The organism is Streptomyces albicerus (assembly GCF_008905045.1).
GTDB classification, from domain to species: Bacteria; Actinomycetota; Actinomycetes; order Streptomycetales; family Streptomycetaceae; genus Streptomyces; species Streptomyces albicerus.
In genome coordinates, this window is sequence record NZ_VWMY01000021.1 from 45,853 (window position 1) to 160,849 (window position 114,997).

101 protein-coding genes, 2 tRNA genes and 1 riboswitch (1 of these 104 cut by a window edge) are annotated in these 114,997 nt (G+C 70.0%); of the genes, 61 read left to right on the plus strand and 42 right to left on the minus strand.

The features are described 5' to 3' along the window. Window positions 1–7 precede the first annotated feature (7 nt). Window positions 8–868 (minus strand): dihydropteroate synthase, encoded by an 861-nt coding sequence (gene folP / locus GAS53_RS20180; RefSeq protein ID WP_151479035.1) that lies wholly within the window; start codon window positions 866–868, stop codon window positions 8–10. Window positions 869–1,006: 138 nt separating this feature from the next. On the opposite strand from folP, the gene GAS53_RS20185 reads away from it, so the two are divergent. Both GAS53_RS20185 and GAS53_RS20190 read left to right on the plus strand, forming a co-directional pair. Beyond that, window positions 1,007–1,360 carry a DivIVA domain-containing protein gene (locus GAS53_RS20185; RefSeq protein ID WP_192583187.1) on the plus strand — a complete coding sequence of 118 codons (354 nt, stop codon included), beginning with the start codon at window positions 1,007–1,009 and terminating at the stop codon, window positions 1,358–1,360. Continuing rightward, entirely contained in the window at window positions 1,357–1,938 is a 582-nt protein-coding gene (locus GAS53_RS20190; protein ID WP_151479036.1) for a DNA-3-methyladenine glycosylase I, read from the plus strand. The genes GAS53_RS20185 and GAS53_RS20190 overlap by 4 nt, the downstream gene beginning before the upstream one ends. A gap of 80 nt (window positions 1,939–2,018) precedes the next feature. Here the strand turns inward: GAS53_RS20190 and chcB are convergent, their stop codons facing one another. Continuing rightward, entirely contained in the window at window positions 2,019–2,825 is an 807-nt protein-coding gene (gene chcB, locus GAS53_RS20195) for a 2-cyclohexenylcarbonyl CoA isomerase (RefSeq protein WP_151479037.1), read from the minus strand. Between the two features lie 381 nt (window positions 2,826–3,206). Between chcB and GAS53_RS20200 the strand changes: the two genes are divergently transcribed. After that, complete coding sequence (locus GAS53_RS20200) at window positions 3,207–3,374, plus strand: DUF3117 domain-containing protein (protein WP_003966491.1); 168 nt, start codon at window positions 3,207–3,209, stop codon at window positions 3,372–3,374. A 122-nt stretch (window positions 3,375–3,496) separates the two neighbouring features. On the opposite strand, the gene GAS53_RS20205 is transcribed toward GAS53_RS20200, so the two are convergent. Further along, window positions 3,497–4,195 (minus strand): O-methyltransferase, encoded by a 699-nt coding sequence (locus GAS53_RS20205; RefSeq protein WP_318722797.1) that lies wholly within the window; start codon window positions 4,193–4,195, stop codon window positions 3,497–3,499. A 214-nt stretch (window positions 4,196–4,409) separates the two neighbouring features. Here GAS53_RS20205 and sigE point away from each other — a divergent pair, with 214 nt between their 5' ends. The 5 genes from sigE to GAS53_RS20230 all read left to right on the plus strand — a co-directional run bounded on the left by sigE (window position 4,410) and on the right by GAS53_RS20230 (window position 9,810). Beyond that, window positions 4,410–5,111, plus strand: a complete 702-nt coding sequence (gene sigE / locus GAS53_RS20210) for an RNA polymerase sigma factor SigE (protein WP_151479039.1) — start codon at window positions 4,410–4,412, stop codon at window positions 5,109–5,111. Beyond that, entirely contained in the window at window positions 5,108–6,064 is a 957-nt protein-coding gene (locus GAS53_RS20215; protein ID WP_151479040.1) for an anti-sigma factor family protein, read from the plus strand. Before sigE ends, GAS53_RS20215 begins: the two co-directional genes overlap by 4 nt. 139 nt (window positions 6,065–6,203) lie before the next feature. After that, on the plus strand, window positions 6,204–8,084 hold the full coding sequence (locus GAS53_RS20220; protein ID WP_151479041.1) for a trypsin-like peptidase domain-containing protein: 1,881 nt from the start codon (window positions 6,204–6,206) through the stop codon (window positions 8,082–8,084). Between the two features lie 230 nt (window positions 8,085–8,314). After that, window positions 8,315–8,767, plus strand: a complete 453-nt coding sequence (locus GAS53_RS20225; protein WP_151479042.1) for a sec-independent translocase — start codon at window positions 8,315–8,317, stop codon at window positions 8,765–8,767. Window positions 8,768–9,153: 386 nt separating this feature from the next. Then, the gene (locus tag GAS53_RS20230) at window positions 9,154–9,810 is read left to right on the plus strand and encodes a hypothetical protein (protein WP_192583188.1); all 657 of its coding nucleotides are present in this window, start codon (window positions 9,154–9,156) and stop codon (window positions 9,808–9,810) included. A 210-nt stretch (window positions 9,811–10,020) separates the two neighbouring features. On the opposite strand, the gene GAS53_RS20235 is transcribed toward GAS53_RS20230, so the two are convergent. The 3 genes from GAS53_RS20235 to GAS53_RS20245 are packed head-to-tail and all read right to left on the minus strand — an operon-like array spanning window position 10,021 to window position 13,100. Continuing rightward, window positions 10,021–11,154: an Mrp/NBP35 family ATP-binding protein gene (locus GAS53_RS20235; protein ID WP_151479044.1), complete on the minus strand. Its 1,134-nt coding sequence runs from the start codon at window positions 11,152–11,154 to the stop codon at window positions 10,021–10,023. Between the two features lie 43 nt (window positions 11,155–11,197). After that, window positions 11,198–11,794 carry a DUF1003 domain-containing protein gene (locus GAS53_RS20240; RefSeq protein ID WP_151479045.1) on the minus strand — a complete coding sequence of 199 codons (597 nt, stop codon included), beginning with the start codon at window positions 11,792–11,794 and terminating at the stop codon, window positions 11,198–11,200. Further along, window positions 11,784–13,100 carry a magnesium transporter MgtE N-terminal domain-containing protein gene (locus GAS53_RS20245; RefSeq protein ID WP_151479046.1) on the minus strand — a complete coding sequence of 439 codons (1,317 nt, stop codon included), beginning with the start codon at window positions 13,098–13,100 and terminating at the stop codon, window positions 11,784–11,786. The genes GAS53_RS20240 and GAS53_RS20245 overlap by 11 nt, the downstream gene beginning before the upstream one ends. A 200-nt stretch (window positions 13,101–13,300) precedes the next feature. Here GAS53_RS20245 and GAS53_RS20250 point away from each other — a divergent pair, with 200 nt between their 5' ends. Continuing rightward, on the plus strand, window positions 13,301–14,059 hold the full coding sequence (locus tag GAS53_RS20250) for a hypothetical protein (protein ID WP_192583189.1): 759 nt from the start codon (window positions 13,301–13,303) through the stop codon (window positions 14,057–14,059). Window positions 14,060–14,286: 227 nt separating this feature from the next. Here the strand turns inward: GAS53_RS20250 and GAS53_RS20255 are convergent, their stop codons facing one another. Both GAS53_RS20255 and GAS53_RS20260 read right to left on the minus strand, forming a co-directional pair. Then, entirely contained in the window at window positions 14,287–14,814 is a 528-nt protein-coding gene (locus GAS53_RS20255) for a hypothetical protein (RefSeq protein ID WP_151479047.1), read from the minus strand. Between the two features lie 64 nt (window positions 14,815–14,878). Beyond that, window positions 14,879–15,988, minus strand: coding sequence for a magnesium and cobalt transport protein CorA (locus GAS53_RS20260; protein ID WP_151479048.1), 1,110 nt, complete (start codon window positions 15,986–15,988; stop codon window positions 14,879–14,881). A 506-nt stretch (window positions 15,989–16,494) separates the two neighbouring features. Here GAS53_RS20260 and GAS53_RS20265 point away from each other — a divergent pair. Further along, on the plus strand, window positions 16,495–17,091 hold the full coding sequence (locus GAS53_RS20265; RefSeq protein WP_151479049.1) for a suppressor of fused domain protein: 597 nt from the start codon (window positions 16,495–16,497) through the stop codon (window positions 17,089–17,091). Window positions 17,092–17,142: 51 nt separating this feature from the next. On the opposite strand, the gene GAS53_RS20270 is transcribed toward GAS53_RS20265, so the two are convergent. Further along, entirely contained in the window at window positions 17,143–18,414 is a 1,272-nt protein-coding gene (locus tag GAS53_RS20270; RefSeq protein ID WP_151479050.1) for an MFS transporter, read from the minus strand. Between the two features lie 184 nt (window positions 18,415–18,598). Here GAS53_RS20270 and GAS53_RS20275 point away from each other — a divergent pair, with 184 nt between their 5' ends. The 3 genes from GAS53_RS20275 (at window position 18,599) to GAS53_RS20285 (ending at window position 21,066) form a co-directional block, all read left to right on the plus strand. Continuing rightward, complete coding sequence (locus tag GAS53_RS20275; RefSeq protein ID WP_151479051.1) at window positions 18,599–19,240, plus strand: DUF6758 family protein; 642 nt, start codon at window positions 18,599–18,601, stop codon at window positions 19,238–19,240. Window positions 19,241–19,462: 222 nt separating this feature from the next. Next, on the plus strand, window positions 19,463–20,329 hold the full coding sequence (locus GAS53_RS20280; RefSeq protein WP_151479052.1) for a PHP domain-containing protein: 867 nt from the start codon (window positions 19,463–19,465) through the stop codon (window positions 20,327–20,329). Between the two features lie 131 nt (window positions 20,330–20,460). Then, the gene (locus GAS53_RS20285; protein ID WP_151479053.1) at window positions 20,461–21,066 is read left to right on the plus strand and encodes a MarC family protein; all 606 of its coding nucleotides are present in this window, start codon (window positions 20,461–20,463) and stop codon (window positions 21,064–21,066) included. 158 nt (window positions 21,067–21,224) lie between these two features. Here GAS53_RS20285 and GAS53_RS20290 read toward each other — a convergent pair whose 3' ends face one another. After that, entirely contained in the window at window positions 21,225–21,377 is a 153-nt protein-coding gene (locus tag GAS53_RS20290) for a hypothetical protein (protein ID WP_007384531.1), read from the minus strand. Between the two features lie 211 nt (window positions 21,378–21,588). Here GAS53_RS20290 and GAS53_RS20295 point away from each other — a divergent pair, with 211 nt between their 5' ends. Then, window positions 21,589–22,503 carry an NYN domain-containing protein gene (locus GAS53_RS20295; RefSeq protein ID WP_151479054.1) on the plus strand — a complete coding sequence of 305 codons (915 nt, stop codon included), beginning with the start codon at window positions 21,589–21,591 and terminating at the stop codon, window positions 22,501–22,503. 162 nt (window positions 22,504–22,665) lie between these two features. On the opposite strand, the gene GAS53_RS20300 is transcribed toward GAS53_RS20295, so the two are convergent. Both GAS53_RS20300 and GAS53_RS20305 read right to left on the minus strand, forming a co-directional pair. Beyond that, window positions 22,666–23,535: an alpha/beta fold hydrolase gene (locus GAS53_RS20300; RefSeq protein WP_151479055.1), complete on the minus strand. Its 870-nt coding sequence runs from the start codon at window positions 23,533–23,535 to the stop codon at window positions 22,666–22,668. A gap of 142 nt (window positions 23,536–23,677) precedes the next feature. Continuing rightward, window positions 23,678–26,356 (minus strand): DEAD/DEAH box helicase, encoded by a 2,679-nt coding sequence (locus tag GAS53_RS20305; RefSeq protein ID WP_151479056.1) that lies wholly within the window; start codon window positions 26,354–26,356, stop codon window positions 23,678–23,680. 297 nt (window positions 26,357–26,653) lie between these two features. On the opposite strand from GAS53_RS20305, the gene GAS53_RS20310 reads away from it, so the two are divergent. Next, the gene (locus tag GAS53_RS20310; RefSeq protein ID WP_192583190.1) at window positions 26,654–27,391 is read left to right on the plus strand and encodes a ferritin-like fold-containing protein; all 738 of its coding nucleotides are present in this window, start codon (window positions 26,654–26,656) and stop codon (window positions 27,389–27,391) included. Between the two features lie 104 nt (window positions 27,392–27,495). Here GAS53_RS20310 and GAS53_RS20315 read toward each other — a convergent pair whose 3' ends face one another. The 4 genes from GAS53_RS20315 to GAS53_RS20330 form a co-directional block, all read right to left on the minus strand. After that, a complete protein-coding gene (locus GAS53_RS20315) occupies window positions 27,496–27,765 on the minus strand; it encodes a hypothetical protein (protein ID WP_151479058.1) in 270 nt (89 codons plus the stop codon). Window positions 27,766–27,967: 202 nt separating this feature from the next. Next, window positions 27,968–28,195 carry a DUF3107 domain-containing protein gene (locus GAS53_RS20320; RefSeq protein ID WP_151479059.1) on the minus strand — a complete coding sequence of 76 codons (228 nt, stop codon included), beginning with the start codon at window positions 28,193–28,195 and terminating at the stop codon, window positions 27,968–27,970. A gap of 155 nt (window positions 28,196–28,350) precedes the next feature. Continuing rightward, window positions 28,351–28,992, minus strand: a complete 642-nt coding sequence (locus tag GAS53_RS20325; protein WP_151479060.1) for a TetR/AcrR family transcriptional regulator — start codon at window positions 28,990–28,992, stop codon at window positions 28,351–28,353. Window positions 28,993–29,201: 209 nt separating this feature from the next. Further along, window positions 29,202–29,426 (minus strand): hypothetical protein, encoded by a 225-nt coding sequence (locus GAS53_RS20330; protein WP_151479061.1) that lies wholly within the window; start codon window positions 29,424–29,426, stop codon window positions 29,202–29,204. A gap of 198 nt (window positions 29,427–29,624) precedes the next feature. On the opposite strand from GAS53_RS20330, the gene GAS53_RS20335 reads away from it, so the two are divergent. The 7 genes from GAS53_RS20335 (at window position 29,625) to moeZ (ending at window position 39,507) form a co-directional block, all read left to right on the plus strand. After that, window positions 29,625–30,614, plus strand: a complete 990-nt coding sequence (locus GAS53_RS20335) for an alpha/beta fold hydrolase (RefSeq protein ID WP_151479062.1) — start codon at window positions 29,625–29,627, stop codon at window positions 30,612–30,614. Window positions 30,615–31,177: 563 nt separating this feature from the next. Next, window positions 31,178–32,497 (plus strand): DUF3152 domain-containing protein, encoded by a 1,320-nt coding sequence (locus GAS53_RS20340; protein ID WP_404829256.1) that lies wholly within the window; start codon window positions 31,178–31,180, stop codon window positions 32,495–32,497. Window positions 32,498–32,720: 223 nt separating this feature from the next. Then, window positions 32,721–34,589, plus strand: coding sequence for a DUF3492 domain-containing protein (locus GAS53_RS20345; protein WP_225859008.1), 1,869 nt, complete (start codon window positions 32,721–32,723; stop codon window positions 34,587–34,589). 389 nt (window positions 34,590–34,978) lie between these two features. After that, window positions 34,979–36,418 carry a hypothetical protein gene (locus GAS53_RS20350; protein WP_404829258.1) on the plus strand — a complete coding sequence of 480 codons (1,440 nt, stop codon included), beginning with the start codon at window positions 34,979–34,981 and terminating at the stop codon, window positions 36,416–36,418. A 150-nt stretch (window positions 36,419–36,568) separates the two neighbouring features. Continuing rightward, a complete protein-coding gene (locus GAS53_RS20355) occupies window positions 36,569–37,528 on the plus strand; it encodes an NAD-dependent epimerase/dehydratase family protein (protein WP_151479066.1) in 960 nt (319 codons plus the stop codon). Further along, a complete protein-coding gene (locus tag GAS53_RS20360) occupies window positions 37,516–38,265 on the plus strand; it encodes a spherulation-specific family 4 protein (protein WP_151479067.1) in 750 nt (249 codons plus the stop codon). The genes GAS53_RS20355 and GAS53_RS20360 overlap by 13 nt, the downstream gene beginning before the upstream one ends. Before the next feature lie 63 nt (window positions 38,266–38,328). Further along, complete coding sequence (gene moeZ, locus GAS53_RS20365; RefSeq protein ID WP_151479068.1) at window positions 38,329–39,507, plus strand: adenylyltransferase/sulfurtransferase MoeZ; 1,179 nt, start codon at window positions 38,329–38,331, stop codon at window positions 39,505–39,507. A 185-nt stretch (window positions 39,508–39,692) separates the two neighbouring features. Here the strand turns inward: moeZ and GAS53_RS20370 are convergent, their stop codons facing one another. The 3 genes from GAS53_RS20370 to GAS53_RS20380 form a co-directional block, all read right to left on the minus strand. Then, window positions 39,693–41,231 (minus strand): alpha/beta hydrolase, encoded by a 1,539-nt coding sequence (locus tag GAS53_RS20370; protein ID WP_151479069.1) that lies wholly within the window; start codon window positions 41,229–41,231, stop codon window positions 39,693–39,695. A gap of 183 nt (window positions 41,232–41,414) precedes the next feature. Beyond that, window positions 41,415–42,965, minus strand: coding sequence for an alpha/beta hydrolase (locus tag GAS53_RS20375; protein ID WP_151479070.1), 1,551 nt, complete (start codon window positions 42,963–42,965; stop codon window positions 41,415–41,417). A gap of 119 nt (window positions 42,966–43,084) precedes the next feature. Continuing rightward, complete coding sequence (locus tag GAS53_RS20380; RefSeq protein WP_192583191.1) at window positions 43,085–45,865, minus strand: lysylphosphatidylglycerol synthase transmembrane domain-containing protein; 2,781 nt, start codon at window positions 45,863–45,865, stop codon at window positions 43,085–43,087. A gap of 185 nt (window positions 45,866–46,050) precedes the next feature. Here GAS53_RS20380 and GAS53_RS20385 point away from each other — a divergent pair, with 185 nt between their 5' ends. From GAS53_RS20385 to nudC, 5 genes are all read left to right on the plus strand, one after another. Further along, a complete protein-coding gene (locus GAS53_RS20385) occupies window positions 46,051–46,416 on the plus strand; it encodes an MGMT family protein (RefSeq protein WP_318722796.1) in 366 nt (121 codons plus the stop codon). Between the two features lie 305 nt (window positions 46,417–46,721). After that, window positions 46,722–50,204: an ATP-dependent helicase gene (locus GAS53_RS20390; RefSeq protein WP_151479072.1), complete on the plus strand. Its 3,483-nt coding sequence runs from the start codon at window positions 46,722–46,724 to the stop codon at window positions 50,202–50,204. A gap of 136 nt (window positions 50,205–50,340) precedes the next feature. Further along, on the plus strand, window positions 50,341–53,871 hold the full coding sequence (locus tag GAS53_RS20395) for an ATP-dependent DNA helicase (RefSeq protein ID WP_151479073.1): 3,531 nt from the start codon (window positions 50,341–50,343) through the stop codon (window positions 53,869–53,871). Between the two features lie 10 nt (window positions 53,872–53,881). Then, entirely contained in the window at window positions 53,882–55,285 is a 1,404-nt protein-coding gene (locus GAS53_RS20400; RefSeq protein WP_151479074.1) for a dipeptidase, read from the plus strand. An 86-nt stretch (window positions 55,286–55,371) separates the two neighbouring features. After that, window positions 55,372–56,319 carry an NAD(+) diphosphatase gene (gene nudC, locus GAS53_RS20405; RefSeq protein ID WP_192583192.1) on the plus strand — a complete coding sequence of 316 codons (948 nt, stop codon included), beginning with the start codon at window positions 55,372–55,374 and terminating at the stop codon, window positions 56,317–56,319. A 12-nt stretch (window positions 56,320–56,331) separates the two neighbouring features. On the opposite strand, the gene GAS53_RS20410 is transcribed toward nudC, so the two are convergent. Then, window positions 56,332–56,574, minus strand: a complete 243-nt coding sequence (locus tag GAS53_RS20410; RefSeq protein WP_151479076.1) for a mycoredoxin — start codon at window positions 56,572–56,574, stop codon at window positions 56,332–56,334. A 238-nt stretch (window positions 56,575–56,812) separates the two neighbouring features. Here GAS53_RS20410 and GAS53_RS20415 point away from each other — a divergent pair, with 238 nt between their 5' ends. From GAS53_RS20415 to GAS53_RS20435, 5 genes are all read left to right on the plus strand, one after another. Then, a complete protein-coding gene (locus tag GAS53_RS20415; protein WP_192583193.1) occupies window positions 56,813–59,044 on the plus strand; it encodes an ATP-dependent DNA helicase UvrD2 in 2,232 nt (743 codons plus the stop codon). Between the two features lie 164 nt (window positions 59,045–59,208). Beyond that, on the plus strand, window positions 59,209–59,523 hold the full coding sequence (locus GAS53_RS20420) for a hypothetical protein (protein WP_151479077.1): 315 nt from the start codon (window positions 59,209–59,211) through the stop codon (window positions 59,521–59,523). 174 nt (window positions 59,524–59,697) lie between these two features. Then, window positions 59,698–60,066: a WhiB family transcriptional regulator gene (locus GAS53_RS20425; RefSeq protein WP_151479078.1), complete on the plus strand. Its 369-nt coding sequence runs from the start codon at window positions 59,698–59,700 to the stop codon at window positions 60,064–60,066. Beyond that, window positions 60,063–60,386, plus strand: a complete 324-nt coding sequence (locus GAS53_RS20430; protein ID WP_151479079.1) for a hypothetical protein — start codon at window positions 60,063–60,065, stop codon at window positions 60,384–60,386. The genes GAS53_RS20425 and GAS53_RS20430 overlap by 4 nt, the downstream gene beginning before the upstream one ends. A gap of 120 nt (window positions 60,387–60,506) precedes the next feature. Next, window positions 60,507–60,716 carry a hypothetical protein gene (locus tag GAS53_RS20435; RefSeq protein WP_151479080.1) on the plus strand — a complete coding sequence of 70 codons (210 nt, stop codon included), beginning with the start codon at window positions 60,507–60,509 and terminating at the stop codon, window positions 60,714–60,716. An 83-nt stretch (window positions 60,717–60,799) separates the two neighbouring features. On the opposite strand, the gene GAS53_RS20440 is transcribed toward GAS53_RS20435, so the two are convergent. Further along, window positions 60,800–62,194, minus strand: coding sequence for an ABC1 kinase family protein (locus GAS53_RS20440; protein ID WP_151479081.1), 1,395 nt, complete (start codon window positions 62,192–62,194; stop codon window positions 60,800–60,802). Then, window positions 62,187–63,380, minus strand: coding sequence for a TOMM precursor leader peptide-binding protein (locus GAS53_RS20445; protein ID WP_151479082.1), 1,194 nt, complete (start codon window positions 63,378–63,380; stop codon window positions 62,187–62,189). Before GAS53_RS20445 ends, GAS53_RS20440 begins: the two co-directional genes overlap by 8 nt. Window positions 63,381–63,589: 209 nt before the next feature. Here GAS53_RS20445 and GAS53_RS20450 point away from each other — a divergent pair, with 209 nt between their 5' ends. The 4 genes from GAS53_RS20450 to GAS53_RS20465 all read left to right on the plus strand — a co-directional run bounded on the left by GAS53_RS20450 (window position 63,590) and on the right by GAS53_RS20465 (window position 67,508). Further along, the gene (locus GAS53_RS20450) at window positions 63,590–64,186 is read left to right on the plus strand and encodes a M48 metallopeptidase family protein (RefSeq protein WP_151479083.1); all 597 of its coding nucleotides are present in this window, start codon (window positions 63,590–63,592) and stop codon (window positions 64,184–64,186) included. 142 nt (window positions 64,187–64,328) lie between these two features. Then, on the plus strand, window positions 64,329–66,041 hold the full coding sequence (locus GAS53_RS20455) for a TerD family protein (RefSeq protein ID WP_151479084.1): 1,713 nt from the start codon (window positions 64,329–64,331) through the stop codon (window positions 66,039–66,041). Between the two features lie 13 nt (window positions 66,042–66,054). Continuing rightward, window positions 66,055–66,735, plus strand: coding sequence for an AIM24 family protein (locus GAS53_RS20460; RefSeq protein ID WP_151479085.1), 681 nt, complete (start codon window positions 66,055–66,057; stop codon window positions 66,733–66,735). Between the two features lie 17 nt (window positions 66,736–66,752). After that, window positions 66,753–67,508, plus strand: a complete 756-nt coding sequence (locus GAS53_RS20465) for an AIM24 family protein (RefSeq protein ID WP_151479086.1) — start codon at window positions 66,753–66,755, stop codon at window positions 67,506–67,508. 136 nt (window positions 67,509–67,644) lie between these two features. Here GAS53_RS20465 and GAS53_RS20470 read toward each other — a convergent pair whose 3' ends face one another. Then, on the minus strand, window positions 67,645–68,166 hold the full coding sequence (locus tag GAS53_RS20470) for an NUDIX hydrolase (RefSeq protein WP_151479087.1): 522 nt from the start codon (window positions 68,164–68,166) through the stop codon (window positions 67,645–67,647). Then, entirely contained in the window at window positions 68,163–69,590 is a 1,428-nt protein-coding gene (locus GAS53_RS20475; protein ID WP_151479088.1) for a zinc-dependent metalloprotease, read from the minus strand. Before GAS53_RS20475 ends, GAS53_RS20470 begins: the two co-directional genes overlap by 4 nt. Before the next feature lie 190 nt (window positions 69,591–69,780). Here GAS53_RS20475 and GAS53_RS20480 point away from each other — a divergent pair, with 190 nt between their 5' ends. From GAS53_RS20480 to GAS53_RS20490, 4 genes are all read left to right on the plus strand, one after another. Then, complete coding sequence (locus GAS53_RS20480) at window positions 69,781–70,893, plus strand: SDR family oxidoreductase (protein ID WP_151479089.1); 1,113 nt, start codon at window positions 69,781–69,783, stop codon at window positions 70,891–70,893. A 282-nt stretch (window positions 70,894–71,175) separates the two neighbouring features. Further along, on the plus strand, window positions 71,176–71,634 hold the full coding sequence (locus GAS53_RS20485) for a molybdenum cofactor biosynthesis protein MoaE (protein WP_151479090.1): 459 nt from the start codon (window positions 71,176–71,178) through the stop codon (window positions 71,632–71,634). A 199-nt stretch (window positions 71,635–71,833) separates the two neighbouring features. After that, window positions 71,834–71,998 carry a hypothetical protein gene (locus GAS53_RS55250; RefSeq protein ID WP_192583194.1) on the plus strand — a complete coding sequence of 55 codons (165 nt, stop codon included), beginning with the start codon at window positions 71,834–71,836 and terminating at the stop codon, window positions 71,996–71,998. A gap of 69 nt (window positions 71,999–72,067) precedes the next feature. Further along, on the plus strand, window positions 72,068–73,162 hold the full coding sequence (locus GAS53_RS20490; protein WP_151479091.1) for a YlbL family protein: 1,095 nt from the start codon (window positions 72,068–72,070) through the stop codon (window positions 73,160–73,162). A gap of 16 nt (window positions 73,163–73,178) precedes the next feature. On the opposite strand, the gene GAS53_RS20495 is transcribed toward GAS53_RS20490, so the two are convergent. Next, on the minus strand, window positions 73,179–73,736 hold the full coding sequence (locus GAS53_RS20495; protein ID WP_263974153.1) for a PPA1309 family protein: 558 nt from the start codon (window positions 73,734–73,736) through the stop codon (window positions 73,179–73,181). Window positions 73,737–73,872: 136 nt separating this feature from the next. Between GAS53_RS20495 and GAS53_RS20500 the strand changes: the two genes are divergently transcribed. From GAS53_RS20500 to GAS53_RS20520, 4 genes are all read left to right on the plus strand, one after another. Continuing rightward, window positions 73,873–76,845 (plus strand): UPF0182 family membrane protein, encoded by a 2,973-nt coding sequence (locus GAS53_RS20500; RefSeq protein ID WP_151479141.1) that lies wholly within the window; start codon window positions 73,873–73,875, stop codon window positions 76,843–76,845. Window positions 76,846–76,889: 44 nt separating this feature from the next. Beyond that, window positions 76,890–76,963 (plus strand) — tRNA-Met (locus GAS53_RS20505). A gap of 239 nt (window positions 76,964–77,202) precedes the next feature. Then, a complete protein-coding gene (locus GAS53_RS20510) occupies window positions 77,203–79,008 on the plus strand; it encodes a tetratricopeptide repeat protein (protein WP_151479093.1) in 1,806 nt (601 codons plus the stop codon). A gap of 414 nt (window positions 79,009–79,422) precedes the next feature. Continuing rightward, window positions 79,423–79,496 (plus strand) — tRNA-Met (locus GAS53_RS20520). Window positions 79,497–79,744: 248 nt separating this feature from the next. Here GAS53_RS20520 and GAS53_RS20525 read toward each other — a convergent pair. Beyond that, window positions 79,745–80,161, minus strand: a complete 417-nt coding sequence (locus tag GAS53_RS20525; protein WP_151479095.1) for a Fur family transcriptional regulator — start codon at window positions 80,159–80,161, stop codon at window positions 79,745–79,747. Window positions 80,162–80,287: 126 nt separating this feature from the next. On the opposite strand from GAS53_RS20525, the gene GAS53_RS20530 reads away from it, so the two are divergent. Further along, window positions 80,288–81,760 carry a catalase gene (locus GAS53_RS20530; RefSeq protein ID WP_151479096.1) on the plus strand — a complete coding sequence of 491 codons (1,473 nt, stop codon included), beginning with the start codon at window positions 80,288–80,290 and terminating at the stop codon, window positions 81,758–81,760. A gap of 116 nt (window positions 81,761–81,876) precedes the next feature. Here GAS53_RS20530 and GAS53_RS20535 read toward each other — a convergent pair whose 3' ends face one another. Then, window positions 81,877–82,269: a CBS domain-containing protein gene (locus GAS53_RS20535; RefSeq protein WP_151479097.1), complete on the minus strand. Its 393-nt coding sequence runs from the start codon at window positions 82,267–82,269 to the stop codon at window positions 81,877–81,879. A gap of 190 nt (window positions 82,270–82,459) precedes the next feature. Further along, window positions 82,460–83,260 (minus strand): histidinol-phosphatase, encoded by an 801-nt coding sequence (gene hisN / locus GAS53_RS20540; RefSeq protein ID WP_151479098.1) that lies wholly within the window; start codon window positions 83,258–83,260, stop codon window positions 82,460–82,462. Window positions 83,261–83,501: 241 nt separating this feature from the next. Between hisN and GAS53_RS20545 the strand changes: the two genes are divergently transcribed. Further along, complete coding sequence (locus tag GAS53_RS20545) at window positions 83,502–84,116, plus strand: TetR/AcrR family transcriptional regulator (protein ID WP_151479099.1); 615 nt, start codon at window positions 83,502–83,504, stop codon at window positions 84,114–84,116. 87 nt (window positions 84,117–84,203) lie between these two features. Here GAS53_RS20545 and GAS53_RS20550 read toward each other — a convergent pair whose 3' ends face one another. From GAS53_RS20550 to GAS53_RS20565, 4 genes are all read right to left on the minus strand, one after another. Then, complete coding sequence (locus GAS53_RS20550) at window positions 84,204–84,527, minus strand: DMT family transporter (protein ID WP_151479100.1); 324 nt, start codon at window positions 84,525–84,527, stop codon at window positions 84,204–84,206. Window positions 84,528–84,633: 106 nt separating this feature from the next. After that, window positions 84,634–85,644 carry a ribosome small subunit-dependent GTPase A gene (gene rsgA / locus GAS53_RS20555; protein WP_151479101.1) on the minus strand — a complete coding sequence of 337 codons (1,011 nt, stop codon included), beginning with the start codon at window positions 85,642–85,644 and terminating at the stop codon, window positions 84,634–84,636. A 16-nt stretch (window positions 85,645–85,660) separates the two neighbouring features. Then, window positions 85,661–86,977 carry a 3-phosphoshikimate 1-carboxyvinyltransferase gene (gene aroA, locus GAS53_RS20560; protein ID WP_151479102.1) on the minus strand — a complete coding sequence of 439 codons (1,317 nt, stop codon included), beginning with the start codon at window positions 86,975–86,977 and terminating at the stop codon, window positions 85,661–85,663. Window positions 86,978–87,176: 199 nt separating this feature from the next. Further along, the gene (locus GAS53_RS20565) at window positions 87,177–87,899 is read right to left on the minus strand and encodes a M50 family metallopeptidase (RefSeq protein ID WP_151479103.1); all 723 of its coding nucleotides are present in this window, start codon (window positions 87,897–87,899) and stop codon (window positions 87,177–87,179) included. A gap of 50 nt (window positions 87,900–87,949) precedes the next feature. Between GAS53_RS20565 and GAS53_RS20570 the strand changes: the two genes are divergently transcribed. The 10 genes from GAS53_RS20570 (at window position 87,950) to GAS53_RS20615 (ending at window position 98,313) form a co-directional block, all read left to right on the plus strand. After that, complete coding sequence (locus tag GAS53_RS20570; protein ID WP_151479104.1) at window positions 87,950–88,765, plus strand: SOS response-associated peptidase; 816 nt, start codon at window positions 87,950–87,952, stop codon at window positions 88,763–88,765. Between the two features lie 19 nt (window positions 88,766–88,784). Next, window positions 88,785–89,426 carry an alpha/beta hydrolase family protein gene (locus GAS53_RS20575; RefSeq protein ID WP_151479105.1) on the plus strand — a complete coding sequence of 214 codons (642 nt, stop codon included), beginning with the start codon at window positions 88,785–88,787 and terminating at the stop codon, window positions 89,424–89,426. Between the two features lie 256 nt (window positions 89,427–89,682). After that, entirely contained in the window at window positions 89,683–90,363 is a 681-nt protein-coding gene (gene sigR / locus GAS53_RS20580; RefSeq protein ID WP_192583197.1) for an RNA polymerase sigma factor SigR, read from the plus strand. Further along, the gene (rsrA, locus tag GAS53_RS20585) at window positions 90,360–90,677 is read left to right on the plus strand and encodes a mycothiol system anti-sigma-R factor (protein WP_151479107.1); all 318 of its coding nucleotides are present in this window, start codon (window positions 90,360–90,362) and stop codon (window positions 90,675–90,677) included. The genes sigR and rsrA overlap by 4 nt, the downstream gene beginning before the upstream one ends. Window positions 90,678–90,861: 184 nt before the next feature. Further along, window positions 90,862–92,256, plus strand: coding sequence for an HD-GYP domain-containing protein (locus GAS53_RS20590; RefSeq protein ID WP_151479142.1), 1,395 nt, complete (start codon window positions 90,862–90,864; stop codon window positions 92,254–92,256). Beyond that, on the plus strand, window positions 92,253–93,509 hold the full coding sequence (locus GAS53_RS20595) for an HD-GYP domain-containing protein (RefSeq protein WP_151479108.1): 1,257 nt from the start codon (window positions 92,253–92,255) through the stop codon (window positions 93,507–93,509). Before GAS53_RS20590 ends, GAS53_RS20595 begins: the two co-directional genes overlap by 4 nt. Before the next feature lie 169 nt (window positions 93,510–93,678). Beyond that, window positions 93,679–94,683 (plus strand): tetratricopeptide repeat protein, encoded by a 1,005-nt coding sequence (locus tag GAS53_RS20600; RefSeq protein WP_151479109.1) that lies wholly within the window; start codon window positions 93,679–93,681, stop codon window positions 94,681–94,683. Window positions 94,684–94,818: 135 nt separating this feature from the next. Then, window positions 94,819–95,469 (plus strand): peptide deformylase, encoded by a 651-nt coding sequence (gene def, locus GAS53_RS20605; protein ID WP_151479110.1) that lies wholly within the window; start codon window positions 94,819–94,821, stop codon window positions 95,467–95,469. Window positions 95,470–95,860: 391 nt separating this feature from the next. Continuing rightward, window positions 95,861–96,946, plus strand: coding sequence for an epi-isozizaene synthase (cyc1, locus tag GAS53_RS20610; RefSeq protein ID WP_151479111.1), 1,086 nt, complete (start codon window positions 95,861–95,863; stop codon window positions 96,944–96,946). Further along, on the plus strand, window positions 96,943–98,313 hold the full coding sequence (locus tag GAS53_RS20615; RefSeq protein WP_151479112.1) for a bifunctional albaflavenone monooxygenase/terpene synthase: 1,371 nt from the start codon (window positions 96,943–96,945) through the stop codon (window positions 98,311–98,313). The genes cyc1 and GAS53_RS20615 overlap by 4 nt, the downstream gene beginning before the upstream one ends. Before the next feature lie 65 nt (window positions 98,314–98,378). Here the strand turns inward: GAS53_RS20615 and GAS53_RS20620 are convergent, their stop codons facing one another. Next, the gene (locus GAS53_RS20620) at window positions 98,379–99,350 is read right to left on the minus strand and encodes a helix-turn-helix domain-containing protein (protein WP_151479113.1); all 972 of its coding nucleotides are present in this window, start codon (window positions 99,348–99,350) and stop codon (window positions 98,379–98,381) included. Between the two features lie 93 nt (window positions 99,351–99,443). Here GAS53_RS20620 and GAS53_RS20625 point away from each other — a divergent pair, with 93 nt between their 5' ends. Next, window positions 99,444–99,680: a hypothetical protein gene (locus tag GAS53_RS20625; protein WP_192583199.1), complete on the plus strand. Its 237-nt coding sequence runs from the start codon at window positions 99,444–99,446 to the stop codon at window positions 99,678–99,680. Here GAS53_RS20625 and GAS53_RS20630 read toward each other — a convergent pair. The 9 genes from GAS53_RS20630 to GAS53_RS20670 all read right to left on the minus strand — a co-directional run bounded on the left by GAS53_RS20630 (window position 99,593) and on the right by GAS53_RS20670 (window position 110,630). Next, window positions 99,593–100,627 carry a ribonucleotide-diphosphate reductase subunit beta gene (locus GAS53_RS20630; RefSeq protein ID WP_151479114.1) on the minus strand — a complete coding sequence of 345 codons (1,035 nt, stop codon included), beginning with the start codon at window positions 100,625–100,627 and terminating at the stop codon, window positions 99,593–99,595. The two genes, GAS53_RS20625 and GAS53_RS20630, sit on opposite strands and share 88 nt — an antisense overlap. Beyond that, window positions 100,627–103,044 carry a ribonucleoside-diphosphate reductase subunit alpha gene (locus GAS53_RS20635; RefSeq protein WP_151479115.1) on the minus strand — a complete coding sequence of 806 codons (2,418 nt, stop codon included), beginning with the start codon at window positions 103,042–103,044 and terminating at the stop codon, window positions 100,627–100,629. The genes GAS53_RS20630 and GAS53_RS20635 overlap by 1 nt, the downstream gene beginning before the upstream one ends. A 138-nt stretch (window positions 103,045–103,182) precedes the next feature. Continuing rightward, window positions 103,183–103,319: riboswitch (cobalamin riboswitch) on the minus strand. 74 nt (window positions 103,320–103,393) lie between these two features. After that, on the minus strand, window positions 103,394–103,900 hold the full coding sequence (locus GAS53_RS20640; protein ID WP_151479116.1) for a GNAT family N-acetyltransferase: 507 nt from the start codon (window positions 103,898–103,900) through the stop codon (window positions 103,394–103,396). A 78-nt stretch (window positions 103,901–103,978) separates the two neighbouring features. Then, window positions 103,979–104,968, minus strand: a complete 990-nt coding sequence (locus GAS53_RS20645) for a nucleoside hydrolase (protein WP_151479117.1) — start codon at window positions 104,966–104,968, stop codon at window positions 103,979–103,981. A gap of 148 nt (window positions 104,969–105,116) precedes the next feature. Next, window positions 105,117–106,745: a monocarboxylate uptake permease MctP gene (gene mctP / locus GAS53_RS20650; RefSeq protein ID WP_151479118.1), complete on the minus strand. Its 1,629-nt coding sequence runs from the start codon at window positions 106,743–106,745 to the stop codon at window positions 105,117–105,119. Next, complete coding sequence (locus GAS53_RS20655; protein WP_192583200.1) at window positions 106,742–107,023, minus strand: DUF3311 domain-containing protein; 282 nt, start codon at window positions 107,021–107,023, stop codon at window positions 106,742–106,744. Before GAS53_RS20655 ends, mctP begins: the two co-directional genes overlap by 4 nt. 169 nt (window positions 107,024–107,192) lie before the next feature. Continuing rightward, entirely contained in the window at window positions 107,193–107,393 is a 201-nt protein-coding gene (locus GAS53_RS20660; RefSeq protein ID WP_151479119.1) for a YbdD/YjiX family protein, read from the minus strand. Further along, window positions 107,365–109,542, minus strand: a complete 2,178-nt coding sequence (locus GAS53_RS20665) for a carbon starvation CstA family protein (RefSeq protein WP_192583201.1) — start codon at window positions 109,540–109,542, stop codon at window positions 107,365–107,367. Before GAS53_RS20665 ends, GAS53_RS20660 begins: the two co-directional genes overlap by 29 nt. A 323-nt stretch (window positions 109,543–109,865) precedes the next feature. Beyond that, window positions 109,866–110,630: a GntR family transcriptional regulator gene (locus GAS53_RS20670; RefSeq protein WP_151479120.1), complete on the minus strand. Its 765-nt coding sequence runs from the start codon at window positions 110,628–110,630 to the stop codon at window positions 109,866–109,868. A 343-nt stretch (window positions 110,631–110,973) separates the two neighbouring features. Between GAS53_RS20670 and GAS53_RS20675 the strand changes: the two genes are divergently transcribed. The 4 genes from GAS53_RS20675 to GAS53_RS20690 form a co-directional block, all read left to right on the plus strand. After that, on the plus strand, window positions 110,974–112,251 hold the full coding sequence (locus tag GAS53_RS20675) for an extracellular solute-binding protein (protein ID WP_151479121.1): 1,278 nt from the start codon (window positions 110,974–110,976) through the stop codon (window positions 112,249–112,251). Between the two features lie 91 nt (window positions 112,252–112,342). After that, entirely contained in the window at window positions 112,343–113,341 is a 999-nt protein-coding gene (locus GAS53_RS20680; protein WP_192583202.1) for a carbohydrate ABC transporter permease, read from the plus strand. Beyond that, a complete protein-coding gene (locus GAS53_RS20685; RefSeq protein ID WP_151479122.1) occupies window positions 113,338–114,168 on the plus strand; it encodes a carbohydrate ABC transporter permease in 831 nt (276 codons plus the stop codon). Before GAS53_RS20680 ends, GAS53_RS20685 begins: the two co-directional genes overlap by 4 nt. 9 nt (window positions 114,169–114,177) lie before the next feature. After that, on the plus strand, window positions 114,178–114,997 hold the 5' portion of the coding sequence (locus GAS53_RS20690) for a glycoside hydrolase family 3 protein (RefSeq protein ID WP_151479123.1). Its footprint extends 695 nt past the window's final position; 820 of the gene's 1,515 nt are visible here — the first part of the coding sequence; the start codon lies at window positions 114,178–114,180; its stop codon lies beyond the right edge, outside the window.

The following is a 114,997-nucleotide window of genomic DNA, read 5'->3' on the forward strand; positions in this document are numbered from 1 at the left end:
AACAGCCCTACGCCAGCCCCCGCCGGGCGACCGCCGGAGGACGGTGGCCCGCGATCGACGACACCATGTCCAGTACCTGACGGGTCTCGGCGACCTCGTGAACCCGGTACACCTGGGCGCCCAGCCACGCGGACACGGCGGTCGTGGCCAGAGTCCCCAGCACCCGCTCCTTGACCGGCTTGTCGAGGGTCTCGCCCACGAAGTCCTTGTTGGAGAGGGAAACGAGCACGGGCCACCCGGTATCGACCATCTCGCCGAGCCGCCGCGTGGCTTCGAGGCTGTGCCGGGTGTTCTTGCCGAAGTCGTGCCCGGGGTCGATGAGGACGGACTCGCGGGGCACACCGAGCGACACGGCCCGCTCGGCAAGCCCGAGCGTCACACGCAGGATGTCGGCCATGACGTCGTCGTAGGCGACGCGATGGGGACGAGTGCGGGGCTGCGTGCCGCCCGCATGGGTGCAGACCAGGCCCACCCCGTACCGTCCCGCGACCTCCGCGAGAAGCGGATCCACCCCACCCCACGCGTCGTTGAGCAGGTCCGCACCCACCTCGCACACGGCCTGACCGACCTCGTGCCGCCATGTGTCGACACTGATGATCACGTCGGGGAAACGGCGACGCACCTCGGCGACGAACCCGACCGTCCGCCGCGCCTCCTCCTCGGCCGAGACCTCCTCACCCGGCCCGGCCTTGACCCCACCGATGTCGATGATGGCGGCCCCTTCCGACACCGCCTGCTCCACGCGCGCGAGCGCGGGCTCGTCGCGAAAGGTGGCCCCCTGGTCGTAGAAGGAGTCCGGGGTCCGGTTCACGATCGCCATGATCACCGGCTCGTGCGCGGCGAACTCGCGCCTGCCCAGCCTGAGCATCCCCTGTGACCTCTCCCAGTAGTTGTCGCTGTTGGGCCGCCTGCGACCCTAACTGTCAGAGTCGCATGGCACGATCGGAGCCTGACACTTTCCGCGCCGACGCGACCGCGTCGGCATCAGAGCGTGGGGACCTCAGCGATGTACATGTTCTTGTTCCTGGTCGTCGCCCTCGTCGTCGTGGTCGGCGCGGTGACCCTCTCCGTGGTGGGCGGCGGCGAGAGCGGCGCCCTCCCCGAGGTCCCGCCGGAGCGCCTCCAGGACTCGCTGCCCCTGGACCGCCCGCTGCACCGCGGCGACGTGGAGGCACTGCGCTTCCCCCTCACCCTGCGCGGCTACCGCATGGCGGACGTGGACGACGCCCTGGGCCGCCTCGGCGCCGAACTGGCCGAGCGGGACGCCCGGATCGCCGACCTGGAGTCCGCGCTGGCCGGAGCGGCCCGCGCGGCCCGGGGCACGTCCCTGGAGAAGCCCTCGGAGGAGGACCACAGGTGAGCGACGCCCTGAAGGGCCCCGACGGCGCCCTGCGCTGCCCCTGGGCCCTGTCCACCGAGGACTACGTGACGTACCACGACGAGGAGTGGGGCCGTCCGGTCCACGGCGACGACGCGCTGTACGAGCGGCTGTGCCTGGAGGCCTTCCAGTCGGGTCTCTCTTGGATCACGATCCTCCGCCGCCGAGAGGGCTTCCGCACCGCCTTCGCCGGCTTCAAGATCGCCGAGGTCGCCACCTTCACGGACACCGACAAGGAGCGTCTCCTCGCCGACCCCGGGATCATCCGCAACAGAGCCAAGATCGAGGCGACGGTAGCCAACGCACGCGTACTGGCCGACTGGACCCCGGGCGAGCTGGACGAGCTGATCTGGTCGTACGCGCCCGACCCGGCCGCACGCCCGGCCCCGAAGACCCTCGCCGACGTCCCGGCGGTCACCGACGAGTCAACGGCCCTCTCCAAGGCCCTGAAGAAGCGGGGCATCCGCTTCGTGGGCCCGACAACGGCATACGCCTTGATGCAGGCGTGCGGCTTGGTGGACGACCACTTGCAGGACTGTGTGATGCGGGGCGCCACTTAGGGGCGCGGGGAACTGCGCGACCAGCCACAGCGGACCCGCACCTTCCGAGCCGACCTCCGACAGCCCCATCCAGCGAAGCGTCACCGCCCCAGGTACTTCGGCTTCTCCTTGTTCACGAACGCCTGCACCGCGATCATGTGGTCCTCAGACGCCCCAGCCCGACTCTGCAGCTCGTCCTCCTTCTCCAGCGACTCGTCCAACGAGTGGGAGAGAGCAAACGCAAGGGACTCCTTGAGCGCCGCGTACGCCAGGGTCGGCCCCTCGGCCAGCGCACGGGCCACCTTCACACCCTCGGAGGCCAGGTCCGCGGAGGGCACGACCCGGTTGGCGATCCCCAGCTCGTACGCCTCCTGGGCGCTGATGCTGCGCGGAAAGAGCAGCAGATCGGCGGCGCGCGAGGGCCCGACGACCCGAGGCAGCGTCCACGAGATCCCGGAGTCGGCGGTCAGCGCGACCCCGGCGAAGGACGTGTTGAAGGCGGCCGTGTCGGCGACGACCCGGTAATCCGCGGCGAGCGCGAAGCCGAAGCCCGCCCCGGCCGCGACGCCGTTGACCGCCGCCACCACCGGCTTCGCCGCCCCGGTCAGGGCCCGCACGATCGGGTTGTAGTGCTCCTGGACCGTGCTCATGACGCCCTCGCCGGAGCCCGACTCGCGCGCCGTCATCAGCCCGCCGATGTGTTCCTTGAGGTCCTGGCCCACACAGAACGCCCGGTCGCCGGCGGCGGTGAGCAGCACGGCCCGTACGGAATCGTCCGCCGCTGCCGCCTGTGCCGCGTCCCGGAAGGCGACCTTGGTCTCGGTGTTCATCGCGTTCATCGCCTCGGGGCGGTTCAGCGTGATCGTCGCGAGTCCGTCGCTCACCTCGTAGAGCACGGTGTCGGCCATGATGGTCCCCTCCGGTGTCGCGGCTCCGTCGTACCCGTCGGTACTCCGTCGTACCCGTCGGTACGTTCTGCGTCTGAGGACAGCATGGCGGAGATCATGAGGAGCGGCTGGGTTCGGACATGTGACCTGCGTCAAAGAATTCCGGTGCCCGAAAGTCGATGCAGCGGCGCAGTATCGCAGTCACTTCGGCGAATTGAGTGGTTTTGCTCAAGCGCGTTGCGCAAGCGATGCCGACTGATGTTGGTCATCGGGTCCTGAGATGCGGGATAATGGCTGGGAAGCAATGTGTTCGATGCCGGTGACGCGTGTCCGACGAGAGGACGCGTGCCCTTCAGTGGGGCCGTCGGCGACGATGAGCTGGTTTCAGGAAGGGGAACGAGCATGGCGGCCATGAAGCCGCGGACGGGCGATGGCCCGCTCGAGGTGACCAAGGAGGGGCGGGGCATCGTCATGCGCGTTCCGCTCGAAGGCGGCGGTCGGCTCGTCGTCGAGCTGACCCCTGACGAGGCCGACGCGCTCGGCGACGCCCTCAAAAAGGTCGTCGGCTGACGCGGAACGCGACCATACCTGTCCACTGCCCCGGCATCAAAGCGATGCCGGGGCAGTGGTTTTCCAGGGGTGCGTCATCGACGTACATGTGATGTGTTTGTGCAGGTCAGCTTGGTTTCGGCTCAGCGTTTGACCGCGCACAGCAGGCCGTCGCCGACCGGCAGCAGCGAGGGCACCAGGTCCTGGCTCTCGCGGATCGCGCGCAGCAGCTCGCGCAGCCGCAGGACCTCCGTGGGCTGCGGGCCCGACTCCACCGTCCGGCCGTTCGCGAAGACACCCTCGAAGACGACGAGGCCGCCCGGGCGCAGCAGGCGCAACGATTCAGCGAGGTAGTCGAGGCTCTCGAGACGGTCGCCGTCGCAGAAGACGAGGTCGTATCCGGCGTCCGCGAGCCGGGGCAGGACATCGAGTGCGCGGCCCGGGATGAAGCGGGCCCGATTGCTGGCGAAGCCGGAAGCGCGGAAGGCCTGCCGGGCGAACTGCTGGTGCTCCGGCTCCGGGTCCACGGTCGTCAGTACACCGTCCGGCCGCATGCCGTGCAGAAGATGAATTCCGGAGACTCCCGTTCCGGTACCGATCTCCGCGACCGCCTTGGCGTCCACGGTGGCGGCCAGCAAGCGCAGCGCGGCACCCGTGCCGGGCGAGACCGAGCGCAGCCCTGCCTCCCGGGCCCGGTCCCGGGCCCAGTGCAGTGCTTCGTCCTCGGCGACAAAGGCGTCGGCGAACGCCCAGCTCGTCAGCCGGTTGCCGGTAATGGCCCTCTCCTGTCCCCGTGGTTGCCTGGGCGTGACTGTATCCGTTGCCGCCGGGAACCCGCAGATGGGACCGGGCGTTTAGAGGGGGTGGGGAACTACGCGGGGGTAGCAGATGGATCAGGACGCCGAGCAAGTGCTGACGCAGCCATATGAGCGCGTATCAATTTCTCGTAAAACCGCTTATCCGGAGCTAACGGGCGAGGTGGCTATGGTAGGGGCTCCACTGGACACCACCAGAGCCGACAGGGGAGGTGCGGCTGCGCCTGTGGATCGGGGAGGGGTGCTTCGGCGCCTGCTCAGATCGGCGGGTGAGCCGAAATCCGTGAACAACACTGCTGACCGTTCCCACACTGCCGACTCCGCGCAGACAGCGACCTTCACGTCCGACGCGGACTCGCAGGCGTGGACTCCGCCCACCTGGGAGGAGATCGTCAGCACGCACAGCGGCCGCGTCTACCGGCTCGCCTACCGCCTGACGGGCAACCAGCACGACGCCGAGGACCTGACCCAGGAAGTCTTCGTCCGGGTCTTCCGCTCCCTGTCGACGTACACACCGGGCACGTTCGAGGGCTGGCTCCACCGCATCACCACGAACCTCTTCCTGGACATGGTCCGCCGCAAGCAGCGCATCCGCTTCGACGCCCTCGGCGACGATGCGGCCGAGCGCCTGCCCAGCCGCGAGCCCTCCCCGCAGCAGGTCTTCAACGACACGCACTTCGACGCGGACGTCCAGCAGGCCCTCGACACCCTCGCGCCCGAGTTCCGTGCCGCGGTCGTCCTCTGTGACATCGAGGGGCTTTCGTACGAGGAGATCGCCGCGACCCTGGGCGTCAAGCTCGGCACGGTCCGCAGCCGGATCCACCGCGGCCGTTCCCAGCTGCGCAAGGCCCTTGCCCACCGGTCGCCCGAGGCACGCGCCGAACGCCGCGGTTTCGCGGTCACCGGTGTGCCCGCTCTGGGAGGAGGGGGCGCGAGCGCGTGAGTGGATCACGGCTGAATCCTGCCGATCGGCCCCTTGCCGAGCAGCACCTCGGAGACCGGCTCTCCGCCCTGGTGGACGGCGAGCTCGGTCACGAGGCGCGCGAGCGCGTCCTGGCCCACCTCGCCACGTGCGCGAAATGCAAGGCCGAGGCCGACGAGCAGAGACGACTGAAGAACGTGTTCGCGGAGGTCGCCCCGCCGCCCCCCTCGGAGAGCTTCCTGGCCCGTCTCCAGGGGCTCCCCGGAGGAGGTGACTCGGACGGCGACGGCTCGTCGCTCGGCGGGGGAGGGTTCGGAGCGTCAGGAGTCTTCGGCATGAAGCCGGACTCCTTCGGTTACGTACCCTCCGGCCCCCATGCCGCCGTCCTGCCCTCGGAGCAGCGCGGGTTTCGCATCCATGACATAAGCCGGCGTGAGGCCGAGCGGTCGGCCTCACGGGGACTGCGCTTCGCGGCCGCCGCGGCCGGTGCCGTGTCGCTCGCCGCGATCGCGCTCGGCGGGGTGTCGACGGGTGTGCCGACCGACACCACGGACGCGCGCGGCGGATCCGGCACCGGAAGCAATGTGACACCGATACGGACGGCGGGCACGGGTGGTGCGACCACCCCCGACTCGCAGCGCCGCCGGTCCGTCACACCGCTCCTCGCGCAGGGACAGCGCTCCTTCGGCGGGGAGGGCGGCGCGCAGACCGAGATGTCCGCGCCGCTGCTGCCCGGGGTGCCCGCACCCGGGGCGGCGTCGCCCGTCGAGCAGAACGCTCGCTCGCTGCACACGCTGACCACCCCCGTGGTGGCCGGCGCGGCCGCCATGTCCCCGCTCATACGCCCCTTCAGCCCGGCACCACCGGTCACGCTGACCGCGTGGTCGACGGAGTCGGAGTTCGGGACACCGGGGCTGCTGGCCGTACCGCCGTCGGGCTCGTCCGCCGCACCCTCGCCTTCCTCCTCCGGCTGAACGGGCCCTCTGCGCGGCGGCCCGTGAACCTGGTTGAATCCAGGGATGGGCCGCGCCCGCCGCAGGGACCCGGGCGCGGAGTCGACAGAACCGCGGTGACCGGCGACGCGCCGTGCCGCGGGCCAGGTGTGGGGAGAGCATGGACGAGGGGAAGCCCACGAAGCCGAAGTGGTGGAGCCGGCCTCGGACCCACGTGCCGGATTCCGCTCCGGCGGACTCGGTTTCCGTGGAGGACGGCACGAGTGGGTTTCACGGGGGCGACATGGACGGCGACTTCGAGCTGGAGAAGCCCGCGGGTTCCGGCGCCGGTGCCATGAGCGGCGAGGGCGCTGTCGGCGGCGGGGCCGGTCCGAGTGCCGGTGCGAGTGCTGTTCCGGACGCCGAGGCGGATGCCGGTGCGCCCGCGAGGCCAATGCCGGGTGATGTGACCGGCGGCGTCAGCACGTCCGGTGAGCGGCCCAAGCCCCTGCACGATCCGGACCCCTACAGCACGCCGCCTTACGGCGGACCCGGTCCCTGGGCACCCGCACCGCCGGTGCAGCACCCTGGGACGACTCCCGCGCACGGTACGGCTGTCGAGGCCATGACTCCGCCACAGGACACTCCCGTGGGAGCCGGGCCCGAGGCCGCTGCCACGCAGGCGGCCCCCACGCGGGAGGCCCCCATGCAGGCGGCCCCCACACAGGGTGTCGCCGGATCGGCGTTGCCGTCCGGGTATCACCCGGCGGCGGCCCCCCTCCACGGCGGGCCCGATCACGGCACCTCCGCCTCGGCCTTCTCCGCGCCGGGGACCCAGGCCCCGGCTTCTCACCCCCAGGCGCCCGCCGCCCCCTGGCAGAATTACGACCCCTGGGCCGCGGGCCCCCTCCAGCAGAACGGGGCCGCCGCTGAGAGCGCGAGCGGCCGGCGCGGGCGGATCAAGCGGGCGCTGGTCCTCGGGGCCGTGCTCCTCGCACTCGTGTCCGGAGGCGTCGGCGGGGCCGTGGGGGCGTATCTGGAGCGCAACGGCGGGATCGACGACGTCGAGCTGCCCCAGGCCGGGACCGAGGCCAAGGAGCGGGCACCGGACAGCGTGGCCGGGATCGCAGCCAGCGCGCTGCCCAGCGTGGTGACCCTGCATGTGAGCGGCGCGGAGGCGCAGGGCACCGGCACCGGGTTCGTGCTCGACCAGCGCGGCCACATCCTCACCAACAACCACGTCGTCGACCCGGCGGGCGGCAGCGGCGAGATATCCGTGACCTTCAGTGGCGGCGAGACCGCCAAGGCCAAGCTCGTGGGGCACGACAGTGGTTACGACCTCGCCGTCGTGAAGGTGACCGGCGTCAGCGGCCTCAAGCCCCTGGCCCTCGGCAACTCCGACAACGTCCAGGTCGGCGACCCCGTCGTGGCCATCGGCGCCCCCTTCGACCTCGAGAACACCGTCACCGCCGGCATCATCAGCGCGAAAGAGCGCCCCATCACGGCGGGCGGCGAGGAAGGCGACGGCAGCGACATCTCGTATGTGGACGCGCTGCAGACGGACGCCCCGATAAACCCCGGCAACTCCGGCGGTCCGCTGGTCGACTCCAAGGCCCGCGTCATCGGCATCAACAGCGCCATCCGCTCCGCCGACAGCGGCTCCGACCTGGAGGGCGGCCAGTCCGGTTCGATAGGCCTCGGCTTCGCCATTCCGATCAACCAGGGCAAGCGCGTCGCCGAGGAGCTCATCAACACCGGCAAGGCCACCCACCCGGTGATCGGCGTGACGCTCGACATGGACTACACCGGCGACGGCGCCCGCGTCGGCACCAAGGGCAACGACGGCGGCGCCCCGGTCAACCAGGGCGGCCCCGGCGACCGGGCCGGCATCGAGCCCGGCGACGTCATCACCGAGGTCGACGGACAGCGCGTGCACTCCGGCGAGGAGCTCATCGTCAAGACCCGCGCCCACCGCCCCGGCGACCGGCTGGAGCTGACGCTGGAGCGCGACGGCAAGGAGCGGAAGGTCACCCTCGTCCTCGGCTCCGCCGACGGGGACTGACGCCGACCGAGGGCGACTGACGGAACGATTGCGCGGAGCGACTGACAGAAACTTCACAGGAAGCGGGCCGAACCCCGGCCCGATCAGGCAAACATCCCGGAAAACCTGCCGTGTACACGCGGTCGGAGACCTCCGGACAGTACCGGACAGACAGGATCGCCGGGTACCGTGGACCCGGCCCGGACCACGGAAAGACTGCCGAGGGCCGAGGACATCGCAAGGAGCTGAAGGTGTTCAATGACATAGGACCGCTCGAGCTGGTGACGCTCGTTGTCCTTGCCGTGCTCGTCTTCGGTCCGGAGAAGCTCCCGAAGATGATCCAGGACGTCACGCGCACCATTCGCAAGATCCGTGAGTTCTCGGACAGCGCCAAGCAGGACATCCGCGAGGAACTCGGCCCCGAGTTCAAGGACTTCGAGTTCGAGGACCTCAACCCCAAGACGTTCATCCGCAAGCAGATGGACAACGACGAGCTGGGGCTCAAGGAGATCCGTAACGGCTTCGACCTGAAGAAGGAGATGGCCGAGGTCACGGACGCGGTGCACAGCCGCGAGTCCGAGACGTCGTCGTCCTCCTCCTCTTCCTCCTCTGCCGGTTCCACCGGCGGCACCGTCGACATGACGAAGAAGCGCGAGAAGCTCGATCCGCCGGAGCGCCCGCCGTTCGACGCGGACGCGACCTGAGCCGAGGCCACGACGGGCCGTGACGGGCCGTGACGGGCCGAGCCACTCCGACCCGCTCTGACCCGCTCCGACCCGAGTCGGAGAGGCGTACGCCCGCGGTTCCTGCCGGGTACGCCCGCGGATTCTGCCGGGGCGGCGCGCCCGCCGTCCGGCACGCGCTTCACCCGAATCATTCGTCTCGTACGTTCGCCGTCTCCCCGTACGTCGCCTGCGTTCTGCCCGCTCACCATGGGCCGGATCCGACGCGTGCGTCACCCAGGTGCCGACCGGTTTCCGGGCTTGCCGGGGAGCTGTGGCTATCCTGCCTAGTTGTTGTGCGGACCGGAAGGACGCCCGAAGGGGGGCGGGCCGCCCGGTCCGACGAGAGCGAGGAGGCGTCCGGGCAGATGGAGACGACAAGTCGGGTAGGCGCGCAGGCGCCGGCCGCGGAGGGTGGACAACACGCCCCCTCCGGCCGGCGTACGGTCGACGGCTACCTGCTGGCGCCCTTCCCGTGGTACGGCCTCGACGAGGCCTTCACGGGGCCGCGCTGGCTGATGCAGGTCGGCGCCGCGGCCGACGGAGCCATTGAGCACGGCTCGACCGGGCACGGCGACGAACCTTCCGTACGCAGCGAGGGGACTGAGGACAAGGAGCGGTTCGCGGTGGTGGTCACCGTCGCGGCCAACCCCGTACGGCGCAGCGCCGACGGCACAGGCCTGTTGGAGGCCACCTCGGTGTCCTCCGCGGCCTGGCTCGCCGGGGTGGGGCTACTGTCCTTCACCTGGCCCGGCCAGATGGACCACACCCTGCGCGACGACTGGCTGGACCAGCAGACCGAGACGGCGTGGGTCCTCGCGGACGATCTGACCGGCGCGGACTGGTCCACCCTCTCGCTGCCCGTGGACGGCGTCCCCACGTCGTTCCACTACCGCGAGTCCGAGTTCGGGTGGGTGCTTGCGGGGTCCACGCAGGAGGGGGTCCACCTGGGCGCGTACGGGCGGGGGATGAGTGCGTACGGTCTTGGCTTCGCCGTGATCAAGGACATCAGTACGTACGCCTAGGCGGCGGGCTGAGCCGAAGGGAGGGCACCGTCGGTGACGGTGCCCTCCCTTCGTTGTATGAGGTTTGTTGGCTGCGGGTTCGTCGTGGCTGGTCGCGCCCATGCGGCGGAGCCGCAAATGTCACAGCCCCGCGCCCCTTACGGGGCGCTCAGCCTCCCCGGCGCCATAGGAGAAGGGGCGTGCTCAGCCCCTGGCACCGTGCGACAAGCCTTAGAACTTGTTCCTCGGGGTGATCCCGAGTGACATGCCCGACAAGCCCCTCTGGCGGCCGCCCAGCTTGCCCGCGATGGCGCGGAGGGCCGAGCCGGCGGGGGAGTCGGGGTCGGTCAGGACCACCGGCTTGCCCTCGTCGCCGCCCTCGCGGAGGCGGACGTCGATCGGGATCGAGCCGAGGACCGGGACCGTGGCACCCGTCGTGCGGGTCAGGCCGTCGGCAACGCTCTGGCCGCCGCCCGTGCCGAAGACGTCGACCATCTCGTCGCAGTGGGGGCAGGGGAGGCCCGACATGTTCTCGACGACGCCGACGATCTTCTGGTGGGTCTGGACGGCGATGGAGCCGGCCCGCTCGGCGACCTCGGCCGCGGCCTGCTGCGGGGTCGTGACGACCAGGATCTCCGCGTTCGGGACCAACTGGGCCACCGAGATCGCGATGTCGCCCGTGCCCGGGGGCAGGTCGAGCAGAAGGACGTCCAGGTCGCCCCAGTACACGTCCGCCAGGAACTGCTGGAGGGCGCGGTGGAGCATCGGGCCGCGCCACACGACCGGGGCGTTGCCCGGGGTGAACATGCCGATCGAGATGACCTTCACGCCGTGCGCGGACGGCGGCATGATCATGTTCTCGACCTGGGTCGGACGGCCGTCGGCGCCGAGCATGCGGGGCACGGAGTGGCCGTAGATGTCGGCGTCCACGACGCCGACCTTGAGGCCGTCGGCCGCCATCGCCGCCGCGAGGTTCACGGTCACCGAGGACTTGCCGACGCCGCCCTTGCCGGAGGCGACCGCGTAGACGCGCGTGAGCGAGCCCGGCTTGGCGAACGGCACTTCCCGCTCGCCCTGGCCGCCGCGCAGCGACGACGCGAGCTCGCGCCGCTGCTCGTCGCTCATCACGTCCAGCGTCACATCGACGTGGGTGACGCCCTCGACCGCCGAGACGGCGTCCGTCACGTTCTTCGTGATGGTCTCGCGCATCGGGCAGCCGGAGACCGTGAGGTAGACGGTGACCGCGACAGCACCGTCCGTACCGATCTCCACCGACTTGACCATTCCCAGCTCGGTGATGGGTCGATGGATCTCGGGGTCGTTCACTGTCGCCAGCGCTTCACGCACCGCGTCTTCCATAGCCATAGGGTCGATGGTACGGCGCTTCCCACCGGCCCTGGAAAGCCCGTCACCGGTCGTCTACGTCACGTCCCCGAGGACGTTCTGCCGGGAATACGACACGACCGTCCCCGTGGCCGTCGGGATACCGCTCCTCCATCTCCTTGACCAGGTCCTGGAGCTCGGAGCGGATCCAGTCACGGGTGGCGACCTCGCCGAGGCCGACGCGCAGCGCGGCGATCTCCCGGGTCAGATACTCGGTGTCCGCGATCGACCGCTCGTTCTGCTTTCGGTCCTGTTCGAGGTTGACCCGGTCGCGGTCGTCCTGCCGGTTCTGCGCGAGGAGGATCAGCGGGGCCGCGTACGAGGCCTGGAGCGAGAGCATCAGGGTCAGGAAGATGAACGGGTAGGTGTCGAAGCGCAGGTCGCGTGGTGCGGACACGTTCCACACCACCCACAGGACGACGACGACCGTCATCCCGACGATGAACCGACCCGTGCCCAGGAACCGCGCGATCCGCTCCGACAGCCGTCCGAAGGCCTCCGGGTCGTACTCGGGCAGCAGCCTGCGCCGCGGCGGCTGCGGCTGGTCGAGCCGGGTGCGCGGCCGTGTGGCGGCGGTCGCCCCGGTGGCGGCCCGTTCGCGGGCCTCGCGCTCAGGAGCCATGAGCAGCCCCCTCGTCAGAGGTGTTCTCGGCGCCCTCGGAAGCGTCCTCGTCCAGGTGGAACTCCGTCTCGCGCCAGTCCTCGGGCAGCATGTGGTCGAGCACGTCGTCCACGGTGACCGCCCCGAGCAGCGAGCCGCTCTCGTCGACGACGGGCGCCGCGACCATGTCGTACGTCGCGAAGAAGCCCGCCACGACGGGCAGTTCGGCCTTCGGGTCCAGCGGCTGCAGATCGTCGTCGAGCATCGACCCGACGAGCGTGTACGGCGGATCGCGAAGCAGCCGCTGGAAGTGGACCGCGCCGAGGTACTTGCCGGTCGGCGTCTCGTCCGGCGGACGGCACACGTACACCTGGGCGGCCAGCGCGGGGGACAGGTCGGGCTCGCGCACCCGGGCCAGCGCGTCCGCGACGGTCGCGTCGGGCCGCAGCACGATCGGCTCGGTCGTCATCAGACCGCCCGCCGTGCGCTCCTCGTACGCCATCAGCCGCCGTACGTCCGCCGCGTCGTCCGGACGCATCAGCGCCAGCAGCCGCTCCTTGTCCTCCTCCGGCAGCTCGCCGAGCAGGTCGGCCGCGTCGTCGGGGTCCATCGCCTCCAGGACGTCGGCGGCGCGCTCCTCCTTGAGTTTGCCGAGGATCTCGATCTGGTCGTCCTCGGGAAGCTCTTCCAGGACGTCGGCGAGCCGGTCGTCGTCGAGCGCCGCCGCCACCTCCGCGCGCCGTTTCGAGGACAGGTGGTGCAGGACGTTCGCGAGGTCGGCGGGACGCAGCTGCTCGAAGGTGGCGAGCAGGTTCTCGGCGCCCTGCCCGTGCTCCTCCACCGAGAACCCGGTGACGGCCGACCACTCGACGGTCAGCGTCTCGCCCTTGGCCCGCCGGAACGCGCTGCCCGCCCTGCCCTTCCGTACGAAGACCCGGTCGATCTCCCAGTCGCGGCGGGCCGGCAGCCGCTGGACGGAGACGTCGAGAACGGTGACCTCCTCGCCGGTCTCGACGAGCCGCAGGCGCCGGTCGAGCAGTTCGCCGAGCACGAGCCGCTCGGTGGGCCGCTGCTCGAAACGGCGGACGTTCAGGACGCCGGTGGTGATGACCTGTCCGGACTCGATGCCGGTCACCCGGGTCATCGGCAGAAAGATGCGGCGGCGGGTGGACAGTTCGACGACCAGGCCGAGCAGCCGAGGGGGCCGGCTCCCGACGCGCAGCATGGCGACCAGGTCGCGCACGCGGCCCACCTGGTCGCCGTTCGGGTCGAAGACGGCGATACCGGCGAGGTGCGAGACGAAGATCCTGGGGGCGCCTGCCGACATGCCCGCGCCTCCTTCGTCGTACGGGCTTCACTACGGGCGTTTTGGACTGCCATGTCCGCTCGGGTGGGCTTCAGGCTAGCCCGTCCCGGTCGGATACGCCCTGGTGAGCGGTGCGGACGGACTGACTCCGAGTGGCGTATGGGGCCCCGGTACGCTGCGGTACGCCGCTGAGGACACCCGCACGAGAGGCAGCGCCACCTGTGACTGCGATTCCCCAAGGACGTACCCGTAGGGCCGCGTTGGCCGGCGCCGTGTGCGCGCTGGTCGTGACGGGGACAGGGGTGACGGGGTGCGGCGGTGACGACCCGGACGCGGGCACGAACGGGGTGGGGAAACTGCCCCCGGCCAAGATTCAGACCCGTACCCAGTCGGCTGCCCAGGCCGCGGAGACGGTACGGCTGTCCGGAGCCGTGATCAGCAACAAGCGCACTTACAAGCTGGACATGCAGCTCAAGGACGACGGCGGCACCGGCTCGGTCACCTCGAAGGGGGTGACGTTCCAGCTGCTGCGGGTCGACGAGCACCTCTTCATCAAGGCCGACGCGGACTTCTGGACCCACCAGGACGGCCAGAGCGACGACGAGACGTCCGACACGGCGGCCGCGGGCAAGCTGGAGGACAAGTACGTGAAGGTCCCCAAGGGCGACCCCGCCTATCAGCAGCTCAGTGTCTTCACCGACAAGGACGTACTCCTCGACGGCCTCCTCTCCCTCCACGGCGAACTCGCCACCGACGGTCACCACGAACAGAACGGCATCCGCACGATTCGCCTCACCGGCGACAAGGGCTCCGGGGGCAAACTGGATGTCTCTCTCGAGGGCAAGCCGTACCCTCTGCTGCTGGTCCGCGCCGGCGGAGCGGGGACGCTCCGCTTGACCGACTGGGGTAAGGATTTTGCCCTGAAGGAGCCGGACAAGGGCGAGACGGTGGATTACGGGCAGCAGCTTCCGTCGTCCTGAGGGGGCTCATGTCCGTCTGACGCCCTGACGCCCTTACGCCTGACAGCTCGGCGGGGAGGGTTGTCGGGCGTCTGCGGGTGGGTTGTGGCTGGTCGCGCAGTTCCCCGCGCCCCTTAAGGCATGCCTGCGCCCCAGCCCCTTTAGGGGCGCGGGGAACTGCGCGCTCAGCCCCCACGCACCTGCAGTCGACAACCGACCTGTCGTACCCCGGCCTCCGCGCGGAGCGCTCAGCGGCGCTTGCGGCCCTTGAAGAGCAGCCGTGGGAGACCCGCCGGGATCGGGTGACGCGTCGTCGCCGACGTCGGCAGGGGCGGCGCCGCCAGCGACCCGTCCGGCAACGACGCAGTCGAACCCGTCGGCTCGAGGCGGAGCACCCGGCACTCACGAGCCCACCGCCCCGGCATGGCCTCGCTGTCAGGCGCGTTCAACCGCTTGCCCTTCAGCTCGGCGACAGCCGCATCCCACTCCTCGGAGCCGGGGGCAAGCTCCACAACCTTTGCCGACCAGGAGACGAGCCGCCCGCCCTTGTCCTTGCTGCGCACGGTGACGACGGCGTCGCCCCCGTCGACGAGCCCGGGCAGCGGTTGCTCACCGGGCCCGCCCCCGACCAGACACACAGCCCCGTCGTGCCACACGTGCCACAGCGCCCGAGAGGCCGTCCCGTCCCCTTGGACGTCGAGCCCTCGTACCCAGATGAGGCCGGACTTCTTGGTGGCTTCCTCGACGAGGGCCTGGTCGAGCAGCTGATCCGTCATGCGACCAGCCTAGCCGCGCGCCTCACAGCCGCTCTTGGGGCTCTCACAGCCGTCCTGCGGGCTCTCACAGCCACCCGTTGCGCTTCAGCGTGCGGTGGATCGCGAAGCAGATTCCGACGGTGACGCCCAGCACCAGCGGGTAGCCGAACTTCCAGCGCAGCTCCGGCATGTAGTCGAAGTTCATGCCGTACACGCCACACACCATCGTCGGCACGGCGATGATCGCCGCCCATGACGTGATCTTGCGCATGTCCTCGTTCTGCGCGACGGACGCCTGCGCGAGGTTGGCCTGGAGGATGGAGTTGAGCAGCTCGTCGAAGCCGACGACCTGCTCCTGCACCCGCGCCAGGTGGTCGGCGACGTCACGGAAGTACTTCTGGATGTCGGGGTCGACCAGCCGCATCGGCCGCTCGCTCAGCAGCTGCATGGGCCGCATCAGCGGCGATACGGCGCGCTTGAACTCCAGCACCTCGCGCTTGAGCTGGTAGATCCGCGCGGAGTCGACACCGCGCGACACCCCGCCGCGGCGGCCGGGCGAGAACACCTCGGTCTCGACCTCGTCGATGTCGTCCTGCATGGCGTCCGCGACCGCGATGTACCCGTCGACGACATGGTCGGCGATGGCGTGCAGCACGGCCGACGGGCCCTTGGCGAGCAGCTCGGGATCGTCCTGCAGCCGGTGCCGCAGCGCCCGCAGGGAGCCCTGCCCGCCGTGCCGCACGGTGATGAAGAAGTCCCGCCCGGTGAAGCACATCACCTCGCCGGTCTCCACGACCTCGCTGGTGGCGGTGAGCTCGTCGTGCTCGACGTAGTGGATGGTCTTGAAGACGGCGAACAGCGTGTCGTCGTACCGCTCCAGCTTGGGCCGCTGGTGGGCGTGGACGGCGTCCTCGACGGCCAGCGGGTGCAGCCCGAACTCGGCGGCGATACCGGCGAATTCGGCCTCGGTCGGCTCATGCAGACCGATCCAGGCGAACCCGCCCTCCCGCCGCACCTGACGGATCGCCGCACGCGGCGTGAGGCCGTCGTCGGACGGGAGACGCGCGCCGTCGCGGTAGATCGCACAGTCCACGACGGCCGAACTCGTCCCGGCCGCGCGGGTGGTGTCGTACACGCCGCCGTCCTTGCGCGGCGTGGGACGGACCGCGGCACGAAGATCACGGATCATCGACATGGCTGGCTCCTTCGCGAACGAGAGCCGCCGGCAACGGTTGAGACTGCCCGGAATGGGGACGTCCTGACTGCGGATGTTTGGCACGTCCACAAAGCGGGGAGCACCGCACCGTCGCGGTGGCAGCTTCGCTACTGATACAGATCAGAAAAAATCAGACAGATCAGGAAAAACGAAGTGCTCTTCCGTTGTGCACCGGACCGGCCATGACGCGAGTGCGAGAGGTGGCAGCCAGTAGAGCGTGAGCTCTGGAGCTGAGAGGAACTCAGCAGCCGGAAGAGCGGGTGGTACTGCACGGTCGACTTCGATCCATGGAGCCCCACCTCCTCCGGCCGGTCCCCCGTAGGGGAGGTCCATCCCCCGTAGGGGAATCTCATGCGTCGAGATCTCGGGTCGGGACTCGAGAGCGACGCTTCTGCGTGCTGCCCCGACCAGCGGCCAAGACTATCAGCCGACTGAAGTGTCAAGCCGTCGCTTTGCCCTCTGCTGACGAGATCTATGCTCGGCGCATGGCTGATGTTCTTCCTTTGGTGGAGGCCCGGTTGCGTACGGCGCTGGGCGAACCGGACGCGCGCGCCGCGATGACTTTCCTCGGCACGGACCGCATCGAGGTGCTCCGCTTCAGCGGCGGAGCCGCCGGGGAAGAGATCGTCCGCTACGCGACGCTCGGCATGTCGGCCCAGCCGATGGCGGACCCCACGGCGGTCGTCGCCGACCCGGTCGCAGGCCCGCGAGCCGAGCTGGTCCTCTCCGTACGCGCGGGTGTCGCCGACACCGACAAGGTGCTCCGCCCGCTCGCCGTACTGGCCGCGTCCCCGCAGGTCGAGGGCCTGGTCGTGGCCCCGGGCGCCTCACTCGACGTGGGCGAGCCGCTGTGGCCGGGCGCCCCCTTCACCTCCGTACTGGTCGCCGAGCCGGGCGGCCTGGTCGAGGATCTGGAGCTCGACGCGCCCCTGGATCCCGTACGTTTCCTGCCGCTCCTTCCGATGACGCCGAACGAGGCCGCGTGGAAGCGGGTGCACGGCGCGGGGGCCCTCCAGGAGCGCTGGCTCACGAGCGGGACGGACCTGCGGGATCCGTCCCGTAAATCCGTCCCACTGGAGTGAGTCAGGATGGCGCCGGGGTGAGTAAAGTCACCGACTCCTGGTCGGCACAGGTCAGTTGGCGAAAACCGTGACGCTGTCCTCGGTCGAGTGCCGCTCTGCCAGTTCCTCGGCCTCCTGTGTCAGAGCGTTCCGGCGTACGAGGACCACGAGTGCACCCAGCACCGCCGTGACCGCCGCGACCGCGAACGGGATGTGGACGTTGCTCCACTCCTCGATCTTGGGCGCGAAGTACGGGGCCGCGGCCGCCGCGAACCAGCGCACGAAGTTGTAGCCGGCGCTCGCCACGGGCCGCGGCGCATCCGAGACGCCGAGGGCGAGCTCCGTGTAGACGGTGTTGTTCACGCCGATGAAGGCGCCGGAGAGGATCGTGCAGACGACGGCGGTGGTGTGGCTGCCGTAGCCGAGCACGAGCACGTCGGCCGCGAGCAGCACCAGCGAGCCGCCGAGCACCTTCAGCGAGCCGAACCGCGCCTGCATGCGCGGCGCCACGACCACCGAGAACACCGCGAGCAGCACACCCCAGGCGAAGAAGACCGCGCCGGACTTGTACGGGGTCATGTCCAGCACGAACGGCGTGAAGGCCAGCACGGTGAAGAACGTGTAGTTGTAGAAGAACGATGAGACGGCCACCGAGGCGAGTCCGCCGTGGCCGAGCGCCTTGACCGGGTCGAGCAGGCCGGTCTTGCGCGCCGGCTTCGGCTGCTCCTTCAGGAACACCGTGATGCACAGGAACCCGACCGCCATCAGGAACGCGGTGCCGAAGAACGGATAGCGCCAGCTCGCGTCCCCGAGCAGCGCGCCCAGCAAGGGCCCGCAGGCCATGCCCAGGCCCAGGGCGGACTCGTACAGCAGGATGGCGGCCGCGCTCCCTCCGGCCGCCGCGCCGACGATGACGGCGAGGGCCGTGGACACGAAGAGGGCGTTGCCGAGCCCCCAGCCCGCCCGGAACCCGACGAGTTCACCGACCGAGCCGGACGTGCCGGACAGTCCCGCGAAGACCACGACGAGCGCGAGGCCGAGGAGCAGGGTTTTGCGGCCGCCTATCCGGCTGGACACGAAGCCCGTGACCAGCATCGCGATGGCGGTGATCAGGAAGTACGAGGTGAAGAGCAGCGAGACCTGGCCGGCACCGGCGTCCAGGCCTTCGGCGATGGACGGCAGGATCGGGTCGACGAGGCCGATGCCCATGAAGGCGACGACGGCCGCTCCGGCGGTCGCCCAGACCGCCTTCGGCTGACGCAGAACGCTGCCCGCGCCCGCGTCGAACGTGTCCCCATCGGCGGGACCTCCCGTACTGACAGGGCCTCCCGTGCTGCTGTTCATGCCCGCTCCTTCACTGCTTGCGGAGAGATGGTTGGCGTATACACATAATAAGTTAGATCGGCTAATGGATGCAAGCTGCATCTAATTCCGGAGGGTGGCCCGGAAGCGACCGGAGGTGACAGGCACACGCCGGACGGGTGATCGTCCTTGACGCGACGAAAGACGGGGAGGACCGTTGAGCCCTATGAGGGGCGAACCCAGTTGCCCGAAGTGTGGTGGCCGGGTCAGGGCTCCCGGTCTCTTTGCCGACTCCTGGCAGTGCGATGTGCACGGCACCGTGCATCCGCTGCAGCCCGTGATCCCGCCCAGCGTCGAGGCCCTCAGTGTCGTGGTGCACCGCGCGCACGTACCGGTGTGGATGCCGTGGCCGCTGCCTGTCGGGTGGCTCTTCACGGGTGCGACGTTCGCCGGGGACGACCACAGCGGCGGTCGTGCCACGGCTGTGGCGTGCTCCGGGCCGGGGCCGCTCGGTGGCATAGGAGAGCTGCTGCTCGTCGCCGAGGAGCTAGGTGTGGGCCTCGGCGCGCGGTACGCGGGTGTCGACGGGCCCGATCCCGGTCCGTACATGAACGTCGAGAAACCTGCCCAGGCGAAGGTGCTTGCCGCGGGTCGGCCTACGCCGTTGTGGCACGTCGCGGGGACGCCCGACGACCGGGCCGTTTTCGCGGGGGAGGCTCGGGGGTTGTGGCTGTGGGCGGTTGTCTGGCCTGAGCAGTCGGGGCTGTTGATGTATGACGAGCTGGTGCTTACGGATTTGCGGGATGCGGGCGCCGAGGTGGATCTGTTGCCTTGTGGGGCGCTGTCTCCGCGGATTCTTGAGCCGTAGCGCTCCGCTGGGTTCGGCCGTGTGGGGTTTGGGGTGCCTGGGGCGCTTGGTAGGTGCGGGTTCGTGGGGGCTTGTCGCGCAGTTCCCCGCGCCCCTTACGGCGCGCGCCCCCGAAGGCAGCTGTAGGGGGTGCTCTCCGGCTATGGGTGTGACAGGAGTGGGTTCCGCTCCCGTTATCCTTGAGCGGTCCCTCTTGTTCCGTCCGTGTCTGGAGTTCGTGTCGTGCGCATCGATCTGCACTGCCACTCCACGGCCTCCGACGGTACGGACACCCCCGCCGAGCTGGTGCGCAACGCTGCCGCCGCCGGCCTGGACGTCGTCGCGCTGACGGACCACGACACCACCCGCGGGTACGCAGAGGCCATCGCGGCCGTGCCCGCCGGGCTGACGCTGGTGACCGGGGCCGAGCTCTCCTGCCGTCTCGACGGTGTGGGGCTGCACATGCTGGCGTATCTCTTCGATCCCGAGGAGCCGGACCTGCTGCGTGAGCGTGAGCTCGTACGGGACGACCGGGTGCCGCGGGCTCATGCGATGATCGGCAAGCTTCAGGAGCTGGGCGTGCCGGTGACGTGGGAGCACGTGGCACGGATCGCGGCCGGTGGGTCAGTGGGGCGGCCGCACATCGCAACCGCGCTGGTCGAGCTGGGGGTTGTGCCCAGCGTCTCCGACGCCTTCACGCCCCAGTGGCTCGCCGACGGCGGGCGGGCGTACGTCGAGAAGCACGAGTCGGATCCCTTCGAGGCGATCCGGCTGGTCAAGGCCGCGGGCGGGGTGACCGTCTTCGCGCACCCCGCGGCCGCCAAGCGCGGGCAGGTCGTGCCGGAGTCCGCGATCGCCGAGCTCGCGGCGGCCGGGCTCGACGGGATCGAGGTCGACCACATGGACCACGATCCGGCCACCCGGGCCCGACTGCGGGGGCTCGCGGGCGAGTTGGGGCTGCTGGCCACCGGGTCCAGTGACTATCACGGCAGCCGCAAGACGTGTGTGCTCGGGGAGTTCACGACGGATCCCGAGATCTACGGGGAGATCACTCGGCGGGCGACGGGGGCGTTCCCCGTGCCGGGCGCGGGTGGGAACGCGGGCGCCTGACCGTCCTCGCCTCCTGAGGCGCGGGCGCCGATACGTCCACATCACCGGTAGCGGCCGACGTGCCGCCCCTTTCCGTGTTCCACGTGTGCACGGGTTCCACGTGTTCCACCCACACCAGCGCAAGGCTCACCGTGTTCGATCTCGCCGTCTTCGGCTCCCTCTTCCTGACCCTCTTCGTCATCATGGATCCCCCCGGGATCACCCCGATCTTCCTCGCGCTGACGGCCGGACGGCCGGCCAAGGTGCAGAAGCGGATGGCGTTCCAGGCCGTCTGCGTGGCCGGCGGCGTGATCGCCGTGTTCGGGCTGCTCGGGCATCAGATCCTGAACTACCTGCATGTGTCCGTCCCCGCGCTGATGATCGCGGGCGGACTGCTCCTCCTCCTCATCGCGCTCGATCTGCTCACGGGCAAGACGGACGAGCCCAAGCAGACGAAGGACGTCAACGCCGCCCTCGTACCGCTGGGCATACCGCTGCTCGCCGGACCCGGCGCGATCGTGTCCGTCATCCTGGCCGTACAGAAGGCCGACAGTGTGGCGACGCAGGTGTCTGTCTGGACGGCGATCATCGCCATCCATGTCGTGCTGTGGATTGTGATGCGGTACTCGCTGCTGATCATCCGTGTCATCAAGGACGGCGGTGTCGTGCTGGTGACCCGGCTCGCGGGCATGATGCTCTCCGCGATCGCCGTGCAGCAGATCATCAACGGGGTCACACAGGTCGTCCAGGGCAGCTGAATGTCCCGTACGGGACGCGCAATCCTCGTACGCGACGCTGAATCCTCGTACGCGACGCTGAATCCTCGTACGCAACGCGGAATCGTCGTGGGCGACGCAGAACCCCCGTACGGCGTCGGTGCCGTACGGGGGTTCTGAAGACTGTCAAACGTCCGCTGCTATGAGGCCGAGGTGTCGGCCGGGCGGATCCAGAGGCGCTGCCCGATGGCGGCGGCTTGCTGAACGATCCGGTTGACGGAGGCGGCGTCCACGACAGTGCTGTCCACGGGGGTGCCGTCGACATCGTCGAGTCGCATGATTTCGAAGCGCACAGGCTTCTCCCTTCGTCTGGTCATCCTCCTGAAGGAGAACTACTGGTTGTTGGGCGAGCGAGGCGTCAGCGCCCCGCGTTCCCGTAGGAGTCAACGGGATGTGTGTTACGAACATTCCCTACGCTAAGGAAATTTTTCGAACGTCTAATTACTTGCGAGTATCGGGACCGGTTGTGTTCATGCAGTGACGGCCTGCGACAATGAGGCGCATATGAATGACGACCTCGCGGCAACCGACGATCTGGCCTCCCTCGGCGCGCGCATCGCCCGCACGAACGAGCTGCTCCAGCGCATGCTCGCCGAGGTGGCGAAGACGCCGTCGACGCATGCGATCTTCGTCGACGCCGGGTACCTGTACGCGGCCGCGGGCCGGCTCGTCGCCGGGACGGAGGACCGCCGGGCCTTCGATCTGGACGCCGAGGGACTCATCGAGGCGCTCATCGACCGGGCGCGCACGATCTTCGCGGACAGCAGGCTGCTGCGCGTCTACTGGTACGACGGGGCGCGGCGCCGCATCCATACCGCGGAGCAGCAGTCCATCGCCGAGCTGCCCGACGTCAAGGTCCGGCTGGGCAATCTCAACGCCAACAACCAGCAGAAGGGCGTCGACTCGCTGATCCGCACCGACCTGGAGTCACTGGCCCGGCACCGCGCCATCAGCGACGCGGCGCTCATCGGCGGCGACGAGGACCTGGTCTCGGCGGTCGAGGCGGCGCAGGGGTACGGGGCCCGGGTGCACCTCTGGGGTATCGAGGCGCCGGAGGGCCGCAACCAGGCGGAGCCGCTGCTCTGGGAGGTCGACAGCCAGCGGACCTTCGACCTGGAGTTCTTCAAGCCGTACGTCGCCCGGCGGACCGCCGCCGCGTTCGACATGTCGGGTTCGGCCCGGCCCACGCGCGACGACGTGCGGTTCGTGGGCGCGCAGATCGCCGCGAAGTGGCTGGCCGCGCGCGGGCGGGAGTCGCTGGCGGAGCTGCTGCCCGGACATCCGTATCTGCCCGGCCCTGTCGACCAGGACCTGCTCGTCGAGGCGGAGGGGCTGCTTCAGTACTCGCTGCGGGGGCAGGCGGATCTGCGGCGGGCGCTGCGGGACGGGTTCTGGGAGCACTTGCAGGGGCAGTACTAGGCCGCCTGTCGTCTCCGGGCCCGCAGTGGGCTCGTACCAGGCGGTGCTAAGCGGGTCCGGCGAAGTCCGGTGCGGTTCGGCAGCGCCCCGAAGGGGCGCGGGGAACTGCGCGACCAGCCACGACGGACCCGCGGATGAAGCACCGCACTTCCAGCGGAGCGCTTAGCCCACCCGGTCCCAGAACGCGCCAAGGGCCTCGGCCGTCTCCAGTGGGCGGTCCGAGTTGGGGGAGTGTTCGGCTCCGTGGATGACCGTGCGGTGCGCGTCGAGGCGTGCGGCCATGTCGTCGAGGAGCGGCAGCGGCCAGGTGTCGTCGCGTTCGCCGGACAGGACGAGCACGGGCAGCCCTACGGCGGCCAGGTCGCCCACACGGTCGGGCTCCGCGCACAACTGGCGCCCCGCAGCGGTGAGTTGGGCGGGGCTGTTGCCGAGCCAGCGGCGCTTCAGGTCCTGCTGGTCGTCGAGACCTGCGTCCAGGTCGCCCTCGGCGTCCTCCGGGGGCTCAAGGGCCTGGATCGCGTCCCACACCTGCGCCATGTCCATCACGGCGAGCGCGTCCCGCAGCAGCTTCACGCGCTGCTGCTGGGAGGGGGAGATCTCGGCGGGCCCGGACGACATCAGGGTGAGCGACCGGAAACGGGTCGGGTCCAGCAGTACGGCGGCCCTGGCGACGAGTCCGCCGAAGGAGTGGCCCACGAGGTGGACGCGGTCCTCCGGGTCGTCGGTCAGAGCGTCGATCTGTGCGAGCACGTCACGCGCCAACTCGCCCTGCGCGTAAGGAGTTTCGTCGTCCAGTGGCCCCGGAGTCTCGTACTGCCCCCGACCGTCCACGGCGATGGTCCGGTACCCGGCCGCGGCCAGCGGTTCGTGCAGCGAGATGAAGTCCTCCTTGCTGCCGGTGAACCCGGGCAGCAGCAGCGCGGTTCCCTTCACGGGGCTGCCCGCCTCGATCACGGCGAACTCCCCGCGCGCGGTGCCGAGCCGATACGCGCGGGCGAAGGAGGGCGGGACGAAAGTGGCGGGCCTGCTCATGAGGAGGAGGCTATCCGGGGAACCTTGCGGGCGGCACGCCGGGCGGCGGCCATGAGATGACGGGCGGAGCCCCGCAGCCGCGCCGGGGAACGCCGACGGCCCGGTCCCAACCATGGTGGGACCGGGCCGTCAGGTGTGAGCGTCAGCTCTCCGTCGACTCGGCGGCAGCTGCCGCCTTACGAGTGCGGCGGCGCGGCGTGGCCTCCGGCGCGACCTCGACCGTGACCGCGTCCGTGGCGGTGGCCGTGGCCGCCGCCGTCTTGCGGGTACGGCGCGGCTTGGCCGGAGCCTCGGCCGGGGTGGCCTCGGTGGCCTGGGCCGGGATGTCGGCCTCGGCGACCGCGACCTTGCGGGTGCGGCGGCGGGGCTTCGTCTCGGTCGCCTCGGCGGTGTCCACGGCGGCCTCGGCGGCAGCTGCGGTCTTGCGCGTGCGGCGCGGCTTTGTCGCCGTGGCCTCCGGGACCTCGACCGTCGTGCCTTCCGCGGTGTCCACCGCGGTCTCGGCGGCCTTGCGTGTACGCCGACGAGGCTTGGCCTCCGCGGCGGGCGCCTCCTCCGCCGGGGCGGGGGCGGTCGCAGCGGTTTCGACGGCCTTGCGGGTGCGGCGACGGGGCTTGGCCTCGGGCTCTTCGGCCGCCTGGGCCGGGATACCGGCCTCGACAATCTCAGCGGCCTTGGCGACCTCAGCGGTCTCGGCGGTCTTGCGGGTCCGGCGGCGCGGCTTGGCCTCCGCGGCTTCGGCGGTGTCCAGGGCTGCCTCGGCGGCGGCCGTGGTCGTGGCCTTGCGCGTACGACGAGGCTTCGTCTCGACGGCCTCCGCCGGCTCGGCAGCGGCTTCCACCGTGGCTTCGGCGGCCTTCCGCGTACGGCGGCGCGGCTTCGTCTCCGCAACCTCCGCCACCTCGACGGCCGTGCCCTCGGCGGTGTCCACCGCGGTCTCGGCGGCCGTTGCGGCCTTGCGGGTGCGGCGACGCGGCTGCTTGGTCTCGGTCACCTCGGTCGCCTCGGCCACGGGGGCCTCCTCGACGACGGTGACGACCTCGGGCTGCGCGGCCTCCGAAGTCCGGCGCGTGCGACGGCGGCGCGGCTTGGCTTCTGCGTCCGCCACCGGCTCGGCCGGTTCGGCGACCTCGACGGCCGTGCTCTCGGCCGTGGCGACCGCGGTCTCGGCGGCCTCCGACACCCCTCCGGTACGCGTCCGACGGCGCCGACGCGGCGAGCGCGACTCCGTGGCGGGGGCCGACTCGGTGGTCACCGAGGTCTCCGATGTCTCCGAGGTGGTCGGCTCCGCGGCGTCGAGCGGCGTGCCGTTGCGCGTTCGACGGCGGCGACGCGGCGTGCGCGCCGAGCGATCGCGATCGCGGTCACGGTCGCGCTCGGCGGCCGGGGCCGGGCCGGCGGAACGGCCACCGCGGCCGCGCGGACCACCACGGCCACCGGTCTCGCCGAGGTCCTCGACCGCCTCGGCCGAGAGACCGGCGCGGGTGCGCTCGGAGCGCGGCAGGACGCCCTTGGTGCCCGCGGGAATGCTCAGCTCTTCGAAGAGGTGCGGGGACGTGGAGTACGTCTCCGGCGGGTCGCTCAGGCCGAGTTCCAGCGCCTTGTTGATGAGCTGCCAGCGCGGGATGTCGTCCCAGTCGACGAGCGTGATCGCGATGCCCTTGGCGCCCGCCCGGCCCGTACGGCCGATGCGGTGCAGGTACGTCTTCTCGTCCTCGGGGGACTGGTAGTTGATGACGTGCGTGACGCCCTCGACGTCGATGCCGCGGGCGGCGACGTCGGTGCAGACGAGCACGTCGACCTTGCCGTTGCGGAAGGCGCGCAGCGCCTGCTCGCGGGCGCCCTGGCCGAGGTCGCCGTGGACCGCGCCGGAGGCGAAGCCGCGCTGCTGCAGCTGGTCGGCGAGGTCCGCCGCCGTCCGCTTGGTGCGGCAGAAGACCATCACGAGGCCGCGGCCGTCGGCCTGCAGTATCCGCGAGACCAGTTCCGGCTTGTCCATGTTGTGCGCGCGGTAGGCGAACTGCGCGGTGTTCCGGACCGTCTGGCCCTCGTCGTCCGGCGCCGTGGCGCGGATGTGCGTGGGCTGCGACATGTAGCGGCGCGCGAGGCCGATGACCGCGCCCGGCATGGTCGCCGAGAACAGCATCGTCTGACGGCGGGCCGGCAGCATGTTGATGATCTTCTCGACGTCGGGCAGGAAGCCCAGGTCGAGCATCTCGTCGGCCTCGTCGAGGACGAGCGCCTTGACGTGCTTGAGGTTGAGCTTCTTCTGACCCGCGAGGTCGAGAAGACGGCCCGGGGTGCCGACGATGACGTCGACGCCCTTCTTGAGGGCCTCGACCTGCGGCTCGTACGCCCGGCCGCCGTAGATGGCGAGAACGCGTACGTTACGGACCTTGCCCGCGGTCAGCAGGTCGTTCGTCACCTGGGTGCACAGCTCGCGCGTCGGGACGACGACGAGGGCCTGCGGGGCGTCGGTGAGCTGCTCGGGCTGGGCCCGGCCCGCCTCGACGTCCGCGGGGACGGTGACGCGCTCGAGGAGCGGGAGGCCGAAGCCCAGCGTCTTGCCGGTGCCGGTCTTGGCCTGGCCGATGACGTCGGTGCCGGTCAGGGCAACGGGGAGCGTCATCTCCTGGATGGGGAAGGGACTGGTGATGCCGACGGCCTCAAGGGCTTCGGCGGTCTCGGGAAGGATCCCGAGGTCTCGGAAAGTAGTCAGGGTGCTGCCTCTTCTGTGTACGCGGTGCGAGGCGAGCGCGGGGGTCGTGTCGGGACCGTGCCGGGGACGTCGGCCGCTCTTGACCAGCGGGCCGGGTGGCATGGGACCACTGCCGACGCTCGAGCTCTCGTGCCGCTGAGGGTCCCTCCGCATAGTCCGTACGCACTGTTCCGTACGGATGAGGAGGGCTGTCGGGTCGGAGCCGATCGGGCCACCGACCGGGCATCCTCATTCGTGCGGCCCGTCGAGTTGGTCGAGTTACGTAGATCAACTCAGCGAGCGCATTACCACCATACCCCGGAATCGCGCATATGCGATGGCCGATTTGGTCACGTAGTCGTCGTCACACTGATTGACCAGGGCCTTCCGTCGCGCGGTGAGCGGGCTATTGTGCGCTTCATGACGACGCCTGACAACGCTCCCGACGCATCTGCCGAAAACACCGGAGTCGCCGCCCAGGACTGGGCGAAGGCTTCCGTCGACCCCCAGTACCGCGCCGCGGTCGTGGATCTGCTGGGAGCGCTCGCGTACGGGGAGCTGGCGGCGTTCGAGCGGCTCGCGGAGGACGCGAAGCTGGCGCCGACGCTCGCGGACAAGGCGGAGCTGGCCAAGATGGCCTCGGCTGAATTCCACCACTTCGAGCAGTTGCGGGACCGGCTCACCGAGATCGGGGCGGAGCCCACGCAGGCGATGGAGCCGTTCGTCGCCGCGCTCGACGGGTTCCACAAGCAGACGGCGCCCTCGGACTGGCTGGAGGGGCTCGTCAAGGCGTATGTCGGGGACTCGATCGCCAGTGACTTCTACCGGGAGGTCGCGGCTCGGCTCGACTCCGATACGCGGGGGCTTGTGCTGGCCGTGCTCGATGACACGGGGCACGCGTCGTTCGCCGTCGAGAAGGTGCGGGCCGCCATCGACGCGGATCCGCGTGTGGGTGGTCGACTCGCCTTGTGGGCACGGCGGTTGATGGGAGAGGCGTTGTCGCAGTCTCAGCGGGTGGTCGCCGACCGGGACGCCTTGTCGACGATGCTCGTCGGTGGGGTCGCCGACGGGTTCGATCTTGCTGAGGTGGGGCGGATGTTCTCGCGGATCACTGAGGCGCACACGAAGCGAATGGCTGCGCTGGGCCTCGCGGCCTGAGCGTGGCATGGGGTGCGTTGGTGGCTGCGGGTGCGTGGGGGCTGGTCGCGCAGTTCCCCGCGCTCCTAAAGGCGCGCCTCAGTGCTCGTCATCTGAATCGTTGCTCACACCGTTGCCGACGTGCGGCGGAGTCTTCCCGCCGGGCGGAGGAGCAAGGAGACGGAAGCCGCTGAGACGGCTGCCGCGCCGAGCAGGACCAGCAGGAGGTTGCCCGCGCCCAGCGCGGAGTGGGTGAGGAAGGCGCCGAAGAGGGCTCCCGCGATGCCTGTCGGGAGGACGAGGCTGCGGACGGGCAGGCGGTGCGGCAGGCGGTGGACCGCCGCCCAGGCCAGTGCCAGACCGAGGATCGCGGAGCCGAGCGCTTCCAAGAACATCAAGGGGTCCCTCCCGCACGGCCGTGTGCACTTCGGTCGTAGCCCGTCATACCCGTGACCTGCGGAATGCAATCCTCCCCTGTGGATGACTTGTGCTCCATCTGTGAAGCACGTGACGTGGAGGGTGACGGAGAGGGACAGGGTGCCGGGCATGAAAAGAGGGGCCCGACGGCTGCTGCCGCCGGGCCCCTCTTTCGTTGCCTTACAGCGCGCCGAAGCCCACCTTGCGCGGGGCCGGCTCGCCGAGCTCCACGTAGGCGATGCGGTCCGCCGGGACGAGGACCTTGCGGCCGTGGTCGTCCACGAGGCTGAGCAGCTGCGACTTGCCGGCCAGCGCCTCGGACACCGCGCGCTCGACCTCATCCGGGGTCTGACCGCTCTCCAGAACGATCTCGCGGGGCGCGTGCTGCACGCCGATCTTGACCTCCACGGCTATGTCCCTCCGACGGTCACTGATGTGCGCGTTCGTCCGCGCCGTACGCAGCACACATTAGCCCGGTGAGGGGGCGCGCACGCTCCGTCCAAGAACGCCAGGAGCGAACAGCGGACGGGAACAAAGGCACGGCCCCTGCCGTGTGCCCGCTGTCAGTGGTGCTCGCTGCCGTGCAGCGGGAACCCCGCGATGCCCCGCCACGCCAGCGAGGTCAGCAGCTGCACCGCCTGCTCGCGCGGCACGCTGCGGTCGCTGTGCAGCCAGGAGCGGGCCACTACCTGGGCGAGCCCGCCGAGGCCGGAGGCGAGCAGCATCGACTCGTCCTTGGACAGGCCGGTGTCCTCCGCGATGACCTCGCTGATCGCCTCGGCGCACTCGAACGTGACCTTGTCCACGCGCTCGCGCACCGCGGGCTCGTTCGTCAGGTCCGACTCGAAGACCAGGCGGAAGGCACCGCCGTCGTCCTCCACGTACGCGAAGTACGCGTCCATGGTCGCCCATACACGCAGCTTGTTGTCCGTGGTGGACGCGAGCGCGGTCCGTACGGCCTGCAGCAGCGACTCGCAGTGCTGGTCCAGCAGAGCGAGGTAGAGGTCGAGCTTGCCGGGGAAGTGCTGGTAGAGCACCGGCTTGCTGACGCCCGCGCGCTCGGCGATGTCGTCCATCGCAGCCGCGTGATATCCCTGCGCGACGAACACTTCCTGGGCCGCGCCGAGGAGCTGGTTGCGTCGGGCACGGCGCGGCAGGCGAGTGCCCCGCGGGCGTGCCGCCTCTGTCTGCTCGATGGCTGTCACGCCGCCTCCCAAAATCGTCCACATGCGGTGAGCGCCGCGCGGCCATCGTACTTTTCGGTAACCGTGGTGTGCGCGGTGCGAGCGCAGAATTTCACGGACCGGACGCCGGCGAAACCCACGCGGAGCGCTTCATATGGGGTCATATCAGGCGCGTCGGGCTCCCGGTTGCGTGCCCGTGAGTGGTCACCGGCGATCGCTCCGGGCCCCGATCACCGATAGTCGTCCTCGTCCAGTTCGACGACTCTTGCCTGTTCGACGCGGTCCGCCTCGTTCGCGCTGTCCGGGTCCCCGCCGGTCACCGCATCGTCCCGGTGGGGTGCGAGATCCGCGTGCTGTTCGGCGGCGTCGGCTTCGGGGGCCTCCACGTCGAACTCCGTCTCGTCGGTGTTGTCCCTGTCTTCAAGTGTCTCGGGGTCGGTGGGGTCGACAGTCATGTGTCCTCTTCCCGAGCGGTACGAGTGCGCTCTTGTGCGAGTGCGCTCTTGCACGAGTACGAGTGCCCTCGTTTACGAAGCGTATGAGACCCGAGATCGGTGCGCTACGCGATCCGGCCGCCATCCGACCGGGCTTCGGCCGCTGTCTGTGACCGCGAACACACGATCCAGCGCGTGATCGTCTCGTAACATTGCCGCATGCCTTCGACCGAACTGCCGTCCGCGCTTGCCACCTCCGTCGCGCCGAAAGTCGGTTCCGTCAGGGTGGCGGCGGGGGAGCGGCTGCGCAGGGTCGGGCTTCCCGGGATCACGCTGACGGTCCGGTCGAGACCGCCGGCCCGGGAAGGGCTGCCGCCCGCGCTGTACGTGCACGGGCTGGGCGGTTCCTCACTGAACTGGTCGGCGCTGATGCCCCTCCTGGACGGCCTCGTGGACAGCGAGGCCGTCGATCTGCCGGGCTTCGGCGACTCGCCGCCGCCGGACGACGGCGACTACTCGGTGACCGGGCACGCGCGCGCGGTCATCCGTTATCTCGACGCGGCCGACCGCGGACCGGTGCACCTCTTCGGGAACTCGATGGGCGGCGCCGTCACGACACGCGTCGCGGCCGTACGGCCCGATCTCGTCCGCACGCTCACGCTGGTGTCGCCCGCGCTCCCGGAGATCCGGGTGCAGCACACGGCGGTGCCGACGGCACTGCTGGCCCTGCCCGGTGTCGCGAGCCTCTTCACCCGGTTCACCAGGGACTGGTCCGCCGAACAGCGCGTACGGGGCGTGTTGACCCTCTGTTACGGGGACCCGTCCATGGTCACACCCGAGGGGTTCCGCAACGCGGTCGAGGAGATGGAGCGGCGGCTCGCGCTCCCCTACTTCTGGGACGCCATGGCACGCTCGACACGCGGCATCGTGAACGCGTACACGCTGGGTGGCCAGCACGGACTGTGGCGCCAGGCCGAGCGGGTCCTCGCGCCGACGCTCCTCGTCTACGGGGGCCGTGACCAGCTCGTCGCCTACCGCATGGCCCAGCGGGCGGCGCGTGCCTTCCGCGAGTCCCGGCTGCTGACATTGCCTGACGCGGGACATGTGGCGATGATGGAGTACCCGGAGACCGTGGCCACGGCCTTCCGCGAACTCCTCGCGGACACAGGTGAGTTGGTCGACACCGGCGCTACCAGCGCGAGGAGCTGAGGCGGGACGTGGGACGTCACAGCCGCCGCGGGCCCGCCCCCAAGGGCGACACCGCCGACATACCCGTGGTTCCTGCTGCCCGGACGGAACGGGAGACGGGGGCCGGGGCGCGGCGCCGTCGGGGCCCCGCGGGACAGCAACCTCCGCCGCCTCCGACGGGCGGGACGCCCGCTCAAGGGGTGCCCCGGCTGCCCGAGGGATGGGTGCCGCGCGGGCCGGAGGGCATGCCCGGGCAGGGAGTTCCTCGGCCTGGGGGCGGGATGCCTCCGGGTGGGGCTCCGGGATTTCCGGCCGGCGGGCCGGCGCGGGGAGCTCCGCGATTCTCTGACGGGACGCCCGCGGGGGGAGTGCCCCGACTTCCCGACGGCACTCCGGCACACGGATTTCCACGTATGCAGGGCGGGACGCCCGCTCATGGGTTTCCGCGCCCGCAGGACGGCACCCCGGCCCATGGGTTTCCCCGGCTGCCCGATGGGACGCCCGCACATGGCTTCCCGCGGTTGCCGGACGGGACGCCTGCGCACGGCTTTCCTCGGCTTCCCGACGGAACGCCTGCGCACGGCATGCCGCGCTATCCCGACGGCACCCCCGCACACGGCGTACCCCGGGTCCGTGGTGGGCACCCCGAGCAGCGGGAAACCGGCGGTGGCTGGGGCGAGTTGAGGGGTGGACCGCAGGCGGGCGTCGGGTACGGAGTACCCCAAGCGCCCCCGCAGGGACCTTTCTTCGGCGCTCCGCAAGGCGGCCAGGGCGGCGGCCAAGGCGGCCCCAACGGTTCTCCGCCAGGCGCTCCCTATGGCTCTCCGCAAGGTCAGGGCGGGCCTCAGGGCCGCCCCGGACCCACGATCCCCCGACAGCGGTACGCACCGCCGCCCCAGGCGGGAGCCGGTGGTCCCCGTCAGGCCTACGTCGACGCCTTCGACGAGAACGACGATCCCTTCGCGCCCCGATCGACCGCGGCGGCAGCGCTCCGTGCCGACCCCTTCGCCTCCGTCACCGACTGGGACGACGAGGTCGAGCACAAGGCACCCCCGAAGGACCCGGCAGACACAGAGATCCGGCCGGAGAAGGCCAGGAGCGGCAAGGGCCGGGCCTTCACCGGCATCGCGGCAGCCGCCGTCACCACCGTGCTGGCCGTCGTGGTGGCCGGGCAGGTCACCGGCCGGGGCGACGACAACTCCGTACGCCCGCAGGCCGCGAGTGACGCCGACCGGGAGACCAAGGACTCCGCGTCGCGCACCGACAACCGGCCGGCGCCGTCCGAGAAACCGGGCGCGGCCACGCTGTCGTACGACCAGCAGATGGGGAAGAAGTACTCCCTCGCAGCCGATCTCAAGGGTTCCGGGGACTTCGAGGCGATCGCCGGATTCGACAAGGCGCCGGGGACCGGGCGGAAGTACACCTATCGCGTCGACGTCGAGAAGGGCCTCGGCCTCGACGGGGAACTCTTCGCGCAGGCCGTGCAGAAAACCCTGAACGACGAACGGAGTTGGGCCCACGACGGCGGCCGTACCTTCGAGCGGGTCTCCTCCGGGAAGCCCGACTTCGTCATCACCCTGGCGAGTCCCGGGACGACCGCGTTCTGGTGCGCCAAATCGGGTCTCGACACCACCGAGGACAACGTCTCCTGCGACTCGGCGGCCACCGACCGCGTGATGATCAACGCGTACCGCTGGGCACAGGGTTCCAAGACGTACGGCGACAAGATGTACGCGTACCGCCAGATGCTGATCAACCACGAGATCGGCCACCGGCTCGGCTTCAACCATGTGACCTGCAGCGTGGACGGCGCGCTCGCGCCGGTCATGCAGCAGCAGACCAAGTTCCTCGATTACGACGGAATCAGCTGCCGGGCCAACCCCTGGCCGTTCCCCAACAGTTGACAGAGACAGGTCGCCTCGCTGGCCATGACGTGACGGAAAGTGTTCGGTTGATCTCTTAGCGCGACGGAACGCGACTCGCACGGGAAAGTTACGACCGTTCACCCCTTTTGGTGGCGCGATGGACAACCGTCCATCGCGCCACCGTCATGTCCGCATACGTTCGTCCCGCTGCGAGCCGCCGAGTCAACGGCGGCTCCCCAGACGGGAGATCGGGGGTGCGTTCGTGCGCATCGGACTGCTTACGGAGGGTGGCTATCCGTATGTGAGCGGTGACGCCAGGCTCTGGTGCGACCGGCTCGTGCGCGGGCTCGGGCAGCACGAATTCGACATCTACGCGCTCAGCCGCAGCGACCGACAGGAGGACGAGGGCTGGATCCAGCTCCCGCCCCAGGTCAGCCGCGTACACACCGCGCCGCTGTGGACCGCGGACGACGACGGCGTCGGATACGGGCGACGGGCGCGGCGCCGATTCGCCGAGTGCTATGGGGAGTTGGCGGCGGCCGTGTGTGCGGGGGACCTCTCTGCGGGGTCCATCGGGTCCGCCGGGCCCACGGGAACGACCGGAGCCGCCGGATCTGCCGGGTCTGCCGGATCTGCTGGATCCACTGGGGCTGGGGGGGCCGCGGGGGACGCCTCGGCCGGGGTGGCGGACCGTTTCGGCGACGCGCTGTACGGGCTCGCCGAACTCGTCAGGGACGAGGGCGGCGGCCTGGTCGGCGCTCTGCGCTCCGAGACCGCCGTGCGCGCCCTGGAGCGCGCCTGTCGCGCGCCCGGCGCCCTACGTGCCGCACGAGGGGCACGCGTACCGGATCTGCTCACCGTCGCCGCCCAGGTGGAGCGCGCGCTGCGACCGCTCTCGCTCGACTGGTACGAGGACGACGGGCTCGGCTCGGTCGACCTGTGCCACGCCACGTCCGGCGGCGCGGCGGCGCTGGCCGGGCTGCTCGCGCGGCACTTCTCGGGCGTACCGCTGCTGGTCACGGAGTACGGGGTGCAGCTGCGGGCGCACTATCTGAGCGCGCGTGAGGATCTGGAGGGCCGTGTGGCTTCGGCCCCGGCGCGGGCGCTGCTCGCCGCGTTCCACGGCCTGCTCGCCGCTGAGACCTACCGGCAGGCCACGGTCATCACACCCGGCAACACGCACGCCCGCCGCTGGCAGGAGCGCTGCGGCGCCGACCGCGCCAAGATTCGTACGGTCTATCCCGGTATGGAGGCGTCCCGCTTCTGGGAGGTGGGTGAGAGTGCAGAATCCGCCGAGCCGGACACCCTGGTGTGGGTCGGGCGCATCGAGCCCGCCAAGGATCTGATCTCGCTGCTGCACGCCTTCGCGGAGATCCGCAAGGAACAGCCGAAGACACGGTTGCGGATCGTCGGCGCGCCGGGCGACGGGCTGGAGGGCGCGACGTATCTGGCGCACTGCAAGGCGCTGGCCGCGCAGCTCTTCCCCGACGAGGCGGACGGCGCGCACGCCATCGGCGACAACCCGGTCTCCTTCGAGGAGATCGGCGGACCGGACGTGCCGACCCTTCCAGAGGCGTACGCGGCAGGCTCCGTCGTCGTCCTGTCGAGCGTCGTCGAGGGCTTCCCGATCAGCCTCGTCGAAGCGATGTTCTGCGGGCGCGCCACGGTCTCCACGGACGTCGGCGCGGTCGTGGAGGTCATCGGCGGTACGGGTCTGGTGGTGCCGCCGCGCAATCCGCGGGCCCTGGCCGAGGCGTGCGTCGCCCTGCTGCGCGACCCCGAGCGCCGCGCGCGTCTCGGGGCGGCGGCACGCGCGCGTGCGCTCGAACTGTTCACCGTCGAGCAGAACATCACGGCATTTCACGGCATTTACCTCGAGATCGTCTCGCGCTGTCCGGTCCGGCGGGTCGTCGTCGACAACTCGGGCGAACCCCTGCCGTTCGCCGTACCGGCCGAGGCCCATGTACCGGAGCGGTGGGCCGAGTCGGGGACGCGACTGGTGGCCGGCCGGCGGGGGCCCGGGTGGGCGGCCGGGCCGCCCGTGCGGGGCCTTCCACTTGGGTCTGCTTCGGGAGCCGCCTCGGGAGCCGCTACGGGCGATCCGGTGCCCGCGGGGGAGGGGACGCGGTGAACGGGCGGCGACGGGTCGGGAGCGTGGACCGGCCTCAGGCACCGGAGAGTCCCGGGGCGTGGGACGCGCGGTCCGAGGAGTGGCTGGCAGGCGTCGGGCAGTCGGTGGACACGGACGCCGAGGTGGGCGAGACACGGGTCGTGGACGTCCAGCCGGGGGAGACGCGGGTGGCAGACGTGCAGTTGGGCGAGTCGAGGGTGGCGGACGGCCGGCTGAGCGAGTCGGGAGTCAGGGACGCTCGGCCCGGGTCGTCGAGGGGCGCGGATGGTCGGCTGGGCGAGTCGCCGGTGGTCGATGCCCAGCGAGGATCGTCGAGGGCGGCGGATTCTCGGCACGTGTGGGGTGCCCCCACGCGGGCGGGCGAGGCTCCCGCCTCCAACGGCCGGCCCTTGACTTACGCCGACGGTCCCGGTGTCAGTGACCGCGGGACCTCCGCTGACGCGAGCGAACCCGGTGTCAGTGACCGCGGGACCTCCGCTTACGCGAGCGAACCCGGTGTCAGTGACCGCGGGACCTCCGCTTACGCGAGCGAACCCGGTGCCAGTGACCGCGGGACCTCCGCTTACGCGAGCGAACCCGGTGCCAGTGACCGCAGGGCCACCGGTTACGCGAGCGAGGCCGCTGCCGCCGGTCACAAGTCCTCCGCCCAAGCGACTGAGGCCGTTGCAGCCGACCGCAAGCCCTCCGCCGGCGCGGCAGTCCCCCCTGGCACCGACCGCAAGCCCTCCGCCCGCCGCGGTGGCGTCGACCCGGTGAAGGCTCTGATGCACCGTCACCGCGAGCTGTGCGAGCGCGCGGTGGACCCCCTGGAGATCGCCGCGGGCTTGGAGGCGCACGGGATGACCGACCGGACCGCCACCCGCTTCCGGCACCGTGACGTCTTCTCGCTCGCCGAGGAGATGTACGCGCGCGTGCCTCGCGTCGGTGACACGGCACCGCGGTCCGAGGCACCCGACACCCCCAAGGCGCGCGCCGACTGGGCCTGGGCCGTGCTCGCCCTGCTGCCGGGCGCCCTGTGCGCGGCAGCGGTGACCGGGCTGCGGCTCACCGAAGGACGGCCGCGCCTCGCGGTGACCGTCGCGGGCGTACTCGCCATCGGCCTGGGCCTGCGCGCTGCCCTCCGCCGAGGCCCCCTGCACGCCGCACGCGCGTGGCACCCGACAACATCCACGCGTGCGTGGACCTGCTGGCTCCTCGCCTACGCACTCCTCGGCGACGGCCTGCTCGCCGCGGGCATCGAGGGCGGCCCCGACGGACTGCCCACCGGCGGCTCCGACAGCCCCTGGCCGATCGCCCTCGCCTCCGTCCTGGCCCTCACCCTCGCCTGCGCCCCCGCGGCCTGGTGCGCCCACCTTTTCGCCGTACGCGCCCGGCGCAGACTCGCATCCAGCCGTGCCCTGGAGGAGTTCGCCTCCTCCGTAAGACCCCTGCTCATCGGCGTGTTCGGACTGTTCCTCTGCGCCCTGGGCGGGCTGCTCGCCCTGTGCGGGGCGGTGCTGGGCGAGCCCGCCGCGTACGCCGGAGCCGGTGCCCTCGGCGCGCTCCTGCTGCTCGCCCGGCTCCTCACCGTGCACGGCTTCACGCACGCGCCCGCAGTCGTCCTCGCCGCCGCCGGCGTGGTCGAGGCGGCGGCACTGGTGAGCGTCTTCGCGGGCCGCCTGCCCGGCTGCTCGCTCCTGGCCGAGCCCGTCGAGGCCGTGGCCGACACCTGGGGGCCGGGCGCCGTCCCAGCCCTCGTGTGCGGGGCTGCGGCGCTCGTCCTCCTGATCCACGCGACCAGGACCCTCACCCGGGCCTCGGCCCACGCGGCACGCGGCGACACGCCGTGAACCGCCCCCGGCACCCGGCCTCCGTGCCGAGCGCACCCCTTCCCGCGGGGCCGACACCGCGGGCCTTCCGCATGACCCACGGCAACACCCTGAAGGAGAACGCCAGATGATCACCCTCCGCATCGGAGAATCCGCCCCGGGAGCCGCCCGATGAGGGTGCTGCTGATCGGAGCCAACGGATACCTGGGCCGGTTCGTCGCCGACCGCCTCCTCGCCGACCCCGCCGTGCAGCTCACCGCGCTCGGCCGGGGCGACGACGCGGACGTACGCTTCGACCTCGCCAGCGGCAGCCCGGGCGCGCTCACCCGCTTCCTGGACGCGGTGCACCCCGGCGTCGTCGTCAACTGCGCCGGCGCCACCCGAGGCGGCGCCCGCGAACTGACCCGGCACAACACCGTGGCCGTCGCCACCGTCTGCGAGGCCCTGCGACGCAGCGGCTGCGGGGCGCGCCTCGTGCAGGTCGGCTGTGGCGCCGAGTACGGACCCAGCCAGCCCGGCTCCTCCACGGCCGAGGATGCCGTGCCCCGTCCTGGCGGCCCGTACGGCGTCAGCAAGCTCGCCGCGACCGAACTGGTCCTCGGGTCCGGTCTGGACGCCGTCGTCCTGCGGGTGTTCTCGCCCGCCGGACCCGGCACCCCGGCCGGCTCCCCGCTCGGCCGCCTCGCCGAGGCCATGCGCCGCGCCATGCAGTCCGGCGACGGCGAACTCAAACTCGGTGGCCTCGGCGTCCAACGCGACTTCATCGACGTACGCGACGTCGCCCGTGCCGTCCATGCCGCCTCCCTCTCCGCCGCTCAGGGCGTCATCAACATCGGATCCGGTCGTGCCGTACGCCTCCGCGACGCCGCCGCCGTCCTCGCACGCGTCGCCGGCTACGGCGGCGCCCTGCACGAACTCGACGGACCCCCCGGCCCGATCAGGCCATCCATCGGGCACCCCCGCTCCGAACCAGACCACACGGCCCCGACCGCATACCCCTATCCCGACGGCTGCGGCAGCTGGCAGCAGGCCGACGTGCGCACCGCACGCGACCGACTCGGCTGGCGGCCCCGGATCAACCTCGAGGAATCCCTCGCCGACATCTGGATGGAGGCGGCATGCCGTATCTGACCAGCACCGCAGCGGGCAGCGCGTGCACGGACTTAAGCATCGGCTTCGGCATTCCCGGCTATGCGCACCCCCTTCTCGCCCCGGTCGAATGGGGCGAACTCACCCGCCCCGGGACCCCCTTGCACTGGGTCGCCCTGAACGTCGCCGACGGCCCCGGCACCCGCCCCGACCCCCACTGTCTGGAAGCGACCGGACGCCTGCGCAACGCGGGCGTCCGCGTACTCGGCCACCTGGATGTGACATACGGCGCACGCGCCTTCGGTGAACTCGTCTCCGACGCGCACCGCTATCTCGACTGGTACCGGGTCGACGGCTTCCTTCTGGACCGCTGTCCCACAGAGCGGACAGCACTCCCCGAGGTCCGGCGCACGGCCACCACGCTGCGCGCGCTCCTCGGCGAGGGCCACATCGTCCTCGGCCACGGCACCCACCCGTATCCCGGATATGCCGAAACCGCCGACCAGTTGGTGACCTTCGCCGGCCCTTGGAGCGATTACCGCTGGTCGCAGGTGGCCGAGTGGACCGCCGAATACCCGCCCGAGCGGTTCTGTCACTTCGTGCACGGCGTGCCCCGGGGTCATCTCGACGAGGCGCTGCGCATCGCCCGCTGGCAGGGCGCCTCGACGATCTACTTCACCGACCGCACGGATCGCGGCGGTTCGATCGACCCCTGGGAGACCATGCCCGGTTACTGGGACGAAATCGTCTCGCGGATCGGAACAGGTGTCTCGGAATGAAGAAGGGCGTGGCAGTGTTACGCGGAGAACAACTGTAGTGATTGACCGACCAACGGAGTCCCCGTGTCGCTGCCACCCCTGGTCGAGCCAGCTGCTGAGCTCACCGTAGACGAGGTCCGCAGGTACTCCCGCCACCTGATCATCCCCGACGTGGGCATGGACGGGCAGAAGCGGCTGAAGAACGCCAAGGTGCTCGCTGTGGGCGCCGGCGGCCTCGGATCGCCGGCGCTGATGTACCTGGCCGCCGCGGGCGTGGGCACGCTCGGCATCGTGGAGTTCGACGAGGTCGACGAGTCCAATCTGCAGCGCCAGATCATCCACAGCCAGGCGGACATCGGCCGCTCCAAGGCCCAGTCGGCCCGCGACAGCGTGCTCGGCATCAACCCGTACGTGAACGTGATCCTTCACGAAGAGCGGCTCGAGGCCGAGAACGTGATGGACATCTTCAGCCAGTACGACCTGATCGTCGACGGCACGGACAACTTCGCGACCCGCTACCTGGTCAACGACGCGTGCGTGCTGCTCAACAAGCCGTACGTCTGGGGCTCGATCTACCGCTTCGACGGCCAGGCCTCCGTCTTCTGGTCCGAGCACGGCCCCTGCTACCGCTGCCTCTACCCGGAGCCCCCGCCCCCCGGCATGGTTCCCTCCTGCGCCGAGGGCGGCGTTCTGGGCGTGCTGTGCGCGTCCATCGGCTCCATCCAGGTCAACGAGGCCATCAAGCTGCTCGCCGGCATCGGTGAGCCGCTCGTCGGCCGCCTGATGATCTACGACGCCCTGGAGATGCAGTACCGCCAGGTCAAGGTCCGCAAGGACCCGGACTGCGCGGTCTGCGGCGAGAACCCCACCGTCACCGAGCTCATCGACTACGAGGCCTTCTGCGGCGTCGTCTCCGAGGAGGCCCAGGAGGCGGCCGCCGGCTCGACGATCACTCCCAAGCAGCTCAAGGAGTGGATCGACGACGGCGAGAACATCGAGATCATCGATGTCCGGGAGATCAACGAGTACGAGATCGTCTCGATCCCCGGCGCCAAGCTGATCCCGAAGAACGAGTTCCTCATGGGCACTGCCCTGGAGACCCTCCCGCAGGACAAGAAGATCGTCCTGCACTGCAAGACGGGTGTCCGCAGTGCGGAGGTCCTCGCGGTCCTCAAGTCGGCCGGTTTCGCGGACGCCGTGCACGTGGGCGGCGGCGTGATCGGCTGGGTCAACCAGATCGAGCCGGAGAAGCCGGTGTACTAGGCGTACGCCTTGTGGGGAGGGGCTCGGCACGGGGTGTGCCGGGCCCCTTTCTGCTGGGCGGGCGCGGGCGCGGTCGCGGGCATGTGCATGGGGTTGGGCGTGGACGCGGGCCGCGTGGGCGGGCAGGAGCGGACGGCCCCTCCCTCCGGCATTCCCCGTCCCGGCTTTCCGGTCGGCCCGCGTCGCTACGACGCGCAGACCTTGCCGTCCTTCGGCACCGTCCCGTCCAGCAGGTAGTCGTTCACCGTGCTGTCGATACAGTCGCTTCCCTTCCCGTACGCACCGTGTCCATCGCCCTTCCAGGTCAGGTGTACTCCGACACCCTTGCCCAGCTCGTCCGCCATCTTGCGGGCGCCCTCGTACGGCGTCGCCGGGTCGCCCGTGGTGCCCACCACCAGGACGGGCTCCGCGCCGGGCGCGCTCACCTCCGGCGTCTCGTACTGACCGGCCACCGGCCAGTCGTGACACCAGCCGGCCGTGTCCCAGCCCATCGAATCGCCGAAGACGGGCGAGATCTTCCGGAACTCGGGGAGCAGCTTCTTCGCCTCCTCGGGCGTCGGCCGCTCCTTGTCGTCCAAGCACGATATGACCCGTTGTGAATGCGTCGTCGTGCCGTAACGACCCGACGCGTCACGGTCGTTGTAGCCGTCGGCCTGCGCGAGCAGCTCCGTACCGTCGCCGTCCTCGGCCGCGTCGAGCGCGCTGGTGAGGGCGGGCCAGGTCTGCTCGTCGTACAGCGGATACACGATGCCGGTGAGTGCCAGCTGCTGAGTGAGCTCGCGGCCGCTCGAAGTCGGCAGCGGATCGGCGTCGATCCGCTCCAGCAGGTCCACGATCCTCTGGGAGCCCTCTTCGGGGTCCTGCCCCGTGGACTTGAGGTAGTTGTCCAGCGCGCGCTGGAAGCCGCGGGTCTGGTTCTTGGCGTGCCCCACCGTGCCGGCGGTCGGGTCGACGACCGCGTCGAGGACCAGACGCCCCACGTTCTTGGGGAACAAGTGGGCGTACACGCCGCCCAGTTCAGTGCCGTACGAGATGCCGAAGTAGTGCAGCTTGTCGTCACCGAGGACATGGCGCATCAGGTTCATGTCCCGGGCCGTGTCGGTCGTCGAGACATGCCCCATGAGCTTGCCCGCCGACTCCCCGCAGCCCTTGCCGAAGTCGGCGGCGTCCTTGAGGAACGTGGTCTCCTCGGTGGATGTGTCCGGCGTGGTGTCGACCGATTCGGCCGTCTGGATCTCCTTGTCGCCGCGGCAGCGAACGCCCTCGCTGGCGGCGACACCGCGCGGGTCCCAGCTCACCAGGTCGTACCGCTCGTGGAGCTCGGCGAACGTGGGGCCGTACGGCGGCAGGTAGTCGATGCCCGAGCCACCCGGGCCGCCGAAGTTGAACAGCAGTGAGCCGATGCGCTCGTCCGAGGAGCCGCTCGACTCGCTGCGGATCAGCGCGAGGCCGATGGTCTCGCCCGTCGGCTTCGCCCAGTCGAGCGGCACCTTGAGCGTCGCGCACCGCCAGTCGTCGCCCGGCGCGGGCCCGGTCGCCGTGGCCTTGCAGCGGCCCCAGTCGAGCTTCTGCGAGGTGAGTGAGGCGGGCAGCCCGGACGGCGCCGCTGCCGGCGGCTTGCCGTCGTCCTTGTTCTCGTCCTCACCGCTCCCGGACGAGCCGCTGCAGCCGGCCATCAGCAACGCGGCGGCGGCCAGAGCCGTCCACCGTGTGAAACGCGCCATGAGCACATCCCCCCTCGCAACGTCGTCCGCCGGATGCCGCGGATGACAGTCAGGCCATAGTAGGCAGATCTCCGCGAGTGCCGCCGAGGCCTGTGGATAACCTTCTGACCTGCGATTTTATGGGCTGAGTCCGGCGCTTTCGCGAGCCGGGTCCGGCTATTTCGTGAGCAGATTCCGGCGCTCTTACGAGCAGACCGTGCCGGTCGGCGGGACCTTGCCGTCCAGGAGGTAGCCGTTCACGGCGTCGCGCACGCACTTGTTCCCGCTGTCGTACGCGCCATGGCCCTGTCCCTTGTACGTCAGCTCGACGCCGACGCCCTTGCCCAGCGAGTCCACCATCCTGCGGGCACCCTCGTACGGCGTCGCCGGGTCGCCGGTGTTGCCCACCACGAGGATCGGCGCCGAACCTGGCGCACTCACGTCCGGGTGGTCGGCGGCGCCCGCCACGGGCCAGTCGGTGCAGCCGACCAGACCCCATGCCAGGTAGTCACCGAACAGGGGCGAGGCCTCGCGGAACTCCGGAAGCCTGGCTCGCACGTCCGCGGTGGTGTACCGCTGCTTGTCGTCGGCGCAGTTGATGGAGACGTTGGCGGCGGTGATGTTGCTGTACTCGCCGTCCTCATTGCGCCCGTTCATCGAGTCGGCCAGCTGCATCAGGATCGTGCCGTCACCGTCGTACGCCTGCTGGAGCCCTTCGGTGAGGAACTCCCAGAAGTCCTGGGAGTACAGGGCCTGCGCGATGCCGCTGGTGGCGACCGTCTGGGTCAGCTCACGCGGGAAGACGCCCGGGATCGGCCTGCTGTCGAGGTCCTTGAGCAGCTTGGCGATCCGGTCCTTGACGTCCTGCGCGCTGTCGCCGAGCGGGCAGTCCTCCTCCTTCGAGGTGCAGTCCTCGGCGAAGTTGTCGAGCGCGAGCTGGAAGCCCTCGGCCTGCCCGAGCGATCCCTGCTCCGGGTCCTGTGTCGGGTCCACGACCGCGTCGAAGACGGCCCGCCCCACGTTCTTGGGGAACAAGTGGGCGTACACGCCGCCCAGTTCGGTGCCGTACGAGATGCCGAAGTAGTGCAGCTTGTCGTCGCCGAGGACCTGGCGCATCAGGTCCATGTCGCGGGCCGCGTCGGTGGTGCGTACGTGCGGGAGGGTCTTCCCGGAGTTCTTCTCGCAGGCCGAGTTGAACTTCTTCGTGTTGTCCAGGAGCTTCGTCTGCTCGGCCGTGTCGTCGGGGGTGGCGTCCTGCTGGAAGTACTCGTCGAGCTGTTCGTTGTTCTCGCACTTCACGCCCGCGCTGCGGCCGACGCCGCGCGGGTCGAAGCTGACCAGGTCGTAGCGGGTGCGCAGTTGCTCGTAGTCCTGGCCGAACGCGGGGAGCGTGGCCACGCCCGACCCGCCCGGACCGCCGAAGTTGAACACCAGCGAGCCGACGCGCTTGTCCTTGGCGCCGCTCGCCTCCGCGCGGATCAGGGCCAGCCCGATCGTGTCCCCCTTGGGCTTGTCCCAGTCGAGGGGCGCCTTCAGGGTGGCGCACTTCCACGTGTCACCGTCCGGCAGGGGCGACGGGGCGTCTCCTCCGCCCTCGGACGCGGACGGCTCCGGGCAGTCCTTCCAGCTCAGCTTCTGCGCCGACAGGTCCTCGTCCTTGGAGTCGCTGTCGCCGTCGCATCCGGCGAGGGCCGCGGACAGCAGAACGGCGGTGGCGGTCAGGGCAGCGGTGTGCAGCGGGGAAGGTTTCGGCATGGTCCCATCCTGGGGGCGCTCAGGACGGGGCGCTCGGGGCGCGGGCCGTGCGGGTGAGAGCTCCGCGTCGGCGGCCGGCCACCCGTCAGCCGCGTGAGCAACGCTTCGGGTCAGTACCTCTAGAGCGCGCCCTTGCGCGTCAGATGGTTGAAGAACAGCCAGCCCGGCAGGACGGGCAGCCACAGTGTGAGGAGCCGGTAGAGGAGCACCGCGGGCGCCGCGACCTCGCTAGGGAGCCCGACGGCGATCAGACCGACCGTGAGGGTCGCCTCGACCGCGCCCACGCCGCCCGGGGTGGGCGCCGCGGAGCCGAGCGCGTTTCCGGCGAGGAAGACCACGGCGACGCTGGCGATGCTGATCGCGGGCGTGTCGTCGCTGCCGAACGCCCGGATCGACGCGTCCAGACACATCACGAAGCAGGCCGTCAGCAGGAGCATGCCGCCGATGCCGGTGATGAGCTTCTGCGGCCGCTGAAGTACGTCCAGCATGCGCGGTACGACACCCGCGAAAAGTGACCGCACGCGCGTGGCGACGAATTTCCGCAGGAACGGCACCGAGGTCACCACGAGGACGAGGACCGCGACGGTCAGCAGACCTGCGATGACCGTGCGGGACGGCGACAAGGAGGGTGTCTTCTCGGTTCCGGTCAGGTAGCCGAAGGACAGCAGCATCAGGATGTGGCAGCCGAGCCCGAACAGCTGCGACGCGCCGACGCTCGCCACCGCGAGCCCCGGCCGTACGCCCGTGCGCTGGAGGAATCGCGTGTTGAGGGCGACACCGCCCACCGCCGCAGGCGCCACGATCTTCACGAATGACCCGGCGACCTGCGCCGCCACGGCCCGCAGGAACGGCACCCGCTCGGGCACGAAGCCCAGCAGACTCATGGCCGCCGCGAAGTAGCTCAGTGCCGAGAAGAGCACGGCGGCGGCGACCCAGCCCCACTCGGCGTTGTCGAAGAGCGTGCCGAACTCGATGTGCGTGAGCTGCGTCAGCAGGAAGTACCCGCCGATCGCGCCGGCGATGAAACTGATCAGCGTGCGCGGCCGGATGCGCTCCAGGCGGGCCGGCTCGACCGGTGCCTGCGGCCTGATCAGCAGCACCTGGTGGCGGATCTGGGTGAGCAGATCCTCCTCGCGGGCCTCGTCCAGAGCCTCGTCGATCGCCCGCTTCTCGGCCCGCTGCTCGGCGCGTACGGCCTTCTTGCCGGGCTTGTCGAGGACGGGCTTGGTGTCCTCGGGTGTGGCCTCGTGCTCCTCGGCGCGGGCCAGCTTCTCCTGACGCGAGGCCTCCAGGACAGCCTCGCGCTCGCGCTGCGACCGCTCCCTGGCCAGTTTCCGCAGCGTCGCGCGGTGGGAGCGTGTGAGCGCGATGGGCTGCAGCATCGGCAGGCAGTCGGCGACCGCGTCCGGGCCGAGCACCCCGACGGCCGATGCCACCGCGCGCTCCGCGCCGACCCGCAGGCCGAGCGTGGTCACCAACTGGGCGATGTCCATGCGCAGCAGCAGCTCACCGGCCGCGATCTCGCCGTTGCGCAGATCCGTGAGGATGACCGTGCCGGAACGATCCACCAGAATCGCGTCGCCCGCGAGCCTGCGGTGCGCGATGCGCCGCGACTGCAGTGCCTGCACCTGGTGCCAGGTGTCGCGCAGCAACTCGTCGGTGATGGCCTCGTCCGGCAGCGAGTCGAGCGTGCGCCCGCCGGTGTGCTCGTAGACGAGCATCACGGCGTCGGGGCCGAGCTCGGAGGTCGCGATCAGCTTGGGAGCGTTGGCCCCGGCCGCGATGGCCGCGTACGCGAGGAGCGCTTCCTGCTCCAGGGCCTGGCGCAGCGACTGGAGGCTGCGGCGCGTGGTGATGCCGCGCAGTGTCAGACGGCGCCAGGCGCGGTAGAAGAAGCCCTGCGCCTGCTGCTCGCGGTCGACGACCGTGACGTCCAGCGGCGGGCCGTCCTGCAGCGTCACGAAGTACCGGCGGCCACGATCACCGTCCGGGGCCTCCGGCGTCTCGTCCCTGGCCGCGCTCACCGGGTGGAAGCCGACGTGCCGCAGGCCCGCCATCAGCGTCCGCCCTGTGGGCCGCACGTTCGGCGAGCCGACCGCGTACAGCGTCCCGTACGCCACGCTCCAGCCGATCAGCACCGTCAGGATGATCGAGAACGGGGTCGTGTAGCCGGTGACCAGCATGGAGAAGGCGTCGAGCAGCAGCACCACCCACAGCACCGCGCGCCAGCGCGGCCGGCGCGACATGCCGACTGCCGTCATGTACGCGATGACCGGCGCGAGATAGCCGTGCACCGGGTCGGTGAGAGCGTGGATGTCACCCGGCGAGGGCTGCGTGAGCGCCTTCTGGATCGAGTCCGGTGCAGCCTTGGCGACCCACAGATCGGTGGCGAGCGTCACTCCGTGCGCGAGGACCGCGGCCAGAACGCCGTCGGCGATGCGCAGCCCGTCCCGCTTGATCAGCCGCTCGATGGCAAAGGCGACCGGCACCAGGAGGATCGCGATGCTCGACGCGAGCCCCGCGATCTTGATCAACAGGTCGGGTGCCTCGTCGGTGCCCTTGTTGATGTCCTGCGCCAGCCCCGACGTCGTGCCGTGCGCGAACGCGGCGATCGCCAGCAGCACCGCGACCGCGAGGATGCCCACCAGGAGGCGCATCAGGTCGGACGGACGATGCACGCGCGCGGGGAGCAGCGGCTCGTCGCCCTCGACCTCTTCAGTGTGGGCGTCGTCGTCGGCGCAGTCGGCCTTCTCGGCGTCGCTCTCCTTGCGCATGTCCGTCTTCTTCTTGTACTTGTACGTGTCCGGAGTGCGCTCGTCCGTATCGTCGCCGGTGTCGGGGCGCGACGAAACCTCAGAGGTGCCCTCCGCGTCTTCGGGGTGCACACCCTGCTGTTTCATCGTCTCTTCTTGATCTCGTATCACCAGTAACCGCCCGCATGATGGTGGCATGCCCCGCTGACACAAGAGGGCATCAGGGTGCAATGCGGGGGCGCACAGTCTGCCCGAAGCGCTGCATCGGGGCGAGGGATACGCACAGTCGCCGCCACGTCACATTGTCGGTGGTGTGGGGCAGGATGGGCCGGATGAGCGAGCAGAGCCTTCCGGCGGACGCCCTGCCGGAGTACGCGGAGCGGGTCCTCGACGTCGCCGAGCTGATTCCGCCCGGGCGTGTCATGACGTATGGAGACGTCGCCGAATGGCTGGAGGAGGGCGGGCCGCGACAGGTCGGCCGCGTCATGGCCCTTTACGGAGGGGCCGTTCCATGGTGGCGGGTCATACGTGCGGACGGCGTGCTGCTCCCCGGCCACGAACTTGAGGCACTGGGCCACTACCGCGCGGAGGGCACGCCCCTGAAGGAGGCGAGCAAGGCCTCCGAAGGCCATCTGCCGCGCGTCGACATGAAACGGGCGCGCTGGGACGGCGGCGAACGCACGGAGGGTCACACCTGACAGCTTCCGGCATCGGACGGCCGGAAGGGGGACCGGTGGCCCGTACGGGGGAATCGGGGCACGTCCGTGACATGCCGTACGTTCGTGGTGCGGGAGACGCGTGTGTCGGGAGGGAACAAGAGGAAGCCCTGCTTCCACGGCATCCACCGGCGTAGCGTCGACGGCGCGCATCCCGTTCATCCCGTGGCCACCGCCCCCCACGCGCGGCAGCCCTCCCACCCGTCGCCCGCCCACCACCTCGCAACGACGGCGCTCCGCGCCCGCAGTGACAGACCCAAGCACACCCACCAGGACCGGCGAACCACGTGAGCTCCTCTTCCTCCACCAGGCGCCTGTCGCACCCCCAGGGGCGACAGGGGACCCGTGGCGCTTACCGACTGGTGCGTACCCCGCCGGTCCGGGTGGCTCCCCCTCTGCTGGACGCAGGGCAGCGAGCGGTGGTTGACCACACGGACGGCCCGCTGCTCGTTCTCGCAGGTCCGGGCACCGGCAAGACGACCACGCTCGTCGAGTCCGTGGCGGCCCGGATCGCGCGCGGCGCGGACCCCGAGCGGGTCCTGGTGCTGACGTTCAGCCGCAAGGCTGCCGTGGAGCTGCGCGACCGCATGGCCCTGCGCATAGGAGCGGCTCACGCGCCCCGGGCGACGACCTTCCACTCCTTCTGCTACGCCCTGGTCCGCGCCCACCAGGACAGCGACCTGTTCGTGGAGCCGCTGCGGCTGCTCTCCGGTCCCGAACAGGACGTGGCGGTACGGGAACTGCTCGCGGGCCAGCCGGCCCTGGAGCAGCTCGGTCTCGCCCATGTGCGCTGGCCGGACGAACTGCGCGCCTGTCTGACGACGCGCGGCTTCGCCGACGAGGTGCGCGCGGTCCTCGCCCGCAGCCGCGAGCTGGGCCTCGGGCCCGACGCGCTCCAGGCCTTCGCGAGGCGCATCGGCCGCCCCGACTGGCTCGCGGCCTCCTCCTTCCTCGCCGAGTACCTCGACGTCCTCGACATGCAAGGAGTGCTCGACTACGCGGAACTGGTGCACCGCGCGGTGCTGCTCGCCCGGCGCCCCGAGGTCGCCGAGCGCCTGGCGGCCCAGTACGACACCGTCTTCGTGGACGAGTACCAGGACACCGACCCGGCACAGGTACGACTGCTGCGCGCGCTCGCGGGCGGCGGCCGCACCCTCGTGGCCTTCGGCGACCCCGACCAGTCGATCTACGCGTTCCGGGGCGCCGACGTGAACGGCATCCTGGAGTTCCCGGAGGCCTTCCCGCGCGCGGACGGTGCTTCGGCGCCGGTGGAGGTCCTGAGGACGTCACGCCGGTCGGGCGCCGGCCTGCTGGCGGCCAGCAGGCTGCTGACCCAGCGCATGCCCCTGACCCGCCTCCCGGCGGAGAAAGTACGCGCCCACAGGGAGCTGGCCCCCGTACGGGACGGCGGCCGCGTCGAGGTCTACACGTACCCGACCCCCGGTACGGAGCTGGACAACATCGCGGACATCCTCCGCCGTGCCCATCTGGAGGACGGCGTCCCCTGGGGCGAGATGGCCGTCCTGGTGCGCGCCGGCTCCCGCACCATCCCGACGATCCGCCGCAACCTCACCGCGGCCGGTGTGCCCCTCGACATCGACGGCGACGACCTGGCGCTGCGCCACGAACCGGCGGTGGCGCCGCTGCTGACGGCACTCAAGGCGGTGGCCGCGGCGGAGCTGGGGGAGACGGCCGGAGGCGGAGCTGAGGAGCCACACGGGGCTGTCGTCGAGGACCCTGAGCTAGAGGGCGCCGAAACGGACGAGCCAAGGTCCCAGGAGCCTCGGCCCGAAGACTCCGAAGACTCCGAAGACTCCGGAGCCGCCGAGCCCGAAGCTTCGGGGAAAGCCGCAACCTCCGGGGAACCTGCGTCAGAAGACCTCACCCCGGAAAAGCCCTGGCTCGACACCGAGACCGCGCTCACCCTCCTCGCGTCCCCGCTGGCCGGCATGGACGCCGCCGATCTGCGCCGCCTGGGCCGAGCCCTGCGCGAGGAGGAGCGCGCCGCGGGCAACCATGTCCCGCCGCCCTCCGACGAGTTGCTGGCGCGGGCCCTGGCCGAGCCGGAGCGGCTCGTCGCCCACGACCCGTCGTACGCGCGCGGAGCTCAGCGTCTGGGCGCCCTGCTGCGGAAGGCACGCGAGCGCCTCGCGGGGGGTGGCACGGCCGAGGAGGCGCTCTGGGAGCTGTGGGACGGCACGCCGTGGCCGCAGCGCCTGGAGCGCGCCGCCCGGCGTGGCGGCGCGGCAGGGCGCAACGCGGACCGCGACCTCGACGCCGTGTGCGCGCTGTTCGCGACCGCGGCCCGCGCCGAGGAGCGCACCGGCGGCCGCGGAGCCCTCAACTTCCTGGAGGAGATCGACGCCGAGGACATCGCCGCCGACACGCTCACCCGCAGGGCCGTACGCCCCGACGCCGTACGCCTGATGACCGCGCACCGCTCCAAGGGCCTGGAGTGGCGCCTCGTCGTCGTCGCGGGCGTCCAGGAAGGCCTGTGGCCCGACCTGCGCCGCCGCGGCTCCCTCCTGGAGGCCGACCGCATCGGACGCGACGGACTTGCCGAACCACTCACGCCCGGAGCGCTCCTCTCCGAAGAGCGTCGTTTGTTCTACGTGGCCGCCACGCGCGCGCGTGAACGCCTCGTCGTCACCGCCGTGAAGGCCCCCGCCGACGACGGCGACCAGCCCTCACGCTTCCTCACCGAACTCGGCGTGGAGCCCAAGGACATAACAGGCCGTCCCCGCCGCCCCCTGTCCGTCGCCGCGCTCGTCGCCGAACTGCGCGCCACGACGGTCGACCCGCGCGTCTCGGACACCCTCAGGGAAGCCGCGGCCCGCCGCCTCGCCAGGCTCGCCGCGCTCGGCGACGAGGACGGTCGCCCCCTCGTGCCGTCCGCGCACCCCTACCGCTGGTGGGGCATGTACGACCAGACAGAGAGCAAGGTCCCGCTGCGCGACCGCGACCACCCCGTGGTGCTCTCCGGAAGCGCCCTCGACCAGCTCGCCAACACCTGTGCCCTGCAGTGGTTCCTGGGCCGCGAGGTGAAAGCCGACGCCCCCGCGACCGCCGCCCAGGGCTTCGGCAACGTGGTGCACGTCCTGGCCGACGAGGTCGCCTCCGGCCGTACACCCGCCGACCTCGCCGTCCTCATGGAGCGCCTCGACTCCGTGTGGGACGCGCTCGCCTTCGACGCGCCCTGGAAGTCGGCGCAGGAGAAGGAGCACGCGCGCGTGGCACTCGAACGCTTCCTGAAGTGGCACGTCATGGACCGCACGGGCCGGACCCCTGTGGCCAGCGAGCACGACTTCGACGTCACCCTCGAAGCGGGCTCCTACGAAGTACGCATCCGCGGCTCCATGGACCGCGTCGAGCGGGACACCGAAGGCCGCGCCTACGTAGTCGACTTCAAGACCGGCAAACAGGCACCGAGCGCCGCCGACGTGGCCCACCACCCGCAGCTCGCCGTCTACCAGCTCGCCGTCCACGAGGGCGCCGTGGACGAGGCCTTCGACGGCGAACGCCCCGAGGCGGGCGGCGCCGAACTCGTCCAGCTCCGCCAGGGCGCCCCCAAGAAGGACGGCGGCGAGACCCTCCCCAAGGTGCAGGCCCAGGAGCCCCTGGAGGGCGAGTGGGTCGGTGACCTCCTCGCCACCGCCGCGGGCAAGGTCCTCGACGAACGGTTCACGCCGACCTCGGGCCAGCACTGCACGCACTGCGCATTCCGGGCCTCGTGCAGCGCGCGGCCAGAGGGGCGGCACGTGGTCGAGTGACCCCCCCGCTCCCGGGGGCGTGTCGTCAAGGGATGCCGGGAGTGACGTACCGCACCACGCGTGCTGACCAGCACATCCTTCGGCCCGGCCACCGATACGGCACCGACTGTCAGTGCGCGCGGCTAGCCTCTCTGACGTGCCAGCCCGTATCACCGATCCCGAGCAGCTCAAGGAGCTCCTCGGCATCCCGTTCACCCCGGAGCAGACGGCCTGCATCACCGCACCGCCCGCCCCGCAGGTGATCGTGGCCGGAGCCGGATCGGGCAAGACCACCGTGATGGCCGCGCGCGTGGTGTGGCTGGTCGGCACCGGTCAGGTCGCCCCCGAGCAGGTCCTCGGCCTGACCTTCACCAACAAGGCGGCGGGCGAACTCGCCGAGCGCGTACGCAAAGCCCTCATCAAGGCGGGCGTCACCGACCCGGACGTCATCGACCCGGACAACCCGCCGGGCGAGCCGGTCATCTCCACGTACCACGCCTTCGCGGGCCGCCTGCTGACCGACCACGGACTGCGCATCGGGCTCGAACCCACCGCGCGCCTCCTGGCCGACGCGACCCGCTACCAGCTCGCCGCACGCGTCCTGCGCGAGGCACCGGGGCTCTACCCGGCGCTCACCCGCTCCTTCCCCGACCTGGTCAGCGACCTCCTGACGCTCGACTCCGAGCTCGCCGAACACCTCGTGCATCCCGAGGAGCTGCGCGCGTACGACGCCGCGCTGCTGCGTGACCTGGAGAGCGCCAAGCTCACCAACGCCGATCTGCGCAAGGTCCCGGAGACGGCCGCCGCCCGGCGTGAACTGGCCGAGCTGGTGAGCCGCTACAGGGCGGCCAAGCGTGAGCGCGACCTCCTCGACTTCGGCGACCAGATCGCCCTCTCCGCGACCCTCGCCAGCACACGCCCCGAGGTCGGCGGCATCCTGCGCGACGAGTTCCGGGTGGTCCTGCTCGACGAGTACCAGGACACGTCCGTGGCCCAGCGCATCCTTCTGGCGGGCCTGTTCGGCGGCGGCACCGGCCACCCGGTGACCGCCGTCGGCGACCCCTGTCAGGCGATCTACGGCTGGCGCGGCGCCTCCGTCGCCAACCTCGACGACTTCCCCGAGCACTTCGCGCACGCCGACGGCCGCCCCGCGACCCGCCAGGCGCTCAGTGAGAACCGCCGCAGCGGCGGCCGCCTCCTCGACCTCGCCAACGGCCTCGCCGAGCCCCTGCGCGCCATGCACGCGGGCGTGGAAGCCCTCCGCCCGGCCCCCGGCGCCGAACGGGACGGCATGGTGCGCTGCGCCCTGCTGCGCACCCACGCCGAGGAGATGGACTGGCTCGCCGACTCCATCGCCCACCTCGTACGCACCGGAAAGGCGCCCGGCGAGATCGCCGTCCTGTGCCGCACCGCGACGGACTTCGCCGAGATCCAGGGCGCGCTCGTCGCCCGTGACATCCCCGTCGAGGTCGTCGGCCTCTCCGGCCTGCTGCACCTGCCCGAGGTCGCCGACCTGGTCGCCGTCTGCGAGGTCCTCCAGGACCCCGGCGCCAACGCCTCACTGGTCCGCCTGCTCACCGGCCCGCGCTGGCGCATCGGCGCGCGCGACCTCGCTCTCCTGGGACGCCGGGCCCGGCTTCTCGTGTCCCACGCGCGCGTGGGGGCCGACGACGACCCGGACCGGCGCCTCGCCGCCGCCGTCGAGGGGGTCGACCCGGCCGAGGTGATCTCGCTCGCGGACGCCCTCGACACCTTCCTGGAGACACCCCTGAGAGGCGAAGGGGACGACGACGGGCTGCCCTTCTCGGCCGACGCGCGCGTACGGTTCGCGCGGCTCGCCGCCGAACTGCGCGACCTCCGCCGCTCACTCGCCGACCCGCTCATGGACGTCCTGCACCGGGTACTCGCCACCACCGGCCTGGAGGTGGAGCTCTCCGCGTCTCCGCACGCCCTGGCCGCCCGCCGCCGCGAGACTCTCTCCAACTTCCTGGACATCGCCGCGTCCTTCGCCGCCAACGACGGCGAGGCCAGCCTCCTCGCCTTCCTCGGCTTCCTGCGCACGGCCGCCCAGTACGAGAAGGGCCTCGACAACGCCCTGCCGGGCGGCGAGAACACCGTCAAGGTGCTCACCGCGCACAAGTCCAAGGGCCTGGAGTGGGACGTCGTCGCCATCCCCGGACTGGTCACCGGCACCTTCCCCAGCAGCCAGGGCCGCGAGAAATGGACCGCCCAGGGCAAGGTCCTCCCGCACGAACTGCGCGGCGACGCCGACACCCTGCCCGACATCGACGCATGGGACTCCGGGAGCATGAAGGCCTTCCAGGAGGCCATGAAGGAGCACCAGCACACCGAGGAACTCCGCCTCGGCTACGTCACCTTCACCCGCCCCCGCTCGCTGCTGCTCGGCTCCGGCCACTGGTGGGGCCCCTCCCAGAAGAGGCCCCGCGGCCCCTCCGACTTCCTGCACGCCCTGTACGAGCACTGCGCGGCCGGCCACGGCGAGATCGAGGCCTGGGCGGACGAACCCGAGGAGAACGAGGAGAACCCCGCGCTGCACGAGGCCGGCGGCGACCACGCCTGGCCGCTCCCACTGGACGACACGGCCATGGCCCGCCGACGCGCGGCCGCACAGACGGTGCTGGCCCACCTGGAGTCCGGCCACTCCCACGAGACGGCCCACCCTTCGGCCCACGACGCCCCTGACTCGTACGACGACCCGGACTGGCCGCCTCCGCCCGAGGACGACGAGCCCCCTTACGACGAGCCCCCTTACGGGGACGGGGACTTCGCGGACGCACCCTACGAAGAGACCGATTTCGCGGATGACGAACCCGGTTTCGCAGCGGACGAACCGGGCGACTGGAACTCGTGGACCCGGAACCACCCCAGGGTCCCGCACCCCACCCCGGCCCCGGACGCCCGCCCGCACCCGCCCGAGACCACGCGCGTCACCCCCGAGGAAGCCCGCACCATCGCCTCCTGGGATCGTGACCTGGACGCCCTCACCGGGGAGCTCCTGCGCGCCCGCGAGAGCGTCACGGACGTACCCCTGCCGACCTCCCTGACCGCATCCCAGCTGCTGCGCCTGGCCGCCGACCCGGACACCTTCGCGCAGGAACTCGCGCGCCCCATGCCACGCCCGCCCCAGCAGGCCGCACGCCGCGGCACCCGCTTCCACGCCTGGGTCGAAGCCCGCTTCGAAGAACTGCGCCTGCCGATGCTGGAACCGGAGGAACTACCGGGCAGCGAGGCCGAGATCGCCGACGAACGCGACCTCGAAGCCCTCAAGGACGCCTTCGAACGCAGCCCGTACGCCCACCGCACCCCCTACCGCGTCGAGGCCCCTTTCCAGCTCGAGATCGCCGGACGCGTCGTACGAGGCCGTATCGACGCCGTCTACAAAGAAGGCGACGGCGACGGGGCGACGTACGAGATCGTCGACTGGAAGACCAACCGCACCCGCACCGCCGACCCCCTCCAGCTCGCCCTCTACCGGCTCGCCTGGGCCGAGCAGCACGGCGTACCCCTGGAATCCGTACAGGCCGCCTTCCTGTACGTGCGTAGCGGCGAGGTCGTACGCCCCGAGGCCCTGCCCGACCGGGCCGCACTGGAACGGCTCCTCCTGGAAGAACCACCCGAAGGGGTCCCCGAGGAGCCGCCGGACCAGCACGCGCGCGTGGACGGATAGGCTCGTGACCATGAGCAGGACTCCGGACAGCGCCGTCCGCACGTACATCGAGCAGCACCGCACAGCCTTCCTCGACGACCTCGCCGAGTGGCTGCGCATCCCGTCCGTGTCGGCCCAGCCCGAACACGCCGCGGACGTTCGGCGCAGCGCCGACTGGCTCGCCGCCAAACTCCAGGAGACCGGCTTTCCGACCTGCGAGGTCTGGGCGACCCCCGGCGCACCCGCCGTCTTCGCGGAATGGCCCTCCGACGACCCCCAGGCACCCACAGTCCTCGTCTACGGACACCACGACGTACAGCCCGCCGCCCGCGAGGACGGCTGGGACACCGACCCCTTCGAGCCCGTCATCCGCGGAAACCGCCTCCACGCGCGCGGGGCCGCCGACGACAAGGGCCAGGTGTTCTTCCACACACTCGGTGTCCGGGCCCACCTCGCCGCCACCGGCCGCACCACGCCCGCCGTCCACCTGAAGCTGCTCATCGAGGGCGAGGAGGAGTCGGGATCCCCGCACTTCCGCGCTCTCGTCGAATCGCGGAAGGACCGCCTGACCGCCGACACGGTGATCGTCTCCGACACCGGCATGTGGTCCGAGGACACCCCCACGGTGTGCACGGGTATGCGCGGCCTCGCCGAGTGCGAGATCGAGCTGTACGGGCCGGACCAGGACATCCACTCCGGATCCTTCGGCGGCGCCGTACCCAATCCCGCCACCGCGGCCGCCCGTCTCGTCGCCGCCCTGCACGACGAGCACGCACGCGTGGCGATACCCGGCTTCTACGAAGGCGTGACCGAACTCACCGACCGCGAGCGCGAACTCTTCGCCGAGCTGCCCTTCGACGAGGAGCAGTGGCTGCGTACGGCCAAGTCGTCGGCCCTCCACGGGGAGGCTGGACACACCACCCTGGAGCGCCTCTGGGCCCGCCCCACGGCCGAGGTCAACGGCATCGGCGGCGGCTACCAGGGCCCGGGCAGCAAAACGATCATCCCGTCCTCGGCCATGGTGAAGCTCTCCTTCCGGCTCGTCGCCGGCCAGGACCCCGACCACATCGAGAAGGCCGTCCGCGCCTGGGCCGCCGAGCGGCTGCCCGCCGGAATCGGCCACGAGATCACCTTCGGCGCCGCCACCCGCCCGTGCCTCACGCCCCTCGACCACCCGGCCCTGCAGTCCGTCGTCCGCGCCATGGGCCGCGCCTTCGGGCAGGAGATCCGCTTCACACGCGAGGGAGGATCAGGGCCCGCCGCGGACCTCCAGGACGTCCTCACCGCACCGGTGCTCTTCCTCGGCATCTCGGTCCCGTCCGATGGCTGGCACGCCCCCAACGAGAAAGTCGAACTCGACCTGCTCCTCAAGGGCGTCGAAACCACCGCCTACCTGTGGGGCGATCTGGCCCAGAACTGGCGCGATGCACACTGAACAAGCCCCGCCGCACACATCCAGCCGCACATCCGGCTGAATCGCCCGCTGAAATAACCGTTCCACCGGGGGAGTTGGAAGCACCCGTGACCACCTGGACCGACCACACCGCCGACCGTCCCATCTCGCTCACCGCCCCCAGCGGCATCGACCGGGCCGCCCACCACCGGCTCGACGAGGCCTGGCTCGCCGCGGCGTGGAGCCACCCCACCACCCGTGCCTTCGTGGTCTCCGGCGGCCAGGTCCTCATCGACGAGACGACGGACGGCACCACCGAACTCGTCATGACCCCGTCCTTCGAAGCGCCCCTCACCGAAGCGCACCGCTACTTCCTGGGCACCGACGACGACGGCGTCAGCTACTTCGCACTCCAGAAGGACGCCCTTCCCGGCCGCATGGACCAGTCCGCGCGGGCGGCGGGCCTGCGCGAAGCCGGCCTGCTCCTGTCACCCCGCGACGCGGGCCTCATGGTGCACGCGGTCGCCCTGGAGAACTGGCAGCGCCTGCACCGCTTCTGCTCCCGCTGCGGCGAACGCACCGTGATCGCCGCGGCCGGCCACATCCGTCGCTGCCCCGCCTGCGGCGCCGAGCACTACCCGCGCACCGACCCCGCCGTGATCATGGCCGTGACGGACGAGGACGACCGCATCCTGCTCGGCCGCCAGGTGCACTGGCCCGAAGGGCGCTTCTCCACCCTCGCGGGCTTCGTCGAGCCCGGCGAGTCCATCGAGCAGTCGGTCCGCCGCGAGGTCTTCGAAGAGGCCGGCGTCACCGTCGGCGCGGTCGAATACATCGCCAGCCAGCCCTGGCCCTTCCCCTCCAGTCTCATGCTGGGCTTCATGGCGCGCGCCACCTCGGCGGAGATCAGCGTCGACGGCGAGGAGATCCACGAAGCCCGCTGGTTCTCCCGTGAAGACCTGCGGGCCGCCTTCGAGTCCGGGGAGGTCCTGCCTCCGTACGGCATCTCGATTGCGGCCCGCCTGATCGAGCTCTGGTACGGCAAACCCCTGCCGACGCGAGGGACCGCCGCCTGAGGCACGTACCGGCTACGCGCCGATTTTCTGCTTCACCTGCGCCAGCGAAGGGTTCGTGAGCGTCGAACCGTCCGGGAAGAGGACGGTGGGAACCGTCTGGTTTCCGCCGTTCGCCTTCTCCACGAAAGCCGCGGACGCCGGGTCCTGCTCGATGTTGATCTCGTCGTACGTGATGCCCTCGCGGTCCATCTGGCTCTTCAGCCGACGGCAGTAGCCACACCACGTGGTGCTGTACATCGTCACAGTGCCCGGCATGTCTCTCATGCTCCTTCGCTGCTGGGGGTGCGTGTTCGCAGTGGATGGAACGTACGCGACCGGGCCGCCATTCCCGTACGCGGGAGGGGCGAGCCGTCGCGAAGGAGAGGCGACCGAGGCTGAGCCGGCCCGGGAGCCTGGCACTGTGCACCGAGCGCCTGCCGCATTAGTACGACTGCAAGCACCTCCCTGTGGACAACCGGCGCACCCGTCTCCGTCGACCTGGCAGCATGGCGGGGTGACAGCAGCAACGCATTCCACCCTCTTCCCGCAGGGCCCCCACAGTTCTCAATACTCGGTTCCGCCGAGTGGGGCCGACGCGGTACTGGAAGGGCTCGACCCCGAGCAGCGCGAGGTCGCCACCGCCCTGCACGGCCCGGTGTGCGTGCTGGCGGGAGCCGGCACGGGCAAGACCCGCGCCATCACCCACCGCATCGCCTACGGAGTGCGCGCCGGGATCCTCCAGCCCTCCAGCGTGCTGGCCGTCACCTTCACCAACCGCGCCGCGGGCGAGATGCGCGGCCGCCTCCGCCAGCTCGGCGCCACCGGAGTCCAGGCCCGCACCTTCCACTCCGCGGCCCTGCGCCAGCTCCAGTACTTCTGGCCGAAAGCAGTCGGTGGCAGCCTCCCCCGGATCGTCGACCGGAAGATCCAGCTCGTCGCCGACGCCGCGGCCGCCTGCCGCATCCGCCTCGACCGAGGCGAGCTGCGGGACGTCACCGCCGAGATCGAGTGGTCCAAGGTCACCCAGACCGTCCCCGCCGACTACGCCGTAGCCGCGGCCAAGTCCGGCCGCGAAGCCCCCCGCGACCGCGCCGAGATCGCCCAGCTCTACGCCGCGTACGAGGACCTCAAGCGCGACCGCAGCGTCATCGACTTCGAGGACGTCCTGCTGCTGACCGTCGCCATCCTCCAGGACCAGCACAACATCGCCGAAGAAGTCCGCGCCCAGTACCAGCACTTCGTGGTCGACGAGTACCAGGACGTCAGCCCCCTCCAGCAGCGCCTCCTCGAACTGTGGCTCGGCGAGCGCGACAGCCTCTGCGTCGTCGGCGACGCGAGCCAGACCATCTACTCGTTCACCGGCGCGACCCCCGACCACCTCCTCGACTTCCGCGCCCGCCACCCCGGCGCGACGGTCGTCAAACTCGTCCGCGACTACCGCTCCACCCCCCAGGTCGTCCACCTCGCCAACGGCCTGCTCGCCCAGGCCCGCGGCCGCGCCGCCGACCACCGCCTGGAGCTGATCTCCCAGCGCACCGCAGGCCCCGAGCCCGTCTACACCGAGTACACCGACGAGCCCGCCGAGGCCGAAGGCGCCGCCCGCCGCATCCGCGACCTCATCGCCTCCGGCATCCCCGCAAGCGAGATCGCGATCCTCTTCCGTACGAACTCGCAGTCCGAGATCTACGAACAGGCCCTCGCCGACACCGGAGTGCCCTACCAACTGCGCGGAGCCGAGCGCTTCTTCGACCGGCCCGAAGTGAAACGAGCCATCCACGCACTGCGCGGGGCAGCCCGCTTCGGGGGCAACGACTCGCTCCTCGACGACGCCCCCGACCTGCCTTCGCAGGTGCGAGCCGTGCTGTCGGGAGACGGCTGGACCAACGAGCCCCCGGCGGGCTCGGGCGCGGTCAGAGAGCGCTGGGAGTCCCTCGCCGCGCTCGCGCACCTGGCCCAGGACTTCGCCGCCGCCAAAACCGACGCCACGCTCGGCGACCTCGTGGCGGAGCTCGACGAACGCGCCGGCGCCCAGCACGCACCGACCGTCCAGGGCGTCACCCTCGCCTCACTCCACTCCGCCAAGGGCCTGGAATGGGACGTCGTCTTCCTGGTCGGCGTCGCCGAAGGCATGATGCCGATCACCTACGCGAAGACCGAAGAACAGATCGAGGAGGAACGCCGCCTCCTCTACGTCGGCGTCACCCGGGCCAGAGAGCACCTCTCTGTCTCCTGGTCACTGTCCCGTTCACCCGGCGGCCGCCCCAACCGGCGCCCCAGCCGCTTCCTCGACGGACTGCGTCCCGGCTCCGTCGCCACCGCGACCCGCGGCGGCGTGGCAGGCCTCGGCGGCTCGGGCGGCATCGAGCGCGGCACCCCGGGGAGCGCCCCCGGCGTCATACGACGGGCGAACCGCACCCCCGCCCGCTGCCGGGTCTGCGGCCGCACCCTCACCGACGCCGGCGAGATGAAACTGATGCGCTGCGAAGACTGCCCGTCCGACATGGACGAAGGCCTCTACGAGCGGCTGCGCGACTGGCGAGCGGTCCAGGCGGAACGCAGCGGGCAGCCGGACTTCTGCGTCTTCACCGACAAGACGCTGATGGCCATCGCCGAAGCGGTACCGTCCACTCCGGCTGAGCTGGCCCGGATCCCCGGCGTCCGCGCCCGCAAGCTCCAACGCTTCGGAGCCGACGTTCTCGCTATCTGTGCAGGTCAAGAGCTTGAGGGCGGCGAAGATGAGGACTGATTCAAACTCGTCGAAAAAATAGTTTGCGCATGCCCCAGCAATCCCCATAGGTTCTAAAGCACGGAAACGGCGGCCTTCTCCAAGGCCCTGGTTCCGTGCTGTACTTAATAACCGTCGGACCGGTTCACCCCGGTCCCCAGAGACGCCGAGAGGAGGCGATTCCAGTGATCAGCATCAACAGCAGCTCCGTCAGCACCGTCAAAATGACCGATCGCTCGGTCGTCTCCACGTGCCTGCTCGGCTTCTCGAACCTGGGCACCGGTCTGTCCGGCATTCCTGCTGTCCGGCCGGCGTCCCCCGTGTCTCTCGCGGTCCTTCCCGTCCGTGAGCGCAATGAGCGACCGATGAAGGCACTGGAAGCAGTAGGGGCAAAGGCGCAGGCCTATGCCTTTGCGGCCGCCGGTGCCGGAGCCGCCAAGCAGACGCACCACACGATGTGGGCCTTCCGTGGGCCTGAACCCTGGAGTGATCCAGCCTGATCGACGATCAGGCCGGCGCCTTCAGGGCCGCGGAACCCCACCCGGGATCCGCGGCCCTTCTGTTTGTCCCCGACCGGGGACGACAGAGCGAAGGGGCCTCGGGACAAGAAAAGAACCCGGTACCAGCCGCCAACCGGCCAACCGGCCGGCACGACCAGACGAGGAAGACGAACCGTGCAACTCGAAGCGCACGCCCCGTCCGTACCGCCTTCCGAAACGATCCCCCCGCCCGGCCTCACGGAGGACTCCACCTTGACCCCGCTCACTGCGCTCACCGCGCTCGACGACGCCATCGAGAACCTCGGCGTACCCGTCCCCTGCCGCTCCTACGACCCGGAGTTCTTCTTCGCCGAGTCGCCGGCCGATGTCGAGTACGCCAAGTCCCTCTGCCGCACCTGCCCGCTGATCGAGGCCTGCCTCGCCGGCGCCAAGGAGCGGCGTGAGCCCTGGGGCGTCTGGGGCGGCGAGCTCTTCGTCCAGGGTGTCGTTGTCGCCCGGAAGCGGCCGCGTGGCCGCCCGCGCAAGAACCCGGTTGCGGCATGAAAACCCCAGGAACGATCGATCGCCCCCTGACGCACGACCCCAGGAAACAGGCCCCGATGAAGCCGTCCATGACTGAGCCCGCAGGCTCCGCGATTCCAGACTTCACCACCACCGGCGCGAACGACACGCGCCAGAACAGGACCCGAGAGATGCAACTCATCCCAGAAGCCCTGGCTCGTGCGCATATGCACGACCGGATGCTCCAGGCCGAGCAGGAACGCCGGGCGATGCGCCTGGTAGTGGCCCGCCGCATGCAGCGCCGCGCCGAGCGCGCGTCGCGCCGCGCCCGCCGCGCTCTGGCCATGGCGGTCATGCAGTAAGGACCGTTAACGCAACGGCAACAGAAGGAAACCGCTGATCGCGGGGGCCGGTCCGAACGGACCGGCCCCCGCGGTGCGTTGTGCCTCTCGAACCGCCGGTCCCGGAGTTATCGTCGCCGCGTGACGAGTCTTCCCGGGGACAGTGACAACGGCGGCTCCACCGCAGAGCCCCAGACCATCGTGTGCGCCCGCTGCGGCAGCACGGCAGAGGGCCCTCAACTCACCTGGACCTTCTCCGTGGAGGACGGCGTCCGCCACTACTACTGCGAAGACTGCGCCCGGGCCAATCTCAGGGCGATCGAGGGGCGGTTGGACTCGGCTTGGTGGTGAGCTTCCGAGTCCCCCTGGGGCCTTCCCCCCCCGCCCCACCCCCCTCGCCCCATCCCCTCCACCCCACGAACGGCAGCCCGATCTCACGCCTCGGCCGCCGATTCCCCCTCCTCCAGCATCGACTCCTCGTCCGGCAGGAAGCCGGGAAGCCAGTCCTCGAGTTCCTCTCGTAGCCGTACCGTCGCGCCCAGCTGGCACAGGACGCCGATCGTGCTCAATGTCACCCGGTGTATCAGCAGATACGCGGGGGGCAGGTTGAGCTGCTTGCCGAGTTGGTGTGCGGGGGAGCGGGGGTCGGCCACTCGGGCCGCCTGGCTGCGCATCCAGCCCCGCGTGAAGGTGAACTCGTCGACCTGGGCCGGCTCGATGATGGGGAGCAGGTAGTCCAGGACGGCGTCCGGGTCGAGCTCTATGGATTCCTTGACGAAACCCTCCTCGCGGAGCAGTTCGTAGACGGCCTCGGCGTCGCCGTCGAGGGTCATGCGGAGCGAGTCGCCGATCGTCGACGGCAGGCCGCCCGGGAGGCGGTCGACCGTGCCGAAGTCCATGACGCCAAGACGCCAGCCGCCCTTGCCGCCCTTGCCGTCCGGGTCCTCGGGGTCGTCGGGCAGGAGGCGGAAGTTGCCCGGGTGCGGGTCGGCGTGCAGCAGGCCGGTGCGGGACGGGCCGGAGAACAGGAAGCGGGCCAGGAGCTGGCCTGCTCGGTCCCGCTGCTCCTGCGTGCCGTCGTTGATCACCTCGGACAGAGGTATCCCGTCGATCCACTCCGTCACCAGCACCTGCTCGCACTGGTGGACCACGGCCGGCACCAGCACGTCCGGGTCGTCCGCGAACTCCTCCGCGTGCGCCTGCTGTGCCTGTGCCTCCAGGGCGTAGTCGAGTTCCTCGGACACCCGGTCGCGCAGCTCGGCGATGAGCGGCTTGATGTCCATGCCCGGAATCATCGGGCCCAGCAGGCGGGCAAAACGGCTGAGTTGGTTCAGGTCGGACAGCAGGGCCTCGCCCGCCCCGGGGTACTGCACCTTGACGGCGACCTCCCGGCCGTCGTGCCACACGGCTCGGTGGACCTGTCCGATCGAGGCGGCCGCGGAGGGCTTGTCCTCGAACTCCAGGAACAGGTCGGGCCAGTCCTGGCCGAGCCGCTCCTCCAGCACGGAGTGCACCGTGCGTGTCGGCATCGGCGGGGCCGCTTCCTGGAGCTTCGTCAGCGCCGCGCGGTAGGGGCCCGCGACCTCCTCCGGCAGCGCCGACTCGAAGACGGACATGGCCTGCCCGAACTTCATCGCGCCGCCCTTGAGCTCGCCGAGCACCTTGAACAGTTGCTCCGCCGTGCGCTGTTGCAGCTCGCGACCCACGAGTTCGGCGGACTTGCCGCCGATTCGTTTGCCGAGTCCCCAGGTCGCCCGCCCGGCGAAGCCGAGCGGTAGTGCGGCGAGCTTGGCGGTTCGGGTGACCGCCTTCCGGGGAAGATCAGACATGCGCCCTCCAAGTACCGGACAGCCGTGCCGCGTGCGGCTGTTGCCCGGACATTGTCTCGTGCGGCCTTTCGTTGTCCGAGGTCTGCTCCCCTTTACCTTTCTCCCCGGTCCCACAGGGGCATGCGGGATGTTGCCACACCGGCCGCGCGTGCCAGTCGAAACCGGGCACCGAGACCTCCCAGCGAGCCCCCGCGCTCGACGGCAGTTCCCCGTCGAGAAAGGCCAGCGCATGCCCCGCGGCCAGCCCGGCGACCGTGGCCGACAGCGTCAGATCGCACGCGGGCACCTGGCGTGACTGCCCGGAGCGCCACTGCGCGAGCAGCCGCGGCCAGGTCGGGTCCCGGTCGGTGCGCCCCAGGTCGAGACAGCCTACGCAGGCCGTGTCGCCGGGCAGGACCAGCGGGCCGACGACTCCCGTGCCTTCCACGACCCCGGCATACAAATGGGGTGTTCCGGAGGTGATCAGCGGTTCGGCGGCCGCCGGGTCGGGTGCGTGGACCGCGAGGCTGTCCCGGGGCGCGATGATCACCAGCGAGAGGCCCGGGTCACCTTCTTCGGGAGCCGACCGCACGCCGCCGCGCCGGGGCGGACGATCCGGCGCCGCCCGGCGCACCGCACGGCGTGCGGCCTCGTCTCTGCGCTCGCCGATGGCCTCCACGGGCAGTCCGCCCGGCGCCACGTCCCACGGCTCGACACAGCCGCCGTCGTGCACGTCGACGTGCCCCACTCCCGCGGCCGCGAGCGCCGCGGCCAGGACCACTCCCACCCGGCCCGCGCCCTGCACCTGTACGCGCAGTGAGCGGCGGGCAGCCAAGCGGCGCAGGGCTTCGCCCGGTTCGGGAGCCACCAGAGAGAGCGAGGCATGGTCGGGCCGCAGCCGGTCCATGACCGCCGGTTTCCCGCGCAGGGCATCGGCGGCCGGGCCGCCGCCCGTCGCGTCGTCCAGCAGCCCGGCCCGGGCCAGCCGCTCCACGAGACCGTCGACATGGCCGTCGGGCAGACCCATGCGGCGGCCCTCGTCGCGCAAGAGGGACAGTCCGCGTGTCCCGTCGAGCAAGGTCAGGAGACTGCCCGTCGCCGTGTCCACCGGGCCGAGCACCATCGCGTGTGCGGGTGCCATCCCGAACTGCACGGTGTTCAGATCCCGCCAGCCGCGCCGCAGCGCGGGTTTCACCATCGGATGCATGACCTACCCCCGTACGTCCCCGTTGTGCCAGCGGTGGTCGTCCTGTTCCGCCGGTCGAATGTCAGCATGCCCGCATTGCCCGAGGCGTGCCGAAAGTTGTCCACAGGCAGTGGATATTCGTCGTATAAATCGAGCGCGTGGAGCGCGGTTCGGCATCGATGCGTCCCGGAGGCGGGACTTCCCCCATGTGCAACCGGTAACGTCGGGGCGTGCCCGCCGACCCACTGCACCGCGCCGGAAACCCACAGCGCAGCACGACGAGCCAGCCGCCAAGCGGCTCGGGGGCGAGCGCGATCGAGGTCCGCAGGAGCGCGCGACGGCGCAGAACGGTCTCCGCGTACCGTGAAGGCGATCGCACCGTCGTGCTCATTCCCGCCCGGATGTCCGAGGCGGAGGAGCAGCGCTGGGTCACCGTCATGCTCGACAAGCTGGCCGCCCAGGAGAACAAGCGGGTGCTCGGCGACGCGGAGCTGTCCGAGCGTGCCGCCAGGCTCTCCGAGCTGTACTTCGACGGCCGGGCCAGGCCCACCTCGGTCCGCTGGGTCACCAATCAGAACACACGCTGGGGCTCGTGCACCCCGGCCGAGGGCAGTATCCGCCTTTCGCACCGGCTGCAGGGCATGCCCGAATACGTCGTCGACTACGTCCTCGTCCACGAGCTCGCGCACCTCCTCGTGCCCGGTCACGGACCCGACTTCTGGCGGCTCCTGGAGGCCTATCCGCGGACCGAGCGGGCCCGCGGCTACCTCGAAGGAGTGGTCGCCGCCGACCGGCTGCCCCACCTGTCCGAGGCGCGCGGCGAGTGACGTCGGCCCGATGCCGAAACCCTGCCCGGACGGCTCGACGCAGGGATTCTGTACCGGGTCTGTACCGGCTTCGTCCGCGGCCGGATTTTGCCGTTAGCCTGACGCGACGCACTCGTATCGGGATGGGGGACGGTCGTTACGCATGGCCAGGGAATTCCAACGCGGCCACAAGGCCAGGATCAGTGACCTCACCGCGGGCACCGATCTGTACGTAGGTGTGCAGATCACCGGCCCCGGACTGACCTTCGACATCAGCTGTTTCGGTCTGGACGGCAACGAACAACTTTCGGACGACCGGTACTTCGTCTTCTTCAACCAGCCGAAGACTCCCGAGGAGTCCATCCAACTGCTCGGCGCGCAGGCGGGCGACACGGAGTCCTTCCGCGTCACGCTCGACAAGATCCCGCCACAGATCCAGAAGCTGTCGTTCACGGCGACGATCGACGGCGCCGGACAGATGTCGCAGGTCGCGCCCGGGTACCTCCGTATCGTCGCGGGCGGCGAGGAGGTGGCCCGGTACTCCTTCAACGGCGCCGAGTTCTCCACCGAACGCGCCGTGATGCTGGGCGACTTCTACCTGAAGGACGTATGGCGGTTCGCCGCGGTCGGGCAGGGCTTCGACGGCGGGCTCGACGCGCTGCTGAAGAACTTCGGCGGCGAGGTCGCCGAGGAGGAGCCCGCCGCCGCGCCTCAGCCGCAGGCCGGCGCCCCGTCGTTCGCGCCACCGGCCCAGGCCACCGCGCCGCCCGCCTTCGGGGCTCCCGCAGCCCCGGCTCCGACACCCGCACCGGCTCCCGCGCCGCAGCCCGCCCAGGGGTTCGCGCCGCCTCCGGCACCAACTCCGCCGCCCGCGCCAGAGCCTCCGGTGCACGCCGCGCCGACCATCGTCGCGCCCATGACCCCGCCCGGCGGAGCCCCCGTACCACCTCCGGCTCCTGCTCCCGCGCCCTATGGGCAGCCGGGCCAGCAGCAGCCTCCGTACGGTCAGGCTCCCGGCCAGACCGCACCCCTGCCGCCCGGTTACGGACAGCCCCAGGCACCCCAGGCGCCCGCGCCGCCCCCGGGCTACGGCCAGCCGACCCCGCCTCCGGGCTATGGTCAGCAGCCGCCGTTCGGTCAGGTGCCCGGTCAGCCCGGCGCGCCGGGTGCGCCCTCTCCGTACGGGGCACCGCAGGGCGCTCCCCAGGGTGGTGCCGGTGTCGCCGCCGCGCTGCAGTCCTACAAGGAGACGCCCACCGGCCAGCGCTGGACCCAGCAGAACAAGAAGATGGTCCGTGTCGACCTCGGCATGGGCGGCGACCAGGCCGTACTCGCCCGCCAGGGCAGCATGGTGCTCTACCAGGGCAAGGTCGACTTCAGCTACAAGGGCGCCGGGTTCTCCGGGCGGATCGTGGGCAACGCGACCGGCCAGGAGATGCAGCTGATGCGCTGTTCCGGTCGTGGCCAGGTGTTCCTCGCGGACAACTCCGCGATGCTGCACCCCATCGAGCTGCAGGGCGACGCCGTCTGCGTCTCCGCGGAGAACGTCCTCGCCTTCGACGAGACGCTCCAGTACGAGGTACGCCGCGTCGAAGGGCACGGCATCCCTGGAGGGGCGCTGTTCACGATGCAGTTCCAGGGGACCGGCACGATCGTCGTGAAGACGCGCGGCGTGCCTGTCGTCCTGCCCGTGACGCCGACGACGTTCGCGGACTGCAACGCCGTCGTCGCGTGGTCCGCCGCCTCCCAGGTGATCGTCTCCAGCCAGGTCAGGATGCGCCGCAACGCCTACCCGGGCGACTCCGGAGAGAGCGTGAACCTCCAATTCCGCGGGGCGCCAGGCAATTTCATCGTCGTCCAGCCGTACGAGGTCTGAGGGAGCCCGTCATATGAACCAGCAGCTCGCGGGCTTCGCCCCGGCACCCGTTGCCGCGCGCATGGAGAACCACGGCAACCACATGCTCAAGGTCGCCATGCAGACCGGAAACGACCTCCTCGCGCGCGTGGGGTCGATGGTCGCCTACGAAGGCTTCGTCCAGTACGAGCCGAATCCGCCGGCGGTGCGCCAGATCGCCAAGGACTGGATGACCGGTGAGGGCGCGCCTCTGATGAAGTGCTCCGGAGACGGTCTGCTCTACCTCTCCGACTACGGGGCGAACGTCGTCGTCATCAACCTCAACGGCGACGCGATCTCCGTCAACGCCACCAACCTGCTCGCCTTCGACGCGCACCTCACCTGGGGCGTCGAACGGGTCAAGGGGCTCGCGAAGTTCGCCGGACAGGGCCTGTGGAACACCAAGATCTCCGGACAGGGCTGGGTCGCGCTGACCTCCCGGGGCAAGCCCATCGTCGTCGACTGCGGTGGCGGCGAGGACGAGACGTACGTCGACCCGGACGCGCTCGTCGCCTGGTCCCCGAACCTCAAGGTGAAGGGCAAGCGCAGCTTCAAGGCACAGTCGCTGATCGGGCGGGGCAGCGGCGAGGCCTACCAGATGGCCTTCTCCGGTCAGGGCATCGTCGTCGTCCAGCCCAGCGAGGACAGCACCGACCGCCTCCGGGTCCGGGGCTGAGGGGGAGGACACACATCATGCAGAGCCCACTTTTCGCCTACAACGACCAGCAGTCCCAGGAGCGCTACAGCCTGCAGAACAAGCAGATGCTGCGCGTCCTCCTGGAGGGCCACGACGACATGCTCGCCCGCAAGGGCACCATGGTCGCCTACCAGGGGCTGGTCGAGTTCGACGCCGAGTACCAGAGCTCCGGTCAGCAGCGTTCCCGCGCGCACACCGGAGAGGGCCTCGACCTCATGCGCTGCCACGGGCAGGGCACCGTCTACCTGGCCAACCTCGCCCAGCACATTCACGTGGTGGACGTGGACCAGGACGGCCTCACCGTGGACAGTAGTTACGTCCTGGCGATGGACTCCTCGCTGCACCATGACGTGATCGCAGTGGACAGCCAGTACGGCATCTCCGGTTCCGGCAAGTACCAGCTCAACATCACCGGGCGCGGCAAGGTCGCCCTGATGACCTCGGGCATGCCCCTGATGCTGCAGGTTACGCCGGACCGGTACGTCAACTGCGACGCCGACGCGATCGTCGCCTGGTCCACGAGTCTGCGCGTACAGATGCAGGCCCAGACGCACTCCTCCGGAGTGTTCCGGCGCCGCGGCAACACCGGTGAGGGCTGGGAGCTCAGCTTCATGGGCCAGGGTTACGCACTCGTCCAGCCCAGCGAGATGCTGCCGCCGCAGAACGCGGCGATCGGGTCGGGTCTCGCCGCCCAGTACGGCATGGGCCAGCAGGGGGCCCGGGGGCAGAACCAGGGCAACGTCTGGAGCTAAGCGCTCCGCGGGAAGGGCCGTTTGATATCTGCGGGCCGTTCGGGGCTGGTCGCGCAGTTCCCCGCGCCCCTTAAGGGCGCCGTTCTGGGCGCGGATGTAAGGGGTGGCCGCCATTGCGGCCGCCCCTTACTGGTCCTCAGAGCCTTGCTCGTGTTGCTTTCAGGAGGCGGACGACCGATTCGTCGGCCACGTCCGCCACCTCGTCGTATGCGAACCAGCGCAGGTCGAGGGACTCGTCGCTGATCTCCTGGACGGCCCCGGGCCCGGCGACGGCCGCGTACTGCACGTCGAAGTGGCAGTGGCACGGTGGCGGGATCGGATGACGGTCGAGCCGTACAGGTCCGCCCGGGAGCAGCGTCAGCCCCGCGATGCCCGACTCCTCCGTGGCCTCACGCAGGGCCGCGGCCTCCAGGCCGGCGTCCTGAGGCTCGCAATGACCACCCATCTGGAGCCACATCCGCAGCTTCTTGTGGAGCGTCAGCAGCACACGGCCGTGCCCGGGGTCGACCACCAGAGCGCTCGCTGTGATGTGGCCCGCCGTGCACGACTTCCACATCCCGTCCGGGTGTGCCTCCAGGTGGTCCAGATAGGCGCGGCGCAGCTCTTCCTGGTCCTCGTAGCTCTTGAGTACGAGGACCGCGTCGTCGTACAGGCTCACTCGGCGTCGTCGTCCTTGCTGTCGTCCTTCTTCTTCAGGTCGGGCTTCTCGGCGGAGCCGCCCGCGGCCTCGCCGAGCATCTTGTCGAGCTCGGAGAAGTCCAGCTGCTCGCGGTGCACGAAGCCGTCCGGGTCGTCCAGGTCGGAGGCGGTCGGGAGCATGTCCGGGTGCGCCCACAGGCCGTCGCGGCCGTCGACGCCGCGCGCGTCCGTGAGCGAGGCCCACAGGCGCGAGGCATCCCGCAGGCGGCGCGGGCGCAGCTCAAGGCCGATCAGGGTGGCGAAGGTCTGCTCGGCAGGCCCGCCCGTCGCACGGCGGCGGCGCAGCGTCTCACGGAGTGCGTCGGCGGACGACAGGCGCGGCTTCGCGGCCGAGTGCACCACCGCGTCCACCCAGCCCTCGACGAGCGCGAGCGCCGTCTCCAGGCGGGCCAGGGCGGCCTTCTGCTCCGGCGTGTCCTCCGGCTGGAACATGCCCTGCTGGAGCGCCTGCTGCAGCTCCTCCGGATTCTGCGGATCGAACTGGCCGACCACGTCCTCCAGCTTCGCCGTGTCGACCTTGATCCCGCGCGCGTATCCCTCGACCGCGCCGAACAGATGCGAGCGCAGCCACGGCACATGGGCGAAAAGCCGCTGGTGGGCAGCCTCACGCAGGGCGAGGTAGAGCCGCACCTCCTCCTGGGGGACGCTCAGGTCCTTGCCGAACGACTCGATGTTCAGCGGCAGGAGCGCGGCCTTGCCGGCCGGGCCGAGCGGCAGGCCGATGTCGGTCGAGCCGACGACCTCGCCCGCGAGCACGCCCACGGCCTGCCCGATCTGCGTACCGAACATGGCGCCGCCCATCGAGCGCATCATGCCGAGGAGCGGGCCCGCCATGGCCTGCATCTCCTCGGGCAGCACGTCGCCCATGGCCGCGCCGACACGCTCGGCGACCGGGTCGACGAGCTCCTTCCACACCGGCAGGGTCGCCTCGACCCACTCCGCGCGGCTCCAGGCCACCGAGGACCCGGCGCCGGACGGCAGCGACGTCGCGTCGTCCAGCCACAGGTCGGCCAGGCGCACCGCCTCCTCGACCGCCGAACGCTCGGCCGGGCCGATGCTCGAGTCCTTCGTGCCGTCAGGGGTGCCCTGGGACACCGTCTGGCGCGCGATCTGCTTGGCCATGTCCCAGTTCACCGGGCCGCCCTCGTACGAGAGCATCTGGCCCAGCTGCTGGAACGCGGCGCCCAGGTCGTTGGGGTTCAGCGAACCGAACATCGCGGCGAGCGGGTTGTCGCCACCGGGGCCTCCCGGTCCTCCGGGCCCGAAACCGAACGGGTTGGCAGGTCCCTGACCACCACCGCTCTCCTGGTCCTTCTTCTTGCCCTCGTCGCCGTCGTCCGGCTCCTCCGGCGGAAGGCCGAATCCGAATGGGGTGTCACTCACGGGATTCCTCGGCTGTTAAGGCCGCCGGTTCGCGCCGACGGCGGCTGCCCTACATCACCACCCAGCGTAGACACCACAACCGGTTCGGGCCTCGGTGCTTCGCCTACTCAGCGGCTGCGGCAGGATGGATGCCACCTGGTACGTACGCGTCACGCGCGTTCTTACTGAAGACAACCGCTGGAGACGCCCGGTGAGTTCCCCAGATCCACAGGTTCGCGCAGCGCGAAACCCTTCAACCAATCCGGCCGTGCGCGGCCCCGTCGTCGCGGTCACCGGTGCCGCGGCCGGAATCGGCGCGATGCTCACCGAGCGTCTCGTCGCCAGCGACGAGATCAAGCAGGTCATCGCCATCGACGAGCGGCGCGGCGAGTGCGCCGGCGCGCAGTGGCACATCCTGGACGTGCGGGATCCGGCCATCGCCGAGAAGCTGCGCGGCGCGGACGTCGTGGTGCACCTCGCGCTCGATCTCGACCTGGAGACGGACGCGGCGGCGCGTACGGCGTACAACGTGCGGGGTACGCAGACCGTGCTCACGGCTGCCGCCGCGGCCGGGGTCCACCGTGTCGTGCTGTGCACCTCGGCGATGGTCTACGGAGCGTTGCCCGACAACGAACTGCCTCTCTCCGAAGACGCCGAATTGCGGGCCACCGCGGAGGCCACGGGGGTGGGGGACCTTCTGGAGGTCGAGCGGCTCGCCCGGCGGGCGCCGCGTGCGCATCCCGGGCTCAACGTCACCGTCGTACGGCCCGCCATTCTCGTCGGGGGTACCGATACCGCCCTTACGCGGTACTTCGAGTCGCCTCGGCTGCTGGTCGTCGCCGGGTCCCGGCCCGTCTGGCAGTTCTGCCATGTCGAGGATCTGTGCGGGGCGCTGGAGTACGCGGTTCTGGAGAAGGTCGAGGGGGAGCTGGCCGTCGGGTGTGACGGGTGGCTGGAGCAGGAGGAGGTCGAGGAGCTCAGCGGGATCCGGCGGATGGAGCTGCCGTCGGCCGTCGCTCTGGGGGCCGCGGCTCGGCTTCACCGGATCGGGCTCACTCCGTCGCCGGCCGGGGATCTCGCGTACACGATGTATCCCTGGGTGGTGAGCGGGAGCCGGCTGCATGACGCCGGGTGGCGGCCGCAGTGGACCAACGAGGAGGTGCTCGCGGAGCTTCTGGAGGAGGTTGCCGGGCGGCATACCGTGGTCGGGCGGCGGCTTGGGCGGAAGGATGCGACCGCTGCGGGGGCCGCGGGGGCGACGGTGGCTTTGTTGGGTACGGCCGCGTTGGTGCGGCGGGCGCGGAAGGCTCGGCGGCGGATCTGAGACGGTGGTGTGGGTGGGGTGGGTGGTGTTTTCGCCCCCGCCGCCCCTACCCTTCCCATCCCTGGGGGCTGCGCCCCCAGACCCCCGCTTGTCGGCCTAGCGGCCTCGTCCTCAAACGCCGGACGGGCTGAAAGGTGCTGGCCCGCGCCTGGAAGTGCCGGACCGGGCTGGAAAGCCGCTCGCGGCTCAGCCGCGTCCTGTAGAAGGCTCCAAAGCTCCACGCGTGCGTGCCGGGTGAAAACGCTATTTCGTGGTGTCGGCGGGGTGGGGCACGATGGGGGTATGGCACCCATGAATGATCATCCCGGTGAGCAGGCCGCGCAGGAGCCCATCAAGCTTCTGGCGATTCGGGAGACCGACCTCTCCGTGGACGAGGTCTTCCGCGCTGTCGGTGACGACGCCTCCGGGGGGACCGCGCTGTTCGTGGGGACTGTGCGGAATCACGACGGGGGAGCCGACGTCGACACGCTCGGGTACTCGTGCCATCCCAGTGCCGAGGCGGAGATGCGGCGGATCGCTGAGAAGGTCGTGGCCGAGTATCCGGTGCGGGCGTTGGCTGCCGTGCACCGGATCGGTGACCTGCGGGTGGGTGACCTCGCGGTGGTCGTCGCCGTTTCCTGTCCGCATCGGGGTGAGGCCTTCGAGGCCTGCCGGAAGCTGATCGACGACCTGAAACACGAGGTCCCGATCTGGAAGCACCAGACGTTCTCGGACGGTGCGGAGGAATGGGTCGGCGCCTAGCGCTCTCGTTGAGAGGTGATGATCGCCGAGGGGCGGTGATCGCCCTGCCACAGTCGCCTCCTCGGCCACTTCTGACCCTCTGGCCCATCCGAGCACCATTCCGGTTGCGTAACCCGACCCCTGCCGTGAGCGTTGAACATGCGGATGGTTAATCTGCTGATCAGTCAGTTGCGGTCGCTCATGGGGTTGGGAGGTCGGCATGGCGGCGCTCGCCTGGTTGCTGATTCCGCTTTTCGCCGCGATCGGTGCCGGACTGTGGGGAAGTTGGGCCGGTCGGAACCGTAAGACCATCGGAGACGGCCACGAGCTCGCCGGCTACACACGCTTCCGCGAGGCCATGGAGAAGTCGCGCACGGACGCCTGACCGGCCCGGGAGGCCCCGGACGGACGGCCCCGACGGTGCGCTGACAGGGTGGTCCCGTACTGTCGTTCCATGCCACGCCGCACCGCGACGATGCTCGCCTCCACCCTGATGCTGATCGCGCTCCTCTGCGCGGGAGTCTTCATCAAAGTGCCGTACTCGGAGATGTCACCGGGTCCGACGGTGAACACGCTCGGCGATCACGGCGGCGAGCCGGTGCTCCAGATCTCGGGCCGCAAGACGTACCCGGCGACCGGGAACCTCAACATGACGACGGTCCGGGTCACGAGCGCCGACTACAACATGAACCTCGTCGAGGCCGTCTACGGCTGGCTGGCGCACGACAACAAGGTGGTCCCGCACGACACGCTCTACCCCAATGGCAAGACGGAGGAGGAGTCGACGCAGGAGAACGCCGAGGAGTTCAGTCAGTCCCAGGAGAGCGCCAAGGTCGCGGCCCTCGAGGAACTGGACATCCCGGTGAAGTCGTGGGTGATCGTCCAAACGGTCGTCAAGGACACCCCCGCCGAGGGCAAGCTGCACGCCGGTGACGTCATCAAGGCCGTCGACGGTACGACGGTGAAGGCGCCCGACGACGTCGCGAAGCTGGTCACCAAGCACAAGCCGGGCGAGAAGGTCACCTTCACGATCGTGCCCGCCAAGGAGCAGGCCGCCGCCGAGAAGGAGAACCGGACGGCGACCAGGACCGAGGACGTCACGATCACCACCGTGAAGTCCGACGACGAGGGCGAGGACCGCGCGATCGTCGGCATCGCGGCCGGTACCGACCACACGTTCCCGTTCACCATCGACATCAAGCTCGCCGATGTCGGCGGCCCCAGCGCAGGCCTGATGTTCGCCCTCGGCATCGTCGACAAGCTCACCCCGGGCAGCCTCACCGGCGGCAAGTTCGTCGCCGGCACCGGCACCATCGACGCCGAAGGCAAGGTCGGCCCGATCGGCGGCATCGAGATGAAGACGGTCGGCGCCCGCGACAAGGGCGCCCAGTACTTCCTGACGCCCAAGGACAACTGCGCGGCCGCCGCCCGTGACGTCCCCGAGGGGCTCACGCTCGTCAAAGTCGACACCATGGACGACGCGATGAGCGCCCTCAAGGACATCCGCGGCGGCGACACGGCCGACCTGCCGAAGTGCACCAGGAGCTGAGTGCGCTGTCCGGGGACTACTCGGCGAACGTCGCCGACAGCGCCTCCGCGAGACCCGGTACGAGGTCGGACCCGGTGAGCACGTCGGTCGCCGAGTCCTTCTCGCGCAGCCGCAGCGCGGACTCGCGCTTACCGCCGCGCAGGACCGCCACGGTCATCCGGACCTCCTGGCGCTCCGGATGCTCGGCGACCCACTCGGCCAGCCGCTTCTCGTCGAGGCCGTCCGGTACGGAAGCCTCCGCGGACGGCGGCAGCATCAGCCGCTCCACGGACAGGGCGCAGCCGACCACCGCGTCCGGCCAGGCGATGGTGCCGAGGAACTCGTCCAGCGGGCTGCCCGCCGGGAGTTCATCCTGCTCAATCGGGGTAAGGGTGCCCTCGGGGGCGTCCTCGGTAAGACCGAGGCGCTCAGCGAGCCCCGGTTCCTGGGAACGCAGCTGAGCGGTGTCGACCAGCGCGAAGAGCCGGGCGGGCTGGTCCCAGCCGAGCCCCGAAACGTACTCGTCGATCTCGAGGACGGCACGGGTGAGGGGCCCGGCCGCCATGGGGGTGCCTGTGGAGGCGGTGTTGGACATGGTCACAATCCTGCCTCGTTCGGCCCCGGAAGCGGGAACCGAGTAAAGCATCAGTAAGTTGCATAGTTGGGGCCCGGCACTCGCAGAGCCCCAAAGACCAACAGCGAACTTCGAGGTGCGCACCTTGGCTTTCCAGATGCCGGACCGCGGCGGAGGCCCGTCGGGGCCACGGATCAGAGTGGGCCGACCGTCCCGGCGTGTCCGGACCCTGCTCATGACACTGGGCGTACTGGCCGTGCTGGCCATGGCGTTCGTCATGTTCGCGGGGTTCTGGACAGACTGGCTCTGGTACCGATCGGTCAAGTACTCGTCCGTCTTCACGACCACCCTGTGGACCAAGATCGGACTGTTCTTCGTCTTCGGACTGCTGATGGCCACGGCCGTCGGCGTGAACATCTGGCTGGCCCACCGGCTACGGCCGCCGCTGAGCGCCATGTCGATGGAGCAGCAGAGCCTCGACCGCTACCGGATGGGCGTGGCTCCGTACAAGAAGTGGATCCTCCTCGGGATCACTTCCCTGGTCGGGCTGATCGCGGGCGCCTCCGCGGCGGGCCAGTGGCGTACGTGGCTGATGTGGGTGAACGGCGTGCCCTTCAACCAGAAGGACCCGCAGTTCCACCTCGACGTCTCCTTCTACGCCTTCGATCTGCCCTGGTACCGCTTCCTGCTGGGCTTCGGCTTCGCCGCCGCGATCCTCTCGGTGATCGCCGCCGCGCTGACCCACTACCTGTACGGCGGGCTGCGCATCACCAGCCCCGGGGCGCGCGCCACGGCCGCGGCCACCGGGCATCTCTCGGTGCTGCTCGGCATCTTCGTCACGCTGAAGGCGGTCGCGTACTGGCTCGACCGGTACGGACTCGCGGTGAAGTCCAGTGACTTCAAGGCGACGGGCAACTGGACGGGCCTCAGGTACGTCGACGCGAACGCGTATCTGCCGGCCAAGACGATCCTGTTCTGCATCGCCGTCATCTGCGCCCTGCTGTTCTTCGCCACGCTGTGGCGGCGTACGTGGCAGCTGCCCGTCATCGGCTTCGGCCTGATGGTGCTCTCGGCGATCCTCATCGGCGGTCTGTACCCGGCGATCGTCCAGAAGTTCCAGGTCCAGCCGAACGAGCAGGCCAAGGAAGCGCCGTACGTCACCAAGAACCTCAAGGCGACCCGCGAGGCGTACGGCATCGATGCCACCCAGGTCACGGACTACGAGGGCAAGAGCAACACCGAGGACCAGAGCAAGCTCCGCAAGGACGCCGGCGACGCGGCGAGCATTCGCCTGCTCGACCCGAACATCGTCTCGCCGACGTTCCAGCAGCTCCAGCAGATCAGGAATTACTACGCGTTCCCGTCGAACCTGGACGTCGACCGCTACAGCAAGGACGGCGAGGACCAGGACACGGTCATCGGACTGCGCGAGCTGAACCTCCAGGGCATTCCGAAGAACAACTGGATCAACGACCACTTCCGCTACACCCATGGCTACGGTGTCGTCGCCGCCAAGGGCACCGAGGGCGACTCCCAGGGACGGCCGGTCTTCACCGAGTCCGACCTGCCGTCCAAGGGCGACCTCGGTGAGTACCAGCAGCGGATCTACTACGGCGAGAAGACCAGCCAGTACTCGATCGTCGGCGGCCCGCAGAAGGAGATCGACTACTCCGACGACAGCGGCGAGAAGACGACCAGCTACAAGGGCGACAGCGGGGTCAACCTCTCCAACCCCGTCAACCGCGCCGCGTACGCGGTGGCCTTCAGCCAACCGCAGATCCTCTACTCGGGTGCGATCGGCGAGGGCTCGCGGATCCTCTACAACCGCACCCCCAAGGAGCGCGTCGAGGCGGTCGCCCCCTGGCTGACCATCGACGGTGACGCCTACCCGGCGGTCGTCGACGGGAAGATCGAGTGGATCGTCGACGCGTACACGACCACCAACGGCTATCCATACGCCTCCCGCACCACCCTCGGCGACACGACGGCCGACTCGCTGACCGCCGCCAACAACCAGCGGGCGGTGGTGGCCCAGCAGAACCAGGTCAACTACATCCGCAACTCGGTGAAGGCGACCGTCGACGCGTACACCGGCAAGGTCACGCTCTACGAGTGGGACACCAAGGACCCGGTCCTCAAGACCTGGAAGAAGGCCTTCCCCGGGACGGTGAAGCCGAAGGGTGACATCCCGCAGGCCCTCATGGACCATCTCCGCTACCCGCAGGACCTGTTCAAGGTCCAGCGCGAGCTGCTGACGCGGTACCACGTGAAGGACGCGTCGACGTTCCTCAGCGGCAGTGAGGTGTGGCAGGTCCCGGACGACCCGACCAACAGGGCGGGCGACGCCGTGCCGCCGTACTACCTGAGCATGAAGATGCCCAGCGAGACGGCCCAGGCGTTCTCACTGACGACGACGTTCACACCGAACGGCCGGGACAACCTGAGCGCGTTCATGTCGGTCAACGCCGAGGCGGGCACGAAGGACTACGGAAAGATCCAGATCCTCAAACTGCCATCCAGCGGAACAGTCAACGGGCCGAAACAGGTCCAGAGCCAGTTCAACTCCGAACAGGACATCGCCGAGACCATCAGGCTGCTGAGAGGTGGTGACTCGGAAGTCGAGTACGGCAACCTGCTGACGGTGCCACTCAACGGAGGTCTGCTCTATGTAGAGCCCGTCTATGTACGCGGTGGTGGACTCAAGTACCCACTGCTGCGGAAGGTGTTGGTGACCTACGGGGGGGCCACGGCCTTCGAGAACACCTTGGACGAGGCGCTCAACAAGATCTTCGACACCGAGGGTTCGACCACGGAGCCACCGGACGAGGACGGGACGACCGAACCACCACCACCGACGTCCGACGACCCCACGGTCCAACAAGCACTCAACGACGCCCAGAAGGCCTTCGACCAAGGCCAGGAAGCCCTCAAGAAGGGCGACTGGGAGGCGTACGGAAAGGCGCAGAAGGATCTGGAGGACGCGCTGCAGCGGGCCGAGGACGCGCAGGCCAAGGCCGGTAACAGCGCGGGGGCCGGCGGCTCCGGTGACAAGAAACCCGAGGGAAGCGGCACCCCGAGCACCAGTCCGAGCAGCAGCCCGAGCAGTAGAGAGAGCGCTGCGAGCGGCTGAGTCAAGAGCCCACCCCGCACCGTGGTACGGTTGCCACACAACGGCGCGGGGTGGAGCAGCTCGGTAGCTCGCTGGGCTCATAACCCAGAGGTCGCAGGTTCAAATCCTGTCCCCGCTACTGAAGTCGAAGGACCCGGATCCTCCAAGGATCCGGGTCCTTCGACGTGTGCGGACCGTGCGCCCGTCGCGCGCTTGTGCCCCTGCTCACCAGTGCGCCCGCGATGAAGGCTGTGCCATGCGACGGGAGTTGGGAAATCTGTGTTTGACTTGTCTCTCTGTGGGCATGTCGACAAAACGCTGAAGTGACCTCACTGGCTGCGGTATACCAGGTGTACCCAGGTTGCAGGTGGTGCGACGATGGACGTTATGGGGGACAAGGCAACTCTGTTGGAGACAGGGCGGTTTGTGCAGCCTTCCGACCGGGACGAGACCGGTGAGGCTGTGGAGGAGGCGCGCCAGCGGCTCGCCGCGGAAGCGGGCGACGTCGAGGCGATGAGCGTCCTCGGAGCGATGCTGCTCCGCCGCGGTGATCTCGACGGGGCCGAGCCTCAGCTGCGCGCTGCCACCGCGGCCGGTGACCGGGCCGCCGCCAACAACCTGGGTGTCCTCCTGCACCAGCGCGGATACGCCGAGGAGGCCGCCGGCTGGTGGCGGATCGCCGCCGTCGCCGGATCCGCGGCCGCCGCGCACGCGCTGGGCCGCCACCACCGCGAGCGCGGCGACGAGCCCGCCGCCGAGTACTGGCTGCGCCAGTCCGCCGAGCAGGGGCACGCCCTCGGGGCGTACGCGCTCGCCGACCTCCTGGAGCACCGAGCTGACGCCGGCGCCGAGGAGTGGATGCGGGCGGCCGCCGAGCGGGGGCACCGCGAGGCGGCGTACCGGCTCGCGCGAGCGCTGGACCGCAAGGCTTCGCAGGCGGGAGATTCCGACACTGACAACGGTGTCGGGGCCGCTGCCGCCGAAGAGGCCGAGCGGTGGTACCGGCAGGCCGCCGCGCGCGGTCACCGGCGGGCCTCGCTGCACCTCGGGGTGATCCTGGAGAAGCGCGGGGAGCTCAAGGAGGCCGGGCGCTGGTATCTGACCTCCGCCAAGGAGGGCGAGGCGCGGGCCGCCTGCGCGCTCGGGTTCCTGCTGCGGGACGCGGGCGACACCGAGAGCGCCGCCGTGTGGTGGCTGCGGGCCGCCCAGGACGGGGACGGGAACGCCGCGAACGCGCTGGGCGCGCTGCATGCCGAGCGGGGTGAGACACAGACCGCCGAGCGCTGGTACCGGGCCGCCATGGACGCCGGTGATGTGAACGGCGCGTACAACCTCGGGCTGCTCTGTGCCGAGCAGGGGCGGACCGCGCACGCCGAGCAGTGGTACCGGCGTGCGGCGTACGCGGGGCATCGGGAGGCGGCGAACGCGCTCGCCATCCTGCTGCTGCAGGTGGGCGACGCGGCCGGAGCCGAGCCCTGGTTCTCCAAGGCCGCGGAGGCCGGCAGCGTGGATGCCGCGTTCAATCTCGGGATCCTGCACGCCGGGCGGGCTGAGGATGAGGCGGCGTTGCGGTGGTACGAGCGGGCCGCTGCGGCCGGGCATACGGAGGCGGCGCTCCAGGTGGGGATCGCGCGCCTTCGGGACGGGGACGAGCGGGCTGCCGAGCGGCATCTGCGGTGTGCCGCGGGCGGCGGTAGCGCGGAGGCGGCTTATCGGCTGGCCACCGTGCTCGATGCGCGGCGGCCGCCTGCGCCAGCGCATGAGCTGGGGGAGCCCGCGACCGAGAAGAGTGAGTGCGAGGAGTGGTACGAGCGGGCTGCTTCCCAGGGGCATCGGCGGGCTCAGGTGCGGGTGGGGATGCTGGCTTCTGCCCGTGGGGATGTCGTGGAGGCGGCTCGGTGGTACCGGGAGGCTGCGGAGGCGGGCTCGCGGAACGGGGCGTTCAATCTTGGGCTTCTGCTGGCCCGGGAGGGGAGTGAGCCTGAAGCTGCCTTGTGGTGGGCTCGGGCTGCTGATGCGGGGCATGGGCGGGCGGCGTTGCGGCTTGCTCTCGTCTACGCGCGTCAGGGGGAGCTTGCGGAGGGGCAGCGGTGGGCTGATCGTGCCGTGTCGCTCGGGCCCGGGGAGGTTTCTGAGCGGGCGACTCGGTTGCGGGATGCGTTGCGGCAGGAGTTGTCTGCGTGATGGTGGGGGCGGGGTTGGTTTCGCCCCCACCGCCCCTACCCGTCCCATCCCTGGTGGCTGCCGCCCCCAGACCCCCGCTTGATCGGCCTGAACGGCCTTGTCCTCAAGCGTCGGACGGGCTGGGTGGGCCTGGGCTGGCATGTGTGGGTGGGATGACCGGGGTGAGTGGGGGAACGGCCTGGACGGCCTTGTCCTCAAGCGCTGGACGGGCTGGGTGGGCCCGGGCTGGCATGTGTGGGTGGGATGACCGGGGTGAGTGGGGAAGCGGCCTGGACGGCCTCGTCCTCAAGCGCCGGACACGGTGGGTATGCCTGGACTGGGGTTCAAAAGTTCAGCCCCCCGGGTCGCGGTAATCGCGGGGCGGAAAGCGATTTGCGCTGGTCGGCGGTGGTGACGTAGTGTTCAGTTCATCGACGCGGGGTGGAGCAGCTCGGTAGCTCGCTGGGCTCATAACCCAGAGGTCGCAGGTTCAAATCCTGTCCCCGCTACTGAAGGCCGAAGGCCCGGAACCAATGGTTCCGGGCCTTCGGTGTGTCTCCGTGTCCGCGGGATGCCGAAAGCCCAGCGGGATGTTGAAAGTCCGGCGGAACGCCAAAGCCCGGCGGAACGCCAAAGCCCGGCGGAACGCTGAAGGGTCGGCGGAACGCTGAAAGGTCGGCCGGGATGTCGAAGGTCGGCCGGGATGCTGAAAGCCCCGGCATCCCATGGAGGCCGGGGCTTCAGAAGGTCGTGCTGGTCAGGCGGCGGCGCAGTTCGGGCAGACTCCGCGGTATGTCACCTCGACGTCCGAGACTGTGAAGCCGAAGCGCTCGGAGTCGGGGAGGTCCGCGAGCGGGTTGCCGCTCGGGTGGACGTCGCGGATGGCGCCGCACTGGGCGCAGACCAGGTGGTGGTGCGGACGGTGCGCGTTCGGGTCGTACCGCTTCGCGCGCTTGTCCGTGGCGACTTCCAGCACCTCGCCGAGCGAGACCAGCTCACCCAGCGTGTTGTAGACGGTCGCCCGGGAGATCTCGGGCAGCTTGGCGACGGCCCGGGAATGGACCTCGTCGGCCGTCAGGTGGACGTGATCGCCGTCGAGGACCTCGGCGACGACACGCCGCTGCGCGGTCATACGCCAGCCGCGTCCGCGCAGTCGTTCCAACAGGTCACTCATGCAGACCAGCTTAACAGCAAGTGGACCAGAATCCGAACAGGTGTGACTTTGGAGCTGTACTTGACTTAGACATTGTCTAATGTAGGATCGAGCTCGACATTGGCCAAGGGACAGGAACGGCCAGGGATGACGCAGGAGGCGCACGTGACGCAGGGACCGCTTACGACGGAGGCCGGCGCGCCGGTGGCCGACAACCAGAACAGCGAGACCGCAGGCGTCGGCGGCCCGGTTCTCGTCCAGGACCAGCTTCTGCTCGAGAAGCTCGCCCACTTCAACCGCGAGCGCATCCCGGAGCGTGTCGTGCACGCCCGTGGTGCCGGTGCCTACGGCACCTTCACGGTCACAGCCGATGTCACCCGGTACACGCGTGCCGCGTTTCTCTCCGGGGTCGGCAAGCAGACCGAGACCTTCCTGCGCTTCTCCACCGTGGCCGGCAACCTGGGCTCCGCGGACGCAGTCCGTGACCCGCGCGGCTGGGCGCTGAAGTTCTACACCGAGGAGGGCAACTACGACCTCGTCGGCAACAACACCCCGGTGTTCTTCGTCAAGGACGCCATCAAGTTCCCCGACTTCATCCACACCCAGAAGCGCGACCCGTACACGGGCTCGCAGGAAGCCGACAACGTGTGGGACTTCTGGGGCCTCAGCCCCGAGTCGACACACCAGGTGACCTGGCTGTTCGGTGACCGCGGCATCCCCGCCTCGTACCGCCACATGAACGGGTACGGCTCGCACACCTACCAGTGGAACAACGAGGCCGGCGAGGTCTTCTGGGTCAAGTACCACTTCAAGACCGACCAGGGCATCAGGAACCTGACCTCGGAAGAGGCCGCGAGGATCGCCGGTGAGGACCCCGACTCCCACCAGCGCGACCTGCGTGAGGCCATCGAGCGCGGTGAGTTCCCGACCTGGACCGTGCAGGTGCAGATCATGCCGGCGGCCGACGCGGCGACATACCGCTTCAACCCGTTCGACCTCACCAAGGTGTGGCCGCACGAGGACTACCCGCCGATCGAGATCGGCAGGCTGGAGCTCAACCGCAATCCGGAGAACGTCTTCGCCGAGGTCGAGCAGTCCATCTTCAGCCCCGCGCACTTCGTGCCGGGTATCGGGCCGTCGCCCGACAAGATGCTCCAGGGACGCCTCTTCGCGTACGGCGACGCCCACCGCTACCGCGTCGGCATCAACGCCGACCACCTGCCGGTGAACCGTCCGCACGCCACCGAGGCGCGTACGAACTCCCGTGACGGCTTCCTGTACGACGGCCGCCACAAGGGCGCGAAGAACTACGAGCCGAACAGCTTCGGCGGCCCGTTCCAGACGGACAGGCCGCTGTGGCAGTCGACCGCGAACTTCGCGGCCGGCACCGGCAACCACGAGGCCCCGGTCCACTCCGAGGACAACGACTTCGTGCAGGCGGGCAACCTCTACCGCCTGATGTCCGAGGGCGAGAAGGGCCGTCTGATCGACAATCTGGCGGGCTTCATCGCCAAGGTCTCGCGCGACGACATCGCCGAGCGCGCGATCGACAACTTCCGTCAGGCCGACGGAGACTTCGGCAAGCGGCTGGAAGCCGCGGTCCAGGCCCTGCGCGGCTGACACCAGCACTGGAACGCTTGCCGTCGAGAGCGGGCCGGATCTCCCCGTACCGGAGATCCGGCCCGTTCGTTTGCCAAGCCGCTAGGCGATAAGGCGTTTTCCAAGCCGCTACGCGATCAGGCCGGGGCGTGCTGTCGCAGTGGCGCCCAGCAGCGGATGATGTCGCGGACCGAGACGATGCCCACGGGCTCCTCGTGGTCCAGCACGATGAGGTGGCGGAAGCCGCCGTGGGACATGGTCAGAGCGGCCTCCTCCAGTGTCCAGGTCGGGGCGGCGAACACCACGTCGGTGGTCGTGTGGGCGTGTGCCCGCTCGGCGTCCGGGTTCTGTCCCAGGCCGACGGAGTTGAGGATGTCGCGCTCGGTGAGGATGCCGAGCCCGCTGTCGTCGGGGTCGAGTACCACGGCCGCGCCTACGCGGCGCGCGGACATCAGCGCGGCGGCCTGCCGGAGGGTGTGAGCGGGCCCGATGGTGAGGACCACCGTGCTCATGGCGTCGCGGACGAGCATGGACGGAGCCACCTCCTACGAATCCCGCTTGCGCAAGGATTCACAAGTTCACAAGTGGGGGGACTCTCAGAGTCGCAGTTAAAGGGAGGGTCAACAAGAGGGCGCGTGCGGACGGTTTGGGGGGCGCGTTCTTCCGGTTAGTGCCCCGGATGTCTCATCGGCGCCGGTTTGGGAGCCGCCTCAGTACCGGCTAGTACCGCTGGTTCAGATATCCCAGCAGCTCGTCGTGGAGCAGGCCGTTCGACGCCGCCGCGTTGCCGCTGTGCGGGCCCGGGCGGCCGTCGAGGCCGGTGAAGGTGCCGCCCGCCTCGGTCACGACGATCGCGTTCGCCGCCATGTCCCACAGCGACAGCTCGGGCTCCGCGCAGATGTCGACCGAGCCCTCCGCGACCATCATGTACGGCCAGAAATCGCCGTACGCGCGCGTGCGCCACACTTCCTTGGTCAGGTCCAGGAAGCCGCCGAGCAGGCTGCGCTCCTCCCAGCCGCTGAGCGAGGAGTACGCGAAGGAGGCGTCCGACATGCGCGAGACACGCGAGACGTGGAGCCGGGTCGCCGACGACAGGCTGCGCCCGCTGAACGCGCCGTGCCCCTTCGCGGCCCACCAGCGGCGGCCCAGCGCGGGCGCGGAGACGACGCCGACGACAGGCTGGTAGCCGCCCTCGCCCGCCTCCATCAGGGAGATCAGCGTGGCCCAGACGGGCACACCGCGTACGTAGTTCTTGGTGCCGTCGATGGGGTCGATCACCCAGCGGCGGGGGCCCGTGCCCTCGATGCCGTACTCCTCGCCGAGGACTGCGTCGCGTGGTCGTGCCCGCTGGAGATGGCCGCGGATCAGCTCCTCGGCGGACTTGTCCGCCTCGCTCACCGGGGTCATGTCCGGTTTGGTCTCGACCTTGAGGTCGAGCGCCTTGAACCGGTCCATCGTCGCGGCGTCGGCGGCGTCCGCCAGGACATGGGCGAGGCGCAGGTCATCGCGATAGTCGGGCATGAGCGAACCGTATCTTCCGGGCCCCTCCGCGGGAAACGGGGGGAAGAACCGGGGTTGTGCAGAAACTGCGGGCCGTCTGTGGCTTTGTCGCGCCGCGGCGGAGCCGCACATCGGCACAGCCCCGCGCCCCTGAAGGGGCGCCCTCAAGGGTGCCGGCGCCCCTCGGTGCCGCCGCGAACCCTTGACAGTGCCCCCGTGCGCGTCAACTCTGAAGCGCAGAGCCGATCGCCCCAGGGAGGCGATGATGCCTGCAGCGCGGGAATCCCTACTGGACGCCGCGTACACGGCGCTCGGACGCCGTCCGTGGTCCGCAGTGCGGATGGTCGACGTGGCCGCCGTGGCCGGGGTGTCCCGGCAGACGCTCTACAACGAGTTCGGGAGCAAGGATGGGCTCGCGCGGGCGCTCGTACGGCGGGAGGCCGACGCCTATCTCGCGGGGGTGGAGCGGGCTCTGGTGAGTCATGCGGAGCCGCGGGAGCGGTTGGCCGCGGCGGCGGAGTGGACGGTGGCCGCGGCTCGGGGGAACACGCTGGTGCGGGCGATGCTCACGGGGTGCTGGGGTGAGAGGTTGCCCTCTCCCACCTTGTCCGCCGTGCCGTCGTCCTCCGCCGTGCCGGCTCAGCGTCGGGCTGATGGGCCGTTGCCCTCGCCCGGTGACTTCGTGGCGCTCGTGCGGGATCGGGCCGTTGCCTCGCTGAGTGTGCCCGGGACGTCCAAGACCGAGTCCGCGGAGTTGGCGCGGGCCTGTGAGCTTGTGGTGCGGCTGGGGGTGTCTTGTGTGCTTGCCCCTGCCGGGGAGGGGGGTGCGGCGGGGCTCGTTCGGGACGCTCTGGCGACTGTGCGTTCTGTGGCGTGACCGCGGCTGCGGGTGGGAGTGGGCGGGTGCCCACAGACCACTGGCCTGCTGCCTGCCGCTCCCACAGACCGACCGCCGACCGGCCCCTCAGTGGGACGAGCCCGACAGCTGCAAGCCGATGACTCCCACGATCACCAGGGTGATCGAGACGATCTTCAGGGTGGAGACCAGGTCGCCCAGGAAGATCATGCCGTAGATGGCGGTGCCCGCGGCGCCGATACCTGTCCAGACCGCGTAGGCGGGGCCCACGTCGAGTTTCCTCAGGGCCAGGGTGAGGAGGCCGAAGCTGCCCAGGGCGAAGATGCAGAAGGCCACCGTGGGCCACAGTCTCGTGAAGCCGTGGGAAAGCTTGAGGCAGACGGCGAAACCCGTCTCCAGGAGCCCCGCCACGACAACCAGCAGCCACGCCATGTGATGTCCTCCCACGCTCCGTGACCGCTTCGTCTCGCTTGGATCAGGCTTGGTGCGATTATGCCTTTACCGTCGTGGCAGGGATGCAAACAACACTGAGGTCATGTCAGTCGCCTTCGCGTCGTTCGCGTGTGGCCAGCAGCCGGCGCAGCGAGTAGAGCCGCGCCGGATCCGCGTGGCCCTCGGCTACCCAGTCGTCCAGGGCGCAGTCCGGCTCGTCGTGACTGCACGCGCGCGGACAGCCCTCGGTGCCGGGTTCCAGATCGGGGAAGGCGTGGATGACGCGGGACGGGTCGACGTGGTGCAGGCCGAAGGACCGTAGGCCCGGGGTGTCGATCACCCAACCGTCGTTGTCCGGCAGGGGGATCGCGCGCGCCGACGTGGTGGTGTGCCGTCCGCGGCCCGTGACGGCGTTGACGACGCCGGTGCTCCGCCGCCGCTCCAGCGACACGAGCGCGTTGACCAGCGTCGTCTTGCCGACGCCCGAGTGCCCCACGAACGCGGTCGTCTTGCCGTCGAGCTGCTTGCGTACGCGGGCCACGGCCTCGCCGCTCTCCAGCTCCTCGCGGCTCGTCACGACGTACGGAACGCCCAACGCCCCGTACAGCTCGAGGAGTTCGTCGGGTGAGGCCAGGTCCGACTTCGTCAACACCAGCAGGGGATCCAGGCCGCCGTCGTACGCGGCGACCAGGCAGCGGTCGATCAGGCGCGGGCGCGGCTCCGGGTCGGCGAGGGCCGTGACGATGGCCAACTGGTCGGCGTTGGCGACGACCACGCGCTCGTACGGATCGTCGTCGTCGGCCGTGCGGCGCAGGACGGAGGTACGCGGCTCGATACGGACGATCCGGGCGAGCGTGTCCTTCTGGCCGGACAGGTCGCCGATGATGGCCACCCGGTCGCCCACGACGGCGGCCTTGCGGCCCAGTTCGCGGGCCTTCATCGCCATCACGACACGGTCCTCGACGAGGCAGGTCAGTCGGCCCCGGTCGACGGTGAGGACCACGCCCTCGACCGCCTCCTCGTGCTTGGGGCGGATGTTCGTACGCGGCCGGTTGCCCTTGCGGTTCGGGCGCTGGCGGATGTCGTCCTCGTCGGTGTTCTTGCCGTATCGGCGCATGATCCCGGTCCGCCCGTCAGTTCCCGAGCATTCCGGTCCACAGATCGGGGAAGTCCGGCAGGGTCTTCGCCGTCGTCGCCACGTTCTCGATCCGTACGCCGTCGACCGCGAGGCCGATGATCGCGCCCGCGGTGGCCATGCGGTGGTCGTCGTAGGTGTGGAAGGTGCCGCCGTGCAGCGGGCGCGGGCGGATGTGGAGGCCGTCGGCCGTCTCGGTGACGTCGCCGCCGAGTTCGTTGATCTCCTTGGTGAGCGCGGCCAGCCGGTCCGTCTCGTGCAGCCGCAGATGGGCCACACCGCGCAGCGTCGAGGGGGAGTCGGCGAGAGCCGCGACCGCCGCGATGCCGGGGGTCAGCTCACCGACCTCGCCCAGGTCCACCTCGATGCCGTGGATCGAGCCGGAGCCGGTGAACTGGAGGCCCCGGTCGGTCAGTTCGCAGGAACCGCCCATCTCGGTGAAGATCTCCCGCAGCCTGTCGCCCGGCTGGGTGGTACGCGCAGGCCAGTCGGGGATGACGACCTTGCCGCCGGTGACCAGGGCGGCCGCCAGGAACGGCTGGGCGTTCGACAGGTCCGGCTCGACCGTCAGGTCGCGGCCGAGGAGCGCGCCCGGCGTGACCCGCCAGACGTTCGGCTCGCCGCCCGACTCCGGGGTGTCCACCTGGGCGCCGATCGACCGCAGCATGTCGACCGTCATACGGATGTGCGGCATGGACGGGAGTGTCGAGCCCGTGTGCCGTACCTCGACGCCCTGGTTGAAACGCGGGCCGGAAAGAAGGAGAGCGCTGACGAACTGGCTGGATGACGACGCGTCGATCTCCACCGGGCCGCCCTCCAGCGCCCCGCTGCCGTGCACGGTCAGCGGCAGCGCGCCCCTGCCGTCGTCGTCGATACGGGCGCCGAGGGTGCGCAGGGCGTCGATCACGCCGTTCAGGGGCCGCTCGTACGAACGCGGGTCGCCGTCGAAGCGGATGGGGCCGTCGGCGAGCGCGGCGACCGGCGGCAGGAAGCGCATCACCGTGCCGGCGTTGCCGACGTCGACCGTGGCCGGGCCGTGCAGGCCCGAGGGGATGACACGCCATGCCTCGCCGGAGCCGTCGGGGCCGACGCCCTCCTCGATGCCGACGCCCATCGCACGCAGGGCACCGGCCATCAGGAGGGTGTCGCGGGAGCGCAGCGGGCGACGCAGCCAGCCGGGCTCCGCCGCGAGGGCGGCGAGGACGAGCGCGCGGTTGGTGACCGACTTCGACCCGGGCACGTGGACCGTCGCGTCGACGGCTCCGCTCGCGTGCGGGGCGGGCCAGAGGGCGGTGTGCGAGGGGTTAGCGGTCATGCGCCCCACTTTAATGGCTGGGGATGAGAGGAGATCTTGATCAAAGGCGGCGAAACCCGAACGGAAACGCTCCGCTGGGGGGGGTGCAGTGAGGCCGGTATGGAGGGTGCGGGTTCGTTGTGGCTTGTCGCGCCCCGCGGCGGAGCCGCACAACGACACAGCCCCGCGCCCCTGATGACGCCTGCCCCTTCGGGGCGCGTCATAGCTCCAAGAGCCACCTGCCCCCGCCTATCAGTGAACACAGCGACACCGCGTGGAACAGGAACAGCCACATGCCCGCCGGGACGTGGGTCAGGCGGGAGAGTTGGTCCGCGTCCGAGTCGCCCGCGTTTCCCCTGGTTCGCTTGGCCTGGAGTTCGAAGGCCGGGCGGACGCCGCCGAGGAGGAGGAACCAGACCACGGCGTACGCGAAGGCCGCCTGCACCTGAGGGCCGGCCAGCCAGGACACCACCACGAACGTGGCGCCGGTGAGCAGGACCGTGAGGGCGCCGTACGCGTTGCGGATCATCACCAGCATCGCCACGAGCAGCAGCGTGGCCAGCCAGAGGAGGGCGGTGATGTGGCCCGCGGCGAGGAGGGCGGCGCCGCCGAGTCCGAGCAGCGGGGGAGCGGTGTAGCCCGAGGCCGCGGTGAGGATCATGCCGAGGCCGGTCGGCTTGCCGCGGCTGACCGTGAGGCCGCTGGTGTCGGAGTGCAGCCGGATGCCGCTGAGACTGCGGCCCGTCAGCAGTGCGACCAGACCGTGGCCGCCCTCGTGGGCGATGGTGATGGCGTTGCGCGCGAGCCGCCAGATGTTGGGCGGGACGATCACGGCGAGGGCGGCGACCATCGTGGCGATGACCACCCAGGTGTCGGGGTCGGGCTGGCTCCCGAACACCTCGTCCCAGAGGGTGGCCAGCGAGGTGGCGGCGATGCTGTCCATTGTCGGTGAGGGCTCCTCTGGATAGCTCGGAATCTGGCAGTGTGGCACGTATGTGCGGACGGTATGCAGCGAGTCGTAGGCCCGAGGATCTCGCAGGAATCTTTGAGATCGAGAAGTGGGAGCCGGAGGAGGCTCTGGACCCCGACTACAACGTGGCTCCGACCAAGGAGGTCTACGCGGTCCTGGACCGTCCTCTTAAGGACGCGGAGGACCCTGAGCCGGTTCGTCAGCTGCGCCGGCTCAAGTGGGGTCTCGTCCCGTCCTGGTCGAAGACCCCCGAGGGCGGCGCCCGGATGATCAACGCCCGCGCGGAGACGGTGCACGAGAAGCCCTCGTACCGGCGGGCCTTCACCTCCCGGCGCTGCATCATCCCCGCCGACGGCTATTACGAGTGGGTGACCGGGACCTCCGAGCGCGACCTGGAGGTCGAGGGCAAGAAGAAGCGGCCGCGCAAGCAGCCGTACTTCGTGCTCCCCGCCGACGGGTCCGTCTTCGCGATGGCCGGGCTGTACGAGTTCTGGCGGGACAAGACGCTGCCCGACGACCATCCGCGGTCCTGGTGGGTGACGTGCTCCGTCATCACCACGGAGGCGGAGACCACGCCGCTCGCGGTCGCGCCGGAGGAAGGGCCGCGCTCGCTCGCCGACATCCACCCGCGCATGCCGCTCATGCTCACCCCGGACCGCTGGGACTCCTGGCTCGACCCGGCCCGCAAGGACGTCGAGGACCTGCGCTCCCTGCTCGCGCCGCCGCCGGAGGGACTGATGCGGGCGTACCCCGTCTCCACGGCGGTGAGCAACGTCCGTAACAACGGGCCGGAGCTGCTGAAGGAGCTGGAAGGCCCCGAAGAGGGCACACTTTTCTGACGTGACGAACGTGAGGAACGTGACACAGAGCAAGACGGCAGAAACGGTCGAGACCGACGCGGGTACGGCCCGCGTCACCTGGCGCCGGGCGAAGAAGGCACGGCTCGTCCTCGCCGTCAGCCATGGCGCCGGCGGCGGGATCGAGGCACGCGACCTCGAGGCGCTCGCCGCCGCGCTGCCCCCGCACGGCGTGAGCGTGGCGCTCGTCGAGCAGCCCTGGCGGGTGGCCGGGAAGAAGCTGGCGCCGCCGCCGAAGACGCTGGACGTCGGATGGCGGGGACTGTGGTCCGTGGTCGCGAAGCCCGGGCTCCCCGTGATCGCCGGAGGCCGCAGCGCCGGAGCCCGCGTCGCCTGCCGCACGGCCACCGAACTCGGTGCCCACGCCGTCCTCGCGCTGAGCTTCCCCCTCCACCCGCCGGGCAAGCCCGAGAAGTCCCGCGCGGACGAACTGCTCGGCGCCGGGGTGCCCACGCTCGTCGTGCAGGGCGGCAACGACCCGTTCGGGAAGCCGGAGGAGTTCCCGGCGGGCTCGTACGAGATGGTCGAGGTGCCGTACGGAGATCATGGGTTCGCCGTGCCGAAGCGTGCGCCGATCGACCAGGACCAGGCCCTGAAGGTGATCACCGAGGCCGTGTTGGAGTGGACTTCATCACTCGGGTGAAGCCCGGGAATGTTGAGCGGGAGACCTCTGTTGTGCGGATCAGACAGCACGGCCTGTGCTGTGAGAAGTCGTACGAGAGGAAGTCCGCCGCATGGGTTCGACCATTTGCCCGAGCCGTAGCAGCAGCGCTGACCTGGACTGGTCGGTTCTGCATGCGGCAAAGACCACCCCTATTCGGGCGGCGGGCGGGGCGGATCGTCGTCTATCCTCCGATTCTGGTGGGACCGGTTTCGGTCCTGCCCAGACTCTGGAGGAGGTGGGTCCGGTCACAGGGACCGACGCAGGGACCGATCACGGCCAGGCGGAGCAGCCCGAAGGCCTGGGCAGCAGCGAGTCGACCGCGGAGCGCAGCGCGCGCTTCGAGCGGGACGCGCTGGAGTTCCTCGACCAGATGTACTCGGCCGCGCTGCGCATGACGCGCAACCCGGCCGACGCCGAGGACCTGGTGCAGGAGACGTACGCGAAGGCGTATGCGTCCTTCCACCAGTTCCGCGAGGGCACCAACCTCAAGGCGTGGCTGTACCGGATCCTCACGAACACCTTCATCAACTCGTATCGCAAGAAGCAGCGCGAGCCCCAGCGCTCCGCCGCCGAGGAGATCGAGGACTGGCAGCTCGCGCGCGCCGAGTCGCACATGTCGACCGGTCTGCGCTCCGCCGAGTCGCAGGCGCTCGACCACCTGCCCGACTCGGACGTCAAGGAAGCGTTGCAGGCGATCCCCGAGGAATTCCGCATCGCCGTCTATCTCGCGGACGTAGAGGGCTTTGCGTACAAGGAGATCGCGGACATCATGGGGACACCCATCGGTACGGTGATGTCCCGGCTGCACCGGGGCCGCCGCCAGCTGCGCGGCATGCTCGAGGACTACGCCAAGGACCGCGGCCTGGTCCCGGCTGGCGCCGGAGAGTCGGACGGAACGAAAGGCTCGGGCTCATGAGCTGCGGAGAGCCGCACGAGACGGACTGCAGTGAAGTACTCGATCATCTCTACGAGTTCCTCGACCACGAGATGCCCGACTCCGACTGCACCAAGTTCGAGCAGCACTTCGAGGAGTGCTCGCCGTGTCTGGAGAAGTACGGGCTCGAGCAGGCCGTGAAGAAGCTGGTCAAGCGGTGCTGCGGCCATGACGACGTGCCGACCGATCTGCGTTCGAAGGTCATGGGCCGTATCGAGTTGATCCGTTCCGGCCAGGTCGTGCCCGAGCACGACGTGACGGCCTCGCCCCAGGCCGCGACACCTCAGGAGTCCTGAACTGCGAGCTCCCTTCGGGGAGTTGTCGCAGTTGTCACTCGAACGTGCGAATCCGCGGTCCTTGAGGCCGCTGAATCGGGCATAGCCACCCCCGCGCCACCCCCATCGCCATATTCTCCGGAGCCTGAACGGGCTTGACCGGGGCCCGCCGGACACGGGCCACGGGGAGGGCGCGATGGGGTCGATGCGGGGGTCGATTCCGCCCCGGGCCTGTTTCTACGTCGCTTGTGTCGTCCTGGGCGCCGGAGTGTGCCTGGTCCCGTTGTCGGACCTCCGCACCCCCTGGGCCGCGATCGCGCTGCTCGCCGTCCTGTACGCGGGATGCGAGCAGATCAACAGGTGGCGTCCCGCCGGGCGTTACGCCCTTCAGGGCATGGGCACCTTCTTCCCCGTACTCCTCGCCGGAGCCTTTCTGCTGCCGCCGCCCGCCGCGGCGCTCGTCGTGCTGCCGGGGGCGCTGCTGTCCCGGGTGGAGCAGCGGCCGCGGTGGCTGCGCCGGGTGTGGCGGGCGGCCCGGCTCGTGCTCGGGGTCTGGGCGGCGTCGCGTGTGCACTGGGCGCTCGGCGGGCGGGACGCGGTCGTCGAGGCCGACTTCCCCTACGCGCTCGGGCCGGCCGGGGCCGCGGTGCTCGCCTTCTGCGCCGTGCTGACGGTTCTCGACGGGGGCATTCTCGCGACCGCCGAGCGGGTGCCGCTACGGGCCGCCTGGCGCGGGCTCTTCACCCGCTCGCTCGCGCCCGTCGCCGTGCACGGGCTCGCCGGGCTGATGATGGCGGTGCTCTGGCGCAGTCCGTACGGGCCGGTCGCCGCGTTGCTCGTGCTGCTGCCGATGTACGTGTCCTGGTGGGTGTTCGCGCAGTACCACCGGGAGCGGGGCGCCCATCAGGCCACGATTCGCGCGCTCGTGCAGGCCGTTGACATCAAGGACGGGTATACGCGCGGGCACAGTGAGCGGGTGGGGCAGGCGTCGATGATGATCGCGCGCGAACTGGGCATGGACGACGAGCGGGCCGAGGCGCTCAGGTTCGCCGGGATTCTGCATGACGTGGGCAAACTCGGCGTTCCCACACGGCTGTTGCGGAAGGACGGGCCGCTGACTCCCCAGGAGCGGCGGGTGATCGAGCTGCATCCCGAGTACGGACACGAGATGGTGCGCGGGATCGGTTTTCTCGGGGAGGCCCGGTCGGCGATTCTGCATCACCATGAGCGGCTGGACGGGAGCGGGTATCCGTATGGGCTGACCGGTCGTCAGATACCTGAGTTCGCACGGGTGGTGGCGGTCGCCGACGCGTTCGACGCGATGACGTCGACTCGGTCGTATCGGCGTGCGCGGCCGGTCGCGGCGGCGCTGGAGGAGCTGGGGCGGTGTGCGGGGGCGCAGTTCGATCCGCGGATGGTGGAGGCGTTGGCGCTGGCGCTCGGCCGGGAGGGGTGGCATCCGGCTGTGACGGCGGACGAGACGCCGCTGTGCGGCGAGGTTCCCCCGCCCGCACCGCCCGCACGGCCCCTTTCCAGTGGGCCGGAAGAGCACCGCAAACCGGAAGAGCACCGCAAAAGCGTCGACGGGGCCAGGCCATGAATCCCCCTCGCCCACCGCTCCCCCTGATCCTCGTCCGGGCCGCCGTCGTCCTCCTCGTAGCAGTCGCCCTCGCCGTCACTCTCTGGCGCGGTCTCGACGAACGCGGGGCGGCCCTCGCGTTCGGGCTGCTCATCGCCGTCGGGGAGCTCGCTCGGTGGAGCGGTGCCGAGGAGCGGGAGTCGGCGCCGCTCGGGGCCGCCGGGGCCCTCGCGTACGCCCTGCTCGGGGAGAACGGCGGGCAGCCCACCCACCACGGCGTCCTCCAGGTCGTCGCCGTGGTCGTGGCGGCCTCGCTCCTGGGGTGTGTGCCCCACGTGGCCAAGGGGCACGGGCCCACCATCGACCACCTCACCAGGCGCGTACTCACCGTCACCTTCGCCGCCGTGTGCTTTCAACCCCTCTACAACCAGGGCAGGTTGAAGGAGTGGGCCGGGGAAGGACCGCTGTACGCGGTGCTTGTCGTCGCGCTGCTCGTGCTGACCGCTCTGTGGGACGCCGTACTGGCCGCCGCGATGGCGCACGCGCGGACCCGGTGGCCCTTCGGGCCGTTGCTGCGGGACGAGCTGCGCGGCACGCTCGGCATCGGGTCGGCGGTCTGTGCGACCGGAGCCGTGATGGCGCTGGCGGTCGCCGTCGCGGGACTGTGGGCGCTGCCGGTCTTCTCCCTGCCGCTGCTGCTCACGCAGCTGTCCTTCCGGCGGTACGCGGCCGTACGGACCACCTACCGCCAGACCATCGCCTCCCTCGCGCGGGCCACCGAGATCGCCGGCTACACCCCGGCGGGGCATGCCAGGCGCGTGGCCGCGCTCAGCCGAGCCGTGGGCCGTGAGCTGGGGCTCTCCGAGCCCCAGCTGACCGTTTTGGAGTACGCGGCCCTGATGCACGACATCGGCCAGCTCTCGCTCGTCGACCCCGTGCCCGCCGGGGCCACCGCCGCCCTCGCCCCCGACGACCAGCGGCGCATCGCCCTGCTCGGCGGCGCCGTGGTGCGCCAGACCGGCGTGGACGCGGAGGTCGCCGTGGTGGTGGAGCGGCAGGCGGACCCGTACCGCGATCAGCCGGTCAGCGCCAGGATCGTACGGGCCGTGAACGCGTACGAGGAGAAGGCCAGGGAAGCAGGCCCCGGCGGGCCCCTGAAGGCGCTGGAGGAGCTGAGGCTGGGCACCGCCCGTGACTATCAGCCCGAGGTCGTGGAGTCGCTGGCCAGGGTGCTCGCAAGGACAGGAGGGACGGCGCGTGAGCCCCTCGGCTGAGGGCGGTGGTGGGAGACGGGCGGGCGGACTTACGCTGCCCCTGACTGGGTAACCCATGGGTAATGAGCGCCCGTCCGACCGTACGTGGTTGGATGCGAGGAAGAGGACATCAGGGGGCACAGTCCAGCCCGAGGCTGCACGCTCTTCAACGAACTGGCAGGCGGGAATCGTGAGGATCTTCGGCAAGGGACGGCACCGGCCCTCCGCCTCATGGCGGCAGGCCACCGACCGCGCGTTCACGTTGATCGGCGACGGCCGGTACGAGGACGCGGGCGCGCTGCTCACGCGTGCGGCGGACCTGGAGCCCTGGCTGTCCGAGTCCTGGTTCAACCTCGCCCTGCTGCACAAGTTCCGGCACGACTGGGAGCAGGCGCGGGCGGCGGGCTTGAGGGCCGTCGCACTGCTCGACCGGGAGACCGGGGCCCCTGATTGGTGGAACGTCGGGATCGCGGCCACCGCCCTGCAGGACTGGCCGCTGGCGCGGCGGGCCTGGCAGGCGTACGGGCTGTGGGTGCCCGGCGGTCCCTCCCGGCCGAAAGGCGGGGGCGCCACCGCCTTCGGCGAGCCGGTGGGCATGGACCTCGGGAGCGCCGCCGTACGGCTGTCGCCCGAGGGCGAGGCCGAGGTCGTGTGGGGGCGGCGGCTCGACCCCGCCCGGATCGAGGTCCTCTCCATTCCGCTGCCGTCCTCCGGGCGGCGCTGGGGCGAGGTCGTGCTGCACGACGGGGTGCCCCACGGTGAGCGGACGACCGCCGCCGGGCACGCCTATCCCGTCTTCGACGAGATCGAGCTGTGGGCGCCCTCTCCCGTGCCCACCTGGGTCGTGCTCCTGGAGGCGGAGACCGAGGGTGACCGGGATGCGCTGGAGCGGCTGGCGGCCGATGCGGGGTTCGCCGCCGAGGACTGGTCGTCCTCCGTGCGGCTGCTGTGCCGGATGTGCTCCGAGTCGCGGATGCCGTCCGACGAGGGCGATGGTGAGCATCTCGATCCGCATGATCACAGTGAGCCCGGGCATCCTGGGCCGCTCGGTCACCGTACCGACGGGCAGCTGTGGGTGCCCGAGCGGGAGTGCGGGGTGGCTGCGCCGGCTTCGCTGGTGAGGGGGCTGTTGGACGGGTGGGTTGCGGACAGCCCTGACTCTCGGGACTGGCGGGATCTGGAAGAGGTCTGTTAGCGGTTGTGAGGACTGTTGTCGGCTGCGGGTTCGTCGTGGCTGGTCGCGCAGTTCCCCGCGCCCCTGTCGGGGCGCGGCCCCCCGTACCCTGTATCAGCATCACACCCCTGTTTTCTAGGAAGGCTTACGTCGGTCATGGCGCAGCAGGACACTGAGCAGCAGCACTCCGGAGTGCTCCCCGTGGACGACGACGGCTTCGTCATCGACACCGAGGAGTGTGAGGAGCGCGAGACGGCCTACCGCGAGCGCGGCACCTCGCGGCCCATCACGGTCGTCGGGAACCCCGTGCTGCACAAGGAGTGCAAGGACGTCACGGAGTTCGGCCCGGAGCTGGACCAGCTGGTCGCCGACATGTTCGCCAGCCAGCGCACCGCCGAGGGCGTGGGCCTGGCCGCGAACCAGATCGGCGTCGACCTGAAGGTATTCGTCTACGACTGCGGGGACGACGAGGGCAACCGGCACGTGGGCGTGGTCTGCAACCCGGTGCTCGTCGAGCTGCCCGCCGACCGGCGCCAGTTGGACGAGAGCAACGAGGGCTGCCTGTCGGTGCCGACCGCGTACGCGCCGCTCGCCCGCCCCGACTACGCCGAGGTCACCGGGCAGGACGAGAAGGGCAATCCGATCAAGGTGCGCGGCACGGGCTACTTCGCGCGCTGCCTCCAGCACGAGACGGACCATCTGTACGGGTACCTCTACATCGACCGGCTCTCCAAGCGCGAGCGCAAGGACGCGCTACGGCAGATGGCCGAGAACGAGCCGCGGTACCCCGTGGTCGCGAACGACTGAGCCACTCCGCTGCGAGCCGGTCTGATCGCCTGTGCACGGCTGAGAACGCCTGAGAACGCCTGAGTACGGTGGAGAGCGGCCGAGAGCGGTTGTGACAGAAAACGACAGCTGGGACGCGAGTGTCCCGCACCCACGACGCCTGGCCGGATCCCCTTCCGACCAGGCGTCGTTCGCCTGTGCGTCGCACGTTCGATCCCTTGTGTGCCTGTAATGATCCGTATTCAGTCACAGGAGGGGGTGTTCTCGGCACGGTGGGGTAGTGAGCGAAGCAAATCCGTTCCCAGAACGGTCAGTTGTGGTGCTGAATGGGAAGTGCGGGGATACGCAACGGCGCGCGCCCGGCACAGCGGGAGGGGCGTGTCGCCAACAGGCGGCTGAGAGGGGTTTGTTCGTGCCTGCTTTCCCACAGAGCACCACAACGACACACACTGCGATCTCGGTTCCACCGGCGCTCTCTCTCCCGGTGATCGAGACCGAGTTTCCCCGTCAACTCCATCCCTATTGGCCCCGTCTTCAGGAGAAGACCAGGGCCTGGCTCCTGGAAAAACGCCTCATGCCCGCGGACAAGATTGAGGCATATGCCGACGGGCTTTGCTACACCGACCTCATGGCGGGCTACTACATTGGCGCGCCCGACGAGGTCCTCCAGGCGATAGCGGACTACAGCGCGTGGTTCTTCGTCTGGGACGACCGCCACGACCGCGATGTCATCCACGGCCGGCCGGCGGCCTGGCTCAGGCTCAGGCACCGACTGCACACGGCCCTCGACTCCCCGCGGGACCATCTGCACCACCAGGATCCCCTGGTCGCGGGGTTCGCGGACAGCATGGTGCGGTTGTACTCGTTCCTGAGCAAGGGGTGGAACGCGCGGTTCGCCGAGCACTTCCACGCCGTCATCGAGGCGTACGACCAGGAATTCCGCAATCGTAGGTCGGGAACCGTTCCGACCGTCGAGGACTATCTCGAACTGCGGCGGAAGACTTTCGCGCACTGGATCTGGCTCGACCTGCTCGAGCCCAGCGCGGAGTACGAACTCCCCACCGCCGTACGACAGAATCCCGCATACCGGCGGGCTTCTCTGCTGTGCCAGGATTTCGCCGCCTGGTACAACGATCTGTGTTCGCTCCCCAAGGAAATCGCGGGCGACGAGGTCCACAATCTCGGAATCAGTCTCATTCATCACGAGGGAATGCGACTTGAAGAAGCGGTCAAGGAAGTGCGGCGGCGGGTCGAGGGATGTATCACCGAATTCCTCGATGTCGAACAAGAGGTATTGCGGTACGCCGACCGCATCGACAACGGGTCCGTGCGGGGCGCCGAATTAGCGGCGGCCGTACGGGCGTGTCTGTTCAATATGCGGAACTGGTTCAGTTCCGTGTACTGGTTCCACCACGAGTCCGGCCGGTACATGGTCGACAGCTGGGACGACCGCTCCACACCCCCGTACGTCAACAACGAAGCGGCAGGTGAGAAATGACCGTCGAGTCCGTCAAACCCGCGGCACCTCAGGCGGCAGAGCTCCGCACCCCGCCCCTCGCCGGGGGCGGCGTCCCCGGCCTCGGCCACGGCCTGAAACTGGTGCGCGACCCGCTGGGCTTCCTCGCCCGGCTGCGCGACGAGGGCGACGTCGTCCGGCTCAGGCTGGGCCCGAAGACGGTGTACGCGGTCACCACGCCGGCCCTCACCGGAGCGCTGGCGCTGAGCCCCGACTTCAAGATCGACGGGCCGCTCTGGGAGTCCCTCGAAGGCCTGCTCGGCAAGGAGGGAGTGGCGACCGCCAACGGGCCGCGGCACCGGCGCCAGCGGCGGACCATCCAGCCTGCGTTCCGGCTCGACATCATCCCCGAGTACGGGCCGATCATGGAGGAGGAGGCGCACGGCCTCGCGGAGCGCTGGCAGCCCGGCGAGACGATCGACTGCACCTCGGAGTCGTTCCGGGTCGCCGTCCGCGTCGCGGCCCGCTGTCTGCTGCGCGGCGACTACATGGACGAGCGGGCCGAGCGGCTGAGCATCGCGCTCGCCACCGTGTTCCGCGGCATGTACCGACGCATGGTGATCCCGGCGGGACCGCTCTATCGGCTGCCGCTCCCGGCCAATCGCAAATTCGACCGCGCATTGGCCGATTTGCACCTCCTGGTCGACGAGATCGTCGCCGAACGCCGGGCATCTGGTCAAAAGCCGGACGATTTGCTGACGGCATTGCTGGAAGCGAAGAACGAGAATGGCGACCCGATCGGCGAACAGGAGATCCACGACCAGGTCGTCGCGATACTCACGCCCGGCAGCGAAACCGTTGCTTCCACGATCATGTGGCTGCTGCAGGTGCTCACTGAACATCCGGAACACGCGGACCGGGTACGCGAAGAGGTCAAATCCGTCGCGGGGGACCGTCCTGTCGCATTCGCGGACGTGAGGAAGCTGTCCCACACGAACAATGTTGTCGTCGAGGCCATGCGGCTGCGTCCCGCCGTATGGATATTGACGCGCCGGGCCGTGACCGAAACCGAACTGGGCGGGTATCGCATTCCTGCCGGTGCCGACATCGTCTACAGTCCGTACGCGATCCAGCGGGATCCGCGTTCGTACGACGGGCACCTGGAGTTCGACCCCGACCGCTGGCTTCCGGAACGCGTCAAGGACGTGCCGAAGTACGCGATGAGCCCGTTCAGCACGGGTAACCGCAAGTGCCCGAGTGACCACTTCTCGATGGCCCAGCTCACCCTCATCACGGCCGCGGTGGCGTCACGCTGGCGCCTCGAGCAGGCGTCCGAGTCCAACGACGCGACCCGGGTGGGCATCACGCTGCGGCCGCACCGGCTGCTGCTGAAGCCGGTGCCGCGCTGACCGTGCCGCGCTGACCGGGCGAGGGTGTCCGAGCGGCGCTGAGTGACGGCCGTGACGGCGTACGTTCAGGCGGCCTGCGGGCCCCTGAACGTACGCCGGTACGCGTTCGGAGTCGTCCCCAGCGAGCGTACGAACTGATGGCGCAGCGCGGCCGCGGTCCCGAACCCCGTGCGGCTCGCGATGAAGTCCATCGTCTCGTCGGTGGCCTCCAGCAACTCCTGGGCCAGCAGCACCCGTTGACGCAGCAGCCAGCGGTACGGGGTCGTCCCCGTCTCCTGCTGGAAGCGACGGGCGAAGGTGCGCGGGGACATGTGCGCGCGAGCGGCGAGCTGCTCGACGGTCACCTCCTCGTCGAGGTGGCGCTCCATCCAGACGAGCGTCTCGCCGACCGTGTCGCAGGGCGCGCTCGGCAGCGGCCGCTCGATGTACTGGGCCTGCCCGCCGTCCCGGTGCGGAGGCACGACCATACGGCGCGCGATGGTGTTGGCGACCTCCGGTCCCTGCTCCTTGCGGACGATGTGGAGACAGGCATCGATTCCGGAGGCGGTGCCGGCCGAGGTGATCACCGGGTCCTCGTCGACGTACAGCACATCGGGTTCGACGATCGCCAGCGGATGGCGCCGGGCGAGCTCCTCCGCCTGGCTCCAGTGGACCGCGCTGCGCCGCCCGTCGAGCAGCCCCGCCGCGCCGAGCACGAAGACCCCCGAGCAGACGCTGAGCACCCGCGCACCGCGGTCGACAGCCCTGACCAGGGCGTTGAGCAGCTCGGGCGGATAGCTGCGCCTGACGTAGTCGCTCCCAGCCGGTACGGCGATCAGGTCGGCCTCTTCGAGCCGTTCGAGGCCGTACGGAGTGGAGATCGTGAGCCCGGGGACATGGGTGCCGAGCGTCGCACCCGGCCCCTCGGCCGAGGCGACCGCGAAGTCGTACACCGGCAGACCCTCGTCGCTGCGGTCGAGGCCGAACACCTCGCAGACGACGCCGAGTTCAAAGGGATGCACACCGTCGAGCAGGACGGCGGCCACGTTGTTCAGCATGCTGCCAGTGTGCACCCGATCTGGCAGGAAATCGAGGGTGTGCGGCAGTCCTGCCACTGACGGTAAGGAGCATTCGGCGCGACAGTGGTGTCCATGGATACGACACAGCTGGAAGGCCTGATCGGAATGCTCTTCGTCCTCGGAATCCTGGTCCTGCTCGTCCTCCCCGCGGTGATCGGCATCGTGCGCGACCGGCGCATCGACCGTCAGCTCAGGGAGGCCGAGCAGGGACACCGGGAGGATCAGAAGTCCTCGTCGAAGCCGACGGAACCCTCCACCGCCACCTGGTACGCCGAAGGACGCCGCTCGAAGAAGTTGGTCAACTCCTGAACGCCCTGAAGCTCCATGAAGGAGAAGGGGTTCTCGGAGCCGTACACGGGCGCGAAGCCGAGGCGCTGGAGGCGCTGGTCGGCGACGCACTCCAGGTACTGCCGCATCGAATCGGTGTTCATCCCCGGGAGGCCGTCACCGCACAGGTCGCGCGCGAACTGCAGCTCGGCCTCGACGGCCTCCCGGAGCATGTCGGTGACCTGCTCCTGAAGCCGGTCGTCGAAGAGCTCCGGCTCCTCCTTGCGGACGGTGTCCACGACCTCGAAGGCGAAGCTCATGTGCATCGTCTCGTCGCGGAACACCCAGTTGGTGCCGGTTGCCAGGCCGTGCAGCAGACCCCGGCTGCGGAACCAGTAGACGTACGCGAAGGCTCCGTAGAAGAACAGCCCCTCGATGCACGCCGCGAAGCAGATGAGGTTGAGCAGGAAGCGGCGGCGGTCGGCCTTGGTCTCAAGGCGGTCCAGCTTCTCGACCTCGTTGATCCACTTGAAGCAGAACTCGGCCTTCTCGCGGATAGACGGGATGTTCTCCACGGCGTCGAAGGCCGCGGCCCTGTCCTCCGGGTCGGGCAGATAGGTGTCGAGCAGCGTCAGGTAGAACTGGACGTGCACGGCCTCCTCGAAGAGCTGACGGCTCAAGTACAGCCGCGCCTCGGGGGAGTTGATGTGCTTGTAGAGCGTCAGGACCAGGTTGTTCGCCACGATCGAGTCGCCCGTCGCGAAGAACGCGACCAGCCGTCCGATCATGTGCTGCTCGCCCTGCGACAGCTTCGCCAGGTCGGCGACGTCCGAGTGGAGGTCGACCTCCTCGACGGTCCAGGTGTTCTTGATCGCGTCCCGGTAGCGCTCGTAGAAGTCGGGGTAGCGCATGGGGCGCAGGGTCAGCTCGAAGCCCGGGTCGAGCAGGTTCTTCTCGGTCTTTTCGGTCTTCTCGGGAGCGGTGGTCATTACTGGCAGGCCTCGCAGGACTCGGGGTTCTCAAGGGAGCAGGCGACGGCGTCGGGGGCGTCGGCCTGCTGTACGGGGATGGGGGCGGCCGCGGCCGCGGAGGAACCGGCGGCGCGGGCGATGCGCGTCGCCGGGCGCGAGCGCAGGTAGTACGTCGTCTTCAGGCCCGACTTCCAGGCGTACGCGTACATCGAGGAGAGCTTGCCGATGGTCGGCGTCTCCAGGAACAGGTTCAGCGACTGGGACTGGTCCAGGAACGGGGTCCGGGCGGCCGCCATGTCGATGAGGCCGCGCTGTGGGATCTCCCACGCCGTGCGGTACAGGTCGCGTACGTCCTGCGGCACCCAAGTGAAGCCCTGCACCGAGCCGCCCGATTCGCGCAGCGCCTCCCGGGTCTGCGCGTCCCACACGCCGAGCTTCTTCAGCTCGGCCACCAGGTATGAGTTGACCTGGAGGAACTCGCCGGACAGCGTCTCGCGCTTGAAGAGGTTGGAGACCTGCGGCTCGATGCACTCGTAGACGCCGGCGATCGACGCGATCGTGGCGGTGGGGGCGATCGCGAGCAGCAGCGAGTTGCGCATGCCGACGGAGGCGATCCGCTCCCGCAGCGCCGCCCAGCGCTCCGGCCAGGTCAACTCCACGTCGTAGTGGTCGGGGTGCAGCACACCCCGCGCCGTACGGGTCTTCTCCCACGCCGGCAGCGGCCCGTTCCGCTCGGCGAGGTCGGCGGAGGCCTCGTACGCGGCGAGCATGACCCGCTCGGCGATGCGGGTGGAGAGCGCGCGGGCCTCCGGCGAGTCGAAGGGCAGCCGCAGTTTGAAGAACACGTCCTGCAGACCCATCGCGCCCAGGCCCACCGGCCGCCACTTGGCGTTGGAGCGGCCCGCCTGTTCGGTCGGGTAGAAGTTGATGTCGACGACACGGTCGAGGAAGGTGACGGCGGTGCGGACGGTGGCGTCCAGCTGCTCCCAGTCGATGTCCCCGGTCGCTGTGTCGACAAAGGCGCCCAGATTCACCGAGCCGAGGTTGCAGACCGCCGTCTCCCCGTCGTCCGTGACCTCCAGGATCTCCGTGCAGAGGTTGGAGGAGTGGACCGTGTGGCCGGGCAGCGCGGTCTGGTTGGCGGTGCGGTTGGCGGCGTCCTTGAAGGTCATCCAGCCGTTGCCGGTCTGCGCGAGGGTGCGCATCATGCGGCCGTACAGATCGCGGGCCGGGATGGTCTTCTTGGCGAGACCCTGGTCCTCCGCCTTGCGGTACGCGGCGTCGAACTCCTCGCCCCACAGGTCCACCAGCTCGGGCACGTCGGACGGCGAGAACAGCGACCACAGGCGGTCCTCGTTCACCCGGCGCATGAACTCGTCCGGGACCCAGTGCGCGAGGTTCAGGTTGTGCGTACGCCGGGCGTCCTCACCGGTGTTGTCGCGCAGCTCCAGGAACTCCTCGATGTCGGAGTGCCAGGTCTCCAGGTAGACCGCGGCCGCGCCCTTGCGCCGGCCGCCCTGGTTCACGGCGGCGACCGAGGCGTCGAGGGTCTTCAGGAACGGCACGATGCCGTTGGAGTGCCCGTTCGTCCCGCGGATCAGCGAACCCCGGGAGCGGATACGGGAGTACGAGAGGCCGATGCCGCCCGCGTGCTTCGAGAGCCGCGCGATCTGCTGGTAGCGGTCGTAGATGGAGTCCAGCTGGTCCAGCGGGGAGTCGAGGAGGTAGCAGGACGACATCTGGGGGTGCCGCGTACCGGAGTTGAAGAGTGTGGGGGAGGAGGGGAGGTAGTCGAGGCGGCTCATCAGCCGGTACAGGGCGGCCACTTCGTCGACCGAGCGCGCGGTGTCGTCCTCGGCCAGCCCGCTCGCCACCCGCAGCATGAAGAACTGCGGTGTCTCGATGACGTACCGGGTGATCGGGTGCCGCAGGAGGTAGCGGCTGTGGAGGGTGCGCAGGCCGAAGTAGCCGAAGCGGTCGTCGCCTTCGAGGTCGATGAGGGCGTCGAGGCGGGCCGCGTGGAGCCGTACGAACTCGGCGGTGCGGTCGGCGATCAGGCCCTCGCGGTGCCCGACCGCGACGGACTCGGAGAAGGACCTGACCCCCTGTGAGGCGGCCTCCGCGGCGATGCTGATCGTCAGCAGGCGCGCGGCCAGCTTCGAGTACACCGGGTCCTCGGAGATGAGGCCTGCGGCCGCCTCGGTGGCCAGCTCGCGCAGTTCCGTCTCGTCCGCGGCGGCGGACCGGCCGCGCAGCGCGGCGGCGGCGACCCTGCCGGGGTCGGCGTCGGGGAGGTCGGCGGTGAGACCGGTCAGGGTCCGCAGCAACGCGGTCCCGGGTCCGTCGGCCTCGGCCTCGGCCTTGTCCGCGGCCCTGGACTCGGCGTTGTCCTGTGTCGCTTTCGCTGAGACCGGATCGGCTGGCGCGATGGTCACGTGGGGCTCTCCCTCGCTCGGCACGGGGCCTGCGGGGAGGGGGTTCGGGGCACACGGGAGTACACGCTCTGCGCAGCGGTACGCCGCGTCCACCGGCCCACTCCGCGAGGCCCGGACGTCATGGCACCCGGGCCGGACGGCCTGGGCACGCTGTCGGCAGGTCCTCGGACTGACTCTCGTACGACGGCATGCGGGCATACGCGTACAAGTACACCGTTGCGGGACAGTTCCGGATTCGCACCGGATTCCCCTGCGGCGACAGCGAGCATGAGCATACATCTTGTGCCGGGCTCGGAAAGCACCCCCACATGTTGTGTCGTGTCGGCTTCGGAGGGTGGTGTGGAACGTGTCAGAGCGTCAAGCCATAGGCGAGCAGCATGATGTCGTCGAGATGCGGGATCGGGTTCCAGTCGCGGTCGGGGGTGCGGGTGAAGCCGAGGCGTTCGTAGATGCGGTGGGCGCTGTGCATGGTGCGCTGGGTGGACAGCACGATGCGTACGCAGCCGTCCGTGGCCCGGGCGCGGTCGACGCAGGCACGGACGAGAGTCCCGCCCACGCCTCGACCGCGGGCCTCCTTCGCGACCGCCAGCATCCGTATCTCGGCCTCGCCCTCGCGCGCGATCTCGGCCATCGGACCGCCGGACGGCACGAACGTCACACCGCCGAGGACCCGGTCGCCCTCCACGGCCACCAGTACGTCGGCCGCGTCGGCCCGCTTCGCCACGTCCCGCAGCTCGCCGAGGTACTCGTCGCTCTCCCCGAAGTCGAGCAGCCCGTCGCCGAGGTAGGCCTGCGCGGTGATCTCGCCGACGGCCTCGTACTCCGCGGGCCGCGCCCGCCTGATCACGATGTCCATGTCTCGCAGTGTGCATCAGGCGTACGACACCGGTCGTCGGGTTTTCCCCGTCGGCGGCCCCGGCGTCGCGCTCGGATCTCAGCCCACGGCCGGCCACTGCGGCAGCGTCGCGACGAAGTCCTTAGTGAAGTCGCGCGGGCCCGGGCCGAGGGACACGCGGCCGGTGTGGCGGACGCGGGCGGTCAGTGCGGGCGACTCCGCGTAGTAGTTCCGGGCGGCGGCCGAGGGGACGAACACGGTCTGGCCGCGGGTGAGTTCGCTCGCGCACTCGACGACGACGGCTCCCTCCGCGAGCGTCACGAACGACTCGTCCGCGCACACGCCCACGGCGAGCGGATCGTGCAGCGGGCAGGCGTCGCCCCCGCCGTGGCGGCGGTACGCGTCCATGTAGACCCGCATCAGCCGGACGGCGAGCGCCGTGCCCGCCCCCGCGGCCTCCAGGGCGGCGAGGTCGGCCGGGCCGAAGAGCCAGCGGTGCGAGGCGTCCAGGTCGACCATGGTGAACGGGATGATGGAGGAGAGGACCACCTCGGCGGCGTCCGGGTCGGCCCACATGTTGAACTCGGCGACCGGGGTGATGTTCCCCGGCACGCGCGCGGTGCCGCCCATGAACACGAACTTCCGCACGCGGTGGTCGAAGGCGGGGTCCTCCAGGAGCGCGATCGCCACGTTGGTGAGCGGGCCCGTGGCGCATACGGTCAGCTCGCCCTCGTACTCCCTCGAGAGCCGCAGCAGTGCCTGCGCGGAGGACTCGGGCAGGTGGGCGGCGGTCGAGTCGGGCAGCGTCTCGTGGCCGAGGCCCGCGGGGCCGTGGAAGGCGGAGGCGGCCGCGTACGGGAGGCGGGTCAGGGGGCGGCCCGCGCCGCGGTGGACCGGGACGTCGGTGTCGATGCGCATTGCTCTGGCCAGGGCGCGGGCGTTGCGGTACGTCACGTCGGCGGGGAGGTTGCCGCCGACGGAGGTGTATGCCTTGAGGTCCCACAGTCCTGTGCCGAGCAGGTACTGCAGGGCCACGGCGTCGTCTATGCCGGGGTCGCTGTCGAGGACGATCGGTGAGCGGACGGTCACGACGACCAGCGTAACCGGGGGCGTTGCGCCGCCACCGTTCCTCGCCCCCGCCGCCCCTACCCGTCCCGTCCTTCCGGGGCTCCGCCCCAGACCCCGCTCCTCACACGCCGGAGGGGCTGATCTTCAGCGGGGTCCGGGGGCGAAAACCCTAGTGGCCCGCCCCAGCCGTAGCCGGCGGCAGTTCCACCTGGACCCCCTTGTCGCCCGAGTCGGCCGTGTAGTCCGTCGGGGACGTCTCGTCGATGCCCTCGGGAGCGTTGAAGGCCTTCAGCGCGAAGGTCAGGACGACCGTGACCACCACGTTCAGCACGAACGCCGTCAGACCGATGTACCCGATCTCCCCGATCCCCGGGATCTCCTTCGCCGAGCCACCGAAGTGCTTCTGGGTCGGCGAAGCCACCCCGTACGCGGCGATCGTCCCGTACAGCATGCCGACCGCCCACCCCGCGAGCAGCGCCCACCGGTGGAACCAACGGGTGAACAGGCCACCGACCAGCGCCGGGAAGGTCTGCAGGATCCAAATGCCGCCGAGCAGCTGGAAGTTGATCGCCACCGTCTTGTCCATCGTCAGGACGAAGACGAGCGCGCCCACCTTCACGAGCAGCGAGACCAGCTTGGAGACCTTGGTCTCCTGGGCGGGCGTCGCGTCGGGCTTGATGAAGTCCTTGTAGATGTTGCGCGTGAAGAGGTTCGCCGCCGCGATGGACATGATGGCCGCGGGCACGAGCGCGCCGATGCCGATCGCCGCGAAGGCCACACCCGCGAACCAGGCCGGGAACATGGTCTCGAAGAGCTGCGGGATCGCCAACTGGCCGTTGCTGACCTTGACTCCGGCCGCGATGGCCATGAACCCCAGCAGCGCGAGCAGGCCCAGCATCAGCGAGTACAGCGGCAGGATGGTCGTGTTGCGGCGGATCACCTCACGGCTGCGGCTGGACAGCGTCGCCGTGATCGAGTGCGGGTACATGAACAGCGCGAGAGCCGAGCCGAGCGCGAGCGTCGCGTACGTCCACTGGCCCGCCTCGCCGGGGGCGAGGGCACCGCGCGGCGCGCCGGTCGCCGGGTTGGTCTGGCTGTACGCCTCGCTCGCCTTGGCGAAGATCTCGTCGAAGCCGCCCAGCTTGATCGGGATGTAGATGATCGCGACGGCGATGACGATGTAGATCAGCGTGTCCTTCACGAACGCGATCAGGGCGGGCGCGCGCAGACCGGACGAGTACGTGTACGCGGCCAGCACACCGAAGGCGATGAGCAGCGGCAGGTCCTTGATGAACCAGTTGGTGTCCTCGCCGCCGCCGACGCCCATGACGTCGAGCACGGCCTGGATGCCGACCAGTTGGAGCGCGATGTACGGCATGGTCGCGAGGATGCCGGTCACCGCGACGGCCAGCGACAGGCCCTTGGAGCCGAAGCGCCCGCGCACGAAGTCCGACGTCGTCACGTACCCATGCTTGTGCGACACCGACCAGAGGCGGGGCAGGAAGGTGAAGATCAGCGGGTACACGAGGATGGTGTACGGGACCGCGAAGAAGCCGGCCGCGCCCGCCGCGTAGATCGCCGCCGGGACCGCAACGAACGTATAGGCCGTGTAGAGGTCGCCGCCGAGCAGGAACCAGGTGACCCAGGTGCCGAACGACCGCCCGCCCAGGCCCCATTCGTCGAGGCTGTTCTCGTTCGCGGCCCTGCGCCAGCGCGAGGCCAGGAAGCCCATGACCGTGACAGCCAGGAAGAAGAAGATGAAGACGGCGAGTGCCACGCCGTTCACGCCGTCGTTCATGCGGACGCGCCCCCGTTCTGAGACTTGCGGGCGCGCTGGTCACGGTTCCACAGCTTGTACGCGATCATCGTGAGCGCGGTCGAGATGAATACCCACAGCATCTGGTACCAGTAGAAGAACGGGATGCCGATGAAGGCCGGGTCGACCTTCGCGTACGAGCTGACCCAGAGCATCGCCACGAACGGCGCGATCAGGCAGAGGGCGATCACCACGCGGACCGGTGTGACCACCGGCGGTTTCACTTCAGGCGCCCCTGGCGCGTCCGACGCTTCAGACATACGGCGGCTCCGTCCCCTCACTGATCACCTGTGCAACGCGCAGGAAATCTAAGGGACGGTTTCGCTTTATGGAACCCCTGTCCGCATAACGGATGCGGCGTAACGCTCAGCGGCGGGCCGGCCGTCCAGCAGCAGGTCCGCCGCCGGTCAGCGGCAGACCCGTCGCCGGTCAGCAGCAGCGGAAGCCCTGCCGGGGGTCCTTCTCCTGACGGTCCGTACGCATCCGCTCGAACTCCCGGCGCGAGGGCACAGCAGCGTCGGGGTGGTCCTTGCGCACATGCGCGACATAGCGGTCGTACGCGGATTCGTCGGTGAACTCCCGTACGTACCAGCGCACGCCCCTAACTGCCCGGTGAAGCGCCAACCGCATCGCGCGCCTCCTCCTTCTCCGCCTTGGTCGGGATCAGCCCGGCCGGGGCGACGATCTTCGACTCGACGTACGGCGCCTCGCTGAGCGTGGAGAGCGCGGGGCGGCGTACATGCCTGATACATACCCGGGTCGCGTCCACGATCACGACCACGATGAGGAGGGCGAGGACCGCCGAGAGGACGCCGTCCACCGTGGAGTTCGTGACGATGGTGTGCATGTCGTCCATGTTCTTGGCGGGCGCCAGCACCTCACCCCGGTCGATGCCGTCCTGGTAGACCGAGCGCTGCTTGAAGAAGCCGACGCGCGGGTCGCTGGAGAACACCTTCTGCCAGCTCGCGGTGAGCGTCACCGTGGCGTCCCAGGCGAGCGGAATCCCGGTGATCCAGGCCCACTTGAGGCGCCCGGACTTCACCAGGAGGGTCGTGCAGACCGCCAGGGCGACCGCCGCGAGGAGCTGGTTGGAGATGCCGAAGATCGGGAACAGCTGGTTGATTCCGCCGAGCGGTTCGTGCACGCCCACCCACAGGAAGTAGCCCCACAGGCCGCAGACGATGCCGCTCGTGATGACCAGCCCGGGCTTCCAGCTCACGTTCTTGAAGGGTTTGTAGAGATTTCCCAGCGTGTCCTGGAGCATGAAGCGGCCCACCCGGGTGCCCGCGTCGAGCGCGGTCAGGATGAACAGCGCCTCGAACATGATCGCGAAGTGGTACCAGAACGCGCGCAGACTGTCCCCGGTCACCTCGGAGAAGATGTCCGAGATCCCGATCGCGAGCGTGGGCGCGCCGCCGGTCCGCGACAGCAGGGACGACTCCTCGACGTTCTGCGCCGCGGCCGCCAGGTCCGCGGGGGAGATCTGGTAGCCCCAACTCCCCACCACCTGCGAGGCGCTCTGGACCGAGTCCCCGATGACACCGGCCGGCGCGTTCATCGCGAAGTACAGGCCCGGGTCGATGATGGACGCGGCGACCAGCGCCATGACCGCCACGGACGACTCCATGAGCATGGAGCCGTACCCGATCATCCGGACCTGCGTCTCCTTCTGGATCATCTTCGGCGTCGTACCGGAGGAGATGAGGGAGTGGAAGCCGGAGAGTGCTCCGCACGCGATGGTGATGAAGACGAACGGGAAGAGCGAGCCCGCGAAGACCGGCCCGTCGCCGCGTCCGGCGAAGTCCGTGACCGCGTCCATCTTCAGCGTCGGCAGCGCGACGACCACACCGATCGCGAGCAGCCCGATGGTGCCGATCTTCATGAACGTCGAGAGGTAGTCGCGGGGCGCCAGCAGCATCCACACGGGCAGGATCGACGCGATGAAGCCGTACGCCACCAGCCAGATCACCAGCGTCGAGGGCGCGAGCGTGAACGTGTCGGCCCACGACGACTCGGCCACCCAGCGGCCCGCGACGAGCGCGAGCAGCAGCAGCGCGACGCCGATCAGCGAGACCTCGGCGACCCGCCCCGGCCTTAGAACCCGCAGGTAGAAGCCCATCAGCAGGGCGATCGGGATCGTCATCGCGATGGAGAAGGTGCCCCACGGCGACTCGGCGAGCGCGTTGACGATGACCAGCGCGAGCACGCCGAGCAGGATGATCATGATGGCGAAGGCGGCGAGCAGGGCTGCCGCGCCGCCGAACGGGCCGATCTCCTCGCGGGCCATCTGCCCGAGGGAGCGCCCGTCCCGGCGGGTGGAGAAGAACAGGACGACCATGTCCTGGACCGCACCCGCGAAGATCACACCGACGATGATCCAGATGGTGCCGGGCAAGTACCCCATCTGCGCGGCCAGTACGGGCCCCACCAGCGGGCCCGCGCCCGCGATCGCCGCGAAGTGGTGGCCGAGCAGCACCCGTCGGTCGGTCGGATGGAAGTCGATGCCGTTGTTGAGCCGCTCGGCGGGTGTGGCCCGGGTCTTGTCGACCTTGAGGACCTTGTACGCGATGAACTTCGCGTAGAAGCGATAGGCGATGGCGTACGAGCCGAGGGCGGCCGCCACCATCCAGGCGGCCGAGACGTCTTCGCCGCGCGAGAGTGCGAGGACGGACCAGCCGGTCGCGCCCACCAGCGCGACGAGGGTCCAGATGACGATGGTTTGCGGACTTGCCTTACGAGGGCCTTGAGGGGATGCCGTCCGGTGGCTGTCGGTACGCACGGGTCGTCCTCCCGTCCATGGGTGACGGGGGGACCGTAGAACAGGAAGGTGAGCTGCGCTACACCACGTGCACCAGGAGATGTCCGCCTCAGCGAACTCTCTTGCCCCGGCGGGCGCTTGGGCCGGTGGCCATCGTGCGGGTGGGTGGGGGCTGGTCGCGCCCACGCGGCGGAGCCGCATAGTGACACAGCCCCGCGCCCCTGAAAGACGGGGCTGCGCCCCTGTCTTTCGTATGTGGGGCGATAGCCCCTGCTTTTAAGGGGCGCGGGGAACTGCGCGACCAGCCACGACGCACCCGCAGCCGCCCACGCGCCTCCGCACGCCTACTCCGTGGGCCTCTTGAGCCGCGCAACGAACTTGTACCGGTCCCCCCGGTACACCGACCGCACCCACTCCACCGGCAGCCCACCCTTGTCCAACGAGTGCCGGGACAGCATCAACATCGGCAACCCCACATCCGTACCGAGCAGCCCGGCCTCCCGCGGAGTGGCCAGCGACGTCTCGATCGTCTCCTCGGCCTCGGCAAGGTGCACGTCGTACACCTCGGCCAACGCGGTGTACAGAGACGTGTACTTGACGAGCGACCGCCGCAGCGCGGGAAACCGCTTCGCGGACAGATGCGTCGTCTCGATCGCCATCGGCTCACCGCTCGCGAGCCGCAGCCGCTCGATACGCAGGACCCGTCCGCCGGCGGTGATGTCGAGGAGCTCGGCAAGCGTGTCGTCGGCGGTGATGTAGCCGATGTCCAGGAGCTGCGAGGTGGGTTCGAGGCCCTGCGCCCTCATGTCCTCGGTGTACGAGGTGAGTTGGAGCGCCTGCGAGACCTTCGGCTTGGCGACGAACGTGCCCTTGCCCTGGATGCGCTCGAGCCGGCCCTCGACGACCAGCTCCTGGAGAGCCTGCCGAACGGTCGTGCGCGAGGTGTCGAACTCGGCGGCGAGGGTGCGCTCGGGCGGTACCGGCGTACCGGGCGGCAGCGTCTCCGTCATGTCGAGCAGATGCTTCTTGAGGCGGTAGTACTTGGGCACGCGCGCGGTACGGATGGGTGCCCCACCCTCGTTCTCCGCACTGCTGACGTCGGTGCTCATACTCTGCCTTCCCGGCTCCGGGTGCCGATGCGGCCGACGTTCGCGTCGGCCACGGCTCACATCGTGGCACGGCTTGCCGTGCGAGGGTCCCCCCGCACGCTGCGTGATCCCCTCTATATACCGTCGGCGTCTCTTTTGGTCTAGTCCACCGCGTTGAAGTGGTCCACTCGGGGCAAGCGAACTCACCTGCTCTTTCTGTCACTTTCCTGCTTAAAGGTTCTTGCATATGTAGTTCCCATAACGGACGTCTCGACGGCTCTGCTCACCCTTGACACCCCTCTAGGTCTAGGCCAAGCTCCGGCTACTGGTCTACACCACTGGGGGCCAGGCGAGGAGGGGTGACATGAAGCGCAAACTCATCGCGGCCGTCGGTGTCGCGGGCATGTTGATGTCGGTCGCGGCCTGTGGCGGTGACGACGGTGACAGCGGCGAGAAGGCGGGGGCCGACGGTTTCAAGGGCGAGACCCTGACCGTCTGGGCCATGGACGGCTCCACACCGCCCGGTTGGACCAAGGACCTGACGGCCGCCTTCGAGAAGAAGACGGGCGCCAAGCTGAAGTTCGAGACCCAGAAGTGGGACGGCATCCAGCAGAAGATCACCACCGCACTCTCCGAGTCGACCCCGCCGGACGTCATCGAGGTCGGCAACACCCAGACCCCCGCGTACGCGGCCACCGGTGGCCTCGCCGACCTGAGCGACCTCAAGAGCGAGATCGGCACCGACTGGGCCGAGAACCTCAACGAGTCCGCGGTGTTCGACGGCAAGCAGTACGCGGCGCCCTGGTACTTCGCCAACCGCGTCGTCATCTACAACAAGAAGGTCTGGGCCGACGCCGGCATCAAGGGCACCCCGAAGACCCGGGACGAGTTCTTCGACGCCCTGGAGACCATCGAGAAGAAGACCGACGCCGAGCCGATGTACCTGCCCGGCCAGAACTGGTACTTCTTCGACGGCCTCACCATCGGGCAGGGCGCCGACCTGGTGAAGAAGGAGGGGGACAAGTACGTCTCCAACCTCTCCGACCCCAAGGTCGCCGCGGCCATGGAGATCTACAAGAAGTACCAGTCCTTCTCCAAGGCCCCCAAGGACAAGGACGAGGCGACCCCGCAGCAGGCCGAGGTCTTCGCCAAGGGCAACGTCGGCGCCATCGTCGGCATGGGCTGGGAGGCCGGCACGGCCATCGCCGCCAACAAGAAGATCGAGAAGGACATCGGCTACTTCACCATCCCCGGTGAGAGCGCCGACAAGCCCGAGGGCGTCTTCCTCGGCGGCTCCAACCTCGCGGTGGCCGCGGGCAGCAAGAAGCAGGAACTCGCCAAGGAGTTCCTGAAGATGGCCCTGAACGACAAGTTCGAGGGCGCGCTCGCCAAGGAGAACGGCGTCATCCCGAACAAGGAGTCGCTCAACTCCGTCCTGGTCGGCAATGTCGTCGCCGAGGCCGCCGCCCCGGCCGCCGCGCAGGGTGGCACCACGCCGCTGATCCCCGAGTGGGCCGCCGTGGAGAACACCCCGAACCCGATCAAGACCTACATGACCGCGGTTCTGAAGGGGAAGTCGCCCGCCGACGCCGCCGAGCAGGTCGAGGCCGAGATCAACAAGCGGCTCTCGCAGAGCAGCTGATCACCTGCGCGCCGGGGGCGGCCCTGTCCGTCCCCGGCGCGTCGGCGCATCCAGCGATCTGCGACTCCTGATTGTGGAAGAGATGGCGAGCATGTCAGTGCAGACCGAACGCACGGACACAGGCACGGCCGCGGCGCCCGGTGTCCGTAAGACCGACTCATCACCGCCCGGCCCGGAGGCCCGTACGGGTACGAAGACGCGCGGTGGCGCGTCCGCCCCCTACCTCCTTCTCCTGCCCGCGCTGCTCGCCACCCTGGTGCTGCTCGGGTGGCCGCTGGTCAAGAACGGCATGCTGTCGTTCCAGAACCTCAACCCGCGCCAGCTGATCCTGCACCTCACCGAGTGGAATGGCGGCGACAACTACAAGGAGGTCCTGGGCAGTTCGGACTTCTGGAAGGTCGTCCAGCGGACGGTCGCCTTCACCGCCGTCAACGTCGTCCTCATCATGGTGCTCGGCACCCTCGTCGGCCTGCTGCTCGCCCGGCTCGGCAAGCGCATGCGGCTGCTGCTGATGCTCGGCCTCGTGCTCGCCTGGGCGATGCCGGTGATCGCCGCGACCACGGTCTACCAGTGGTTGTTCGCCCAGCGCTTCGGCGTCGTCAACTGGCTGCTCGCCAAGGCGGGCTGGGAGTCGATGGCCGACTACAACTGGTTCGGCACCCAGTTCTCCACGTTCTCCGTGATCATCCTGCTGATCGTCTGGCAGTCCATCCCGTTCGTGGCGATCAACCTGTACGCCGCCACGACGACCATCCCGAAAGAGCTGTACGAGGCCGCCTCGATCGACGGGGCCGGGACGTGGAAGAGCTTCACCTCGGTGACCTTCCCGTTCATGCGGCCGTTCCTGTGGGCGACGACCTTCCTCGAGGTCATCTGGGTCTTCAAGGCGTTCCCGCAGATCTTCGCGATGAACGCGGGCGGCCCGGACCGGCTCACCGAGACGCTGCCGATCTACGCGTTCGTCGAGGGCCCCGGCAACCAGCACTACGGGATGGGCTCGGCGATCTCGTTCCTGACGATCCTCATCCTGCTCGGCCTGACGGCCTATTACCTTCGTACCGTTCTCAAGCAAGAGGAGGACGAGCTGTGAAGCGCTCACCTTTCGCCCGGCTGTGGCCCAACGCGACGGCCCTCGTCCTCTTCGTCGTCTTCGCGTTCCCCGTCTACTGGATGTTCGCGACCGCGCTGAAGCCGACCGGCGACATCATCGCGGACGACCCGGTCTTCCTGCCGACCGACATCACCTTCGACCACTTCCAGCGGGCCGTCGACGCCGACCACTTCTGGACGCTGGTCGGCAACTCCCTGACGGTGACCGTCCTTTCGGTGGTCTTCTCCCTCGTCATCGCGCTGCTCGCGTCCTTCGCGCTGGCCCGTATGCGCTTCAAGGGCCGCCGCGGTTTCATCCTGACCTTCATGATCGCGCAGATGGCGCCCTGGGAGGTCATGGTCATCGCGATCTACATGATCGTGCGCGACGCGGACCTGCTCAACAGCCTCGTACCGCTCACCGTCTTCTACATGATCATGGTGCTGCCCTTCACCATCCTGACGCTGCGCGGGTACGTCGCCGCCGTGCCGAAGGAACTGGAGGAGTCGGCGATGGTGGACGGCTGCACGCGCAGGCAGGCCTTCGTGAAGGTCATCTTCCCCCTGCTGGCCCCAGGCCTGATGGCCACCTCGCTCTTCGGCTTCATCACGGCATGGAACGAATTCCCCCTGGTCCTGATCCTCAACAAGGGCATAGAGAAGCAGACGCTCCCCCTCTGGCTCTCCAGCTTCCAGACGACGTTCGGCGACGACTGGGGGGCAACGATGGCGGCGGCCTCGCTCTTCGCCGTACCGATCCTGGTCCTCTTCGTCTTCCTCCAGCGCAAGGCCGTCAGCGGACTCACCTCCGGCGCGGTGAAGGGATAACGCCACCCGATGACCACCATTGCCTCCGGCACGGACACGCTGACCCGTGACGCCCTTGCCGTCCTGCAGCCCGGCTTCACCGGGATCTCGGCTCCCTCCTGGCTGCTGCGGCGGCTCGGCGAGGGCCTCGCCTCCGTCGGCCTGTTCGGCCGCAACATCGCATCGCCCGCCCAACTTGCCGCTCTGACCGCCCAGTTGCGCGCGGAACGCGACGACGTGCTGGTCGCCATCGACGAGGAGGGAGGTGATGTCACGCGCCTCGAGGTCCGTATGGGGTCGTCCTTCCCGGGCAACCACGCACTGGGCGCCGTCGACGACGTCCGGCTGACCGAGGCGGTGGCCCACGAACTGGGCCGCCGACTGGCCGCGTGCGGCGTGAACCTCAACTGGGCGCCGTCCGCCGACATCAACTCCAACCCCGACAACCCCGTCATCGGCGTACGGTCCTTCGGCGCCGACGCGGCACTGGTGGCCCGGCACACGGCCGCGTACGTATCGGGGCTTCAGTCGGCCGGAGTCGCCGCCTGCACCAAGCACTTCCCGGGCCACGGCGACACGGCGGTCGACTCGCACCACGCGCTGCCGCGCATCGACGCGGACCTGTCGGTCCTGGAGTCCCGCGAACTGGTCCCGTTCCGCGCGGCCATCGAGTCGGGCACACGCGCCGTGATGAGCGCGCACATCCTGGTCCCGGCCCTCGACCCGGACCGCCCCGCCACCCTGTCGCGCCGCGTCCTCACCGGGCTGCTCCGCGAGGAGCTGGGCTACGACGGCCTGATCGTCACCGACGGCATGGAGATGCAGGCGATCGCGGGGACGTACGGCATCG

Bases quoted from the DNA above. Each gene is read 5' to 3' on its own strand.
- folP (WP_151479035.1), bottom strand. From the start codon at position 868: ATGCTCAGGCTGGGCAGGCGCGAGTTCGCCGCGCACGAGCCGGTGATC.
- GAS53_RS20185 (WP_192583187.1), top strand. From the start codon at position 1,007: ATGTACATGTTCTTGTTCCTGGTCGTCGCCCTCGTCGTCGTGGTCGGC.
- chcB (WP_151479037.1), bottom strand. From the start codon at position 2,825: ATGGCCGACACCGTGCTCTACGAGGTGAGCGACGGACTCGCGACGATC.
- GAS53_RS20200 (WP_003966491.1), top strand. From the start codon at position 3,207: ATGGCGGCCATGAAGCCGCGGACGGGCGATGGCCCGCTCGAGGTGACC.
- GAS53_RS20220 (WP_151479041.1), top strand. From the start codon at position 6,204: ATGGACGAGGGGAAGCCCACGAAGCCGAAGTGGTGGAGCCGGCCTCGG.
- GAS53_RS20230 (WP_192583188.1), top strand. From the start codon at position 9,154: ATGGAGACGACAAGTCGGGTAGGCGCGCAGGCGCCGGCCGCGGAGGGT.
- GAS53_RS20235 (WP_151479044.1), bottom strand. From the start codon at position 11,154: ATGGCTATGGAAGACGCGGTGCGTGAAGCGCTGGCGACAGTGAACGAC.
- GAS53_RS20240 (WP_151479045.1), bottom strand. From the start codon at position 11,794: ATGGCTCCTGAGCGCGAGGCCCGCGAACGGGCCGCCACCGGGGCGACC.
- GAS53_RS20245 (WP_151479046.1), bottom strand. From the start codon at position 13,100: ATGTCGGCAGGCGCCCCCAGGATCTTCGTCTCGCACCTCGCCGGTATC.
- GAS53_RS20255 (WP_151479047.1), bottom strand. From the start codon at position 14,814: ATGACGGATCAGCTGCTCGACCAGGCCCTCGTCGAGGAAGCCACCAAG.
- GAS53_RS20260 (WP_151479048.1), bottom strand. From the start codon at position 15,988: ATGTCGATGATCCGTGATCTTCGTGCCGCGGTCCGTCCCACGCCGCGC.
- GAS53_RS20265 (WP_151479049.1), top strand. From the start codon at position 16,495: ATGGCTGATGTTCTTCCTTTGGTGGAGGCCCGGTTGCGTACGGCGCTG.
- GAS53_RS20270 (WP_151479050.1), bottom strand. From the start codon at position 18,414: ATGAACAGCAGCACGGGAGGCCCTGTCAGTACGGGAGGTCCCGCCGAT.
- GAS53_RS20275 (WP_151479051.1), top strand. From the start codon at position 18,599: ATGAGGGGCGAACCCAGTTGCCCGAAGTGTGGTGGCCGGGTCAGGGCT.
- GAS53_RS20295 (WP_151479054.1), top strand. From the start codon at position 21,589: ATGAATGACGACCTCGCGGCAACCGACGATCTGGCCTCCCTCGGCGCG.
- GAS53_RS20300 (WP_151479055.1), bottom strand. From the start codon at position 23,535: ATGAGCAGGCCCGCCACTTTCGTCCCGCCCTCCTTCGCCCGCGCGTAT.
- GAS53_RS20305 (WP_151479056.1), bottom strand. From the start codon at position 26,356: ATGCCACCCGGCCCGCTGGTCAAGAGCGGCCGACGTCCCCGGCACGGT.
- GAS53_RS20310 (WP_192583190.1), top strand. From the start codon at position 26,654: ATGACGACGCCTGACAACGCTCCCGACGCATCTGCCGAAAACACCGGA.
- GAS53_RS20315 (WP_151479058.1), bottom strand. From the start codon at position 27,765: ATGTTCTTGGAAGCGCTCGGCTCCGCGATCCTCGGTCTGGCACTGGCC.
- GAS53_RS20330 (WP_151479061.1), bottom strand. From the start codon at position 29,426: ATGACTGTCGACCCCACCGACCCCGAGACACTTGAAGACAGGGACAAC.
- GAS53_RS20335 (WP_151479062.1), top strand. From the start codon at position 29,625: ATGCCTTCGACCGAACTGCCGTCCGCGCTTGCCACCTCCGTCGCGCCG.
- GAS53_RS20340 (WP_404829256.1), top strand. From the start codon at position 31,178: ATGCCGCGCTATCCCGACGGCACCCCCGCACACGGCGTACCCCGGGTC.
- GAS53_RS20355 (WP_151479066.1), top strand. From the start codon at position 36,569: ATGAGGGTGCTGCTGATCGGAGCCAACGGATACCTGGGCCGGTTCGTC.
- GAS53_RS20360 (WP_151479067.1), top strand. From the start codon at position 37,516: ATGCCGTATCTGACCAGCACCGCAGCGGGCAGCGCGTGCACGGACTTA.
- GAS53_RS20370 (WP_151479069.1), bottom strand. From the start codon at position 41,231: ATGGCGCGTTTCACACGGTGGACGGCTCTGGCCGCCGCCGCGTTGCTG.
- GAS53_RS20375 (WP_151479070.1), bottom strand. From the start codon at position 42,965: ATGCCGAAACCTTCCCCGCTGCACACCGCTGCCCTGACCGCCACCGCC.
- GAS53_RS20380 (WP_192583191.1), bottom strand. From the start codon at position 45,865: ATGAAACAGCAGGGTGTGCACCCCGAAGACGCGGAGGGCACCTCTGAG.
- GAS53_RS20385 (WP_318722796.1), top strand. From the start codon at position 46,051: ATGAGCGAGCAGAGCCTTCCGGCGGACGCCCTGCCGGAGTACGCGGAG.
- GAS53_RS20400 (WP_151479074.1), top strand. From the start codon at position 53,882: ATGAGCAGGACTCCGGACAGCGCCGTCCGCACGTACATCGAGCAGCAC.
- GAS53_RS20410 (WP_151479076.1), bottom strand. From the start codon at position 56,574: ATGCCGGGCACTGTGACGATGTACAGCACCACGTGGTGTGGCTACTGC.
- GAS53_RS20430 (WP_151479079.1), top strand. From the start codon at position 60,063: ATGAAAACCCCAGGAACGATCGATCGCCCCCTGACGCACGACCCCAGG.
- GAS53_RS20440 (WP_151479081.1), bottom strand. From the start codon at position 62,194: ATGTCTGATCTTCCCCGGAAGGCGGTCACCCGAACCGCCAAGCTCGCC.
- GAS53_RS20445 (WP_151479082.1), bottom strand. From the start codon at position 63,380: ATGCATCCGATGGTGAAACCCGCGCTGCGGCGCGGCTGGCGGGATCTG.
- GAS53_RS20455 (WP_151479084.1), top strand. From the start codon at position 64,329: ATGGCCAGGGAATTCCAACGCGGCCACAAGGCCAGGATCAGTGACCTC.
- GAS53_RS20460 (WP_151479085.1), top strand. From the start codon at position 66,055: ATGAACCAGCAGCTCGCGGGCTTCGCCCCGGCACCCGTTGCCGCGCGC.
- GAS53_RS20465 (WP_151479086.1), top strand. From the start codon at position 66,753: ATGCAGAGCCCACTTTTCGCCTACAACGACCAGCAGTCCCAGGAGCGC.
- GAS53_RS20485 (WP_151479090.1), top strand. From the start codon at position 71,176: ATGGCACCCATGAATGATCATCCCGGTGAGCAGGCCGCGCAGGAGCCC.
- GAS53_RS55250 (WP_192583194.1), top strand. From the start codon at position 71,834: ATGGCGGCGCTCGCCTGGTTGCTGATTCCGCTTTTCGCCGCGATCGGT.
- GAS53_RS20490 (WP_151479091.1), top strand. From the start codon at position 72,068: ATGCCACGCCGCACCGCGACGATGCTCGCCTCCACCCTGATGCTGATC.
- GAS53_RS20495 (WP_263974153.1), bottom strand. From the start codon at position 73,736: ATGTCCAACACCGCCTCCACAGGCACCCCCATGGCGGCCGGGCCCCTC.
- GAS53_RS20500 (WP_151479141.1), top strand. From the start codon at position 73,873: ATGCCGGACCGCGGCGGAGGCCCGTCGGGGCCACGGATCAGAGTGGGC.
- GAS53_RS20510 (WP_151479093.1), top strand. From the start codon at position 77,203: ATGGACGTTATGGGGGACAAGGCAACTCTGTTGGAGACAGGGCGGTTT.
- GAS53_RS20525 (WP_151479095.1), bottom strand. From the start codon at position 80,161: ATGAGTGACCTGTTGGAACGACTGCGCGGACGCGGCTGGCGTATGACC.
- GAS53_RS20530 (WP_151479096.1), top strand. From the start codon at position 80,288: ATGACGCAGGAGGCGCACGTGACGCAGGGACCGCTTACGACGGAGGCC.
- GAS53_RS20535 (WP_151479097.1), bottom strand. From the start codon at position 82,269: ATGCTCGTCCGCGACGCCATGAGCACGGTGGTCCTCACCATCGGGCCC.
- hisN (WP_151479098.1), bottom strand. From the start codon at position 83,260: ATGCCCGACTATCGCGATGACCTGCGCCTCGCCCATGTCCTGGCGGAC.
- GAS53_RS20545 (WP_151479099.1), top strand. From the start codon at position 83,502: ATGATGCCTGCAGCGCGGGAATCCCTACTGGACGCCGCGTACACGGCG.
- GAS53_RS20550 (WP_151479100.1), bottom strand. From the start codon at position 84,527: ATGGCGTGGCTGCTGGTTGTCGTGGCGGGGCTCCTGGAGACGGGTTTC.
- rsgA (WP_151479101.1), bottom strand. From the start codon at position 85,644: ATGCGCCGATACGGCAAGAACACCGACGAGGACGACATCCGCCAGCGC.
- aroA (WP_151479102.1), bottom strand. From the start codon at position 86,977: ATGACCGCTAACCCCTCGCACACCGCCCTCTGGCCCGCCCCGCACGCG.
- GAS53_RS20565 (WP_151479103.1), bottom strand. From the start codon at position 87,899: ATGGACAGCATCGCCGCCACCTCGCTGGCCACCCTCTGGGACGAGGTG.
- GAS53_RS20570 (WP_151479104.1), top strand. From the start codon at position 87,950: ATGTGCGGACGGTATGCAGCGAGTCGTAGGCCCGAGGATCTCGCAGGA.
- rsrA (WP_151479107.1), top strand. From the start codon at position 90,360: ATGAGCTGCGGAGAGCCGCACGAGACGGACTGCAGTGAAGTACTCGAT.
- GAS53_RS20590 (WP_151479142.1), top strand. From the start codon at position 90,862: ATGCGGGGGTCGATTCCGCCCCGGGCCTGTTTCTACGTCGCTTGTGTC.
- GAS53_RS20595 (WP_151479108.1), top strand. From the start codon at position 92,253: ATGAATCCCCCTCGCCCACCGCTCCCCCTGATCCTCGTCCGGGCCGCC.
- def (WP_151479110.1), top strand. From the start codon at position 94,819: ATGGCGCAGCAGGACACTGAGCAGCAGCACTCCGGAGTGCTCCCCGTG.
- GAS53_RS20615 (WP_151479112.1), top strand. From the start codon at position 96,943: ATGACCGTCGAGTCCGTCAAACCCGCGGCACCTCAGGCGGCAGAGCTC.
- GAS53_RS20620 (WP_151479113.1), bottom strand. From the start codon at position 99,350: ATGCTGAACAACGTGGCCGCCGTCCTGCTCGACGGTGTGCATCCCTTT.
- GAS53_RS20625 (WP_192583199.1), top strand. From the start codon at position 99,444: ATGGATACGACACAGCTGGAAGGCCTGATCGGAATGCTCTTCGTCCTC.
- GAS53_RS20630 (WP_151479114.1), bottom strand. From the start codon at position 100,627: ATGACCACCGCTCCCGAGAAGACCGAAAAGACCGAGAAGAACCTGCTC.
- GAS53_RS20640 (WP_151479116.1), bottom strand. From the start codon at position 103,900: ATGGACATCGTGATCAGGCGGGCGCGGCCCGCGGAGTACGAGGCCGTC.
- mctP (WP_151479118.1), bottom strand. From the start codon at position 106,745: ATGAACGACGGCGTGAACGGCGTGGCACTCGCCGTCTTCATCTTCTTC.
- GAS53_RS20655 (WP_192583200.1), bottom strand. From the start codon at position 107,023: ATGTCTGAAGCGTCGGACGCGCCAGGGGCGCCTGAAGTGAAACCGCCG.
- GAS53_RS20660 (WP_151479119.1), bottom strand. From the start codon at position 107,393: ATGCGGTTGGCGCTTCACCGGGCAGTTAGGGGCGTGCGCTGGTACGTA.
- GAS53_RS20670 (WP_151479120.1), bottom strand. From the start codon at position 110,630: ATGAGCACCGACGTCAGCAGTGCGGAGAACGAGGGTGGGGCACCCATC.
- GAS53_RS20675 (WP_151479121.1), top strand. From the start codon at position 110,974: ATGAAGCGCAAACTCATCGCGGCCGTCGGTGTCGCGGGCATGTTGATG.
- GAS53_RS20680 (WP_192583202.1), top strand. From the start codon at position 112,343: ATGTCAGTGCAGACCGAACGCACGGACACAGGCACGGCCGCGGCGCCC.